The sequence below is a fragment of the Lentzea waywayandensis genome (assembly GCF_900115955.1).
Classification (GTDB): Bacteria; Actinomycetota; Actinomycetes; order Mycobacteriales; family Pseudonocardiaceae; genus Lentzea; species Lentzea waywayandensis.
Window position 1 is genome coordinate 56063 of the sequence record NZ_FOYL01000009.1, and the last position, 115343, is coordinate 171405.

Here is a 115343-nt window from a genome sequence, read left to right on the forward strand (position 1 = left end):
TGGAACGGATCACGGTTCCGATGGCCGGCGAGCACTTCCTGCGCCGTCCACTGCACCTGGTCGAGGCCCGCGGCCTGGTCGTCGAGCAACAGCAGCGCTTCAAGCTCGGCGTGGTCGAACGACTCGTCGCCCGCAAACCGGTCAGCAGCAGTGGTGACCCCGCCACGCCTCCCGGCCTTCCCTGACCGCCACGACGGCGATCACCAGCGCCGCCAGCGGGTCGGCCCACCACCAGCCGAACAGGCTGTTGACCACGAGCCCGACCAGCAGCACCGCCGACAGGTAGGTGCACAACAGCGTCTGCTTCGAGTCCGCCACCGCGCTCGCCGACCCGAGCTCGCGCCCGGCCTTGCGCTGGGCGTAGGACAGGCCGGGCATGACCAGCAGTGACACCGCGGCCAGCACGATGCCGACCGTCGAGTGCTCCGCCCGTTCGCCCTGCACCAACGACAGCACGGACTCGACCGTCACGTACGCCGCCAGCGCGAAGAACGACACCGCGATCACCTTGAGCGCCGTCCGTTCGCGCTTCTCGGGATCGCGTCCGGCGAACTGCCACGCCACGGCGGTCGCCGACGCCACTTCGATCACCGAGTCCAGCCCGAACCCGATCAACGCCGTGGAGCCCGCCACCGTGCCCGCCGCGAGCGCGATGACCGCCTCGACGACGTTGTAGGTGATCGTGGCGGCGACGAACATCCGGACCCGGCGCTGAAGCACGAGCTTGCGCTCGTCCACGGCGGGTGCGCAGCAGGCGTCATTCATCGACGCAGTCCGGTCCGGGCTCGACGGCCAGCACGACGTCCACGAGTTCGCTGATCGCGCGCTTCAGGTGCTGGTCCGCGAGCTCGTAGCGCACCTGCCGGCCCTGGTAGGTCGCGACGACCAGTCCGCAGCCGCGCAGGCAGGAGAGGTGGTTGGAGACGTTCGACCTGGTCAGCTCCAGCGTCTCGGCGAGCTGCGCGGGATAGCCGGGGCCGTCGAGCAGGGCGATCAGGATGCGGCACCGCGTCGGGTCCGCCAGTGCGCGGCCCAGCCGGGCGAGGGCCGCCTCCCGCGTCTCACAGGTCAGCATGGGCGGAACAGTACAGCCCTGGCTGTAATACAGCCAAGACTGAATAGTTGTTCAGGGACGGACGCGGTCGGTCGCGCAGCCGACGAGGAGCATCGCCAGGACGGCTGCGAGCGCGTGGTCGCCACTGAGCGCGCAGATGCACGCGAGTGTGATCCAGAGCACAAGCCTCATGAACCGAGGTTAGGGACCGTACGACGGAGATCGCATCTCATTTGGGAAAGGCTTGATGGTCTCTTAGGTGAAACTGATTCCGTGACGACGCGAGAGTTCTGGGATCGGCACGCCGCGACGTTCGACGACGAGCCGGACCACGGGCTTCGCGACCCACGGGTGCGCGACGCCTGGGCCCGCCTTCTGCTGCCGCTCGTCCCCGCGGCGTCCTCCGTGGTGGATCTAGGTTGCGGCACCGGCAGCCTGTCGGTCCTGCTCGCCGAAGCGGGTCACGACGTGCACGGCCTGGACCTGTCCGAACAGATGATGAAAGCCGCGCGAGCCAAAGCGTCAGACGTGTCCGCCAGCTTCACCACCGGCGACGCGGCTCATCCGCCGTACCCCAAGGCGTCGTTCGACGTCGTACTGGCACGGCACGTGCTGTGGGCGTTGCCGGATCCGGCGGCGGCGCTTCAGGAGTGGGCCTCGTTGCTCAAGCCGGACGGCGTTCTCCTGCTGGTGGAGGGCCGGTGGTCGACCGGGGCGGGACTGACCGCCGCGCAGACCAGTGAGCTGGTGCTCGGGGTGCGCGCGGAGGCCGTGGTCACGCCGCTGACGAGCGAGGACCTGTGGGGACGGCGGATCGAGGACGAGCGCTACCTGCTGGTCAGCCGACGGTGACCAGGCCGTCGAGCAGCAGCCGCAGCGCGAACTCGAACCGCTCGTGCCCCTCGCCGGCGTTCAGCGTGTCCGCGTGCTCCACGATGTGTGGGAAGCGACTGACCGGAAGCATCCGCAGCCGCGCGAGCATCTCGGCCCGGTCCGGCTGCCCGCCACGCAGCGACGTTTCGAACGTGTAGGCGCTGACGTAGAGGAGCACGGCGTCGATCGCCCACGCCGCCGACCGCGGTGACACGCCGCCGGCCAGGAAGATCGCGAGCAGGCCCTCGGTGATCCGGAGCGTGTCGAGGTTGGCGGGCGGAGCGGACAACGCGGCCCGCGCGATCCCCGGATAGCGCAGGAACTGGTCGCGCAGCTGACCGCAGACGTCGAGGACCTGCTCGCGCCACCGTTCCGCGTCGGGCGCGGGCGCCGACACGTTCCTGCTGAGCGTCCCGATGAGCAGGTCGTCGAGGTCGGCCTTGTTGCGCACGTGCGCGTAGAGCGAGGCGGGCCCGGTCTGGAGCGCGGCGGCGACGCGGCGCATGGTCAGCGCGTCGAAGCCCTCGGCCTCGACCAGCGCCAACGCCGTCGTGACGATGCGGCCGACCGTGATCGGCTCCTTGCGCGCCGGGGCGGGCTCCTGCTCCAGCTCGGCGATCTGGGTCGCCCACTCCTCGCGGGACTTGCGGTTCATGTGACCAGCCTACCAGTTGACTCGAACAGTGTTCGTATGTAGAACAGTGTTCGTGCCTACCTACGATCTCGCGCAGCCTGGACTGCGCTCACCGCGGTCGCTGCGAGAGGCGTGGATCGCCCTCGCCGGGCTCTCCGCGGTGTTCCTGTTCGAGATGCTCGACAACTCGATCCTCACCGTCGCCCTGCCCACGATCGGCCGCGACCTGCACGCCTCGACGACCGCGCTGCAGTGGGTGTCGAACTCCTACGCGGTCGTGTTCGGCGGCCTGATGCTGGTGTTCGGCGCCGTGGCGGACCGCGTCGGCCGCCGCCGCGTGATGCTCGCCGGACTCGTACTCCTCGGCCTCGCGAGCCTCGCGACCCTGTTCGTCACGTCCGTGAGCGGGCTCATCGCCGTGCGCTCGGTGATGGGCATCGCCGCCGCCATGACCACGCCGGGCTCGATCGCGCTGGCCTTCCGCCTGTTCCAGGCCGACGACCTCCGCGTCCGCGCGATGACACTCATCTCGACCGTGGGCCTGGCCGGCCTGGCGATCGGCCCGCCCCTCGGCGGCTTCCTGCTCGCCGTCGCCCCCTGGCAGGCGTTGCTGCTGATCAACGTGCCGATCGCGGTGCTCGCGTTCGTCGGCATCGGCCGCGGCATCCAGGCAGACACGGACCTGCACCGCAGTCCCGCCGACTACCTCGGCGGCCTGCTCGGCACCGCGACCATCGCACTCGCGCTGGTGGTTCCGACGCTCTTCGTAGAAGGCTCCTGGACCGCGTGGGCCGCCGCCGCACTGACCGTCGTCACCGCGGTCCTGTTCGTCGTTCGCGCGCGCACGGCCAGCCATCCGTTGCTCGATCTCAAGCTCGTCGCGCACCCGTTGGTCGCCAGCGGCCTCGCGTACAAGGCCGCGACCGGCTTGGCGGCGGCCGGCCTCACCTACCTCGTGACGCTCCAGCTTCAGCTCGACTGGGGCTGGTCCCCCGCACTCGCCGCCGCCGGCATGCTGCCGCAGGTCGCCGTCCTCATCGCCGCGGGCCCGCTGGTCAACCGCTTCGTGCGCTGGGCGGGCCTGGACCGGGCCGTGTGGCTCGGCGCGCTCTGCGTCGTCGCCGGACTGGCCGTCCACGCGCTGCTCGGCCGCCTCGGCTACGCACCGGTCGCCGTCGCGTTGGTGCTGGTCGCCATCGGTATCCGCGTGGTCGGCGCCGTCGCGGGCGTCAACGTCCTCAAGGGCCTGCCCGAGAACCGGACCTCCATCGGCGCCGCACTGGTCGACACCGCGTCGCAGGTTACGTCGGCCGCGGGTGTCGCCGTCAGTGGCACGGTGCTTGCGGTGCTGTTCACCGGCGGCATCGCGCAGCCGGGCTGGACCGGCGTGCAGACAGCGCAGTTCGAGCGGGCCGTCATGATCGGCGGCCTCGCACTCACCGCGATGGCCGCCGCGCTCGTCGGCTGGGCGTACTTCCGCGCCCGCCGCTAGTCCGTACGGCCCCACGGCCGAATTACTCCGGAAAGTTCTTGCAACGCTATGCCCGGTGTGCCTGCGGGTGCTACGACCTTCAGTGAACCCCTGCAGCAAGGAGACAACGTGGTTTCCTCGGCTTCGCGCACCCTTCTAGCGGTGCTGCTGATCGTCGGACTGTCCACACCGGTGCAAAGTCTTGCGGCGCCACCGGGCGCCAAGGACGTCACCGTCACCCTGTTCCAATGGCCGTTCGCCCGTGTGGCAACGGAATGCACGAACGTTCTCGGGCCCAAGGGCTACGGCTACGTCGAGGTCTCCCCCGCGACCGAGCACGTCCAGGGTCCGCAGTGGTGGACCAGCTACCAGCCCGTCAGCTACCGGATCGCCGGTCGGCTCGGCGACGAGAACGCCTTTCGCAACATGGTCACCACCTGCCACAACGCGGGTGTGAAGGTCATCGCGGACGCGGTGATCAACCACATGAGCGCCGGATCCGGCACGGGCACCGGCGGTTCCGGTTATTCGAAGTACAACTACCCCGGCTTCTACAGCGACTGGGACTTCCACCCGTGCCGCTCGGCGATCAACAACTACCAGGACCGCTACAACGTCCAGAACTGCGAGCTCGTCAACCTGTCCGATCTGGACACCGGCAGCGACTACGTGCGCGGGACGATCGCCGCGTACCTGAACCGGTTGATCGGCATGGGCGTGGACGGGTTCCGCGTCGACGCGGCCAAGCACATGGCGGCCGCGGACCTCGCCGCGATCAAGGGGAAGCTGAGCAACCCCAACGTGTTCTGGGTGCACGAGGTGATCTACGGCGCGGGCGAGGCGGTGCAGCCCGGCGAGTACACGGGGTCCGGTGACGTGGACGAGTTCCGGTACGCCTACGACGTCAAGCGGATCTTCCAGAACGAGAACCTGGCCTATCTGAAGACCTTCGGGCAGTCGTGGGGCTTCCTGCCGAGTGGCCAGGCCCGGCCGTTCGTCGACAACTGGGACACCGAACGCAACGGGTCCACGTTGACGTACAAGGACGGCTCGACCTACACGCTCGCGAACGTCTTCATGCTGGCGTGGAACTACGGTGCGCCACAGGTGTATTCGGGCTACGAGTTCACCGACAAGGACGCGGGTCCGCCCGGCAACTCGGTCTGCTACAGCGGCTGGAAGTGCCAGCACGCGTGGACGCAGGTCGCGAACATGGTGGCGTTCCGCAACACCGTGGCGGGCACCGACGTGAACAACTGGCAGGACAACGGGTTCGACATGATCGCGTTCGGCCGCGGCAACAAGGGATTCGTCGCGATCAACCGCGAAACGTTCCCGGTGAGCCGCACGTTCCAGACGGCGCTGCCGCCCGGAAGCTACTGCAACGTCCAGGAAAACGGCTGCGTCCGCGTGACCGTCGACTCCTCGGGCAGGTTCACGACGACGCTTGGCGCGGGAACCGCCCTGGCGTTGCACATCAACGCACGGTGAGACAACACCGGCTGTCCACCACTTCGCGTGGTGGACAGCCGGGGAGTCTTATCAGGCGGTGTGCAACCTCAAGCCGTAGACGTTGAGGATCTCGTTGATCGGCTGGAACCACGTGCGACCGCCGCTGGTGCAGTTGCCGTAGCCGCCGGACGTGACGCCCTGGGCCTGGTCACCGGTGATGAACGAACCACCGGAGTCGCCACCCTGGGCGCAGACGCTCGTGCCCGCCATCTGGTGCACGTCGCCCTGCGCGTAGCGGATCGTCTCGTTGCGGCTCTGGATCACGCCGCAGTGCCACTGGGTCGTCGAACCGGAGCGGCAGACCGAGGTGCCGACCGGCGCCTCCCACGAACCGCGCACCAGAGCGTCGGGCACGCGACCCCAGCCGAGCACGACCGGCACGGTCCACCAGCCGCCACCGGTGCGCACCCACGCGTAGTCGTTGCCGGGGAAGGACGAACCGGCGAAGTTGCCCTGGTAGGAGCGGTCCCAGCCGTACACGGCCGCGCCGTTGCCGCCGCAGTGGCCCGCCGTGACGTAGCCGCCGTGCACCGAGAAGCCGATGGAGCAGCGGACGTTGCCGGTGTAGTACGGGTCGCCGCCGACCGTGCCCGCCGCGAACGGCTGCGGCTGCTGGACGCCGTCGGTGCGCACGGTGATGGAGCCGAGCTGACGTGCCTTGTCCAGGAACGAGGCCACTTCAGCGGTCTGCTTGCCCGCCTCGACGTTCACCACGACCGTTCCGGTGCGGGGGTCGGGGTGCCAGCTCGCTACGGCGGACGGCACGGAGCCGGTCGCGGACAGCGCGTCGAGGCGGTTCTTCTGCGCCGCCATCGACCCCGCCGAGCGGCCGACGACGACGGTCTCCGCGCCGGTGGCCTCGACCTTGTGGGCGGCCTTGGCGTCGGTCACGGCCACGACCAGGCGGTTCTTGGCCTCGTCGAACCAGCTTCCGGCGTACGAGGCGCCGGCTTCGGTCTCGGCGCGCGGCGCGATGGCCGACGCGCGTTGTTCCTTCTCCAGACGCAGGCGCGCCTGGCTTTCAGTCAGCCCGAACGCCGAGCTCATCGCGGTGAGCAGGCCGGGTGACATCTCCTTCTCCGCGGCCTGGGCCGGAACGGTGAAGGTGGACCCGACCAGCACGAGTGCCAGCGCGGGCACGATTCTGGGCATGGTGAAGCGCATGCTCTTCTCCTTGTCCGTGCAGGGATCGCCACCCGCCCCGTTGCGAATGGCGACGAACATGAGAGCGCTCCCACCGTGCAGCAGGCAGACCTGGGTGGTCAACAGCTGACACCGGAACTGTCCTGCCCGATTCATGCCCGGATGGGCTGAATCGGGCGTCACTCCATGACGACGACCTGCCGGACGGCCTCGCCGGAGGCGAGCTTGGCGAACCCGTCGTTGATCTCGTCGAGCCCCAGCCGCCCGGACAGCAGGCCGTCGACCGGCAGCCGTCCCGCGCGGTAGAGGTCCACGAACCGCGGCACGTCCCGACGCGGCACGCACGAGCCGAGGTAGCTGCCTTTGAGCGTGCGTTCCTCGGCGACCAGGTTCAACGCGGGCAGCGACACGGTGCGATCGGGGTGCGGCAGGCCGACGGTGACCGTGGTGCCGCCCACGGCCGTCGCGGCATAGGCCTGTTCGAGCACCGCCGCGACGCCGGTCGTGTCGATGACCTTGTCCGCGCCACCGCCGGTCAGGTCGCGCACGTGAGCGACGACGTCCGGACCACCTGCGGCTTCGTGCGTCGCGCCGAGCCTGAGGGCGAGCTTGCGCTTGTGCTCGACCACGTCCACCGCGACGACTTGGGTAGCACCCGCCGTCACGGCCGCGAGCACCGCCGCCAGGCCGACGCCGCCGAGCCCGAACACCGCGACCCTGTCCCCCGGTTTCACCTCGGCGCTGTAGAACGCCGCTCCCGCGCCGGTCAGCACCGCGCAACCGAACAGCGCGGCGATGTCGAGCGGCAGGTCCTTCGGAACGAGGGTGGCCGACCGGTCGGAGATCACCGTGTACTCGGCGAATCCGGACACGCCCAGGTGGTGGTGCGGGCGCGTGCCGTCCGGGAGGGTCCAGCGCCGCTGCCCGCTGAGCAGCGTGCCGTCGCGGTTCGCCGCGGCTCCCGGTTCGCACAACGCCTGGCGGCCCGACGCGCAACGGCGGCAGGCACCGCACGCGGGCACGAACGACAGCACGACGTGGTCGCCCGGCGCGAACTCGGCGTTCGGGCCCGCCTCCACGACCTCGCCCGCCGCCTCGTGGCCGAGCACCATCGGCAACGGACGGATGCGCGAGCCGTCGATCACGGACAGGTCGGAGTGGCACAGGCCGGTGGCGTGCACGCGCACCAGCAGTTCGCCGGGACCGGGCGGGTCGAGTTCGAGCTCCACGATCTCGAGCGGCCCGCCGACTGCGGTCAGCACCGCGCCTCGCGTCTTCACGCCACCACCAGACCTTCCATCGCCGTGTGCAGACTCGTGGGGATCTCCACCGGTTTGCGCGTCGTCCGGTCCACGAAGACGTGCACGAAGTGGCCCTCCGCCACGACGTCCTCGCGTCCCTCGAAGAAGAACCCGACCTCGTAGCGCACGCTCGACCGGCCGAGGTGCCCGACGCGCAGCCCGGCGTCCAGCGCCTCCGGGAACGACACCGAGGCGCGGTAGTTGCAGTGGGACTCCACGCAGAGCCCGATCTGCGGCCCGGCCTGGATGTCCAGCCCGGCCTCGATCAGCCACGTGTTGATCACCGTGTCCATGAACGCGTAGTGGACGACGTTGTTCACGTGGCCGTAGACGTCGTTGTCCGCCCACCGGGTCGGAATCCGCTGCCAGTGCCGGTACTGCTCGCGCACCTAACCTCCGCTGTTTGATCGAACACCGTCAATCGAGTCTCCTGGTGAGCTCGACCCTCGACCGCACGCCGAGCCGCGCGAAGATGTTGCGCAGGTGGTGCTCGACGGTGCGGTGGCTCAGGAACAACCGCGCGGCGACCTCGCGGTTCGTGGCGCCCTCGGCGACCAGCCTGGCGATCTGCGCCTGCTGCGGCGTCAGGCCGGGGTGGTCCCTGGGCTCGCTCGTGGAGTCGCCGGCCGCGCGCAGTTCGGCGCGGGCCCGTTCGACCCAGTGGTCAGCCTGGTACGACTGGAAGATGCGCACGGCGTCACGCAGGTGTTCGCGCGCTGCCTTGGGTTTGCGCCCGCGCCGCAGCCGGTTCCCGTACAGCAGCTCGGTCTTGGCGAGCTCCAGGGCGGTACCGCTGGCGCGGTGCAGCCGGATCGCTTCCTCGAAGTGCTCGTCGGCGGTGCCGCTCTCCAGCAGGCCGTGGCAGCGGTGCGAGAGCGCCATGCGAGCCGTGCTTCCCGTTGTGCCGGCCCACTTCTCGAACGGCTGGAGCGCTCTGTCCGCTGTAGACGGTCTGCCGCACGCCACGGCCGCTTCCACCACGTGCGGTGCGGCCATCACCTTGATTCCGGCGTGACCGGGTTGCAGGCGAAGCCGGTCCAGCGCGTCGGCGGGCCGGTCGCGGGCCAGGTCGACGCACGCGAACGCCCAGGCGCCGAACGTGCCGGGCCGGGTCAGTCCGCGCTGGGTGATGTGCTCGGTGGCGGTGTCGATGCGGTGCAGCGCGGTGTCCGCGTCCCCGCGCAACGCCGCCAGCAGCGCGAGGATCGTCAGGTGGTCGACCACGGCGTTGTGCTGGCCGATCGCCGTCGCCGCGTGCACGCCCTCGGTCGCCGCCGTCAGTGCCGCCGCGTGCTGGTCCAGCAACAACGCCGACAACGCCCGGTACACCAACGCCCACGGCACCAGCGCGACGAATCCGCTCTCCCGCGCCGCCGTCACCGCGCTGGTCGCCATCTCGTGCGACCGCGTGGCGTCCCCGAGCACGTAGGCGGCCTGGCTCGCCCAGATCCGCGCCTGCGGTCCGGGGACCTGCTCGGCGAGGTCGACGACGGTGCGCAGCGCGGGCAACGCCTCGTCGTGCCGGCCGTCGAACGTCGCCAGCATGCCGGTGAGGTGGTCGAGCGTGAGCCGGGTGGCTGGCGGCTCGTCGTCGCGGCGGATCTCCTTCGCGAACTCGGCGACCGCGGTGTAGCGGCGGTGGTCCCCGGCGATGCTCGCCGCCTCGCCGGCGAACCCCAGCGCCGCGACTGCGAGCGCGCGACGTGTGCCGACCAGGCCTTTCGCGGCACGCACCAGCCGGTCCGCCGCCACGTCCGGGAGGCTCTCGCCGAGGTCGATGCCGCCGACGACCAGGTCCATGAGCGCTCTGAGTTCCGGGGTGTGGGTCATGCGGACCGCGGTGCGCAGGACGGCCCGCGACCGGTGCGGCGCTCCGTGCGCCCAGTGGTCGGCGGCGGCCTTGAGCAGGCGGTGCGCCTTCGCCTCGGGATCGGTCGTGAGCCGGGCCGCGCGGTCGTGGTCGCGGGCGGCGGTGGCGAAGTCGCCACACAGGCGGGCACGTTCGGCATGGGTGGTGAGGACGTCGGCGAGCCCGGCGTCCTGGGTCGTGACCGCCTGGTGCCACGTGCGCCGGGCACCTGGCGGCAACGTCTCCGCGAGTTCGGCGTGTGCCCTGCGCCGCAGCGGCAGCGGCACGTCCGCCTGCAGCGCGGACCGGACCAGCCTGCGCGGGTCGACCAACGGGCCCGCCTCGATCACCGCGTCCAGGTCGAGGGCCTCGGCGTCGATCTCCTCGTCGACCGCGGCCAGCGCGACGACGTGCTGTGCCCGGGACGAGAGAGTGTCGAACCGCGCTCGCCATCGCAGCCGCAGCGAACTGTTCTCCGGCAGCACCTCCGGCGCCGCCGCGACGCCTCCGAGCTGCGCGGACGTGAGCGATCCCGCCAGCTCGACCAGCGCCAGCGGGTTCCCGCAGGCGAGGTCGGCGAGGTCCGCGGCGAGCGTGGCGGGCAGGCCGGGCACCAGGTCGTGCAGCACCCGCAGGCTCGTCGCGGGGTCCAACGGGTCGAGCGTGACGCTGGGCAACCCGCACGCCTCGCCCTCGGTCGCGATGAGCAGCGCGGCCCTCGTACCGACGACGTCCCGTGCGAGTTGCAGGAGGTCATCGTCAAGTTCGCGGACGTCCACGCACAACAACGCGTCGTAGGTCTGCCGTACGGCGTCGAGCAGCGCCGTCTTGCCTGAACCCGCTTCTCCACGCAGCACGAGCACCCCGCCGCGCCCAACGCGCGCACGGTCCACCAACGCGTCCACGGCGACGCGCTGCCGCTCTCGGCCACGCAGCATCGGCCCAGTCTTACGGCGGTAGCGGCTCCTCCGGAAGGGGTACGACCCAAATTCACCTACCACCGTTAGTTTTGCCACCGAAGTTGTTCACCGAGACCGGTGGTTGCACCGATGCGGACCCGGCGGCCGGGGCAGCAGGGTCGAGGTCGTTCCTCCCCTGTTCCCTGCCGAATGAGGTGTACAGCGCTGTGCAACTCCGCACCCTGATCCCCATCGCACTCTCCCTGGTGCTCGTCACGGGCACTGAAGCCCGAGCGGCCGACAACCCGTACGAACGCGGCCCCGCGCCGACCAACTCGAGCATCGAGGCGACCCGCGGCTCGTTCGCCGTGTCGGAGACCTCGGTGTCGTCCCTGGTGGGCGGCTTCGGCGGCGGCACGATCTACTACCCGACCAGCACCTCCGCCGGCACGTTCGGCGCCTTGGTCATCTCCCCCGGCTACACCGGCACGCAGTCGAGCATCTCGTGGCTCGGCCCGCGCCTGGCCTCGCAGGGCTTCGTGATCTTCACCATCGACACGAACACGATCTACGACCAGCCCGACAGCCGCGCCTCCCAGCTCCTCGCGGCACTCGACTACCTGACGCAGCAGAGCACCGTCCGCACCCGAGTCGACTCCTCGCGCCTCGGCGTCATGGGCCACTCGATGGGCGGCGGCGGAACCCTGCGCGCCGCCAGCCAGCGCCCGGCACTGCAGGCGGCGATCCCGCTCACCGGCTGGCACACCACGAAGAACTGGTCGTCCGTCCGCGTCCCGACCCTGGTCGTCGGCGCCGAGAGCGACTCGGTCGCCCCGGTGTCGTCGCACTCCGAACCGTTCTACACGTCACTGCCGTCCACTTTGGACAAGGCGTACCTGGAACTCAACAACGCCTCGCACTTCGCACCCAACTCGTCGAACACGACGATCGCGAAGTACAGCATCTCGTGGCTCAAGCGGTTCATCGACAACGACACCCGCTACGAGCAGTTCCTCTGCCCGGCGCCGGGACGCAGCACGCTGATCGAGGAGTACCGGGACACGTGCCCGCACTCCTGATCCTCTGAACACGGGTCGCCGGGGTCGCAGCAGTTGGCGGTGACCCCGGGGGTGCCCCGCCCCGAGCGGGGCACCCCTCAGGCCCCCTACTTCACCGCGTAGGCCCTGGTGATCGTCTCCGTCACCGAGTTGCCCAGGACGTCGGTGGCCGTCGCGCGCAACGACGCGAAGCCCGTCGTCCCCGCCGGAAGCTCCAGCTTCCCGCCGGCGACCTTGACGCGCTGCCACGTGACACCGTCGTCGAAGGACACCTCCACCCCGATCGACCGCACGTTCGCCGACGGGGCACCAGGCTGATGCGCGACCGACACCGTGCCGCGCACCGGACCGTGCGCGGTGTTGTGGTCGTCGAGGTCCAGCGCGTACCGGATGTCGAGCAACGGCAACGCCGCACGCTCGTCCGTGCCGGAACGCGAGTGGAACCTCCACTCCGAACGCACCTTTGTGGACAGTGCGGGAGTGAGGTTGCCGGTCGGCCGAACGGCTTCGGCGGCGAGGGTGAACCAGCCCGCGCCCGACGGCACGTCGAACGTTCCCAGCGCCGCACGGTCGTTGCCGCGGCCGACCTCCTTGCCGTTCCGCGACAGCACGGTGGTGCCGGTGTGCGACGGGTCGAAGTAGCTGACCGTGCCGGGATCGCTGTCGGAGAACATCGGGATCATCAGGCTGATCCGATCACGCGACCGGTACGCCCACGGCAGCGGCTTGTCGTCCCCTCTCGCGATCGGCGGCGTGGTCAGCTCCGGGCCGAACGGCGCGGCGAAGACGCGGGAGGTCCGCTTCTCCCCCGCCTGGAGCCGCACGGGGAGCGTGATCTCCGAGTACGGCTGGCGACCGTCCGGCAGGAAGGCGCCCGCGTCGAACAACTGCACCGCGGCGGCGGGTGAGATGTAGTCGGTGCGGCGCTGCGGCCACTTCGACTCGACGTCCGCACCCGCCCGCATCGGCCCGACGGTCCACGAGGCGGCACCGAACCGGTACGTGTTCGCCGGCATGGTGTCGATCAGCCTGCGCTCGATCCGGCCGAGACCGGCCTTCGTGAACTTGAAGTCGTACCCGCCGGGCAGGCCCTTGACCTCCTGGCCGAGGAAGTACGCCACAGGGCTGTTGGGGCGCACTGACATCGTGGCTTCCACGGTTCGCTGTGCCATCAGGTTCTGCACGCGACGCAGCTCCGCGGAGTCGAAGATCAGGCCGGTGGGCAGCGCGGGCTCGGCGGCCGAACCCGAGTCGATGGTCGGGTTGAAGTAGGAGAGCACGGCCCGCGCGCCCTTCTGCTTCAACAACTCCACACCGCTCATCAGCTGCTCACCCGGCGGATAGACCGGGTCGTCCCAGTTCTTCGGCGTGATCACCGCGATCGCACCGGAGACGTCGGCCGCCTCGATCGACGCGCGGTCCGCCTCGCCGACGCCGACCAGCCGGCCCGTGTACCCGCCGGTGAAGTCGGTGGTCCACGGGAAGTACGTCTCGCCGAGTTCGAACCTTCCGGCCCCGCTCACCGTCGTCAGCGCCCACGGGTGGTTGAAGTAGCTGAGGTTCGTCAGCGACAGGCCGCGCACGTCCGGACCGGCGACGCTGTACAGCCTGGCGCCGTTCCTCGGCACGCCGCCACCGCGCAGGATGCCCGCGGACTCGAGTGGGCCGGACTCGTCGGGGTCGGACAGGAGCCCGAACCCGCCACCGAGCTGGGACCGCGCGTCCGGGTCGTCCACGCCGACCGTGATCGGCCTGCCCGCCATGGTGTTCGCGTCGACCGTCGTGTCCCCGGCGACCTCCACGCGCTGGGCGAAGAACGTGTTGTCGCCGGTCAGCTCCGCGATGAGACCCAGCACGCGGTAGGGACCGCTCGGCACGGTGAGGCTCAGCGAGTCGGTGGACGTGAAGTCCCCGAACGCCTGGCCGGTGCGCTCGTTCTGCACGATCACCAGCGACTGGAACGACTCGCCGGACCTCGGCGGGACCTTCACGGTCAGCGTCCGCTTCTCGCCGTTGAACTGACCGGTCACCGGGGTCGTCAGCACGACGTCACCGGCACGTGCCCGCAGCACCCCGGTGAGCTCGCCCGCCGTTTGCACCGTCGGACGCGCGGTCACCGTGACCGCCGCCGAACCGCCGGCCGGCACGGTCACCGACTTCTGCACCGAGAGCACGTTCTTGCGGTCGACCTCCAGGTCCAGCGCCAGAGTGACCGGCTTGTCGCCGGAGTTGACGTACGTGATCTCGCGGCGGGACTCGGTGGTGCCCCACACCGTGCCGAACCCGGCCACGCCCTCGGCGCGGACCTGTTGCGCGACACCGCGGGCGATGTCGAGCCTGCCCGCGCCCTGGGCCAGCGTGGAGATGCCCGGCAGTCGCCTGGACGAGCCGATCAACGCGTTCTTGATCTGCTCACCGGTCCAGTCCGGGTGCTGCTGCGCGAGGATCGCGGCGGCACCGGCGACGTGCGGCGACGCCATCGACGTGCCGGAGAGCCGCGCGTAGCTGTCGCCCACCGCGTATTCGGGCAGCAACCCGGCCGCACGCGCGGCGACGATGTCCGTGCCCGGTCCGGCGATCTCCGGCTTCAGCCCGAAGTCGCCCAGTCGCGGACCCTGGCTGGAGGTCAGGTTGAGCTTGTCCTGCTTCGTCACGTTCGCCACGGTGAGCGCGCGATCGGCGGCACCGGGGCTGCCCACGCTCTCGCGCAGCCCGTAGTTGCCCGCCGCGATGACGAACAGCGTGCCACTGGCCGCCGAGAGCTCGTTGACCGTCTGGGACATCAGGTCCGTGCCGTCGGTGACACCGCCGCCGAGGCTCATGTTGACGACGTCGGCGCCCTGCGCGACGGCCCACCGCATGCCGTTGAGGACCCAGTCCTCCCGGCCGCCGAACTCGCCGAGCACCTTGCCGACCAGCAGCCGTGCGCCGGGTGCGACGCCCTGGTAGCGGCCCTGCGACGCCGCGCCGCTGCCCGCGATCGTGCTCGCCACGTGGGTGCCGTGCCCGTCGAGGTCCCGCACACCCTCGCCGGTGAAGTCCGCCGAAGTGTCCACAACGGACTTGAGGTCCGGATGCGCGGTGTCGTAACCGGTGTCGAGGACGGCAACCTTCACGCCGTCGCCCCGGAAACCCGCCTGCCAGGCCTTCGGCGCACCGATCTGCTTCACGCTCTCGTCGAGCGTCGGCCGCACACGGCCGTTGAGCCAGGTCTTCTCCGCGCCGAGCCGAGCCGAGCCCCGCTCACGCCACCGTCCGGCCGCCTCGGCCTTCGGGATGTAGACCGCGTTGACGCCCGCCGTCAGGACGTTGGCGCCGGTCACGATCGTCGGCACGGTGGGCTCGTTGCGGTCGTCGTAGCCCTGCTGCACGAGCCCGGTGACGTCGAACAGCCGCTTGTCCAGCTTGCCGGCCTTCAGGTCCGCGACCGCGTCCTGCGGCACGACGTGATCGTGGCCGTCGAGCCGGTAGCGCCAGGCGCGCAACTGCTCGCGGCCCTTCGCCATCCGCACGGACGAGACGCGGTCGCCGTCCACGACGACCTGGTCGCCGGTGATCAGGGTGACGACACCGGGCGTGCCCACGGCCTGCGGCTCCGTTCCGCTCGCCGCCGCGGGTTTCGCCACCGCGACGGAGAGCAGGAGCGCGGCCGCGAGAGCCGCGCTTCGTTTTCTGTACATGCGATTCCTTCGAGCGGGGGTGGCCAGTTCCCCGAACGTAGGGCGTGCGAATCGTCCCGTCTGCGATCTTCATGACCTCTTCACAACAACCGGGATCTGTCGTCGAAGTTGACCAGCAGGTCGCACTTCCTGACACGCCTGCGAGGCTGACGTCAGGGCGCGCACCGGTAAATCCCGTGGCAACACCCGGCTTCTAGGCCGTCTGTCGCAGCGCGGGCGACACCCACGCCATCACGACGCCCACCAGCAACACCGCGAGGCCGGACGCGATCCCGGCCCGCGGATCACCGGCCGCGACCGACGCGGCACCGGCCACGGCCGCACCGAGAGGCCGGCCGAGGCCCCAGGCGATCATCCGCGCCGAGGTGTTGACCCGGGACTGCAGTTCCTCCGGGCACACCTGCTGCCGGTAGGTGATCCCGTTGATCACCACGATCGCGCCGACGACGCCCCAGAACGTCGCCGCCGCACAGGTCAGCAGCCAATGCCCGCTGACGAGCACGAGCACCCCTGCGAACAGGGAGAGCGGCAGGGCCGCGAGCGCCACCCTGGCGTTGCCCCAGCGCGCGGTCACCCGCGGCAGCAGGCGGGAGCCGATGATCGCGCCCAGGCCCCAGCAGCTGAACAGGGCCGCGAGCCTGACGTCGCCGTCCGGCGCGACACCGAGCACCTTGTCGGCGAACGGCACGAGCAGGGCCACCCACGCGCCACCGGACACCGAATGCGTCGCGCCGACGAGGGTGAGAATCCGGATGATCGGCTCGTGCCAGAGGAACCGCAGCCCTTCGCGCACGTCCTTGGCGAGTTCGCCGGCACCGCGCACCGGTCGTGGCGTGCCCAAGCTGCTGGTGATCGCGCGCAACAACAACGCCGAACCCACCGCCGTCAGCGCGTTCACGGCCAACAAAGCCGCTGGGGCAACGATCGCCACGAGCAGGCCCGTCACGCCGGGCACCACGAGTTCCACGATGGTGGTGCGCCCGAACAACGTCGAATAGGCCGTCGTCAGCTTTTCCTTGCCCACCAAGGCAGGCAGCGCCCCGAAGTTGGCCGCGTCGAAGAACACGAACGCCGTCTGCGTCGCGAACGCCACCACCACGACGTGCGGCGCGGTCAGGCCACCCGCCAGCCACGCCAGCGGCACGCTCAGCAGCACGGCGGCGACCGTGAAGTCCATCGCCACCATCATCACGCGGCGGTCGAGCCGATCCGCGAGCGCACCGGCCAGCAGCCCGAACACCAGGTACGGCAACGCCTCCGCCGCCGTGACGGCCGACGTCCAGCCCGCCGACCCGGTCAGCTGGTAGACGAGCACGGGCAGCGCCACCGCCGACACCACGGCGCCGACGACCGACAGCACCCGTGCGTTGAGGTAGCGGGCGAAGTCGCGCTCAGCACCCACCGCAACCACTACTCCCCCACCCCATCGCCGTACCGGGTGGCGATCGCCATCGCCCGTTCCCTCAGCGCTGCACGCAACCACGGCGGCTCAACGACTTCCGCCCCCGCTGACAGCCGCCACACCGCCCACTCCGCATGCCGGGAGTCCTGAAAGGTGACCTCCATCCGCTGCCAGCCGTCCTCGGTCTCCTCGGCGAGAACGGCCAGCGCGGTCCCCACCAGTTCCTCGCGCCGCGCCGGATGCACCCGCAGCAGCACGGCGACCTGGTCGCCGCCGGTCCGGAACCGCGTGCTGCGCTCCTGCCAGGCCCGGTCCAGGTCGACCCGATCGGCACGCTGCGCTGGTTCGTCCAGCTCCTCGGCGGCCAGGATCCGGGACAGCCGGTAGGTGCGGTCCTCCCCTGACCGCTGGGCCAGAAGATAACCCTGCTCGCGCACGGTGACCAGGCCGATCGGATCGACCGTGCGCCACTCGGGTGCCTTCTCGTGCGCCTCGTAGTGGATTCGCAGCCGGTGGCCCGCGAACACCGCGCGCCGGACCTCCGCCACCACCGCGTCCGGCAGCTCCTCCTCGGCCGCGCGACGGGACAGCAGATCGGTTTCCGGGTCGATGAGCAGTCGTTCCGCCGCACCGGCCGCCGTCAGCCGATAGCTCTCGGGCAGCGCGTCGACCACCTTGAGCATGGCCGAGGCGAGGGCCGAGCCGAGTCCGAACACCTGGGCGCCGCGCCGTGAACCGGCTACCAGCAGGGCCAACGCCTCGTCGTGGTTCAGCCCGGTGAGCTCGGTCTGGAAACCGGGCAGCAGCGCGAAACCGCCGTGCCGGCCGCGTTCGGCGTAGACCGGGACACCCGCTGCGGACAGCGCCTCGATGTCCCGCAGCACCGTCCGGGTGGAGACCTCCAGCTCGCGAGCCAACGCCGTCGCGGACAGCCGACCGTGCCGGCGCAGCAGCAGGACCAGGGAGACCAGCCGGTCGGCGCGCATGCGAAAACCCTACGGGAATACACGACACAGGATGTCGTGTATTGGTTGCGAGGCTGCGCAGCGAACATCCGAGATCCAGAATGGAGCTGTTGTGGCAGTGGAACGAACGCCGATCGACCCGTGGCCGTGGTCGGCGGAGCTGGGGTACCACCAGGGCGAGGTCGTCACCGGGCAGACGCGGACGCTCTTCTGCGCCGGGCAGACCTCGATGAACGGTGACGGCAAGCCCGAGCACGCCGGAGACATGGCCGCGCAGCTGGCACTGAGCCTCGACAACCTGGAAGCGGTGCTGGCCGAGGCGGGGATGTCGCTCGCGAACCTGGTGCGGCTCAACGTCTACACCACCGACGTCGACCTGCTGTTCCAGCACTACGGCGTGCTGGCGGCGCGGCTCGGCCAGGCGCGGGTGGCGCCGCCCACGACGATGCTCGGCGTGACGCGGCTGGCGATCCCGGACCTGATGGTCGAACTGGAGGGAACGGCGGTCGCGTGACGCTCAGGGTGGTGACGATCGGCGTCTACGGCTTCGACGAGGAGTCGTTCCTCCGGACGTTGCGAGAAGCGGACGTCGAGTTGCTGCTCGACGTCCGGCAGCGACGCGGTGTCCGCGGGCCCGAGTACGCCTGGGCGAACTCACGCCGGTTGCAGGCCGCGCTCGCGGAGGCCGGGATCGCCTACGAACACCACCCCGAACTCTCGCCGACGACCGAGTTGCGGCGGTTGCAGTACGCGGAGGACGACCGCCAGGGCGTGGGCAAGCGCAACCGCCGCGTGCTCGCCGGCGAGTACGCCCGCCGGTACACGGCGGAGATCCTCGGCAGTGCCGACCTGGCTCCCATCAGGTCGGCACTGCCGAGAGGCGCGGCGTTGTTCTGCGTCGAGCGCGACCCGGAGGCGTGCCACCGATCGTTGATCGCGGAGCGACTGCACGTCCAGGTCGAGCACCTCAGACCGTGATCAGCCAAGGCCGATCTGCTGGTAGAACGTCTGGTTGTCCCAGAAGAGGAACTCCTCGTCCATCGTGCCTCGCCGGTTCCACAACCCGACGGTGGCCATGTTGATGGCGTACTTCTTGCCCGTCGGCTGGATGAGACCGCCCTTGCCGTCCGGCATCGGCCGCGTGAAGGTGCCCTTCATGACGCCGGCGACCGCGCTCAGGCCGCCGTTCGCGACGCGCAGGTAGTGCGACTCGATGCGGGTGTCCGGCGCCCAGACGAACAGGGCCTTGAGGTCCTCGACGTGCCTGTCGATGCCGTCGGTGTAGTGGCCGTCTGGCCAGTGCACGCGGATGTTGCGGGCGTGACTCTCCCCCAGCCGCGCCCACTTCTGGTGACTGAAGACGTCGAAGTCGAGCTCGTCGAACGTCCTGAGGTTCTCCCGCTCCTCCCTGGTCAGGTCCTTGGCGAACGGCGGGTTCGGCACCGGCGTGGTGGCCGGGTCGGGCAGCGGCGTCCACGGCGAGTACCCGGCCGGAGCGGCGGCCTCGGCGACGCCACCGGTCACGGCGGTCAGCGCCATCGCGCCGAACGCGGCGGTGCTTCCCTGGGTGATGAGCGAACGACGGTTCAGCATCTCGTGCACCTTCCAACTCGGTGTGTGCACGAGAGCCTGGCACTAACTTTTCGTTAGCGCTATAGATTCAGCAGCGCTGTGATCTAGCTAGCATCAACCTCGATCGAGTCGATCGCGGCGGCCGCGAGCGGGGTCGCCGTCTCGGCGTAGCGGGTGGCCAGGGACTGGAACAACTGCTCCGCCTCGATCGCCGGCCAGTCGCCCGCGAGCAGCTCGGCCGGCAGATGGGGGTCCTGTCGCACGAGGTCGAGCCAGTCGGCGTGCAGCAGCAACTGGCGGGCCAGGTCGTCCGGCAACGAGCTGTCCGGCTCACGCCACTTCGTCAGGAAGTCCTGGTAGCGGGCGGCGATGGCGGCCGTGTCGAACGCACGGCGCGCCAGGTCCCCAGCCTCGGTCGGCTTGGCGTGCTGAGCGGTGAAGACGGTGACGTTCTCCGCGAGACCCTCGACCAGTTCGGTCACGTCGCGTGCGCCGGGGGCGATCCACAGGCCGTTCTGCACCGGGCCGAAGCCCGCCCACTGGAGCTGCGAGCGCAGGTCGTGCCGTTCGCCGCGGCGGCCCTCCGGCAGCGAGAAGCCGACCAGGGTCCAGGTGCCGTCCCAGTCGCGGTTGACCGCGCCGCGCTGCCAGATCCGGCGCTCGCCGTCCCGCAGGACGTCCGTCGCGCGCGGCGTGAGTCCGAAGTAGACCTTGCGGCCGCTGCGGTGCTTGGTGAGCAGCCCTCGTGAGGCCATGCGCGTCAGCGTCGAGCGCACCGCCTCCTCCGAGACGTCCACGCGCCCGAACACGTCGATCACGCTGCCCGAGTAGACCGCGATGCCGCGGTCGAACACGTACAGGCCGAGGAAGTTGAGCATCAAGGACTGGGGCGTCACGCAGCTCACGATACATGTTGGGCAACATCTTGACGAGCGTCATGAATATGCCTACCTTGAGTCGCGACCCCAACGGAGAGGACTCGCCTGATGGAGCTGTCGGGAAAGGTCGCGATCGTCACCGGCGCCGGCCGCGGGCTGGGCCGGGCGTACGCGGAAGCGTTGGCGCGCAACGGGGCCAAGGTCGTGGTCAACGACGTGGACGACGTCGCCGAGGAGGTCGCCGCGAGCATCGGGGGCCGCGCGGTGGTCGCGCCGGTCGGGTCCGCCGAGACCGCCGAGTTGCTCGTCGCGGCCGCCGTCGAGGAGTTCGGACGGCTCGACGTGCTGGTCACCAACGCGGGCATCCTGCGTGATCGCGTGCTGTGGAAGATGACCGACGACGACTTCGACGCGGTCATCAACGTGCACCTGCGCGGCACCTTCACGTGCGCCCGCGCGGCGGCCGTGCGGATGCGCGAGCAGGGCACGGGCGGCAGCCTCGTGCTGGTCGCGTCGCCCGCCGGCCAGCGCGGCAACTTCGGGCAGACCAACTACTCCGCCGCCAAGGCCGGGATCGCCGCCATGGCACGGACCTGGGCGTTGGAGCTCGCCCGCTCGGACATCGCCGTCAACGCGGTCGTCCCCGTCGCCGCCACCGAGATGACGCGGACGATTCCGGCGTTCGCGCCGTTGATCGAGGAGTCGGAACGAACCGGGGCGCCGCTGCCGGAGTGGGTGCGGCGCGACGAGGGCCTGGGCACCGTCGAGGACGTCGCCGACCTGATCGTCTACCTCGCCTCGGACGCGGCCAAAGGTGTTACGGGACAGGCGATCGGCATCGGCGGAGACCGGCTCGCACTGTGGTCGCACCCGGCCGAGAAGCAGGTCCTGTTCGCGGACGGCGGCTGGAACGCGGCCGCGATCGCCGAGCGGTTCAGCGAGTTCGAGGCCGAGACCTACGGGATCCCGATGCCGGTGGCCCGATGAATGTTCCCAAAATGGATGTGGACAGCCTCGTTGCCATCGACGTCCACACGCACGCGGAGATCTCCAGCGACGGCCACAGTTCGCTGAGCCCGACGCTGATCGAGGCGTCCGCCAAGTACTTCAAGTCCGCCCACCGCCAGCCGACGATCGCCGAGACCGCGGCCATCTACCGCGAGCGCAAGATGGCCGCGGTGATCTTCACGGTCGACGCGGAGCACGCCACCGGGCACCCGCGCATCTCCAACGAGGAGATCGCCGCGTCCTGCGCCGAGCACGCCGACGTGCTGATCCCGTTCGCGAGCGTCGACCCGTGGAAGGGTCGCACCGCCGTCCGGGAGGCGCGGAGGCTGGTCGAGGAGCACGGCGTGCGGGGCTTCAAGTTCCACCCCAGCCTCCAGGACTTCTCCCCGGACGACCGGATGGCGTACCCGCTCTACGAGGTGATCGAGGAGCTGGGCGTGCCCGCGCTGTTCCACAGTGGACAGACCGGGATCGGCGCCGGCGTGCCCGGCGGCGGTGGCATCAGGCTCAAGCACTCCAACCCGATGCTCGTGGACGACGTCGCGGTGGACTTCCCGCACCTGCGGATCGTGCTCGCGCACCCGTCGTTCCCGTGGCAGGACGAGGCGCTCGCGGTGGCCACGCACAAGCCGTTCGTGTACATCGACCTGTCCGGCTGGTCGCCGAAGTACTTCCCACCACAGCTCGTCCGCTACGCCAACACCCTGTTGCAGGACAAGGTCCTGTTCGGCTCGGACCATCCCGTGATCACCCCGGACCGCTGGCTGGCCGACTTCGCCAAGCTCGACATCTCCGACGAGGTCCGGCCCAAGATCCTCAAGCACAACGCCGCCCGTCTGCTCGGACTCGTCAAGGAGGACGCGTGACCATCTCCGTCCAAGGAATCGCCGAACTCAAGGCCCTGGCAGGAAGCAGCCTCGGCCACACCGACTGGCTCCAGATCGACCAGGCTCGCGTCGACACGTTCGCCGCCGCCACCGACGACCACCAGTGGATCCACGTCGACCCGGAACGCGCCGCCACCGGACCGTTCGGCGGCACGATCGCGCACGGCTACCTGACGCTGGCGCTGCTCATCCCGTTGATGACCGAACTGCTCGACGTCTCGGGCGTGCGGATGAGCCTCAACTACGGGCTGGAGAAGGTGCGGTTCCCCGCGCCGGTGCCGGTCGGGGCCAAGATCCGGCTGCTGGGCCAGGTCGAGTCGGTCGAGGACGTGCCGGGCGACGGCGTTCAGCTCACCGTCGACTTCACCGTCGAGATCGAGGGCTCCGCGAAGCCCGCTTGCGTCGCACGTGCCGTCTACCGCCACTACGCATGAGGTGAAGTCATGGCGACAACAACGCAGTTACGCCGTGCGGTCGCGTCGAGCTTTCTCGGCAGCGTGATCGAGTACTACGACTTCCTGCTCTACGCCACGGCCTCCGCGGTCGTGTTCAACAAGGTCTTCTTCTCCTCGCTGGACCCGTTGGTCGGCACGATCGCGAGCTTCGGCACGTTCGCCACCGGCTACCTCGCCCGGCCGCTCGGCGGAGTCCTCTTCGGACACTACGGAGACTTGCTGGGGCGCAAGAAGATGCTCGTGCTCACCATGAGCCTGATGGGTGTGGCGAGCTTCCTGATCGGTCTGCTGCCCACCTACGCCCAGGTCGGCTGGCTCGCTCCGGCCGGACTGATCCTGCTGCGTATCGTGCAGGGCATCTCCGTGGGCGGAGAGTGGGGCGGCGCCGTGCTCATGTCGGCCGAGCACGCCACCTCCCGGCGCGGGCTGTGGGCGAGCTTCACCAACGCGGGCGCGCCGTGCGGCATGGTGCTGTCGACGCTCGCTTTGAGCGGTACCGCGGCGCTGGTCGGTGAGAAGGCCTTCCTCGAGTGGGGCTGGCGGGTGCCGTTCCTGCTGAGCCTGGCGCTGCTCGGCGTCGGCCTGTTCGTGCGGATGAAGGTCGAGGAGACGCCGGTCTTCAAGGCGGAGCGGAAGCCCGGCTCGATGCCGTTGCTCGACGTGCTGCGCAACCATCCGCGCACGCTGCTGCTGGGGATCGGCGTCGGCCTCTCGGCGTTCGTCGCGCAGTCGACGTTGACGACTTTCATACTCGCGTACGGCGTTCAGGCGGGCAACAGCAGGCAGACGATCCTCAACGCGCTGACGCTGTCCTCGGCGCTCGCGGTGATCGGCATCCTCGGCTGGTCGTCGGCGTCGGACCGGTTCGGGCGCAGGCCGGTCGTGCTCGTCGGCGCCGTGCTCATGGCCGCGTTCGGGTTCTTCCTGTTCCCGTTGGTGGACAACGGGTACGTGGTCATCGCGCTCGTGCTCGGCCAGGCCGTGATCCATCCGATGATGTACGGGCCGCTCGCCGCGCTCTACAGCGAGCTGTTCAACACCGGCAGCCGCTACACCGGTGCCTCGCTCGGCTACCAGCTCGCGGGCCTGGGCGCAGGACTCGCGCCGTTGCTCTTCGCCCAGGTGCAGAGATCGGCCGGCACGGGTGCGATTCCGTTCATCCTCGCGGCCTTCTGCCTGCTCACCGTGGTGTGCACGGTGATCCTGCGGGAGACCAGCCGGACCAGCCTGACAGGAGACAGGAATGCGGAACTCGGGGCTGGGCAGCTGGCCACACCGCCGCGCACGCATGGCGCCGAAGCGTGAAGCACTGACCTACGACGGAGTCTCCACCTCCTACGAGGAAGTCGCCGTCCGCACGACTCGGCTGGCGTGGCGGTTGCGGGAGCTCGGGGTCCGGCACGGTGACCGGGTCGCGTACCTCGGGCCGAACCACCCGTCGTTCGCCGAGACCCTGTTCGCCACGCACCAGCTGGGCGCGATCTTCGTGCCGTTGAACTTCCGCCTCACCCCGGCGGAGATCAACTACCAGCTCGCCGACTGCGGAGCGCACGTGCTGGTGCACGCGCCTTCCCACGTCGTGGAGCACCCACGGGCGGTGTCGCTCGCCACGTACGAGGACTGGCTTCTCGGCGGTTCGGACGAACCGCTGGACGAGCCGGTCGGCATCGACGACGCCGCTCTGATCCTCTACACCTCCGGCACGACGGGCAGGCCCAAAGGCGCGATTCTGAGCCACGCCAACCTGTTGTGGAACACCTTCAACCTGATGATCGGCGTCGACATCGCCTCCGACGAGGTCGCGCTGATCACCGCGCCGCTCTTCCACGTCGCCGCACTGACCCAGACGTTGCTGCCCACCTTCATCAAGGGTGGGCACAGCGTGATCGCCTCGCACTGGGACGTCACCGAGTGCGTCTCGCTGATCGAGAACCACGGCGTGACGTGGATGTTCGGCGTGTCCACGATGTACGCGGACCTGGCGTCCTCGTCGCTGTGGCAGACGGCGGACCTGTCGTCGTTGCGCGTGCTGCTGTGCGGCGGGGCGGCGGTGCCGGACGCGGTGATCCACACCTATCAGGACCGGGGCCTGGTGTTCTGCCAGGGCTACGGCCTCACCGAGACCGCGCCGGGTGCCACCTTCCTGGAGGCTTCCGACAGCGTTCGCCGGGCGGGTTCGGCGGGACCGTGCGTGTTCTTCGGCGACCTGCGGCTGGCCGACACCGGCGAGATCGAGGTGCAGGGCCCCAACGTCACCCCCGGCTACTGGAACGACCCGGTCGCCACCAGGGCCGCGTTCACCGAGGACGGCTGGTTCCGCACCGGCGATCTCGGGCGGCTCGACGACGGTCACCTGTACGTCCTCGACCGGCTCAAGGACATGTACATCTCCGGCGGCGAGAACGTCTATCCGGCCGAGGTGGAGAACGCGATCACCTCGCACCCGGACGTGGCGGAGGTCGCCGTCGTCGGGGTGCCGGACCAGCGGTGGGGCGAGGTCGGACGCGCGTTCGTCCGGCCCCGCGACGGCGCCGTGGTCGACGCGGCCGGGTTGCGGGAGTTCCTGCTGCCGCGCCTGGCGAAGTACAAGATCCCGGTGCACGTCGAGGTGGTGTCCGAACTGCCGCGAACGGGCTCCGGGAAGGTCCTCAAGCCCGCGCTGCGCCGGTTGCCGCTGTGACCTCGTGCCGGGCCAGGATCGTCTGGACCGCCTCGTCCACCGAGTGGGCCATGGCCTTCTCGGTGGGCGCCCAGTTCATCAGCAGCATCCGGGGCCAGAACGCGAAGTTCGAGATCATGCCGAGGAACTGGGTGGCGGCCAGGATCGGGTCCCCGACTTCCAGGGTGCCGGCCTCGTGCTCGGCGGCGAGGTAGTCGCGGACCGCGTCGAAGAACGGCTGTTTGCCCAGCTTGAACTGGGTCTGGCCGAGCTCGGGGAAGCGGGGCGCCTCCGCGATGACGATGCGGAACAACGCGACCATGCCCGGCCGCGTCAGCAGCGCCACGTACCGGTTGCCGAGCACGGTCAGGCCCTTCCCGGGGTCGCCCGGCGGCGGGGTGAGCGCGCCCTCCTCCGTGCGCCAGTAGTCCGTGACGATCGCGTCGAACAGTTCGGCCTTCGTCGGGAACTGCTTGAACAGCGTCGCCTTCGACACCCCGGCCGCGTCGGCGATGCGCGCGAGCGAGGTCTTGTCGTAGCCGGATTCCAGGAACAGCCCTGTCGCCGCGTCGACGATCGCCGTCCGCTTCTGCTCCGCCATGCGTTCGTGGTAGGTCGGCACGCCCTCCAGTATGCCATGAGGTGAGTCACTTGACTCGCCATGCCGATCGCGTCTACCGTTCCGAGGTGAGTCACTCAACTCACCACTGGAGGACATGATGGGACGCTTCGACGGCAGGACGGTGTTCGTCACCGGCGCGACCAGCGGGATGGGGGCGAGCCACGTGCGGGGCTTCCACGCCGAAGGCGCGCAGGTCGTGATCGCCGCACGGGACCTGGACGCAGGCTCGAAGGTCGCGGAGGAACTCGGCGAGCGCGCGTTCGCCGCGCAGCTCGACGTAACGGACGAGGACGCGTGGATCTCGGCGGTCCAGGCCGCGGAGGAGCGGTTCGGACCGGTGTCGGTGCTGGTGAACAACGCGGGCGCGCAGCACGCCGCCGCGTTGATCGAGGACACCTCGCGCGAGGTCTGGGACCGGACCATGGCGGTCAACCTGACCGGGCAGTTCCTCGGCATCAAGCACGTCGCACCGTCGTTGCGCAGGGCAGGCGGCGGGTCGATCGTGAACATCGCCTCGACCATGGGCAACGTGGGTTCGCCGTTCTACGCGCCGTACGTCGCGAGCAAGTGGGCGCTGCGCGGACTGACCAAGACCGCCGCGCTGGAGCTCGGCAGGGACGGGATCCGGGTGAACTCGATCCACCCCGGCGTGGTGTCGACGCCGCTGATCAACGAACCGGTCGCGGCCGGCCAGCCCGCGATCGGCGACCTCTACTCCCCCGCACCGTTCGCCGTGCCGCGGCTGGGCGAGCCCGGCGAGTTCACCGCGCTGGTGCTCTACCTGGCGTCGGCCGAGGCGGCGTTCGCGACCGGGTCGGAGTTCGTGCTGGACGGCGGCCTGCTGCTCGGCCCCGCGCTAGCCGCGTAGGTAGTCCCTCACCGGGCCGAACGTGAACAGCCCGGTGCCCGCCACGAGCTCGTCCCTGGCGGGCAGGAGCAGCGCATGTGCGCGCTCCGCGAGTTCGTCGTCCCGCAGCCGGGTGGCCGCCATCGCCAGCAGGCAGGCGCGGACCTCCGTGAGCAGGTCCGCCGGTCCATCGCGAAGAGCACGCGCGGCCTTCAAAGCCTCGTCGTGCGGCAACGCCAGCGGGCGCACCCAGTCCAGGTGCGGGCCCCAGTCATCGGCGAGGTCCACTGTGGACGGGCCGTGCAGGCTGAGCAGAGCCAGCGGCAGGAGTCCGCGTTCCATGCCCCACATGCCGGTGCCCTTGACGCGCTCGGCCGCGGCCCGATACGCGCTGTCGGCTTCGGCTGTTCTCCCGGCCGCCGCGAGTTTCAGTGCCGCGTACCAGTCGGTGAAGAGGCCGACCAGCGGCAGGTCGTGGCGTTGTGCCAGTTCGTCGGCCGCGGTCGCGTGCTGGTCGGCGGTGCCGAAATCGGCCAGCGCGGAGCAGGCCTGGACGAGGATCAGGTGGCCCAGCACCTCGTGGGTCACCAGGCGGCCGGACGCGACCTCGAGGAGTTCGCGGCCGATCGCGGCACGTTCCGGAGCCAGGCCGGTGCGGTGGAAGGTGTGCATGAAGCGGGCGTTCAGCGCGAACGCCCGAAGAGCGGGATCGCCGAGGTCACCGGCTATGGCCTCGGCTTCCCGGGCCTCACCGAGGCGGGCGCCGGTGCCTCGGTCCTCCATGGCGATGGTGGCGAGCAGGCGGGCACGGGTGGCGGTGGGGCCGGGGAACGCGGGCAGGGTGCGTTCGGCGGCGGCGACGAGTTCGGCGGAGTGGGCCGGGTCGTCGTTGGTGGTCCAGATGCCGGGGACGTCGAACGATCCGATCACCTCGGCCGCCGCGTCCGGGTCCGGGACGGTGGGGTCCGCGACGGTGGGGTCCGCGACGGCGGGAAACGCGACGGCGGGAAACGCGACGGCCGGAGACGCGACGGCGGGAGACGCAACGGCGGGAGACGCAACGGTGCCCCGGCCTCCAGGCTCGCGCCCTTCGGCCAGCCGCAACGCGGCCGACCTCCGCTCCCGCGCCCCTTCCAGGTCTCCGCTCACCGCCAACGCCCTGACCAGCCCGGTCAGCAGGTCGAGCCGCTCCGAACCGGCGGCCACGAGCGCCGCCCGCCACAGCCGCACCGCCTCACGCGGTGATCGATTCTCCGCCGCAGCCCTGGCCAGCGCCGTCACCGCCGCGGCACCCCGCGTACCCGCGAGGGCGTAGTGATGGGCGAGCGTCTGGACGTCACCGGGTGGCAGCACCTCCGTCAGAGCGGCGTGCCAGCGTGCGCGCCTGGTCAGCGACACGTCTTCGTACAGGGTGTCGCGCACCAACGCGTGCGTGAACCGGATGTGACCGGGTGCGACCTCGACGACGAACCCGGCCTCGATCGCCAGGTCCAGCGCGTCGAGCACGTCGTGGCCCGCCAGTGCGGCCAGCAGGTCCACCTCGACGTCCCTGCCCAGCACGGAGGCCTGGTGCAGCACGGTCCGCGCCTGCGCCGGCAGTCCGGCCAGGCGGTGGCGGAGCACGTCCCGCACACCGGCGGGCACCGAGCCGAGGTCGCCGCCCGACGCGACCAGCCGGCCGAGTTCCTTGACGTAGAAGGGGTTGCCGCCGGTGCGCTGGTGGATCACGCGGGCGTCCCGTCGTCCCACCAGCGCGGCGACGGCCTCTTCGTCCAGGCCGTCGAGCTCCGCTCGGACCGGTTCGGCGCGCGCCAGTGCCTCCGACGGCACCGCGGAACGCGAGGTCGCGACGATCAGCACTCGGCCGGAGAGCACGCGACCGGTGAACGCGGTCAGCACCGCGAGGGTCTCCTCGTCGGCCTGGTGCAGGTCGTCCAGCACGACCAGCACCGGCGCGGCCGATTCCACAGTGGACACAATCGAGAGGCGGAGCCGGAACCGGTCCGCAGCCCCGAGTTCCTCCCCCAGCGCTTCGACCACCTGCTGCCACGGCCACGCCACGGGCGCGTCCTCCTGGCAGCGCGCCCAGACCGTTCTCCAGCCCCGGCCCGCCAGCAGCTCGGTGAACGCCGTGGCGAGCGCGGTCTTGCCCACGCCGGCCTCGCCGGTCACCAGCGCGATGCCCAGACCGGCGACCGGGACCGCGGTCTCCAGCAACGCCAGTTCGGCCGCGCGTCCCACCAGTGACGACTCGGGTGAGGGCCGCAGTCTCGGTGCCTGGGCGAGGATGTCCGATTCCAGCGCGCGGAGTTCCGGGCCCGGATCGACGCCGAGGTTCTCGACGAGCGCGTGCCGGGCATCCCGCACGGCCTGCAGCGCGTCACCCTGACGGCCCTCCCGGTACAGCGCCAGCGCGAGCAGGCTCCAGGCCTTCTCGCGCCACGGGTGGTCGGCCAGGTGTGCGCGCAGGTCAGCGACGACACCCGCGGCTCGCCCCAGCGCCAGTGCGGCCTCAGCGCGGCGTTCGACCGCCACCAGCCGCAGTTCTTCCAGCCTGTCGATCTCGGCCCGTGCCCAGTGCTCGTCGGCGAACTCGCCGTAGGCAGGGCCACGCCACAGCGCCAGCGCACTGTCCAGGACAGACAGATCGCCGCCGAGCATCTCCTCGAACCGCCACGCGTCCACGTCCGAGGCGAGCAACGCGTAGCCCGCTCCCTCAGTGACCAGCAGAGCAGAAGGAGTCCGGGGTGGACGATCAGGTTCGAGAGCCTTGCGCAGTGCGCCCACGAAAGTCTGCACCGTGCCGACCGCTCCGTCCGGCGGTTCCTCCCACAGGTCGGCGACGAGCGTGCGCACCGGGACGACTCGGCGCCGGGCGACCAGCAGGCGGGCCAGCACGGCACGTTGTTTCGGGCCGCCGAGGCGGGCGGATCCCGCGGTCAGCGGGCCCAGCACCCCGAACGTCACCACGCGCTGACCCTAACGCTGATTCGTTGCTGATCGGGCACCAGCACAGTGAGGGCGTGAACCACACCGCATTCGACTACCAGCGCGTTCAGGTCTCCGACGGCGTCGAGCTGAACGTGGCCACCACCGGCGAGGGCAGCCCGGTCGTGCTGCTGCACGGCTTCCCGCAGACCCACCTCATGTGGCGGCACGTCGCCGCCGACCTGGCCGCCGACCACACCGTGATCATGCCCGACCTGCGCGGGTACGGCGACAGCGACAAGCCCGCCGACACCGGCCTCACCTACGCCAAGCGCACGATGGGCGCCGACGTCGTCAAGGTCGCGCAGGCGCTCGGTCACGACCGGTTCGCCCTGGTCGGACACGACCGGGGTGCGCTCGTGGCGTTCCGCACCGGCCTCGACCACCCGCACCACGTCACGCACCTCGCGTCGCTCGACGTGCTGCCGACGCTGGACATGTGGGACGTCATGCGTGGAACCTCTGCCGCCGTCGGGTTCCACCTCTTCCTGATGGCCCAGCCGCCGGGGCTGGCCGAGCAGATGATCAACGCGGTCCCGGACGCGTTCTTCGGCCACTTCCTCGACATCTGGGGCGGAAAGCCGTTCCCGGAGGACGTGCGCGCCGAGTACCTGCGGGCGAGCCGCGAGGCCGTCACGTCGATCGTCGCGGACTACCGGGCGTCGGCGACGATCGACGTCGAGCACGACACCGTTGATCGCGAGGCGGGAAACCAGCTGAAGATGCCGGTCACCGTGCTGCAGCAGGACTGGGGCGCGGCGCTCGGCTTCGACGCCCGCGGCCTGTGGCGTGCCTGGGCACCCGACCTCGACCACCGCACGGTCTCCTGTGGACACTTCATGGCCGAGGAGGCGCCGGACGTGGTGACGAGCGCGATTCGCGACCTGCTCACCCGATAATTCCTGCGCCTGCAAGGAAATTCATTCCATTGACCACGGCGTGAAGCCGTGCCGATACTGGATTCGGTGAATGGTTCATACCATTCACCGAATCCCTGTGAGGAGAGTCGATGAGGCGAATTTCCGTGTTGTCACTCGCCGTCTGCGCCGTCCTGGGCACGCAGACGGCACCCGCCGCGCACGCGGCGACGCTCACCAACACGTTCGAACGCCCCGCTGGTGGGAGCGCTTACACCAGGGCCGAGTGGGCGAAGGACGGATTCAGCTCCACCTTCGACGTCGGCATGGGCAACCGGACGATGATCGACACCTCGGTCAGGCGGTCCGGCGGGAAGTCACTGCGGCTGTTCTACCCGGCGGGCAGGATCAGCCCGGAGAACTCCGGCGCGTCGGCGGACCTGGCCGTCCCCAAGGCGCGGGAGTACTGGCTGCGCCAGTGGGTGCGCTTCTCCCCGGACTTCAGCTGGGGCGGCACCGAGTTCGGCGGCAAGATCGGCCTGGGCCTCGCGGGCGGCAAGCGCTGCTCCGGCGGCATCGCCTGCGACGGCTACAACGGCTTCACGGTGCGGTTCGCGTGGGGCCGCGACGGCAAGGCGATCCTGTACTTCTACCACATGGGCAAGACCGGCCAGTACGGCGATTCCTTCCAGCTCAGCCCTGGTGGCAGCGGTTACTCCTACCCGCGCGGCCAGTGGATCGAGCTGAAGATGCGGGTGCGGGTCAACACCGTCAGCGGCTCGACCGCGAACGCCAACGGCGAGGTGCAGGCGTGGGTGAACGGCAGTCCCGCCGGCACCCGCACCGGGCTGCAGTTCGTCCGCAACGCCGACCAGATCAACTTCGCGTACTTCTCGTCGTTCTTCGGCGGGGCCACGCAGAGCTTCGCTCCCACGCGGAACTCGTACATCTGGTACGACGACGTGCGTGTGCAGACAAGCCCGATCTAGGAAGAACAAAGGGCCCGGGGCGAGTTGCCCCGGGCCCTTTGCCGTGCACCACCTATCCGACCGTGAACGTCACCTTCAGCAGATCGCCGTGCCGGGTGACCGAGCTGACCGGCTGGTTGTTCAGCTCGACGGTGCGGACACCGGGGGCGTGCACGGTGATCGTCACCTGGCCCCGGTCCGCCGTGCGCCCGACCGCGAGCCGCAACGTGCTCCCGTCGAACACCGCGGAGGCGTTCTCCAGCTTCTTCGACGCCGTGAGCCACGTGCGCCCGTCGACCTCGACCGACTGCCGGTTGAGCAGGTCGATGCTCAGCGGCTTCTCGCCCGCCCTGCGCACCAACGCGTACCCGCCGTCGTACAGCACGTCGTCACGCCGATCGCCGGCCAACTGGACGCGAACGTGCCCGTCCCGCACCTGCTGTGCCGACACGATCGCGCTCGGCGCGGCCGCCGACCTGGTCTCCAGCAACGTCGTGAACCTGGTGGCCGTGCCGTTACGCCGGGCCAGGACGAACGGGATCTGCTTGCCGTCCGTCGCGAGCCCCGGCCCGGTCGTCCGCAGCACCTGCGTGGACGACGGTTCGAGCGCCCGCATCGACAACACCGACTGCGGCGTCTTCCACTCGGCCTGCCAGGCACCGTCCGCCGCGGTTCCCTCGGCCACGAACCGCAATTCGTCGTAGCCGAAGTCCTTGTCGTTCGGGTCGAGCACGCACGTCCCGCAGGCCGGCGGGGCCATCGCCGGGCCGGACACCGTCAGGTCGCCGACGCCGTGCCACGACTGGTCGAACCGGTGCGCCGACGAACCGCGGGCGTCGAAGACGTCCACTGTGTACTCGTCGGTCATCAGCTCGGACCGCCGCAGCGACACGTCCGGCATCGCCGCGTACGGCTTGTCCGCCCTGGCGTCGACCACCTTGAACCGGGGCGTGGTGCCGAAGTACTCCAGCGCGCCGCGGATGTTGCGGTCCTGGCTCTTGCCGTCGACCACGACGGTGTTGTGCGACACCGACTCGCGGTACCAGTTGTTGGTCAGGTCCGCGTTGTCGACGCCGTAGATCTGGCCGAGGTCGGTGGACTGCAACGCTCCCCCGCCGACGACGTCGAGGTGCAGCTTGTCCGCGTGCCCGTGGGTACCGCCGGCGACACCGTGGTCGAGCCGCACCGCGTTGGCCTGGAAGGGATCGACCGCGCCGGAGAAGCCCAGCCGCACGTCGTCGAACAACGCCACGCCCGCCGCGCTCTCCACCACCAGCGAGATCCTGGCGGCGATGGCGTCCTTGGGCACGTCGGCGCTCACCGTCCGGGAACGCCAGCCGAGCAGGTCGTGGAACCTGGTCACGACCGGCGCCGACACACCCGCGGGCGTCACGAACGACAGCTCCAGCGACGCGCCACCGTTCTCCTTCAACGGCAGCAGCGGGGAGAAGGTCCGCGCGTCGAGCTTCACCGACGTCACGTTCCCGCCGGTCACCGGGACGTCGGTCGTCCACGCGCTGCGGTTCAGACCGCCGGTGACCTTCGCCGACGACGAACCGCGGTACGGCAACGGAGACAGTTCGGCCGCGCCTTCGGCCTTCCAGCCCCGCGCCGAGTCCTCGAACCCTCCGGAACCCAGCAGGTCGTCGGCGAACAGGTCGACGTCGTCCACCGTCACGTCTCCCCGCACGGACAGCCGCACTGACCGGGCCAGCGGCGGCACGTCCAGGCCGGTCTCACGGGCCGACCAGGAGTCACCGGAGATGGCCAGCGATCCCCGGCCGACCTCCCATCGGTCGAGCAGGAAGACCGCGTCGATGCTGCCCTTGCCCTTCGCCATCGCCTGCAGCGTCAGGTGACTGAGCCGGGTGCCGTCGAGCGGGAACGTCTGCGAGGCCGCGCCGGTCAGCCTGCGGTCCCTCCACGTGCCGCCGTCGAGCTGCCAGAACGCGGGTGTGGTCGCGTTGCCGAGCGATGCCTGTTCGAAACCGGGGTTCGGCACGAGGTTCGGCGCGTCCGAGGACCGCAGCACCGTCTCGCCGAGCCCGCCGAACGTGGCGCTGGGCTGGCGTGGCCCGCTCAGGCTCGGCAGCGTGTCGACGCCGAAGCGCAACGCCCACCGGTCCGAACGCGGGCGCCCGAGGTTGGTGTAGGCGTAGTTCAGGCCCGTCGCGAAGTCGCGTTCGCCGTACTCCGCGTAGGCCCACTCGGCGATCGCCGCGAAGCTCGGTCCGAAGCGCCGGCCCCACGTGCCACCGTCACCGGCCGCCGGGATCGTCAGGTCCGGGTGCAGGTACGGCAGCAGGGTCGTGTGCATCGAGCGGAAGCGTTCGTCCACTGTGTAGTCACGTTCGCCCAGGTTGCGCGCGGAGACCGCGAGCGAGGTGAGCGCCTGCAACGCGTACACGTGGTAGCTGGCCGCACCCTCCCACCACCAGCCGTCGGACAGCCGGGCCTTGTTCAGCAGGAACTCGGTGCCCATCTCGGGATCGTCCAGAGCCCACTTCCGCAGGCCCTCGTCGCCGATCGCGGAGCCGACGCCGTGCACCGCCGCGACCGTCCAGGCCTGGAAGTTCGACGTCACCGTCGGATACGACTGCACGAGTCCGGCCAGTGGCTTCAGCAGGTTCAGCGAGATGTCGACCCGGTCGGACTCGGGCAGCGTGTCGCGGATCAGGTCGTAGCCGTCGATCAGGCCGATCGCGGCGACCGCCTCGTCCAGCGACTGGTAGTGCACCCGGCCGTAGATCACGTTCAGCGGCACGGACAGGAACCGCTCGGCGTAGTACGCCAGGATGTCCCGCGCCTTGGCCGCGTAACGCTGGTCGCCCGTCACGCGGAAGGCGAGCCCGAGGTCGGCCACGGCCTGAGCGGCGTTGTTGTGCCAGATCTCGATCCACGCGGCGTCCAGCAGGTCACCGGTGTAGGACTTGCCGTCGATCGGGCAGCGGTGCAGCTTCGGGGAGCTGTAGTTGAACTCCAGCGAGGTGTTCGTGCCGGGGCACTTGAAGTTGCCGCTCCAGCCGCCGTGGTTCACCGGCTGGTCGAGCGGCCGCGCGAGCCACACGTCCGCCTCCGTCCTCACGACCGAGTCGAACGCCTTGCGCGCCCAGTCCTGCCCGGCGATCCGCTGTTTCAGCGCGTCGAGCTGCGCGGGAGTGCTGTAGACCCGTGGCGCGCCACCGGGAGAGGTCGCCTGTTCGGCCTTGAAACTCGCCTGCTGCACCAGGGACACGTCACCGGCGGGCGTCGCGGTCAGCACACCGGACGAGCCCGCGGGCAGCGACACGGAGACGATCGCGGACTCCCCCGGCTGCAACACCGGGGTCGCGGCGGGCGTGACCGAGCCAGGTCCGTCGACGGCCAGCTGAAGCGAGTCGGCGACGGCACGGCGGTTCGTGACCGTGGTCAGGAACTTCGCCTGGTTGCCCTCGGCCGCGCTCTTGGTCTGCGTGTCCGGCGAGATCCACGGCGACTCCGGCGTGACGCGGACGTCGTCGACCCACGCGGTGCCGGTGGCGTTCTGGATCGCCGGGATGATCTGGAGCTTCGTCATCAGCGGCGGCACGCGGAACGTGCCGGAGATCGTCGTCCAGTCGCGCGAGCCGGTCAGCACGCCGTTGAGCAGGCCGGACGGCGAGTAGACGCTCTGGCCGTTCGCGTCGGTGTAGAGGAACCCGACGGTGACCCGCAGGCCGCCGGGGAAGTCGGTGTAGTCGGCGGTCTCGACCTTGTCGAGCTTGACCTTCGCGGAGACCTGCACGACGGGCCAGGTCTTCTGGTCGAGCGGCACGGTGACGAAGCCGCCGATCTTCTGCGTCGGCGAGGCGTCGATGCGCAGCGACCGGGTGCCGTGGAAGGCCGTCGTGGCGTCGACCTTGTAGGTGGCGCTGAGGTACGGCGTGCACCAGGCCGGTGCCGGACAGGCCTCAGTGGACGGTGAGGTGAGCTCGAAGCTGGGGTTGTTGACCAGGTTCACCCACGACTCGGCCCGGACCTTCAGGTCGTCGAAGCGGACGGTCCCCTTGGCCCGGTCCAGCGCGACCGACAGGAACGCCGACACGGTGCCGGGTGGAACCGTGTGCACGTCGGCGCGCTCGGTCCAGTCCTGCGTACCGGTGAGGTTGACGCCCTTCCACGTGCGCTTGCCGGTGGCGTCGACGAACGCGATGCTGATCTTCGCCGCGTTGTCGGCGGTCGCGCCCTGCGCCACGTTGTCCAGCTGCACGCGACCGGACACCTTGACCGAACTGATCCGCCGCGCGTCGATCCCGAACGACGCCGACGTGGCGCCTTCCCAGGCCGTGCCCGTGGCGGACGTGACCGCGAGGGCGCTGTTCTCACGCTTGGCGCCGGCGGAGAGCGTCCACGACGTGGTGGCGTTCTCGAAGCCGCCGTTGCGCAGCAGCTCGTGTGCCACCGGTGTGTCCGGGGCCGGTGGTCCTGGTGCGGCGGAGGCGGTCGCACTCGTGGCGACGGCCATGGCCGCCACGACGACGAACGCCTGCGACACCGCGACAGTTCTTCTCATCGGGTTCCTCCAGATAAGAATTCATTCCGCCTGAGGGAAGGAATGCAACGGCCCCCGCACGTTGCCGGAATCCTGCGACATCACGGAAGTCCAGTCAATGCCCGGTTTTCGCCCGACCGTCCACACCGGAATCTTTGTGGAATGACTTCATCCTCCGTTGACCCACCGCCCGCCACGTGGCAATACTGCGTCAGGTAAGTGGTGCAGACCATCTCGTCCTCCCGCCCGCCCGCGGGTCACACCCTGTGGAGGAAGTGCATGCGAACAAAGGCGTTGCTCGCGCTTTCCAGCTGCGTGGCGATAGTCGCCACGACCATTGCCGCACCCTCGGCGATGGCCGCCGCGCTGAACAACTACTTCGAAACCCCTGCCGCCGGCTCGCCCTACACGCTCGCGAAATGGGCCGCCGACGGCTGGAACGCGCCCTGGCACCAGGGACTCGACACCCGCACGTACATCGACTCCAGCGTGAAGCGCAGCGGCAGCAAGTCGCTGCGGGTCACCTACCCGGCCGGGCAGTACGGGCCGGGCCCGTCCGGCGCGCAGGCACCGTTCGCGATCCCACGCGCCCAGCAGTACTACGTGGCGCAGTGGGTGCGCTTCAGCTCGGACTTCAGCTGGGGCAACACGAACTTCGCCGGCAAGGTCGGCGTCGGGCTCGGCGCGGGCGCGTCCTGCTCCGGCGGTCAGGCCTGCGACGGGTACAACGGCTTCACGTCGCGGTTCATCTGGCGCAGCGGCGGCAAGGCCGCGATCTACTACTACAGCATGGATCACGCCAGCCAGTACGGCGACTACCGCGATCTCTCGCTCGACGGGCAGCCGGTCTACTACCCGCCGGGCCAGTGGGTCGAGATCGTGCAGCGGGTCAAGGTGAACACCGTGACGAACGGCAACGCCAACCCGGACGGCGAGATCCAGGTGTGGTTCAACGGCAGGTCGGCCGCGTTGATCACCGGGCTGAAGTTCGTCCGCAACGGCGACCTGATCGACCGGGCGTACCTGTCGTCGTTCGCCGGTGGCGGCGATGCCAGCTTCGCACCGACCAGGACCGGATACATCTGGTACGACGACCTGCGCGTGAACACCAGCCCCATCTAGGTCAGCCATGGGTCACCAGCGGCTTCTCCGGCAGCAGCGCCAGGGTCTCCGGTAGCAAGTCGAACGTCAGGTGATCGCTGAACACCGGCAGGGGATCCACCTCGCCCCCGGCCACGAGAGCGAGCACGGCGGGCAGGTGCGGCGTGATGTCGGGCCTGCCCGTCGTGAACGTGACGGCGTTCATGTACATCGGCCCGGTGGGCACCGTGACGCCGGCGAAGTAGATGCCGGCGCTGTGGCAGTGCCCACCGGGTTCGGTCGCCTTCAACGCCGCCGTGAGCCCGTCCGGATGCCCGGAGGCGTCGTAGGTCAGCGGGAACTCCCGCTGGTCCAGGTCCGCTGCCGATGCGACCGCCTGCGCGCCATACCCCTCAGCAATGGCGCGACGACGTTCGCTGGCATCGACGTAGACGACCCGGGACGCGTTCAGCGCACGAGCGAACGCGCAGGCGTACAACCCGATGCTGGTCCCTCCGAACACGAGCAGCGGCGCACCGGGAGCGTGCGTCTGTCCCTTGAGGACGCTGCCGTACGCGTCCGTCAGGTTGTCCGAGGCCGACGCGAACGCCGCAGGTCCGACCCCGTCCGGCAGCTTGACCAGGTTCGCCGCCGCCCACGGCACCCGCACCAGCTCGGAGAACAGGCCGCCCCACGCACCGCCGAGCGGCAGCCCGAACATCGCGTATCGGGGCACCGAGAGACAACGCGACGGCGCTCCCGCCGAACACGTGGCACAGGTCCCGCACGAGATGTGCCACGGAACGACGACGAGATCACCGGCGACCAGCCCGGAGACCTCGTCGCCCACCTCCACGACCTCGGCCACGCACTCGTGCCCGAGCTGCAACGGCGCCGGGAACGGTGTGCGTCCCGCGATCACCGCCCGGTCGAGGTCGCACGTGGTGGCGGCGACCGGCCGCACCACCGCGTCGCCGGGATCGACGACGCGCGCGTCCGGAACCTCACGCCAGCGCAGCTCACGAGTCCCGATGTACTCCAGCACCCTCATTTCACACTCCCTGCGGTGAGTCCTGACCGCCAGTACCGTTGCAACAAAAGGAAAGCGAGTACCAGCGGCAACAACGCGAACAGCGAGCCGACGACCATCAGCGGGTAGTAGTCGGGGTCGATGTTCGCGAGCGAGTTCCAGCTGTAGAGGCCGAGGCTGACCGGGTAGAGGTTCTGGTCGGACAACATCACCAGCGGCAGGAAGAAGTTGTTCCAGATCGACGTGAGCTGGAACAGGAAGATCGTCACATAGCCCGGTGCCAGCATCCGCAGTCCGACGAACGCGAAGCTGCGGATCTCCGTCGCGCCGTCGACCCGTGCCGCTTCCAGCACCTCGTTCGGCACGTAGGCCGCGGAGAACACCCGCGCCAGGTACACGCCGAACGGGTTGAACAGGACCGGGATGATCACCGACCAGATCGTGTTCGCCGCACCGGCCGCCGACGCCATCAGGTACAGCGGCAGCGCCAGCACCGCGGCCGGCACCATCACCGACACCAGCACCAGCGCGAACAGCTGGTTCTTGCCGGTGAACGAGAACTTGTCGAACACGTACCCGGCGGCCGTGCTGATCAACGCGCCGACCGCCGCGCCGCCGGCCGCGTACAGGATGCTGTTGAGGTACCAGCGCCCGTAGATGCCCTTCTCCTGCGTGAACAAACCCTTGACGTTGTCCACCAGGGCGAAGTTCTCGAGTGAGAAGAAGTCGGACGCGAACAGCGCCTCGGTGTCCACAGTGGAGGCGAGCAGCAGCCAGACCAGCGGCAGCAACGCGTACAGCGCGCCGACGCCGATCACGACGTTCGCGGTGAGCCGTCCGGTCATGCCTTACCTCCCCGCGCGGCGCCGCGGGTGACGGCGAACGAGAGCAGACAGCACACGATCAGCAGCAACACCGAGGCCGCCGAGGCGAGGCTGTGGTTGTTGCGGGCGAACGCGGCGTCGTAGATGTACATGTTCGGGGTGAAGCGCGGGCCGATCAGCGGCGTGACCTTGCTGAGCAGCATGGGTTCGGTGAACAGCTGCAACGCGCCGATCACGGTGAAGATCAGCACGGTGACGATCGTGCCCCTGATCAGCGGCACCTTGATCGTCACGGCCGACCGCACGGGCCCGGCGCCGTCGATCGCGGCCGCCTCGATCACCTCCTGCGGCACGGCCCGCAGCGCGGCGAAGAAGATGACCGTGGTGTAGCCGAGACCACTCCACAACGCGATGTTCACCAGCGACGGCACGACCATCTCGAGCCCGAGGAAGTCGACCTCCAGATCGAGGCCCTTCATCAGGTCGATCACCGGCGAGATGCCGGGCGTGTAGAGGTAGAGCCAGATGACGGTGGCGATGATGCCCGGCACGGCGTGTGGCACGAACAGGATGGTCTGGCTGATCTGCCGCAACCGCACGACGCCCGAGTCGAACAGCAGCGCCAGCGACAACGCGCCGACGATCACCAAGGGAATGAACACGGCCGAGTACAGCAACGTGACGCCGACGCCCTGCAGGAAGCTGGGGTCGGTGAGCACGACGCCGTAGTTGCGCAGCCCGACGAACGCCGTCTGGCCGTTGCCGAAGCCGAGCCCGGTGTGCGTGCGGGCGAAGAAGCTCAGGTAGATCGCGTACAGCGTGGGCGCGAGGAACACGACGGCCAGCAGCGCGACGAACGGGCCGAGCAGCAGGCCGATGGCGGAGCGTTGCCTGATCATGAGCGCCTCACCGACAGACCGAGGCTGCGCATGTCCGGCAACGTCTCCGCCTCGGCATCACGAAGAGCCTGCGCGATCGTGGTGCCGTAAGGGATTCGAGCGAGGCCGTGGTGGATGGACGTGGCGGTGGACTGCATGCGCGGCCCCCACATCCAGCCGCCGTGCTGGAGCTCGTACTGCTTCGCGGCGAGGCCGTAGAGGTCCTGGCCGCCGTAGAACGTGGTCTTGAACTGCTTCGCGGCCGCGTCCCACAGCTTCGGCGCGGCGGGCAGCAGGCTGGACCGCCCGCTCGACAGGCGCGCGGTGATCGCCTCGGGCGAGGTCGACATCCATTCGATGAACCGCATCGCCCGTTCCTTCTTGACGCTCTCCGCGGTGATCACGTGCAGCGAGGCGCCGTCCCGTCCGATCGACGGCTTCGCGAGATCCCACTGGGGTGCCGCCGCGATGCGCCACTTCCCCGCGCCCCCGGGCACCGAGGACGCCAGCGCGGCGACACCCCACGTGCTGACCAGGTGGCTGGCGACCCGTCCCTCGGCGAGCGCGGCGAGCCACTCCTGACTGCTGCCGGGCGCGAGGAACAACAACTGCTCGTCGAGCAGGCCCTGCCAGTACTCGGCCGCCTTCAGCGACCCCGCGTCGGTGAAGTTGACGACCCACGAGTCGCCGTCGACACCGAACCAGCGACCGCCGGTCTGCATGACATGAGCGGCGAACAGGTTGTAGCCGTTGGGGTGGAAGGCGGTCAGGTAGATGTTCCTGGCCTTCAGGGCGCGGGCCGCCTCGCGGAACTCGTCCCACGTCGTCGGCACGTCGACACCGTGCTCGCGGAGGATGTCCTCGCGGTACAGCATCAGCAACGGCGGCAGGTCGAGCGGAACGCCGTAGACGCGGCCGCCGAACGTCGCGCCGGACCACGCCACCTCGCCGAGCTCGGCACGCAGCTGCGCGCTGACCAAGTCGGTCATGTCGGTGGCGACGCCGTCCAGCGCGAACATCGGCAGGTCGGCGTCGGCCATCGACACCACGTCCGGCGCGTTGCCCGCGCGGGCGGCGTTGGACAGCTTCGCGTTGCCGCCGGCGAAACCCGAGGTCACCGTCTCCAGCACCACGGGTTCGCGAGGGTTCTTGGCGTTCCAGGCGTCCACGACGGTGTTCGTGCCGCGCAACGACGACCAGAACTTCAGCGGCCCGTTCGGATCCTTTGTGGACGACGAGCACCCCGTCAGCAGGGTCAGACCGGCCGCAGCGAGCAGGCTGCGACGGGTGATCATGGGCGAACCGCCGGAAGTGGCACGTCCACGGGGTTGCCGCGGTCAGCCGCCTGGTAGACGGCGAGCGCCGCCGACACCACGGACCGCCCGTAGGCCCCGTCGATGTACTCACCGCCATCTCCACGCGCGGCGGACGCGAACCCGTCGAGCTGTGCCCGGAACGCCGTGCGCAGATGGCCGGGACTCGCCTCGACCAGCGTCGTGATGTTGCCGTCGCGCAGCAACAAGAGGCCGTCGGTGGCGGAGACTCGGAGCGTCACCTCGGGCATGACGACATCGGTCTCGTCGTAGTAGGGCGTTCCTCTGCTGGTCAGCACGACGCTGGCGGTGACACCGTTGGCGAGCTCGATCAACGCGAGCGAGTCGGTCTCGACGTCGATCCCCTCACGGCCGCGCACCACGCTGCTGACCCGGCGCACGGTGCCGCCGCCGAACCACTGGATGCGGTCCAGGCCGTGCGTGCCGACGTTCAGCACGATGCCGCCACCGGCGAGCACGGGGTCGAAGAACCAGGCGGGCCGCGAGTTCCGCTCGTAGTGCGCGGAACGGCGGTGCGCGATCAGCAGCGGGTCACCGAACTCACCGGACGCGATCAGCGCGCGGGTCTCGCGTGCCACCGGGTCGAAGTGGATGACGTGGGCGACCGCGAGCAGCACGCCCGCGTCCCGGCAGACCTCGATCATCCGCGAGCAGTCCTCGACGGTGGTCGCCATCGGCTTCTCCACCAGCACGTGCAGCCCGGCCTCCGCGGCCTCCACGACCTGCTGGGCGTGCAACGAGTGAGGTGTCGTGATGATGACGGCGTCGAGGTTCGCCTCGGTGATCATCGTCCGGTGGTCCTCGTACACCTCGACGCCCGGTGCCGCGAGCGCCTCGGCGGCCTCGCGCCGCACGTCGCAGATCGCCGCGATCGCGTAGCCGTCGGCTCCGGCCGCCGCACGGACGTGGTGCGCGCCGACCGCGCCGGCACCCAGGAGTCCGATCCGGAATGAGGTCATGTCCCTGCTTTCTCGTGAAGCTTCAGCTCTGCGGAGCCGCACGACGCCCTGACGACGAGCCGCGGCTGGATGAGCACCTGCTGGGAGGGAACGTTGCGGCCACCGTCGATGCGGTGCAGGAGCAGCTGGGCGGCCAGCGCGCCCACCTCGGTCTTGGGAGGCGACACGGCGGTCAGCGGGATGTCGCCGACCTCCGCCACCTCGTCGTCGTAGGCGACCACGGCGAGATCACGCGGCACGGACAGGCCGAGCCTGCGCGCGGCCACGATCAACGCGGCGGCGTCGCGGTCACCGTGGCAGAACACCGCGGTGACACCGGATTCGGCACAACGCCGGGCGTACGCGGAGATGTCCTGCGCCTGCCACAGCAGCCTGCGCACGGTGGCGGCGGCATCGACGTCGAGCAGCTCGACCGCCTCGTCGAACCCGTTCGCGACCTGCTCGGACGTACCGGTGCTGACGCGGCCCAGGAACCCGATCTTCTCGTGCCCCAGCGACTTCAGGTGCCGGACGGCCTTGCAGACACCGCCGGCGTGGTCGGTGCCGACGAACGTGGTCGGGTCGTCCGGCTCCGGCGACGGCGGGCGCCGCTCGGCGAGCACGTACGGGACCGGGAGATCGCGCAGGCTGTCCACGTAGGACTGCGGGTCGGTCATCAGGTGCAGGCTCGGCACCAGGAGCAGGCCCTGCACACCGGTCTCGAGCATGGTGCGCAGCTCGTCGCGTTCGACGTCGAGGTCGTACTTCGAACACACCAGCACGACTCCGACGCCCGCGCCGCGCAGTACGCGCTGCAGTCCGTCGATCACGCGCGGGTAGTAGTAGGTCGTCGACGGGACGAGCACGCCGACGAGCGGCCGTCCCGACCCGATCGGCGCGGTCTCGGAGCGGACGAACGTGCCCGCGCCCTGCCTGCGCAGCACGATCTGCTCGTGCACGAGCTGGCCGACGGCACGGCGGATCGTGTTGATGCTGACCGACAGCGTGGTGGCGAGCTCGCGTTCGACGGGCAGCTGGTCGCCCGGCCCGTACACCCCGTCGGCGATGTCCTTGCGCAGACGGTCAGCGGCCCACTGCCATTTCGGGCCAGCGGAGGAATGAAGGAATGAATCCTCCGATTCAGCTGATGTCATGCCGGGAAGAATGACTCATGCTGCCGCTTGCCGCAAGAGGTGACCTGTGATTTTGTGAACCGAGACCACATCAGGCCAAAAATTCATTCCTTTCAAAGAATGAATTCGTCGCACGCTGGGAGTGTGCCCTCATGAATGAGGCAGACCTCGAAGAAGAACTCGGCAGGCCCTCTCCCGCGCTGGTCGCGGAGGCCGCCGGCTGGGGTGACGTCGTCGTGCTCGGGGCGGGCGGCAAGACCGGGTCGGGCATCGCCGGTATGGCCCAGCGCGCCCTCGCTCACGCCGGTGGCGGCGCACGGGTGCGGGCGGTGTCGCGGTGGTCCGACGAGGACGGTCGCGCGCGGGTCGAGGCCCAGGGCGTCGAGATCGTGACGGCGGATCTCGGGGACCCGGCTGCGGTCGCCGGTCTGCCGGACGCCGACACGGTGATCTTCCTGGTGGGAGCCAAGTTCGGCACCGCGGGAGCGCCGGAGCAGGCGTGGATGACCAACACTGTGCTGCCCGCGTACGTCGCCGAGCGCTACCCGAAGGCGCGGATCGTCGCGCTGTCCACGGGCAACGTCTACGGGATGACCACGCCGGTCACCGGTGGCAGCGTGGAGACCGACGAGCCTCGGCCAGACGGCGACTACGCGATCACGTGCCGCGGCCGGGAGCAGGTGTTCACGCACGCGGCACGCACCAGGGGCACGCCCGTGGCGTTGATCAGGCTCAACTACGCCTGCGAACCCCGCTACGGCGTGATCGCCGATCTCGCGCGGAAGCTCGTCAAGGGCACGCCGATCGACCTCACCACCGGAGCGGTGAACGTGGTGTGGCAGCGCTACGCCAACGAGGTCGTGCTGCGCAGCGTCGGGCACGCCTCGAGCGAGCCGTTCGTGCTGAACCTGACCGGACCGGAGACCGCGTCCGTCCGCTCGATCGCCACGCGCCTGGCTGCCCGGCTCGGCTTGGAGGCCTCGTTCACCGGCTACCTGCCGGAGACCTCGCTGCTCAGCGACGCGACGACGTGCCATGAGCTGTTCGGCTACCCGGACCGCACGCTCGGCCAGTTGATCGACCTCCAGGCCGCGTGGCTGCGCGACGGCGGTCCGCTCTGGTCGAAGCCGACGAAGTTCGAACGACGGGACGGACGGTTCTGATGGACTTCGCGACAGCCGCTCTGCTGCACCGCGGCACGGTGATCCCCGCGCACCCGTTGGCGCTGGACGAGTCCCGCACGCTCGACGAGGAACGGCAACGGGCGCTCACCCGCTACTACCTGGAGGCGGGCGCGGGCGGGCTCGCGGTCGGGGTGCACACCACCCAGTTCGAGATCCGGGAGCACGGGCTGTACCGGCCGGTGCTGGAACTGGCGGCCGAGGAGATCGCCGGACGCGCACGGCTGGCTTCGGCGGGAACGGGCGCTGCGGCGCCGTGCTCGCCCACCGCCGCAGCGCCCGTCCCTCCCACCGCTGACCCCTCAGACGCGGCACCCGGCCCGTTCCTGCGCATCGCCGGCGTGGCAGGTCCCACCAGCCAGGCGGTGGCCGAGGCCGAGATCGCCCGCGGACTCGGCTACGACGCCGTGCTGGTCTCCCCCGGCGGACTCGCGGACCTCACCCCCGGCGACCTGCTCGACCGCAGCGCCGCGATCGGCGAGGTCCTGCCGACCATCGGCTTCTACCTCCAGGAAGCCGTCGGCGGCCGCTACCTGCCCCGCGCGTACTGGCTGCGCCTTGCCGACCAGCCGTCGACCGTCGCGGTGAAGGCCGCGCCGTTCGACCGCTACCGGACGTTGGAACTCGTCCAGGGCGTCGCGGACTCCGACCGAGGCGCCGACGTCGCGCTGTACACCGGCAACGACGACAACATCGTCAGCGACCTGCTCACGCCGTTCCACGTGCGGGGCGGCGTGAGGCGGTTCGTCGGCGGGTTGCTCGGGCACTGGGCGGTGTGGACGCGGTCCGCCGTGCGGATCCTCCAGGACGCCCACGCGGCCGTTGACGGCGATGTGGAGGCGCGAGCCCGTGTCGAGGCGCTGAGCGCGATGTGCGTGGACGCCAACGCGGCGGTGTTCGACGTGAGGAACGGGTTCGCGGGCGTGATCGCCGGCGTGCACGAGGTGTTGCGGCGCCAGGGAGTCCTGCGCGGCATCTGGTGCCTCGACCCGGACGAGACGCTCTCCCCCGGCCAGGCCGACGAACTGACCCGCGTGCAGAACACCTACGCGGACTGGCTGAACTGACGCAGGTGCGGGCATCGCGTCCGCCCACGGATGCCCGCACCTCACCCTCGCCCGCAATCCCTTACCTGTCAACGGAATGTATTCCACCGTCCAAGAAGGAGCATCATGGCCGTTCGCAGGCACGACAAAGAGCCCCGGCGCCGCACAGGTCAGTTCCTGCTGTGCAAGGGCATGGACATCAGAACGATCGGGAACGCGGGCGAGGCGGCGAAGCTGTTGCGCCGCCACGTCCACGAGGAGACGGGAATCGTCCTCGGCAACTCGCCGGACGGCGTCGTGATGGTGACGCACGAGCCTGCGATGCGCGGACTCGGTGAAGACGGCTACGCCCTGCTGGTGAGCCCGAACGCGATCATGCTGCGCGCGGCCACACCGGCAGGGCTGCTGCACGGTGTCGAGCAACTCCGCCGGCTGTTGTCACCCGGCGGAAGGGTGCCCGCGGTGGACCTGACTCACTTGACCGCACCGGCCGTGGCCCCGGCCTGGATGTAGCGCTGGAAGCACACGTACGCGAGCAACACCGGCAGCATCGCGATGGTGAGGCCGGCGAACAGGCCGCTCCAGTCGCTCTGATAGCCCTGCGACGTCGACAACGCGGCAAGACCCTGTGCCAGCACGTAGTTCTCCGGATCCGGATTGAGCACCAGCGGCAGCAGGTACTGGTTCCACAGGCCGAGGAAGTTGAAGATCGCGACCGACACCAGGCCCGGCCGCGCCATCGGCAGCATCACCCGGAAGAACACGCCCCAGTGCGTGCAGCCGTCGATGAACGCCGCCTCGGCGATCGCGGACGGCAGCGTGCGGAAGAACGCGTGCAGGAAGAAGATGGTGAACGGCGTCGCGAACGTCGCGTACACCAGGATCAGCCCGAGTTTGGTGCCCAGCAGTCCCATCTGCTCGACCGTGAAGAACAGCGGGACCAGAGCGAGAAATGTCGGGAAGAACTGGGACGTCACGAACAGGTAGTAGACGAACCTGTTGCCCGGGAAGCGGTAGCGGGCCAGCGTGTAGGCCGCGATGCCCCCGAGGAGCATGGTCAGGAACAACGCGCCGCCGACGACGATCACCGAGTTCAGGAAGTACTGCCCGATCGACGCCTCGTTCCAGGCGCGGCCGAAGTTCTCCCAGCGCGGCCGCTCCGGCACCGTCCACGGGCTGGAGAGGATCTCGGTGTCGGACTTGACCGAGCTCGTCACCGCCCACAGCAGCGGGAACGCCGTGACGATCGCCCAGAAGCCCAGCGCGATGTGCAGCGGGAACCGTTTCATGCCAGCTCCGTCCGGTTCTTGTTGCCGCGCAACGCCACCAGCGCGAACACGAGCGTGCCGAAGAACAACGCGACGCCCATCGCGCTCGCGTAGCCGAACTTGCCGTACTCGAACGCCGTCCGGTACAGCGACAGACCCATGACCTCGGTGGAGCCGTCCGGGCCGCCCGGTCCGACCGTCATGATCTGGACCAGCGCGAACGCGTCCAGCGCGACCATGCCGAGGTACACGAACGCCACCTGGACGTTGTCGCGCAGCAACGGCAGCGTGATGCGCCGGAACGTGGTCCAGCCCGTCGAGCCGTCGATCAGCGCGGCCTCGAAGATCTCCTTGGGGATGGCGTCGATCGCGGCGCTGAACAGCACCATGTAGAAGCCGACACCCGACCAGATCATCACCGCCATCACCGCGAACAACGCGAGGCCGGGTTCGGCGAGCCAGCTGCGGGCGAGACCGTCCAGGCCGATCGCGCGCAGCACGCCGTTGATCAGGCCGTTGTTCGGGTTGTAGGCGAAACCCCACAGCACGGCCACGATCGCGACCGACAGCATCTGCGGGAAGAAGAACACGATCTCGTAGAACCGCGCTCCCTTCACCCCGCTGCGGCCGTTGGCCCCGCCGCGCTGGATCATCGTCGCGAGGAACAGGCCGATGCCGATCGTCGCCGCGGGCATGAGCAGCAACAGCAGCAGGTTGTTCTTGATCGCGTCGAGGAACAGCGAGTCGCCGGCCAGGCGGGCGAAGTTGTCGAACCCGACGAAGTTCGCCTTGCCCGCGACGCCGTTCCAGTCTGTCAGCGACAGATAGAACGCCTGAGCGTAAGGCGACACGATGAAGATCAGGTGCAGCACGAGCGCGGGTGCGAGGGCGCCGATGACGAACCCGTACCCGCGGTTGAGCCTGCGGCGCTGGGACGGCGCGGGTGGAGCGGGCGCCGCAGCCCGCTCCACCGGCCTGGTCAATACGCTCACTTCCGCTCGTACTTCTTGATGCTGGTGTCCTTCGCGAGGTCGTCGGCCGCCTTCTGCACGCGGTCGACCCACTCGGCCGGGGTGATCCGGCGCGTCACCAGTTCGGCGACGGCGTCGTCGACGGCCTTGGTCAGCGTCGGGTACCAGATGCGGTGCCGGTAGTTGATCGTGTCGTCACCGGCCTTCTTCACCGCCTCCGCGACGGAGCTCAACGCCGGCGACATCGTGATGCCCTCGGTGGCGCCCTTGACCGACGGCAGGGTTCCGACGGCCTTGGCGAAGTCCTTCATGGCGTTGCGGGAGAACAGCATCCGCAGGAACTCCAGTCCACCCTGGACGTTCTTGCCCTGGCTCGGCACGAGGTACGCCTCGCTGCTGGCCGCGTGGATCGCGTTGGTCTTGAGCTTGCTGCTGGAGCTCAACGACGGAACGGCTCCCATCACCATGTCGAACCCGGCGGGCGTGACGGACTTCTGCTCCGCCTCCAGCCACGAGCCGCTCGGGATGATCGCGGCCTTGCCCTGACACCAGGCCGCCTGCGCCTCGGTGTGCGACAACGCTTCCGAGCCCGGCATGAGGTAGCCCTTGCCGGACAGCTCCGCGATCGCCTCGGCCGCCGCCTTCACCGACTCGTGCCGCCACGCGTTGGGCTGGAGGTTGTCGATGGCCTTCAGCAGGTCCATGCCGCCCCCGTGCACCGCCATCACGAGCAGCGGGTCGGTCATGTACTCGGGGAACTTGCCCTGGTAGGTCCACGGCGCGACGCCGGTCTTCTTGATGTCCTCGCAGAGTTCGAGCATCTCCGGCCAGGTCTGCGGCCACATCCAGCCGTTCTTCTCGAACAACGGCTTCGAGTACCAGAGACCCCAGGCGGTGTAGGCGTAGTTGAACCGCACGAACGAACCGTCGTACGTGCCGTCCTCGATCACACCGGGCAGCAACGTGTCGCGCACCTTGACGTTCGGGTCGTCCCACGAGGGCGAGTCGAGCAGCTTGTCCAGGTTCTCGAGCTGCTGGGACTGGGTGAGCGCGGCGATGTCGAGCCGACCGGCGCCGGTGTTGTTGACGACGTCCGGCGGGTTGCCCGCGACGAACCTCGGCCGCAGCGTGTCGCCGACCTTCTGGATGCCCTTGTGGTCGATGACCGAGCCGCCGAACTGCTTCTTGTAGACGGCTTCGGCGGCGATCACGTAGTCGTCACCGTAGGCGCCCTTGAAGACGACGACCTCCAGCGGGGCGTCGGCCTTGACGCCGAACGGGTTCGTGGAGCTCTTGTCTCCGCCCTGCGACTGCTGCCCGGCGTTGCCGCCGGCGGTGACGCACGCGGCCAGGGTGGGCACTGACAGGCCCAGCACGGCGGCGGCTCTGAGCATGCTGCGCCGCGAGATCTCGTGGGAGGACATGGCGGGGGTCCGTTCTTGGTGGAGGGATCAGGGAAGGGCGAGCCAGCCGCAGCCCTGGCGCCAGTGGCCGCCGGACTGGAGGTGGCTGACGATCGCGCGCTGAAGGGTGGTGTCCTGCGGCAAGGTGGCGATGTCGCCGGTACCGGGAGGGAGGTGGTGGACGAACTCGAGGACGTCGCTGTCACAGTCCGGCGTCGGTCCGAACGGGGACCAGCGGCGTTGGAACCGGACGATGTTCGAGCTCTCCGGCAGGAACCGCGCGAGCTGCGGGTCGAGCAGCCACGAGCGGCAGGTGCCGTACTCGTAGCCCTCGTCCGGGAAATGCGCTGTGAAGAACGGCCTCGCGCGGCGGAACGACTCGTCGCACGCCTCGGGTGTCATCGGGCCGTCGCCCGGGATGTGCACTTCCAGGACGGGTGTGCCGTCCTTCGGGCCGTCGTCCGACTCCGCCTGGTACTCGTCGATCGTGAGCACCGCGCGGTCGAACTGGAGCCTGCCGAGCCGGAAGAGCGTGCCGCGGAAGTGCCGCACGAGCCAGCCCTGCCGGTCGAAACCGCCTGTGTCGTAGTACTTGCGGTAGCTGACGACCTTGGCGCCGAGGTCCTGCACGGTCGCAGCGGTGACGTCGAACGGGATGTTCAGCCTGCTGTGCAACGCCAGCAGCGACGGCAGCGCGAGCAGGAAGAGGTGGACGTAGAAGTAGCGTCCGGCCTCGCCCAGTTCGGCGGGGGCGTTCGGCCAGTCCACCTTCCGGCTGGGGATCGGGTCCGCCGCGTAGAGGACCTGGTGGCAGCGCAGGAGCGCCTCCCACAGGTCCGGTGTCCTGTTCGGACTGGGCAGCGTCGCCAGCACGCCGGTGTGGTCGGCGTCCGGAACGCCGAGCAGCGCGAGCCGTCGTGTGGCCTCCGCTGTCGTCACCGGTTCCAGGTCCGCGACGTCGGCTCCGGGCTGTTTCAGCAGCGCGGCGAGCCAGTCGTCGGTCTCGCTCATGGCGGCACCTGCTTTCCGGCGATTCCTTCCCCGAAACGGGAATGAATATGGCGTGTCTTGCCCTGGTTCGGCACATCATTATGTGTGACCTCCTGCACGTCAATGATTCTTCGCAGGTCACACGAACAGCTGAAGAATGACTACGGTGCGCTCATTCCCCCAGGCCAGAGCCTTGCGGTGCGTGAGGATTCATTCCTTCGAGACCGGATTCATACCGTTGACTCGGCAATCAGCGGCGCATTTGAATGGCACGCATGTCCCATCCCGGTCTCCGGCTCGCTGTCGCCGGAGCAGCACATCCGCACGTCGCCTACGTTCTCGACGAACTGCCCCTTCGCACCGATGTCGAACTGGTCGGCATCAGCGATCCGGACCCCGCGCTCGCCCGCCGCTACCGGGTGCTGTCGTACGCCGACCACCGCTCGTTGCTCGACGCCCAGCGGCCTGATGTCGTTGTGGTCGCGGGCATCTACTCCGAACGTGGTCCCGTCGTGGTGGACGCGCTGCGGGCAGGCGCACACGTCATCGCCGACAAACCTTTGTGCACCAGCCTGTCCGATGTGGACGCGATCGCGGCGGCCGCCTCCGGGACTGGGCGGTCCGTCTCGTTGCTGCTGGAGAAGCGCGGCCACCCGGAGACGCTCGCGGCCCGCGCGCTCCTCGACTCCGGAGCACTCGGGTCGTTGGCGCTGATCGCCGCGTCCGGGCCGCACAAGCTCAACCGCGGCTCCCGGCCGTCCTGGTTCCTCGACCGTTCGACCTACGGCGGCGTGGTGGCCGATCTGGCCGTGCACGACATCGACCTCGTGCTGTGGCTGACCGGCGCTCGCGAGGGCACGGTGAGCGCGGTCGGTGACGCGCTGCACGGCGCGGTCCTGCTGCGAGCGGGTGAGGTGGCGGCGACGATCGAGGTCAGCTGGCTGACACCGGACGCGGCGCCGTGGCACGGCGACTACCGCATGCGCCTCACGGGCACCGGCGGAACGGCAGAACTGATGTGGGCTCGGGGAGAACTGACCGCTGTCACGCAGGACCGTCCACCATGGACTGTCGCGCTGCCACCGAGCCGGCGTCCGGCCGCTGCCGCACTGGACGCGCTCGCGGCCGGTCAGGAACCAGAAGTCGGCACCTCCGCGAGCCTCCTCGCGACCCGAATCGCGTTGCTGGCTCAGGACAGCGCGGACGGCGGAGGGGTGGTGCACAGGTGGGCGGCCTGAGGTTCGCGCTGGTCGGAGCAGGCGCGATCGGCGAGACGCACGCGCGGTCGATCACGTCCTCGGCGGAGCTGGCCGTGGTCGTGGACAACAGCTTGGACCGGGCTCGGCGGCTGACGGCCGATTTCGGTGGCACGCCGATGACGTCGTTGGCCGACGCGTTCGAGCACGTAGACGCGGTGAGCGTGTGTCTGCCCAGCGGTGCGCACGCGGACGCGGCCGTACTCGCGTTGCAGGCGGGCAAGCACGTGGTCGTGGAGAAGCCGATCGACGTCACGCTCTCCGCGGCGGACCGGATCATCGCCGCCGAACGGGAGTCCGGGCGCACGGTGGCGGTGATCAGCCAGCGGCGGTTCCAGGCCGAGCCCGCGGCTGCGCGTCGGGCGGTCAGCGACCTCGGGCGGATCACGTCGGGCATCGCCGAGTCGACGTTCTGGCGCCCGCAGGAGTACTACGACTCCAAGCCGTGGCGCGGCACGTGGGCGCTCGACGGCGGCGGTGCGTTGATGAACCAGGGCATTCACGCCGTCGACCTGCTGTTGTGGCTGATGGGTGAGCCGGTGGAGGTGTTCGCCCGCAGCGCTTGTCTGGCCCACGACCGGATCGAGGTCGAGGACACGGTCGCGGCGGTGGTGACGTTCGCGAGCGGCGCGCTGGGCACGATCACCGCGACCACGGCCGCCCATCCCGGCCTGCCGGTGCGGGTCGCGGTGCACGGCGACCGCGGCAGCGTCGTGATCGGCGAGAGCGGCTCCCTCGACGACGCGCACCTCGCCCAGTACACCGACTTCCTCGACGCCGTCCGCGACTCCCGGCCACCACTCGTCGGCACAGCGGACGCACGCCTCGCTCTCGCCGTCGTGCTCGCCATCTACGAGTCCGCCCGCACCGGGAAACCCGTCGAGCTGAATGGAGAACGGTAGTGCGCATCGGCATCATCGGCACCGAGAACAGCCACGTCGACCACATCATCGACCACCTCAACACCAGACAGGGCCCCCGCGTGGTGGCCGTCAGCGGTGGCCGCTCGGAGCGCAACGAGTCGTTGCAGGACAAGGGTTCACTCGAACGGATCGTGGACGCGCCGGAGGACCTGCTCGGCCTGGTCGACGCGGTGGTCGTCGCCGACCGGCACGGCGATCTGCACCGCGCCCACGCCGTGCCGTTCCTGCGGGAAGGCCTGCCGGTGTTCGTCGACAAACCGCTGGCCTGCACCGTCGAGGACGCCTCCGCGATCGTCGCGGAGTCCTTGGCCCACAACGCGCCGCTCACGTCGTTCTCCGCGCTGCGCTGGATCCCCGACACCGAAGCCCTTGCCGCACAAGGTCCCGCACGCCGAGTCGTGACGTCCGGGCCAGTGGATCCGGCCAGCCCTCATGGCGGGATCTTCTTCTACGGCATCCACCCGGTCGACGTGGCGTTGCGCCTCGCACCAGGCACCATCCGGTCGGTCGCCGTCACCCGGCTCTCCGACCGGATCGCCGTCCAAGCCGCGGTGGGCGACACCGAGGTCGAGATCAACCTGATGCTGGGCGAGGCGCCGTTCACCGGCTCCCTCGGCGCGGCGGAACGCACGCTCGAGCTCGACGAGCACTACTTCGTCCCCGGCCTGGAGGCGTTCCTGGCCATGGCCACCACCGGCAGGCAGCCCATCAGCCACGACGACCTGCTCCGCCCCATCCACCTGCTCAACGCCGTCGCGAAGGCCATCGCATGATCATCCCCAAGCCGGTCCACCTGGTCCGCTCCCCCGGCGTGTTCACGCTGTCGCCCACGTCCGCGATCGCCGCCTCCGGTGACGCGCTGCCCGTCGCCCGGTTGTTGCAGTCCTATGTGGATCTGCCGCTGCGCGAGGACGGCGACGTCGTGCTGGAGGTCGAAGGTGCCGGCGAGGGCTACACGTTGTCCGTGACGCCGTCGTCGGTTCGGCTGCGCGGGTCGGTCGCGGGTCTGCGGCACGCCGTGCAGTCGTTGCGGCAACTGATCTCCGGCTCCGAGATCCCGGCGGTCGAGGTGCGCGACGAACCCCGGTTCGCCTGGCGCGGCGCCATGATCGACGTGGCGCGGCACTTCCTGCCCCTGCCGTACCTGCGGCGTCTCGTCGACCAGATCGCGCTGTACAAGCTCAACGTCCTGCACCTGCACCTCACCGACGACCAGGGCTGGCGGATGCCGATCGACCGCTACCCGGCGCTGACGTCCGTCGGCGGGTGGCGCACCGAGAGCATGATCGGCCCGGCCGGCGGTTCCGCCTACGACGGAATCCCCCACGGCGGCGCCTACACCAAGGTGGAGCTGCGGTCGCTCGTCGCCTATGCGGCGGCTCGCGGCGTGACCGTCGTTCCCGAGATCGAGATGCCCGGCCACGCCCGCGCCGCCCTCGCCGCGTACCCGGAACTGGGCAACTTCCCCGGCCGCACGCTGCCCGTGTGGACCGGCTGGGGCGTGTCCGACGCGCTGTTCGGCGTGCAGGAGAAGACCTTCGCCTTCCTGCGCGACGTCCTGAGCGAGGTGCTGGAGGTGTTCCCGTCCCCGCACATCCACATCGGCGGCGACGAGTGCCCGGCCGTCGAATGGGAGACGAGCCCGCTCGCCGCCACCCGCGTCGCCGCCGAGGGCCTGCCGGGAGCGTCCGCGCTGCACGGCTGGTTCCTGGGCCGGATCAGCGAGTTCCTGGTCTCCCAGGGCCGGCACCCGATCTGCTGGGACGACGGCGAGAACCCGCACGGCCTCCCGCGCCAGGCCGCGGTGATGATCTGGCGCGACCCCCGGCACGGCCTGGAAGCCGTCCGTCGTGGCCATCACCTGGTCATGGCGCCGTTCCGCAGCACCTACCTCGACTACCCGCAGAGCGCCGAGGGCGAGCCACCCGGCCAGCCCGCCGCCGTGGTGTCGCTGGAGGACGTCTACCGCAACGACCCGCTGCCGGCCTCGTGGGACGCCGAGTGCGCGGCGCGGGTGCTCGGGACGCAGGGCCAGCTGTGGACGGAGTTCGTGCGGACGCCCGAGCACGCCGAGTACCTGGCGTTCCCCCGGCTCTGCGCGCTGGCCGAGTCGGCGTGGTCGGTGGAGCGGGACTGGACGGACTTCAGTTCACGCCTCGCCGCGCACGCACCGATGCTCGCCGAGGTCGCGCCGCATCACCGGCCTCTCGACGGGAACCTCACACCTTGACGCGGCCCTTGGTGGTCCACATCCGGTAGCCCGCCGACACGGCCTCCGCCTCCGACCCGAACGTCATGTCGCCCTTGGTCCGCCGGTAGTACGGCGAGTCGGGCGTGTGGTAGACCATCGTCTTCGAGTTGCCCTTGACCGGCAACGACTCCTGCTTCGCGGGCTTCGGCGCGACCGGCTGTTCGGCGATCACCACCTGCTCCGCCGCCGGCCGGGGTGCGGGAAGAGCGAGGCGGGTCTTCGGGCGTTCGGGCTGAAGGCGGCCGCGCACGGACAACCACGTCACCAGCGAGCCGACCGCGAACGACACCAGGCACAGCAGGAACATCTGCGAGAACAACCAGAGCACAGCGAACTCCTAACGGACTACGACGTCGACCTGGCGTGTGGCCGGGTCGTACTCGCCGCCGGGGGCGGGACGGGTCTCGATGGCGATCAACGCGGGCGACACGCCCTGGCCCACGAGGACGTCGCGCACCATCTGGCCGCGCGTCGTGGCCACCGCCGGGTCGGTGCCGTGTGCCACCAACGTGATCGAGGCGCGGGGAGCGACCAGAAGCATGCGGCCCACGCGTTGGATGAGCACCGTGCCGTGGCCTTCGTAGGCGGTGGTGCCCTGCACGAACCGGATCGCGCCGTTGCCGTTGACCAGGCGGGAGATCGAGTCGTGCAGCGCCTCGACGTTCAGGTCGCCGACCGCCGCGGACGGGCCGACCTCGATGCGGTCGGTGACCTGAAGGCCGTTCGCGGCCTGGGTGACGGCCTCGCGGACGGCGGTGGCACGAGCCTCGTCGGGGACGCGGGCGGCGATCGCGATCTGACCGTTGTGGACGGTCGCGGTCACGTCGGAGACCTTGGCGGACAGGGCGGCGGAGACGACGCGCCCGACGACGGCCGGTGGAATCGGCAGCAGGCCGCCGAGCCGGAGCGCCGCTGTGACGCGGTGGTCGGCAGCCTGCACGGCCTCGATGAGCGCGCCGCGTTCCGCGTCGTCGGCGACCGCGCCGGAGACCAGGATCTCGGCACCGCGCACCGCGACGAACAGCTGCGCCGGTTCGGCCTGCCGCACCTCGGCCCCGCCGACACCGGACACGTCGGAGACCACGGCGCGCACCGCGTCCACCGAGCGCGGCGCGACCTCGCTGACCACGACGGACCGGCCCTCCACGGCGACAACACCGTGGTAGCCGGCCTTTTCCAGCGCTGAACGCACGTCGGCGTGCAGCGTCCGCTCGATGCCACCGCTGTAGACGACCACGCCGGTGGCGGCGAGCAACGCGGGCAGCAACAGCCCGCCAATCCAAACCGCGTGAGGCAAACGCACGGCGCAGGGGTACCGGACCTCGCGACCGAAAAGCCAGCCGCTCAAGCCTTTCGAACCGAACTTCACCCGGTCAGGTGGCAGGAACCGGGCCTGCCACCCGGCACAGGCCCCAGGGCCTGTGTCGCGCTTGAGGTGGTTCCTGGTGGTGCGGCCGGGCGGCCCGCGTACCGGTGTTGTACGTGGGTCGTCCGGCCGTGCCGCCGGGGGCCGCGTCGGGCCAGACTCCGGCACAGGCCCTAGTCGACGGCGGTCCGCGTCCGTCGCCAGGCGATCACGATCAACGCGATCAGGCCGAACAGCGGAATGGTGCTGACGGCCCAGGACAGGCCCATCGGCGGGCCCGGCTGCTCCATCACCTGGAGGTTCGTCAACTCACCGGTTCCCGCCCCTGCCGGTCCCTCGACGTCGAACCGCATCGTCCACGTCCCGGGCTCGGGCAGGGCGTAGATGTCCAGGCCCCACACCTCCCGCTTGCGGGGGTGCCGTGCCAGCGGGTCGTCCTCGGCCTCCACACCGTTGTGGAGCACGGTCAGCGTGCCCTTCTTGCCCGTGATGCCGTCCTCGGGCGCGAACGTGAAGTCCAGCGACTGCATGGCCTTCACCGGCCACGTGCTGAAGCCGACGGTCAGGTCGTACGGCCCCACCTGCACCTTCTCGGTGTGCACGACGTTCACCGGTTCGAAGGCGAGCGCCGGAGCGGTCAGGCCGAGCAGCAGCGCGACCGTCCCCGCGAGTCCCAGCAACGTCTTACGCATGGCGTTCTTCCTTTGCTGGTGCGAGGTGGCGGAGCATGTGACCGAAGCGCCGGCCGAGCATCCCGGCGAGGGCGCCGAGCAGCGCGCCCGCAACGACGGTGGCCACGTAACGTTCGATGGCGGGGAAGTTGCTGCCGTACACGAAAATGCGCTGCACGGGCGCGAGGCCGGTGATGATCACGCCGCCGACCGCGCCGGGAACCCAGGCGGGCAGGCCGCGCAGCAGTTCCACGGCGACCGCGACGAGGATCAGGCTCATCGGGATCATGTTGGGCAGGCCGGGGATGCCGTCGGCGTAGTCGCGCAACGGCAGTCCGGTGGCATCCGCGTAGACCTCGGTGGCCCACGGCGAGAACCACCAGAACACGGCCTGAAGTGCCGCGACGGTCACTCCGACGGCGAGCGCGCCGCCTCGCCGCTTCAGGACGTACGCGCCCATGAAGAGGATCATCACCGAGAAGAACGCACTGCCCGCGTTGACCGTGTTGACGGGTCCGCCGGGCAACGCGCGCAGGCCGAGCACGGTCACCATGCTGAACGCGAGCAACGTGGCCGCGGCGCCCGCGACGCCGTAGGTGCCCCAGCGTTCGTCGCGGGCGACCGCGAAGATCATGACCGCGCCGACCATGGTGATCGAGATCGACAGCAACAGGCCGATGTGCGGCGGCGAGTCGATCACGGCGTCGAAACCGTACAGGCCGTGCCACCACTGGTCCCACAGTCCGTAGACCAGGAACAGCGCCGCGCCGATGCCGGAGATCAGGTACCCGACGGGAGCCTCGAACGTGCGGCCGAAGACGCCGACCGCGCGGCCGCCGACCATCGGGTCGATCGTCCTGTCGCGCTTGGCCGCGGCCGTCGTCATCAGCACCACGGCGAGGCTCGCCAGGCCCGAGATCGCACTGCCCGCGTAGAGGAACAGGTGCGGCAGGGTGAAGAACGTGTCCGGCCCGACGTCGGAGTGCCACTGGATGTCCCAGGTCAGGCCGATCAGCGAGAGCAGGGTGCCGCCGAGCACGACGCTCGCCGGGACCAGCCCCCTCGGGACCGTCCTCGCCGACGACGCTGCCGTCGCCGCGATGTTCACAGTCATTTCTCCCCCTTCTAGGTGAGCAGCAGCGGGATCACGACCCGCTCGCCGCGCAGTGACACGGTGATTTCCCATTGACCGGCCATGAACAGGTCGACGCCCGCGACCTTGTACTGACCGGGAGCCTGCGGCGCCGCGGTGATCGGGGCGAGCGCGTGGCCCATCTGCGGCATCGCCGGTTCGACCGTCACGTCGCCGTCTGCGGCGTTGCCGGAGCGGTCGGTGATCCGCAGGTCGAACGAGTTGCTGCCGGATCTCGTGCTGGTGGGCGTGAGCTCGAACCGGAGCCCGGTGCTTTCGGCGAGGTGTGGCTGGGCCTCGACGCCGCGCGGCCACAGCACGACCAGCGCGGCCACGATCGCGATCACCCCGGCCACGACGGCTGTCGCTGAGCGCTTCACTTCGACGCCACCTTCCCCGCGGGAACGTCGACGATCTTGGGCACGGTGACGATCGAGTAGTCCCGTTCGACCTGGATCCACACGAGGTACCTGCCCGGCAACGGGAACGAGTAGGTGAACGGCACGTCCGGCCCGTAGGCGGCGACGCTCTCGTCCGGCTTGTCGGGCATGCCCGGCGTCGGCGGGATCATCGAGTGCACGTGCGCCCAGATCGGCGCGTTCACGGCGGTGCCGGTGATCGGGCCGACGACGATCATGTGCCCGAGCATGCCCAGCCACGGTTGCAGGTCGCGTTCGCCGAACTTCGCGGTGATCGTGCTCGGCCTGCCCGCCTCCCGGATCTCCATCGCCGTCTCGGTCTTCCCGTCGTTCGGCGACGCGGTGGCGGATCCGGCAACGTCCACACTGGACCGCAGCAGCTGCACTCCCCCGCCACGCCGGGCGATCTCGGCGGCGATCGCGTGCGTGCCCTGTTCGGGGTCGCGCAGCCGGGCGCGGTACTCGCCGGGCGCCGTGCGGACCGGGTGCAGGTGGCGCAGTTGTCCGGACGGCGACACCACGACGAGGTGGATGAACGCGCTGTCGTGCACCAGCAGGTCGTCCACTGGCCGGCCGGACGACCCGTCCGTCAGGCTGAGCACGAGGTCTTTGCCGTCCATGCCGGGCACCAGGTTCACCGGCGGCCGCGAGAAGTCCACTATGGACGTTCGCTCGTAGGGGTTCATGACGTTGTCGTACGTCGGGTCCAGCTGGGTGCCGGGCGCCGCGACCGGCGGGATGCTCGGCGCCAGCAACGCCGCCGTCACCCCAGCCGCCACCGCGGCGACCATGCCCGCCGTGGGCACGAGCGCGAGACCGGGCCGGCCGGACACGGCGAGCAGCAGCGCCGCCAGCAACAGCACTCCGGCCGCGATGAATCCGCCGTAGGTCGCGTTCTCCCACGGCGACGGCACGATCGCGGGCACGACGAACGGAATCGTCGCCTCGTCGACCGCGAGCTCCCACGGTCCGGACCGGTCCGCGCGCAGGACACCGGAGTAGAACCCAGGCGTGGCACCAAGTTCCACCTTGGCGGTGCTGCTCGGTGCGCCCGCCGCACGCAAGGTCAGTGCGACGTCACCGGCCGGCGTGCCCGCGTGCGTCACGACGTCGACGTGCACCGGCCCCGGGACCTCCGCGACGCGCCGGATGATCACCGTGAGGTCGCGGTCGCCGAGGCTCTGCGCGACGTGGATGTCGGCACCGGACTGGGCACCGTCGGCCAGTGCGGGGGCCGCGATCCCCAGGATCGCCCCCAGCACGAGCAGCAAGGTCACAACACGTCGTTTCATCGCGACCGAACGTATCGATCATGCCCGGCCCACCGCGTCACTGCCGAGACGGAAACCGGGTCCCCCGCACGGGGGACCTCCGACCCCTGCGAAGCGGGAGGTTCTCAGGGACGTCATCGGGCAGGATTGCGCTCGATGGATCTGATCAAGCTGCCCCTCAAGCACCAGTCGTGGCTGGTCGCGACCGTGTGCATGGTCGTGGACGGCGGGTTCGTGCTGCTCGACCGCGAACCGTTGCCGCAGACGGTGATCGTGCTCGCGCTGACGTTGGCCGTGAACGCGATGCTCGCCGGTCCCGCCCGGCTGTCCCTCTGGGTCGCGGCGGCGCAGGCGGCCGTCCCGGTGATCATCCTCGTCTCGATGAGCAACGGGATCGACGCCAACGACGCCGGTCTGCTGATCGCCGGGTACCGGGCGGGAGCGTGGCTGCGCGGCGCACCGGCGTACGCGTCGCTCGGCCTGCTCTCGGCCAGTCTGATGGCGTGCATGTTCCTCAACGGCTACGGCCTGCTGTACGCGGTGCTCGTGGCGTGCAAGGGCGCGCTGCTGCCGTGGCTCGTCGGCCGCTACACGACGGCGCGGCGCGCGTACCTGGCCGAACTGGAGAAGCAGTCGGCGATGGCGGAGAAGGACGCGAAAGCAGCGGTCACCAAGGCGGTCACCGAGGAACGCGGCGCGATCGCCCGCGACCTGCACGACGTGATCATCCACCACGTCAGCGCGATCAACCTGCACGCGGGCGCCGCCCGGCTCGGCCTGCCGGACGGCAATCCCAGGCTCACGAGCTCGTTGCGCGCGGTCGAGACGTCCAGCCGCGCGGCCATGGTCGACCTGCGGCACCTGCTCGACCTGCTGCACGGCGACAAGTCCGAGGGCGCGCGGCAACCGGGCCTCGACAACCTCGACGAGCTCCTCGACGGCGTGCGCGCGGCGGGCAGGCCGGCACGGCTGGAGATGTGCGGGCCGCAGCGGGACGTGCCGGAGTCGTTGGACATCACGGTCTACCGGATCATCCAGGAGATGCTGACCAACGCCCTGCGGCACGGCGACGCGTCCGGCGTGACGGTGACCTTGGAGTACGCGCCGGACTCGCTGACCGTCGCCGCGCGCAACGTCATGGGTACCGGTGACGACTCCGGCTCGGTGCGCCGGGGCCTGGTCGGCATCCGCAACCGCGCGGGCATGTTCGCCGGCACCACCCGGTCCGGGCTCGAACCGGACGGCCGCACCTGGCGCACCGTCGTCACGTTCCCCCTGGAGGCGTCATGACCCTGTCGGTGCTGCTCGCCGACGATCACGCGATGCTGCGCTCAGGCATGCGCGCGATCTTCGACACGCAGGACGACCTCCAGTGCGTCGCCGAGGTCGCGGACGGGCGGGCCGCGGTCGCCGAGGTCGCGCGGCTGCGTCCGGACGTGGCGGTGCTCGACATCCGCATGCCCAAGCTGGACGGCCTCGGTGCGACGGAGATGATCCTGGCCGACCCCGCGAACCGCACGAAGGTCCTGCTGCTCACGACCTACGACACGGACGAGTACGTCTATCGCGCTTTGAAGGCCGGTGCCAGCGGGTTCCTGCTGAAGTCACTGCCGCCGGAGGAGCTGATCTCCGCCGTCCGGGTGGCGGCGCGCGGTGACGCGTTGATCGACCCGTCCGTGACGCAACGCCTGATCGCGCGGTTCGCCGTCAGTCTCGCCCCTCCCCCGACGCCGCCGGAGCTCGCGCTGCTGACCGTGCGCGAACGCGAGGTGCTGCAACTGGTCGCGGCGGCCTACAGCAACGCCGAGATCGCCGCGCGGCTGCACGTCGGGGACGAGACGGTGAAGACGCACGTCTCGCGGGTGTTGTCGAAGCTGGGGCTGCGGGACCGGGTGCACGCCGTGGCGTTCGCCCACGTCAACGGGCTGGTGCAGAACCGCCGCTGAGCCGCGGGGACCCCTCTCGTCCACCCCCGCGGACCAGCGGCTCAGCTCTGCCAGACGACCGGCGACTTGACGTAGTCGTCGCCGCGGTTGTACTCGGCCGCCGCGACCTTCAAGCCGTCCTGAGCCGCGCTCAGCACGCACGTCTCGTACGTCTCACCGGACGCCTTGAACGTCTTCGGCGCGCTGGTGGAGTCGCACTTCGGGGTGTCACCGCTGATGATCACGCCGGTGCCCTTGCCGTCCTCGCCGAGGCCGCGCAACGAGATCGAGGTGAAGCTCAGGTCGGTACCGCTGAGGTTCTCGATCTTGGCCCGCAGGTAGAACGGCGTGATGTTCTTGGCCTTGTCGCCGAACTTCGCCAGGTCCTCCTTCGCACCCGCCTCGATGGCCGTGACGGTGATCGCGACGGTGCCGGTCTTGTCTCCAGTGGCGACGGGGATCACCGCGCGGGCGCCGACCTTGAGCTTCGAACCGGGAGCGGTGACGTCGCCACCGGCGGGAACGGCAGGCACCTCCTTCGAGGCGCTGGTCTCCTTGGTGCTCGTGGCGGTGCTCGTCGTCGTGTCGGTGGCGGGCGTCGCCGTACCGGTGGTCTCGGAGCCGCAGGCCGACAGGAGCAGGCCCGCCGTCGCTGCGGCGGCGATGAACAGGGGGCCACGGGCGTGCGTCACTGCGGGACTCCTCGGACTGCGGAACCTGGGTTGGCCAGGACGCTAGGCCGGATGCAGGAGCGGCGGTATCGGTCGTTCACACCACACGGCTGCTCAGAGGTCGTCGAGGCCGATCAGACCGTCCTGGATCGCCCTCGCCACCAGCGCCGCCTTCGTGGGGGCCTGCCTGCCGATCGCGGCGTACTTGACCCTGATCCGCTCCAGGTGGGAGTTCACCGTGCTGAGCGTGATGTTCAGTCGTTGCGCCACGAACTCCTTCGACTCGGACTGGAACCACTCGACCAGGACCTCGGTCTCCCGTGGCGACAGCGCCGGCCTCGTGTCCGACCTGTCGCCCGCCAGCGCTCCCGCGAGAGCCGGTGGCGTGTACGACTGGCCAACGGCTGCCGCTTTCACGGCCTGCACGAGGTGGTCGGCGCCTTCGGCCTTCGTCAGGTAGCTCAGTGCGCCGATCTCCAGGCACTGCAGGGCGATCTCGTCGTCGTCCCGCATCGAGTAGACGATCACCCTGCGGCCGTCCTCGACGAGCTTGCGCAGTTCGGACGTGGCGGGTGCGCCTCCGGTGAGGTGCAGGTCGAGCACGACGACGTCCGCCGCGGCACCGGGTCCGGTCCAGGCCACCCCGGGGTCCTCGCCGCTGGCGACGAGCTCGATGTCCGCTGTGGACAGCCAGTGCGCTACTCCCGCGCGCACCACGGGATGGTCGTCGACCAGGACCGCCGTCACGCCGTCCGCCATCTCGCCTCGCTCCTCACCAGTCCGCTGTGGACACTCGTCTCGACGGTGACCGCTTCCGCTGTACCGGCCTCCGGCAGCGTCTCCGGCGCGTCCGCCACGACGGCCACACGCACCTCGGTGGCGGTGCGCAGCAGACTCACCTTCGCACGTCCGTTCGCGGCGGCGAGTGCCTGGGCCATCGGGGCGACCAGTTCGCGCCGTACCTCCGTTGGCACTGGTGTGGCCGTGCCGCTCACCGCGAGCGAGACGACGACGCCGCGTCGTTCGGCCACGTCCACACACGCGGTCAGCTCGTGCAGCAGCGGGTCGGGCACGTCGTCGTTCTCCGCGAACAGCCTGCGCAGCTGCACGGCCGCCACCGAGCACCGCAACCTGGTCGTCTGGTCGGCCACGCTCACCTGCTCGTCGGCCAGGTCGGCGAGCAACGGCAGCAACGCGCCCAGCTGGCCTTCGAACCCCGCTTTCAGGTCCTGTTCCCGCTGGCGGGCCAGCTCTTCGCGGGTGCGGGCGGCGTCGTGCTCGGCGGCGGCCTCGGCGGCGAGGCGGGCGTCCCGGTGCAGCACACGCGTGATCACCAGGACGCCGAGCTGGAAACTCGTGCCGCTCAGGATCACGACGCCCGCGGTGCCGATGTCGCCGTTTCCGGCGTGCGCGAACCACACGATGCTGAAGCAGATGTGCGCGCTCAGTGCCGCGAGCAGCGCCGTCGGCCGTTCGACCAGCACCAGCAGCAGGTACCAGCCTACGAGCCCGAACCCCCAGTCCGCCGGGCCGAACGACGCTCCGGCGGGCAGGGCGGTCGTCGCCAGCACGGACGCGGCGAGGGGCGCGACGGCCAGCCACGCGGGCAGTTCCGGGCGGGCCGCCGCGACGTTCCCGGCGACGATCCCCAGGACCGAGGTCAGCAGCCCGTACGCGACCCACGCGGACGGGCCGTGCGGGGACCCGACCAGCTGAGGCAGCGTGAGGACGAGCTGAATGGCCAGGACCACGACGAGCAGCACCCGCCGCGTGATGGTGAGAACCGCGTGGTCAGTCATCGGCGGGCCACCTCAGCCACACGGTGGTGCCGCGGCCCTCGGCCGACTCGATCACCGCGGTCCCGCCGGCCGCCTCGAGCCGATCGACCACCGATCCGCGCAGGCCACGCCGGTGTCCGGGCACGTCCGCGGGCTCGAACCCCCTGCCGTCGTCCCTGACGACGACCATCGCGCCCCGCCCCACCGTCAGTTCGGCGCCGGTCGTGCCCGCGTGACGTTCGACGTTGGTCAGCAACTCACGCACTGCCCGCACGAACGCGAGCGCGACTCCGGCCGGCACCGGCACGACCTCGGCCTCCACCCGCACGTGCACGGAACTGTCCCGTGCCACCGCCGCAAGCGCGGCCCCGAGGTCCACGGTCCCCTGCCCGTGCCCCCGTTCGGCCAGCACCACCAGATCCCGGCGAGCCTGAGCGGCCACCGCCACCGGGTCACCGCCGTGCGCGGCCATCAGGAACGTCGCGGCAGCCGTGTCGTGCAACAGCGCCAGGTACTCCCGCTCCCGCCGCCCCTGGTCAAGGGCGACCGCCGCCGCCCGCCGCTGCTCCGCAGCCCGTTCCCGCAGGAGATCCACTCTCCGGCTCGACCTGCGCAACAACTCGTACGCCAACCGCGCGAGCACCGACTCCAACACCGCACGCACGAGCACACCGGGCCCGGTCGTCACCACCTGCACCGCGAGCAACGCCGCCGTCGCGGGCACTGTGACCTTGAGCGGCCACTGCCACTGCCACGTGATCAGCGTCGTCGTGAGCACCGTCAACACCCACTGATCGGCGTCGGCCCCCAGCAACACCGACAACACGACGACGCGGAGGAACGCCACCGGCAACGCCACGCGCGGCAACCGGAAGTCGGCGACCGTGCTCACCGCCACCAGCGCGAACAGGGTCCAGCCGAGCGGCGAGTTCAGCGAGAACGCGCCGAAGAGGCTGATCAGGACGACGCCGGCGCCGCGGATGGGACCAGCGAGACGGGACACCGTCGCAAGCAGTCTCGCCTCCAGCACGTCAGGCATTCTGCGTGAGGCGCTCATGAACCGCCTGGCCGGGCTCCACAACCTGCCTGACCCGCACGTTCGATCTGGAGTCGTCCACATATCGTCCGCATATCGAAAAACGCGTACGCCCTGGCAACAGCCGGTCGGCTTGAGTTGAGGCGTGCTCAACACCTGGCAGGAGTGGGTCGGTACGGAGACCGGGGTCGTGTTCGGCTCGGTGCTGGGGTTACCGGTGGCCGTGCTCGTGATGCTGCTCCTGGCGCTGTACCGGAGGTTCCGGGGAGCCGCGCGGCCGTGGCGGAACTCGCTCGCCGAGGTCGGCCTCGTCTACGGGACGCTGCCGTGGGTGTGGATCATCATGCTGCCGGGGGCGGAGCCAGGCGTGACGGGCAAGCTGAGCCTGGTGCCGTTCGCGGACATCATCGACCTGCTCTCCCACCGCGACACGGGCCAGATCGTCGGCAACATGCTGGTGTTCGCGGCGCTCGGGTTCTTCGCCCCGCTGAGGTTCGCGGGCCTGCGGTCGGTGTGGCGGGTGCTGGCGTTCGCGGCCGGATGTTCCGCGTTCCTGGAGATCCTCCAGTTCGTGCTGCGGCTGGACCGGGTGTCCTCTGTGGACGACGTTTTGCTCAACGCCGTGGGCGCGGCGCTGGCCTCACTGTTGTCATGGTGGTGGTGGCGTCCCAAGCCGGCGGTGGTGCCGACCCTTCACCTCGTGGGCGTGTGAATATGCGCGCGATACACCCGGCTGCCTAGGCTGGCGCCATGCGCGTGCTGATCGTGGAGGACGAGCCCTACCTGGCCGAAGCCGTCCGGGACGGGCTGCGGCTGGAGGCGATCGCCGCGGACATCGCCGGGGACGGCGACACGGCGCTGGAACTGCTCAGCGTCAACTCCTACGACCTGGCGGTGCTCGACCGCGACATTCCGGGTCCGTCCGGGGACGAGGTCGCGCGGCGGATCGTCGCGTCCGGCAGCGGCATGCCGATCCTCATGCTCACCGCGGCGGACCGGATCGACGACAAGGCGTCCGGGTTCGGGCTCGGCGCCGACGACTACCTCACGAAGCCGTTCGAGCTGCGCGAACTGGTGCTGCGCCTGCGGGCACTGGCACGCAGGCGCGCGTACGCACGGCCGCCGGTCAGCGAGATCGGTGGCCTGCGGCTCGACCCGTTCCGGCGCGAGGTCTTCCGCGACGGGCAGTACGTCGCGCTGACCCGCAAGCAGTTCGCGGTGCTCGAGGTGCTGGTCGGCGCGCAGGGAGGCGTGGTCAGCGCCGAGGAACTGCTGGAGCAGGCCTGGGACGAGAACGCCGACCCGTTCACCAACGCCGTCCGCATCACGGTCTCGGCGCTGCGCAAACGGCTCGGCGAACCGTGGCTCATCGCGACCGTGCCGGGCGTCGGCTACCGGATCGACGCGAATGGCTAGGACCCCCGGCCTGAGCGCCCGCTGGAAGTTCACCCTCAGCTACGCGGGCATCGTCGTCGTGGCCGGCGCCGTCCTGATCGGGTTGGCCTGGTGGGACCTGCTGCGCTACGTCCCCGACAACGACCAGGGCCTGCTCTTCACCAGCCCCAACCGCTACCTGCTCTCCCGCATCTTCGGCCGCGCCGCCGCGATCGCCATGGTGTTCCTGGTGGCGTTCGGCCTGCTCGGCGGATGGCTGCTGGCCGGCCGCATGCTCTCCCCGCTGGACAAGATCGCGGACGCCGCCCGGCTGGCCGCGAAGGGGTCGCTGTCGCACCGGATCCGGCTGCCCGGCAAGGCGGACGAGTTCCGCGAACTCTCCGACGTCTTCGACGACATGCTCGGAAAGCTCGAGTCGCACGTCGCCGAGCAACGCAGGTTCGCCGCCAACGCCTCGCACGAACTGCGCACCCCGCTGGCGATCTCGCAGTCCCTGCTCGACCTCGCCCGTCAGGACCCGACGCTGGTCGACGGCGAGTTCCTCGACCGCCTGCACACCTCGAGCCGCCGCGCGATCGACCTCACCGAGGCCCTGCTGCTGCTCAGCCGCGGCGACCGGGGCCTGTTCGGCCGCGAGCCCGTCGACCTCTCCCTGATCGCCGAGGAAGCCGCCGAAACCCTTCTCCCTCTGGCGGAACGGCGCCGGATCACGCTCGACGTCACCGGCGAGACGGCGACCACGACCGGTTCCGCGGAACTGCTCCTGCGAGTGATCACGAACCTCGTCCAGAACGCCATCGTCCACAACCTCCCGACCGGCGGCACCGTCACCGTCCACACCGAACCGCAACACCAGGCGTGCGTCGTGCGGGTCGAGAACACGGGCCGGGTGCTCCCGGCGGACCTGGTGCCGACGCTCACCGAACCGTTCCAGCGCGGCGGTGAACGCGTTCGCGACGACGATCACGCGGGCATCGGCCTGGGACTCGCCATCGTGCACAGCATCGTTCGTGCGCACCAGGGCGCACTCGACATCGCGCCACGACCGGAAGGCGGTCTGCGCGTCACGATCCGGCTGCCCAGTCACGCAGTCGCGGCCCGATCTCGGTGAAGAACGCCGTCTTGGCGCGCGTATAGTCGTCGTAGTCCGGACCGCCCGCGTGCTCGTCGGCGAGCCTGCGCTTGACCTGCTCGTAGCGCCGGGCCTGCTCGGGGTGGCACCGCAGCCAGTCGCGGAAGTCCACGACGAACCGCGCGAACGGCGAGTCGGCCCGCCGGACGTGCAGGATGGCACCCTCCGCCGGGGAGTGGAAAAGACGCTTCTCGTAGACGGCGTCGTCCGCTTGATCGCCGGGCCTCCTGCCGTCCCGGTGCACGCCAGGGGAATCCGGCCGCGAGCCGTGAGCCGGGACGAACGGCGTGGGCGCGAGCAACTCGGCCAGGTCGGCGAGTGGCGGCAGATCGGGCATGCGCACCTGCAGGTCCACGATCGGCTTGGCACCGAGGCCCGGCACGGCGGTCGAGCCGATGTGCTCGTAGCCGAAGCCGTCCGAGCCGGGCAGTGACGCGAACGCCGAACGCACCTCGGCGAGGAGTTCTCGCGCACGAACGGGCCAGGCGGCGTCGTATTCGACGATGACAGCGGAAGGCATGTCGCCACCTTAGGCCCGACATGGTGGTCGCCCTTCACCGCTTTGCCGTTACACCACCACTTTGCGCTCTCCATCAATTCCGCGAATACGACGGAGACCTTCGACCCTAGGAGATCCGGCCATTCGGAGTCAGGCTTGTTGGTCTTCTGCGTGGACGGGAGCGAACACGATGACCGAATCGAGCGGCAGCGGCCAGTTCCGCGTCGGCCCCGAACTCAGAACCGGCATGATCCTGACGCAGAACCAGGGTGCGAAAGCCGTTCTGTACACCGAGGTCGACGGCGAGCCGATGGTCGAGGGCGACATCGTGCTCACCCTCGTGCAGGAAGGCGAACTGCGCCCGAAGGGCGTGGTCATCCCAGGTCAGCAGTTCCGCTGGCCGGGCGGGCGGGTGCCGTTCGAGATCGACCCGGCACTGCCGGACCAGGCTCGCGTGCACAACGCCATCGCGCACTGGGAGCGCAACACGCGCATTCGTCTGGTACCGAGAAACGCGACAGACACGAATTTCATTCGTTTCCAGCCCGGTGGTGGGTGCAGTTCTCCCGTGGGCATGCGCGGAAACCGGCAGAACATCACGCTGGCATCGGCCTGCGCGACCGGCGCGACCATTCACGAAATCGGGCACAGCGTCGGCCTGTGGCACGAGCAGAGCCGTGAGGACCGCAACAACTTCGTGACGATCGACTTCACGAACGTCCAGCAGCAGAACGCCCACAACTTCAACCAGCACATCACCGACGGAGACGACGTCGGGCCGTACGACTACCACTCGATCATGCATTACCCGCCGCGGGCGTTCGCGATCGACACGAGCCGCAACACGATCACGCCGACCCAGAACGTCGCGATCGGCCAGCGCGAGGGCCTCAGTCCCGGCGACTGCGCGGCCGTGCGGGCGATGTACAGCGGCCTCGAACCGGCGGCGGTGTTCCGGGGCGTGCAGTTCACCGGCTCCGTCCCGGCCGGCACGACCCGGACCTGGTTCACCCACAGCTGGCCCGCCCACTGGTACGTGCTGTGGACGGTCGTGCCGACCGCGCCCGCCGTCGACGGCCCGGCGCAGATCGAGTGGACCACCCAGGTCACCCGGCAGTCCGGTGGGCTGCTCAAGTACTTCCTCGCCATCAGGAACCTGACCGGTGGCCAGGTCGAGATCGAAGCCCGCTACGACGTGCTCGGCTGGTCGCCGAACGCACTGTGAGAGGAGCTGCCATGAGCGCCGACCTCGACGGCGGGGCCGCCCCCGCGTCGCTCGACGACCTGATCGTGGCCGAACCCGCCGAAGCCGCGGGCAACGGTGGTGCGGCACCGGATGCCGCCGCCGACACCGAGATCTCCGCCGACGTCGAGGCCCAGCCTGAGGCCGAGGACGCCGGTCCCGCGCCAGAGCCCGAGCCAGAAGACTGAAGGGGGAATCCCGATGCGACTTGGTGTGCAGTTCCGAGGACAGGTGCCCGGCGGGTCGTCGCGGCGCTGGTTCACCCACAGCTGGCCGGAGGCCTGGCGGGTGGTGTGGATGGTCGTACCGACGTGGCCGATGGTCGACGGCGCCCAGCAGATCGAGTGGAAGGTGCAGGTCGACCGGCAGGCAGCCGGGCTGATCAAGTACTTCATCGAGATCCGCAACCTCACCGGCGGCCCCGTCGACATCGAGGCCCGCTTCGCCGTGCTGAACTGACCAGGTGCACGGCACCGTCGTGATCCCGGCAGGCACGCCCGCGTTCGGCCGGGCGGTGCTGCGGGTGCGGCTGCTCGACGTGACCCTCGCCGACGCGCCCGCGATCACCAAGGCCGAGCACGTCAGCGAGTTCTCCCGCGACGACACCGCCGAGCAGCGCCTGCCGTTCCACCTCGACTGGGACGGGCAGGCGCTGAACGTCGCCGCCCACGTGGACGTGAGCGGCGACGGACACGTTCGTCACGGCGATCTGCTCAGCACCCACGCCATCAGCCCGGCAGACGGCGTGGTCGTGCGCGTGGAGCTGGTGTAGATCAACGCCGGTAGATCCCGAACTCGTACAGCGAGTAACCCCACCCGGTCCCCCGCTGGGTGGCGTGCAGCCGGACGTAGCGGCCGGTCGCCGTCACGTCGATCGAGTCCACTCCGCCGTTTCCGGCCGTCGTGCCGTAGACGGAACGCCAGTTGCCGCCGTCATCGGACACCTGGATCTCGTACGCACGCCCGAAAGCGCCCTCCCACACCAGCTGCACGTGCTGGAACGTGGTCACCGCGCCGAGGTCGGCCCTGATCCACTGCGGATCGGCCCAGTCGGTGGCCCAGCGCGAGGTTCCGTTGCCGTCCACCGCGTTCGACGGCGGGAACGGCGCGCCGTCGCCGACCTGCTGGTACGAGGACGCGGTCACCGGCTTGCCCTGAGCCACGTTCACGCCGGACGGTTGCGGCGCCACGACCCGCACCGAACGGGTCTCGATGCCGATGTTGCCGCGCCCGTCCTCGGCCATGACGTAGACCTTCCACACGCCCAGGCGGTCCGGGGCGGTGGCGGTGAGCCGGTTTCCGTTCACCTGGACGGGAGCACCCGCCAGTCCTCCGCTGTTGTCGATGTACTTGCTGTTGAACGCGGCCGACCACTGGATCGCGTCACCGTTGGGATCGGACGCGGCGACGTCGATGGTCAGCGGTGCGCCCGCCGCGACGGTCTGCGGCACGGTCATCGCCGAGATCACCGGCGGGGTGTTGGCGGGAGTGGCGCCGCCGAACGCTCGCTGGACCGAGTAGAACGAGAGCCGTTTCTTGCCCGCGGGCGTGAGGTTGAACCAGACCGCGCCGAAGTCGTACTCCGTGCCGTAGTGGAAGAGCGTGCCGCCGAAGGACACACCGGTGTGGCCGACGATGCAGTTCCAGGCCTGGGTGTAGCCGTCGCGCTTCTGCACGTCGGTCGGTTCCGCCGGAACGCCGTTGGCGTCGTTCGGCACCTCCCACTCACCCGCCGGGCCGGCCTCGGTGAGGATGTACGGCTTGGTGTAGCCGCCGGAGGTCCAGTCCTGGCGCACCTTGCAGACGTTGCCGTAGGAGTTGACCGAGTACAGGTCGAGGTCGGGCGTGTACGCCTTGAGGTACACCCACGCGCCGGTCCACGCGTCCGTGTTCGTCACCGGGTGGTTCGTGTCGATGGCGTGGATCGCCCGCGCCGCCTCGTTCAGGTAGCGGGCGTAGGCGACGCGCTGGTTCTCCAGTTCGGTGCCGGAGTAGCAGTTCTGCAGGCCGAGGATGGACTCGTTGCCGACGTTCCACATCAGGACGCCGGGGTGGTCCTTGTAGGTGGTGACCCACTGGCGGATCTGCCCCAGCACGTCCGCCTTGTACTGGGCGTCGGTCACGTAGTTCACGCAGCCACCGGATCCGGGACCGCCACCGGGCTGCAACCAGAAGCCGTTGATCACGCGGAGTCCCTGCGCCGCGGCCGCGTCGAGCAGTGGGCGGGTCGAGGCGTCCGTGCCCCAGGTGCGCAAGGTGTTGACGCCCATGGACTTCAGCTCCGGCATGTACCGCGCGGCGTCCGCGGCGGGCGGCCCCCAGGTCAGGCCCTTCACGACCCACGGCTGACCGTCGACCGTGAGCTGCCAGTTGCCCTGCGACCCGGTCACGCGCACGCCGGTTCCCGGTACGACACCGCCTTGTGTGCCGTAGACCCGGAACTCCCACAGCGAGACGCCGTAACCGTTGGCGCGCTGGGTGGCGTTCATCCGGACGTAGCGACCGGTGCCGGTCACGTCGTACCCCTGTCTGCCTCCGGTGGCACCGGTCACCGAACGGATCGGCTGCCACGCGTCGCCGTCGGCGGAGACCTGGATCTCGAACGCCGTCGCGTAGGCGGACTCCCAGTCGAGCTCGACCCGGCTCACCGCCGACGAGGCGCCCAGGTCGACGCGCAGCCACTGCGGGGCGCTCCACTCGCTGGACCAGCGGGTGTCGCCGTTGCCGTCGACCGCGGCCGACGCGGGCGTGCCGCCGTTCTCGGCCGACGAGGCGAGCGCGGGTTTGCCCTGGGAGAGCAGGGTGGGAGCGGCGTGAGCCGGTAGGACTGCCAGGCCGAGGAGCACGGCGATCACCGTGCAGATGGAGCGGACGCGAGCCATCGCGCCTCCTGCCACAGGTAGGGATGTAGGAGGAGAGCGCTCTCACAACCCTGCCGCCGAACGTTACGACCAGACGTCGGCAGTGTCAAAAGAACCGGTCTTGACACCTCGCGAGGGCTAGCGGGACGCTGTTTGGGAGAGCGCTCTCCAAGCCGGTTCCCCACGTCGGCAGGAGGACATTGGTGTCCCGAAAACTCAGCGCGTTGACGATGACGGCTGCCCTGGTGGCGGCCGTGGTCGTGGTCGCGACCAACTCGGCCCAGGCCGATGACCTGGTCACGCACCACGAGTTCCAGGCGAACTGCTCGGTCACGACCCATCTCCCGGACGACCCGATCGTCTTCCCGGGACTGCCGGGCGCCTCGCACATGCACACGTTCCTCGGTAATCAGTCCACCAGGGCGAGCAGCACCAACGACTCGCTCAAGGCAGGTCAGACCAACTGCAGGACCCCCGACGACAAGTCCGCGTACTGGTTCCCGTCGGTCATCAACGGCGACCAGATCGTCCCGCCGGACTTCCCGCAGGTGATCTACTACAAGTCCGGCATCCTGAGGTACCAGGACGTCGTGCCGTTCCCGCCGGGCATCCGGTTCGTGGTCGGCAGTCCCACGGCGACGCAGGAGCAGTTCCGCACCGCGCCGGGCGCGGTCGAGGGCTGGGAGTGCGGCGACAGCTTCCACAACTGGGACATCCCGGCGTACTGCACGCCCGGTAGCCAGCTCAACGTCCGTTACCAGGCCCCGAGTTGCTGGAACGGCCGCGATCTCGACTCCGCGGACCACAAGTCGCACATGGCCTACCCGGACCGGGCGACGCTGGTGTGCCCGCCGAGTCACCCGGTCGCGGTGCCGATGCTCGAGTTCAAGATGGCGTTCCCGGTGTCCGGTGACATGTCCCGCGTACGACTCTCCAGTGGCCGCGGGTACTCCTGGCACTACGACTTCATGAACGCCTGGGACGCGCCCACGCAGGCCGCGCTCGTCCGCCACTGCGTCAACGGCGGCTTGCAGTGCGACCCGCGCGGATTCGACCTGTACAAGCCGAATCGAGGCGCCGCACTGGGACCGGACTACCGGTTGCCACGGTGAGGTTCCTCGCCTCATGCACCCCAGGGCGGCGCGTGCCCTGGGGTGTTTCCGCGTTGCTGCTGGCGGGGTGTGCCGCGCCCGCTCCCCCGCCCGCACCGCCGGTGTCCCCGTTCAACGCCACGGACATCGCGTGGGTACAGCTGATGATCCCGATGAACGAACAGCTCCTGCCTGCACTCGACGTCGCCCCGCCCGCGCTCGCGCGGTTCGCCGCGGAGCTCAGGGCCTCGCACTCGGACGAGTTGGTCCACCTGCGACAGTTGCGCGACCGGGCAGGGCTGCCGGACACCAATCTGCACGCGGGTCACCAGATGCCGGGCCTGGTCTCCGAGGCCGATCTGCTGGCCATCAGAACGGATCCCACGGCGCTCACGAAGAAACTGCACGAGCACCTCGACCAGACGGCCGGACTCGCTCGCAGTGAACAGGAGAACGGAACGGACGCCGCGACCAAGGAGTTCGCGGCGTCCGTCGAGTCGTCACGCAGGGATCAGCTCACCAGGCTCGGTCAGGGATAGTTCACGACGTACCGGACCTGGTTCGCCAGGTCCGCCTGACCGCCGGTGCCGTTGATGACGTTGGCGATCGTGCCCACCCCACCGAGCGAGACCGCGACGAGGTGCGTGAACCGGACTCCCGACCGGTTCGGCGCCTCGAAGCCGTTGTCCGTCACGATACTTGGATCGGCCTGGTTGAAGGCGTACACACCCACACCGAACGCGTCGTGCGTGGTCACCGAGTCAGCCACCTTGTAGCCGGCCCAGCCCCGCTTGGACCCGTTCATCCACGCGGCCTGGTTCGGTGGGTCGTACGGCAGCTCGTTCTGGTAGAGGTAGACGCGGCCGCCGTTGCCGTTCCACACCAGGTTGTGCTGCTGGTAGTGCTCCACGAACAAGCCGTACGCGATCACGTTGTCGCCGTTGACGACCACGCCGTTCTGGCCGGGGTTGGCGGTCCAGCTGACGCCCGCGCCGTGGTCGGCCCGCCACACCCAGGTGTGGTCGATGATCGTGTTGCGGCTGTTGACGCGCATGCTGACCGTCGCCTTGCCGGCCTGCGACCCGCCGACGCGCAGGTACACGTCGTGCAGCGAGGTCGGGTTGGCCGCGTGCGAGGTGGCGCTGGAGTCACCGATCTCCAGCAGCACCGGGGAGTTCTGCACCCCGGCGTCGACCAGGAACCCGGCCAGCCTGACACCGTCCACATCGGACGTGGTCAGCGCGGCCCTGCCGGTGGTCGGCGTCAGGGTCGCGAGGCCGAGGCCCAGCACGACGGTGTTCGGGCGGGTCACCCGGATCGTGTCGTCGAGCTGGTGGATGCCGGGCGTGAGCAGCAGGTGCTTGCCCTGTGTCAGCGCGGCGTTGATCGTGGCGGCCGGCGTGCCGGGCTTGACGATGAAGAAGTCCGCGAGCGACACCGACGTGCCGGGGTTGCCGTTCTCCCAGCTCGTGCCGCGCGAGTTCTGGCGCAGCGCGGGCAGGAAGACGCGGTACTCACCGGAGTTGTCGAAGTACAGGTACGGCTTCTCGCGCGTCACCGGCGAGTTGTCCACGGTCGTGTGCGACGGGTTCGGGAAGTTGTCGGGCGGCGCGCCCTGGGTGCCGGCGAACACCATGTTCCACACCGATCCCGACCAGCCGCCGACGAGGTTGCTGTTGCGGGTCAGGAACTGCTGCTGCGAACCGGAGACGGTCACGCCGTCGATCTTGCTGTCCACGATCAGACCGCCGCTGGCCCAGCCGTCGTAGCCGTTCCACAGGTGCGCCTGGCCGCGCAGGTGCATCCGCCGGTACGCGGTGGCCTGCGAGACCGCCCAGCGCTCGATCTGGTTGGGAGGCAGCGTGACCGAGAGGTTCTCGGTGCCGCGCCAGAAGTTCTGCGTGGCGTTGCCGAGGTTGTTCGGATCGTTGCCCTGCTGGAGCCAGTCGGCCTCGACGCGGATGTGGCCGTTGATGTTCACGTCGTCCGGCATCAGCCCGAGCCCGGCGATCTGCGTGTAGAAGCGCAGGTTCACGTCGGCGTTGTAGCTGCCGGGCTTGAACAGCACGGCGTAGCGCTGCGGCCCGAACTGGTTGGTCTTCATCTGCGTGGCGATGGAGTCGAGCCGCGACTGCATCTCCGACTGCGACGAGCCCGGTCCGTAGACGAACACGTTCGGGCCGAAGTCGGGGTTGCGCGGGTCGGTCGGGGGCACGCCGGGCGTGTCCGTGGTGGTGTAGACGCCCAGCTCCCACAGGGAATAGCCGTAGCCGGTGCCGCGCTGGGTGCCCAGCACCCGCAGGTAGCGGCCGGTTCCGGTGACGTCGGCCGACTGCGTGCCACCGGTGCCGGTCGTGGTCGAGTAGACGTCGCGCCACGAGCCGGCGTCGGCGGCGTTGTCGGTCACCTGGACCTGGAACGCCTTGCCGTACGCGGCTTCCCAGGTCAGGGAGACGCGGCAGACCTGCTGGCTGGAGCCCAGATCGACCTGGATCCACTGCGGGTCGGAGAACTGCGAGGACCACCGCGTGCCCGCGTTGCCGTCGACGGCGGCGGAGGCCGGGGTGCCGCCGTTCTCCGCGGAGGAGGCGGTGGCGGTGCGGTTGAGAGCGACGTTGGAGGTGCCGCACGCGGCGGCACCCGCTTGGGAGGTAACGCTGATCGTTGTCACGAGACACAGAGCGGCAGCGGCGAACGCGGCGGCCCTGGACAGGGTTGAGCCCATGATCCTGCCTGACGGGGGAAGGGCTGAAAGCCTTGGACAGGGGCGTGAGAGCGCTCTCCCAAGGGACGTTAACGCCGGGTGTCGAACAGGTCAATCAGGCAGAGGCCCGCAGGACGAGTTCCGGTTCGAAGATGACGGATTTCGGCCGTTGTCCCGGTTTTTCCAGGTCCGCGAGCAACAGGTCGGCCATCTGCGCGGCCATCCGCTCCACCGGCTGGCGGATGGTGGTGAGCTGCGGGCGGCAGGCGAGGGCGGGCGCGCTGTCGTCGAACCCGACCACGGCCACGTCCTCGGGAACGCGAAGGCCGTGCTCGTGCAACACGTCCACGGCCGCCTGCGCCATCAGGTCGTTCGCGGCGAACACGGCGTCGAGGTCGGGACACTCGACGAGGAGCCGGTGCATCGCGGCCGCGCCGCTCTCGGCCGTGAAGCCGCCCTCGGCGGTCGGGACGTACGGGAAACCGTGGCGGGCCATGGCGTCGCGGAAGCCGGCGTGCCTGTCCTGGCTCGCCAGCACGTCCATCGGGCCGGAGATCGCGGTGATGTTGTACCGCCCCGCCGCCACCAGGTGGTCGGCGGCGAGCCTGCCGCCCGCGCGGTGGTCCATGTCGACGTAGCTGACCGGCATCGGCCTGCCGGGCCGCGCGTAGAGCACCGAGGGGACACCGGCCTCCAGCAGCCGGGCGGGCAACGGGTCGGCGGGGTGCGTGGACACGAGCAGCGCGCCGTCGGCGCTGCCCTGTCTGAGGAACTCGACGACCTCGGTCCGCGCGTGGTCCGAGTCGGCGAGCATCAGCACCGGATGCACGCTGTGCGAGCGCAGGAAGTCGACCACGCCGGCCGTCACGCGGCCGAAGAACGGGTCGGTGAACACGTCCGATCCCCCGCCCGCACCGGAGATCACCAGCGCGACCGTGCCGGTGCGCCGGGTGACGAGAGACCGGGCCACGCGGTTGGGCGTGTACCCGGTCTGCTCGATCGCGTTGCGCACCGTCTCCTGGAGCTCAGGATCGACGTTGCGCGTGCCGTTGACGACCCGTGACACCGTCGCGCGGGACACGCCCGCGACTCTGGCAACGTCCTCCAACGTGGGTGCGACCTTGCTCATGCACCGGTTGTACCACGTTCGGAGAGCGTTCTCCCAACATCAAGAGGTGACGACCACGTCCTTGATCGCACCTCGCCAGAAGTCGACGTTCTGGCCGTTGTACTTGGCGCGTCCCACCGCGAACGCGCCGGTGCTCTCGATGGCCGGTCCCGCCGGTGCCGTGGCGACCAGCGCGCCGTCCACGTAGAGCCGGATCTCGGTGCCCTTCCGCTCGCCCTTGATCTCGTACCAGCGACCGATCTCCGGCGTGATCTCGTAGCGCGCCCGGTTGCCGCCCGGCGTGCTGAACGCGAACGCGCCCTGGCCGTACTGGAGGTAGAAGGGGTTCTCGGACTGGCGTCCGTCCTGGCTCACCGCGGAGGCGTAGTTGCCGGGCAGTTCGTCCAGCCGCACCTTCGCGGACACCGTGTAGTCCTTGGTCGTGTCGACGACCGGGCCGTAGGTCTCCGCCGAGCCGTTGCGGAACTCCAGTGCGCCGTCCTTCCAGGTGGCACCGGTCGGGCTGAGGGTCAGCGAGTTCTTGCCGGTGGAGTCCTTGGCCGTGGTGCCCTTGGTCTCGTTCAGCTTCCACTCGCCGCTGCCCGCGTAGGAGTACGGCTTGCCCGCGTTCGCCCCGGCCTCGATCACCCGCCGGTTGATCTCGCGGACCGGACCGGGATCGACCTTGATGCGCTTGCGGTCGTAGGTCCAGAGCCCGTTGAGCTCGCCTTCCAGGTCGGTGACCTGCGTGTAGACCGACGCGGACATCTCCTGACGGGCCTGGCCGAGGTAGAACGTGCGGGTGTTGTCGACGTACTTCGCCGTCAGCGCCGCCTTGTCCGGCACACCGCTGTAGATCGCGATCGGCGCACCCGGCCACTGGTGTCCCGGCGTGCGCAGCGTGAAGCCGCCGTGCTCGCCGTCCATCACGACGCGCTTGCCGTCCGGACGGGCCGGGTCGGTGTTGTTGTAGTCGTGGTGGTCGATGACGTCGCCCTTGCCGCTGTCGCCCTTGGAGGCACAGCAGTTCACGCCGCTGTGCGCGTTGACGATCCGGCTCGGGTCAGCGGCCTTGACCTGGTCGGTGATCTGCCCGGTGACGGTGCGGTCCCACTCGCCCCAGCCCTCGTTGAACACGATCCACGCGTAGATCGACGGGTAGTTGTGCAGTTGCTCCATCAGTTCGCGGCCCTGGCTGAGCCACGCCTGCTGCGCCTGCGGGTTGTTGCCGTCCTCGACGGACACGAAGTCCTGCCACACCAGCAGTCCTAGCCGGTCCGCGTGGTAGTACCAGCGGGCGGGTTCGGCCTTGATGTGCTTGCGGACCGCGTTGAAGCCGAGGTCCTTCTGCGCCTTCAGGTCGAAGATCAGCGCCTCGTCGCTCGGCGCGGTGTTCAGACCGTCCGGGTAGAAGCCCTGGTCCAGCTGCATCAGGTTGAAGATCGGCTGGCCGTTGAGGGTCAGCTTCGGCGTGCCGCCGACGTTCGCGATCCCCGTGGACCGCATGCCGAAGTAGCTCTTGACCTTGTCCTTGCCGAGCGTGACATCGAGCTTGTAGAGGTACGGGTCGTCCGGCGTCCACAGGTGCGGGTTCGGCACCGGCAGTGTGAGGGCGGAGTTCGCCGGTCCGGTGACCGTGCCGACCTGCTTGCCCTTGGCGTCCCTGGCGACCGCCGTGACGGTGGCGTTGCCGGCGGACTTGACGTTGACCGTGAGCGAGCTGGAGGCGAGGTCCGGGGTCGTCTTGATCTCGTCGATCCCCTTGTCCGCCACCGGTTCCATCCACACGGTCTGCCAGATGCCCGACGACGGCGTGTAGAAGATGCCGCTGGGGTTGGGCGACTGCTTGCCCTTGGGCTGGTGCGGGCCGGTGGTGTCGGTGACCGCGACGACGATCTCCTGCTCACCGCGCTTGAGGGCGTCGGTGATGTCCGCGCTGAACGCCGTGTAGCCGCCGGTGTGCTCCGCGACCAGCTTGCCGTTCACCCAGACCTTGGCCTCGTAGTCGACCGCGCCGAAGTTGAGCTTCAGCCGTTGCCCGGAACCGATCTTCCAGTCGTGCGGCACGGACACCGTCCTGCGGTAGAACATGTGGTCCTCGTGCCGTTCGAGCCCGGAGAGCTGCGACTCGATCGGGTACGGCACGACGACCTTCTCGCGCAGCTTCTTCCCGAACACCGGCTGCTCGCCCGCCTTGGCGCCCGCGAACTCCCACGGCCCGTTGAGGTTGACCCACTTGTCGCGTTCCAGCTGCGGCCTCGGGTACTCCGGCAACGGGTTGCGCGTGTCGACCTTCTCGCCCCACGGCGTCCTGAGCCGTTCGGTGGAGACGTTGCCGGTCGTGCGGGCGGTCTTCCCGACCTTGTTGCCGTCGACCGCGAGCGCTCCGGCGCCGTCGTAGTAGATGCGGACCCGCTGGCCCTTCAGCACTTCCTCGGCCAGCCGGACCGTGACGCGGTTGCGGCTGCTGGTGATCACCGAGACCGGCATCGGGGTGGCGTCGACGTCGATGCGCAGGTGGTCCTTGAGGTCGTTCACGCCCGTGACGCGGCCACCGAAGTCCGCGGTGAGGGTGCGGCCGTCCTTGGAGACCTCGGCTGTGCGCGGCACGACCTGGAAGTCGGCGGGCGGCGTGAACGCGGACTCCGGCACCAGCTGCTTGGCGATGCCCGGGCTCGACCAGCGCAGGAACATGTTGGCGCCGCCGACGTCCTGGAACATCTCCAGCTTGAACGCGTACTGGCGCCCGGCGGTGAGCGTCACCGGCGCGCTGGTCTGCTCGCGGTCCCAGTCCCCGACCCAGTGGTCGATCACCGGTTTGTCGTCGATCAGCAGCCGGAACCCGTTGTCGCCGATTGCGTGGAACGTGTAGTCGCCGGACTGCGGCACCGCGATCTGCCCGGTCCACCGGGCCGTCGTGTGCTCGGTGCGGCCGTTGAGGAACCCGAAGACGCCGGTCAGGTCACCCTGGTTGATGTCGGCGTCCAGCACGGTGCCACCCAGGGTCGCGAAGTCCCGCGCACCCGGTGCCGACATGCTGAAGTACTCGCCCTTCAGGCCGTGCACGGGCTCGGCGGCACTCGCGGACGGCAGTCCGGGCGCTATGCCCAACGCCAGCAGCAGAGCGACGAGTACGGGGGCGGCTTTCTTCATCAGCGAAGATCCCCTTCGTTTTTACAACGTTGTAAGAGCGCTCCCATACATCCACGCACACGGTTCTGGCGCGGGGCTACGGCCGAACGGAGGTATCGGGCATGTCAAACCGGACAAGTTTCCGGGAAGTTACGGCCTGGCCCCAGGTCGTTCGGCCTGGCGCCTGAGCTCCCCGGACACCTCGACCCCACGGCCGGACCACCGCACGGACCGCAGGTCAGGCACGACGACGGGTGCGGGCGTGTGCAGGGCGGCAACCCCGACGCCCACAACGGCGGCAGGCTCGGCAGCGAGACCCGCGGCGACCCCGTTGACGCTGTCCTCGAAGACCACGCACTCCCCGATCGGCACGCCGAGCTGGGCCGCCGCGCGGAGATATCCCTCGGGGCTGGGCTTGCCCTGCGTCACGTCGTCGCTGCTGATGATCACCGACGGCTCCGGCATCCCGGCCGCTCCCAGGCGGGCCGTGAGCAGGGCCCGCGAGGCGGAGGTGACCACGGCCCACTTGCCCGGCAACGACTCGAGCAGCTCACGGGCTCCGGGAATCGGTTCGGTCGAGCCGGCATCGGCGATCTCGATGGCGTCGATGCGCCGCACCGCGTGGGCGTGCACGACGGCGGGCACATGCAGCCGGACGGTGTCCGCCGAACGCCGGCCGTGCAGGCCGCGCAGGACCTGGCCGGGATCGACGCCGAACTCGTGCGCCCACTGCGTCCACGCGCGTTCGGCGGCGACCGTCGAGTCGACCAGCACCCCGTCCATGTCGAACAGCACACCCCGGCAGGCCAGGTTCATCGCTCTCCTCACCACGCCGGCAACGTCGCCCTGATCGAATCACGGCCGTCGCGCAACCGCCGCCCGGACCGCGCGTTGCCCACCGCCACCACCTCCGCGAGGATCGACAGCGCGGTCTCCGCGAGCGACGCGCCTCCTAGATCGAGCCCTGCCGGACCGCACAACCGTTCCAGGCCAGGCACTCCCTCCAGCCGCCGCAGTCGCTGGGCGTGCGTGGCTCTGCTGCCCAGCGCGGCGACGTGCCCGGCCCCGCTGCTCAGCGCGGCCCGGATCGCCAGGTCGTCGATGCGCGGATCGTGCGTGAGCGTGACCACGGCGTCTCCCGGCCCGAGCGAGGTGATCCACTCGTCCGGCCACGCGCGGATCACCTCGCAGGACACCGGAAACGCCCCCGAGCCGACGTGGCCGGGCCGGGGATCGACGATGACCACCTTGTGGTGCAACGACTCCGCCATCGCGGCCACACTCGCGGCGAGGTCGGTGGCGCCGACCAGGACGAGCGTGCTCCGGCCCGGCAACTCCTCGACGAACGCCGGACCCTCGCCGAGAGCTGACCCCACCGACCACGCGTACGGCGGGGTCAGCTCGATCCGCACCGACAGCGGTCTGTCGTTCGTGACCGCCGAGGTGATCGCGGCACGCACCGGATCGTCCGGCACGTGCGTGAGCAGCACCCGCAGTTCTCCAGCGCACGCAGGGGTTTCCTCCCACGGCATGAGGTGCGCGCCGGGCGTGACGACAGCGACTCGGGGTGCCTCACCGTCGAGAACGGCACGGGCCGCGTCGAGCACCATTCCCTCGACACAGCCGCCGGACACCGACCCGCGCCACGTTCCGTCCGCCGCGATCGCCATGGTGGCGCCGAGCGGGCGCGCACCCGGTCCGTCACGATCGACGAGCCGGGCGAGCACCATCGGCGAGTCCCGTTTCTCCAGCACGAACGGCCACACCTCGCGCAGCACGGTCAGCCCTCGATCACGCGGTCGAGAGTGATCGGCAGCCGGCGCTGACGCTTGCCCGTCGCGTGCCACACGGCGTTCGCGACGGCCGCGGCGACCGCCACCGTGCCGATCTCGCCGGGTCCCTTGAGCCCCAGCGGGTTGTCCGGCTCGTAGTCGGCCACGACATCGGCGTCGATGAACGGCACGTCCGCGTTCGCCGCGAAGTGGTAGCCCGCGAAGTCCGCGTTGACCTGCCTGCCCGTCACCTCGTCGCGCACGACCTGCTCGTGCAACGCCATGGACAGGCCCATGATCATGCCGCCGACCAGCTGGCTGCGCACCATCAGCGGGTTCACCACCCGGCCGACCGCGAACCGCCCGACCAGCCTGCGTACCCGCACCTCGCCGGTGGCGGGATCGACCGCGACCTCGGCGAAGATCGCGCTGTACGCGTGCCGTTCGCGTGGCGGCAGGCTGAAGATCTCGTTGGTCGTGTCGGACGTGACCGACACCGGCAACGAGGGCTTGGACTCCAGCTTCGTCAGCAGTTCCTCGGCCGCCGACGAGATCGCCCAGGACCACGACGTCGTGCCGAGCGAACCGCCCGCGCCCCAGGCCGGCCCCAGAGCGCTGTCGCCGATCCTGAGCCGGATCCTGGAACGGTCGACCCGCAGCACGTCGGCGGAGATCGCGGTCAACGCCGTGCGGGCGCCGGTGCCGATGTCCATTGCCGCGATCGCGACGGTGAACGTGCCGTCGGGCTCCGCGGTGATCGTCGCCGACGACGGGAACGCGGTGGTGAGGAACGAGGTTCCGGCCATCCCAGTACCGATCAGCAGGTGGCCTTCGCGGCGCTGCCGAGGCCGGTGGTCGCGACCGGCCCAGCCGAACCGGCGCGCACCTTCTTCCACGCACCGCAGGAAGTTGCGGCTGGTGAACGGATGCCCACTCACCGGGCCGACCTCGGGCTCGTTGCGGCGGCGCAGGTCGAGGGGGTCGATCCGGAGGCGTTCGGCGAGTTCGTCCATCGCGGACTCCAGCGCGAACGAGCCGGGCGCGGTACCGGGTGCGCGCAGCGAGTTCGGCGGCAGGATGTGCAGCGGCACCACGTTGATCCGGGTGCGGATGGCGTCAGCGGCGTAGAGGACCTTGGCGACCTCCACGCAGTTCTCGATGTACTCGGCCTTCACCGAGAGCTCGAACGCGGCCTCGTGCCCGATCGCGCGCAACCGGCCGTCCCGGTCGACGCCGAGCCGCACCCGTTGCTCGGTCGCGGCCCGCGCGGACGTCGTCAGGAACACCTCTTCCCTGGTCAGAGCCACTCGAACCGGCCGACTGAAGATCATCGCGGCCATGGTCGCCAGGATCAGCTGGGGCCCGACGCCCGTCTTGCCGCCGAACCCGCCACCGAGTTGCTCGGCCTCGACGCGCACGTCGGTCAGCGGCTTGTCGAACAGCACCGACAGCACCTGCGCGACGCCGAACGGCGCCTGGTTGGTGTCGTATGCGCGGATCTTGCCGTTCTCCAGCCACACCGTCGCCGCGTGCGGTTCCATCGCGCAGGCGGACTCCGGCGGCGTGAAGTACCGCTCGTCCACCGTGACGGCGGACTGGGCCAGCTCGGCGTCGAGATCACCCTTGTTCGCGTCCGGACCGAACGAGGGCAGGGCGGGCCGCAGCAACGGGTGACCGGCCGAGAAACCGATGTCGTGCGGTTGCTCCACATAGGACACCCGAAGCCGTTCGGCCCCCGCCCGCGCCTGCTCCGGCGTCTCCGCCACGACGAGCGCGACCGGCCAGCCGCCGTGCTCGATCACGTCGTTCTGCAGCAGCAGGAACTGCCCGTCGGGGCCGAAGAACGGCGAGCCGGCCTGCGGGTTGAGGCGCGGCGCGTTGCGGTGGTCGAGGACGCCGATCACGCCGGGCGACGCGAGGGTCGCGCTCGCGTCGATCCCGCTGATCAGGCCGCGGGTGATCGTGGACGTCACCAGGGCGCCGTGGGCCATGCCCTCGACCGGGATGTCGGCGGTGTAGCGGGCACGGCCGCGGAGCTTGTCCTTGCCCTCGATCCTGGTCCACGACGAGCCGATCGCCTCCGACGGCGCGGCTTCCGCGGTCCCGGCGATCGGAGCGGACACCGCGGCGGCGCCGAGGCCCATGCCCTTGAGCACCTGTCGGCGCGTTGTCATCGTGTCACTCCTGTCGGGTCAGGTCGGTCAGCACGGCCTGGACGAGGTTGCGCGCGAGCGGCACCTTGTAGCCGTTGTGCGGCAACGGGGTCGCGGCGGCCAGCTCGGCTTCGGCGGCGGCGCGGAACCTCTCGGGCGTGGCCGGGCCGCCGAGCAGCCGTTCCTCGGCGATCCTCGCCCGCCACGGGTGCGAGGCGACGCCGCCGAGCGCGATGCGGACCTCGCGCACCTTGCCCAGCCGGACGGTCAGATCGGCCGCCACCGACACGTTCGCGAAGGCGTAGGACGCGCGCTCACGGACCTTGCGATACCGCGACCGGCGACCTTCCGCCCTGCGCGGCAACGTGACCGAGGTGATCAACGCTCCGGTGGGCAACGTGGTCTCGACGTTCGGGGTGTCCCCCACCGGCCGGAAGAAGCGTGCGATCGGAATCTCGCCTTTGCCGGTCAGCGTCTCGTACCGCACGACCGCGTCGAACAGCATCATCGCGACGGCCATGTCCGACGGGTTCGTCGCGACGCAACTCGGTGACGTGCCGAGAATCGCGTGGTTGTGGTGCTCGCCCTCGACAGCAGCGCATCCGCTGCCCGGCACGCGCTTGTTGCACGCGGAGGCCAGGTCGGCGAAGTAGGCACATCTCGTGCGCTGCAGAAGGTTTCCCGCCGTCGTCGCCATGTTGCGCAGCTGCCCGGACGCACCGGCCAGCACCGCCTGGGACAGCGCCGGATAGCGGCGGCGGATCTCCGGATGCGCGGCCGTCTCGCTGTTGGTCGTCGTCGCGCCGATGACCAGGTCACCGTTGCGGGCCTCGCTGATGCCGTTGAGCGGCAACGCACGCACGTCGATCAGCCGGGCAGGTGTCTCGACACCGCGCTTCATCAGGTCGACGAGATTCGTGCCGCCGGCGAGGAACTTCGTGTTGTTCTCCGCGACCGACTCCAGCGCGTCGTGGACGGCGGTCGCGCGCTGGTAGGCGAACTCCTTCATCGCTTCACCTCTTCCCGTTCGGCGGCGTCGAGCACGGCCCGCACGATCGACGGGTAGGCGCCGCATCGGCAGAGGTTGCCGCTCATCCGCTCGCGCACCTCCTCGGCGTCGAGCCGGCACCGGTGGTCCGGCGACACGTCGGACGTGACCGCGCTCGGCCAGCCCGCCCGGTGTTCGGCCAGCACCCCGACCGCCGAGCAGAGCTGCCCCGGCGTGCAGAACCCGCACTGGAACCCGTCCAGCCGCAGGAACGCCTCCTGCACCGGCCGCAGGTCGTCGTCCGCCGCGAGTCCCTCGACCGTGGTGACCTGGGAGCCGTCCGCGGCGACCGCGAGCGTCAGGCACGACACCACGCGCTTGCCGTCCAAAAGCACCGTGCACGCGCCGCACTGGCCGAAGTCACAGCCCTTCTTCGGGCCGGCGTGCTTCGTGTCCTCGCGCAACGCGTCGAGCAACGACCTGCGGTTGTCGACGTTGAGCCGGTGGGTCTTTCCGTTGACCTTCAACGAGATCTCGCTGCGAGTGGCGTCAGTCATCGCCCTCCCCTTCGACAGGTTCGATCGAAGCAGCGAGCGGGAGTCAGGAGGTGATCGATGCTCTCGCGCTCTTGCCTGATCGTGCCGAGTTCTTCACGGGCAAGGCGATGGCCGAGGTTGTTCGGCAGACGTTTCGGGTGCGCGGCTCAGCGGGCCGGGCCGGTCGATCCCCGCTCCACGAGGTGGACGTCCAGGGTCGCGGGCGCCGGTGGTTCCTCGTCGCGTTCGATCTCGCCGATCAGCATCGCCACGGCCGTCGCGGCCTTCGCCGGGAGGTCCTGCGCGATCGTGGTCAGCGTCGGCCGGACGTACCGGCACAGGTCCAGGTCGTCGAAGCCCATCACCGAGACGTCGTCCGGCACGCGCGCCCCGGTCTCCTGCAACCCGGCCACGACGCCGATGGCGAGGATGTCGGCGGTGGCGAACACGGCCGTGGCCGACGGGTGGTCCGCACGCAGGCGACGGCCCAGCGCGACGCCGTCGTCGTAGGTGGTGTTGGCCGCCTCCACCGCGCAGTCGCCGCCGAGCGCCTCCTTGAAGCCCTGGAAGCGTTGCCAGACAACGCCTTGACCGGCGAAGCGCGGACCGGCGAAGACGACGTCGACGTGGCCGAGGGCTCGCAGGTGCTCGGCGGCCAGCCTGCCTCCGGTGACGTCGTCGGTGCGCACGCCCCTGGTCACCGGGTTGTCCGCGTAGCTGTCCACCGCGACGATCCGGGTGCGGCCGGCCGAGCTCGCCGTGAACGTGGCGATCTCCTCGTCGAGGAAGCCGAGCAGCAGCGCCCCGTCGAGGTTCCACGCCCGCAACGCCTCCGCGACCTCACCGGGACGGGCGATGCCGCGCAGCAGCACGTCGTAGGCGCGTTTGCGCAGTTCCCGTTCCAGCTGGCCGATGATCGCGACGTTGTGCGGGCTGATCGTCAGGCTCTCCTCGTCGGCCGCCGGCACCAGCACGCCGACCATCCGCGACGACTTCGCGGCGAGGCTGCGCGCGGAGTGGCTGGGCACGTACCCGAGCTCCACGACGATCCGCTGGATGCGTTCGATCGTCGCGGGAGAGACCCTCGCGCTGTTGCCGTTGATGACGTTCGAGACCGTCATCATGCTTACGCCCGCCCTCTGGGCGATGTCCTTCAACGTGACCCGCACGCTCGCGTTCCCGCCTTCCCCGCTCGGCTGCCGCTCGGTTGACAGCATGGCACGGGTCACATTACCGTCATTTCAGGTTGAGCGCTAAACCTACTGTCAACCTTCCCAGCGAGAACGGGGTCGACGTGAGCAGTGGCATTTCCGTCGCACCATCCGTGACCAGGCCCGTGAGCGGCGCGGACTGGTGGCGGGACGCGGTGATCTACCAGATTTACCCGCGCAGTTTCGCGGACGGCGACGGCGATGGCGTCGGTGATCTCGCGGGCGTGCGATCGCGCTTGCCGTATCTCGCCTCGCTCGGGGTGGACGCGCTCTGGTTCACGCCCTGGTACGCCTCCCCGCTCGCGGACGGCGGCTACGACGTCGCGGACTACCGGGCGATCGACCCGGCGTTCGGCGACCTCGCCGCGGCCGAAGAACTCATCACCGAGGCCGCGGCGCTCGGCATCCGCACGATCGTCGACGTGGTGCCGAACCACGTGTCCGACCAGCACGCGTGGTTCCAGGCGGCGCTGGCGGCGGGGCCGGGCTCACCCGAGCGGGAGCGCTTCTGGTTCCGGGCCGGCCGCGGCGAGCACGGTGAACTCCCGCCCACCGACTGGGTGTCGAGCTTCTCCGGCGGCACGTGGACCCGCACGGTGAACCCGGACGGCACGCCCGGCGAGTGGTACCTGCACCTGTTCGCTCCGCAGCAGCCCGATCTCAACTGGACCCACCCGGACGTGTGGCGTGAGCACGAGGCCGTGCTGCGCTTCTGGTTCGACCGCGGGGTGGCGGGCATCCGGATCGACTCGGCGACCATGCCGGTCAAGGATCCCGGGTTCCCCGAGGTGGACGAGGCGGCCGGCCATCCGTTCGTCGACCGCGACGAGGTGCACGAGATCTACCGGCGGTGGCGCGCGGTGGCCGACTCCTACGCCGAGCCGAGGGTGCTGATCGGCGAGGTCTGGCTCGCGGACCAGCAGCGGTTCGCGCGCTACCTGCGTCCCGACGAGATGCACACGGCGTTCAACTTCGACTTCATGACGCGCCCCTGGAACGCCGCCGAGCTGCGTGCCTCGATCGAGTCCACACTGGACGCTCATCGGCCGGTCGGCGCGCCCGCCACGTGGGTGCTGGCGAACCACGACGTCACCCGGCCCGCCACCCGGTACGGCCGTCAGGACAGCTCGTTCGGGTTCGAGGCGCGGAGGTTCGGCATCGCGACGGATCTCTCCCGGGGCACGCGCAGGGCACGCGCCGCGGCGCTGCTGACGGGCGCGTTGCCCGGCTCGCTGTACGTCTACCAGGGCGACGAGCTCGGTCTGCCCGAGGTGGAGGACCTGCCGCTGGACGTGCTGCAGGATCCGATGTTCTTCCGTTCCGACGGGGTCGACCCCGGCCGGGACGGATGCCGTGTCCCGCTGCCGTGGACCGCGGGTGGCAGCGCGTTCGGGTTCAGTCCACAGGGGACGGACCCGGCGCCGTGGCTCCCGCAGCCCGCCGGCTGGGGCTCCTACTCGGTGCAGCGGCAGGAGGCCGATCCCGGCTCGATGCTGAGCCTGTACCGCGCCCTGCTGTCACTGCGACCGCGCGGTGCGGAGTTCTCCTGGCTCGATCTGGACGCGGACGTGCTCGCGTTCCGCCGCGGCGCCGGCTTCCTCTGTGTGGTCAACCTCGGCTCCTCTCCTGTTCCCCTTCCGCCGCACACCGACGTGCTGCTCGCCAGCTCCGAAGTACGCGACGGCCACCTCTCCCCCGACGCCGCCGCCTGGCTGCGCGGGTAAGCCGCCCGCAAGGAGTGACGATGAAGTCCTCGAGAATCAGCGCCGTCGTACTGACCACGGCGCTCGCCGTCACCGGGTGCGCCGGTGGCGAGCCGGAGGGGTCGGGCGGCCGGCTCGCCCTGACCGTGGCGATCGACCCCGGTCTGGAGAAGGGCGCGGTCGACGCGTTCAACGCCCGTGTCGCCGAGTTCGAGAAGGCGCATCCGGACGTGGACGTGCAGCCCCAGGAGTACAAGTGGGACGCGACGACGTTCACCGCCCAGCTCGCGGGCGGCACGCTGCCCGCCGTGTTCACCGCGCCGTTCACCGACGGCCGCGGGCTCATCGAACGCAGGCAGATCGCGGACATCAGCGGCGAGGTCGCGAAGCTGCCGTACGCCAAGGGCTTCAACGCGTCGGTGGCGAAGGCCGGTCAGGCGGCGGACGGCGCCATGCAGGCCGTGCCGATCGCCGCCTACGGCCAGGCGCTGCACTACAACCGCACGCTGTTCACGCAGGCGGGCCTCGACCCGGACAAGCCGCCGGCCACGTGGGCCGAGGTGCGCTCCGCCGCGAAGCAGATTGCCGAGCGCACCGGCCAGGCGGGCTACGCCCAGATGACGGCGGGCAACACCGGTGGCTGGATCCTCGCCACGCTCGACTACGCGTTCGGCGGCCGCGTCGAGCAGCTCTCCGGTGACAGCGCGAAGTCCACGCTGAACACGGACGAGATGCGGGCCGTGCTGAAGTCGCTGCAGGACATGCGGTGGGCGGACAACAGCATGGGCGCGAACTTCCTCTACGACTGGGCCACGATCAACCAGGACTTCGCCGCGGGCCGCATCGGCATGTACGTCTCGGGCGGCGGCAACTACGGCTCGCTCAAGGCGCAGAACGCGCTGAAAGCCGAGGACTACGGCATCACGACGGTCCCGTTGGCGGACAAGGGCACCGCCGGTGTGCTCGGCGGCGGCTCGCTCGCCGTGGTGCGCGCGAAGTCGTCCGCCGCGGTGGTGTCCGCGGGCGTGAAGTGGATCGACTTCTACTACCTCTCGAAGCTCACCGCGCAGGACCAGGCAGTGGCCGACGCGAAGACCACGGCCGAGTCGTCGCAGGCGGTCGGCTCGCCCGAGCTGCCGGTGTTCGACCGCGCCCTGCACGACCAGCGCAGGCAGTGGATCGCGCAGTACGTCAACGTGCCGGTGCAGCAGATGAAGCCGTACACGGACCGGATGTTCGCGCAGCCTCTCGTGCCCGAGCCCACGAGGTCGACCCAGCAGGTCTACGCGCTGCTCGACCCGGTGGTGCAGGCCGTGCTGACCGACCGGAACGCAGACGCAACTGCACTGCTCGCTCAGGCCGAGTCGCAGGCGCAGGCGCTGCTGGACCGCAAGTGACCACGACCGCCCCGCCCCGGCAGGTCGCGCCTCCCCGTCCGGCGCGACCTGCCTCCCACCCCCGTTCACGGCGCCGCGGCAGCGGGCTGGCGGCCCTGCTGTTCCTGCTGCCGATGTTCGCGGTGTTCGGCGTGTTCTCGTGGCTCCCGATCCTGCAGACCGCCGTGATGTCGTTGCAGCAGACCAACCTGGTCGACACCCCTGAGTTCGTCGGCCTGGACAACTTCGTGACGGTCCTGAACGACCCGCTGCTGTGGACGGCGACCCGCAACACCCTGTGGTTCGCGTTCCTCGCGCTGCTCATCGGCTACCCGGCGCCGTTGGTGCTGGCCGTGCTGATGAACGAGGTGCGCCGCCTGCGCGGCCTCTACAGCGCGCTCGCCTACCTGCCCGTGGTGGTCCCACCGGTGGTGGCGGTGCTGCTGTGGAAGTTCTTCTACGACGCGGGCCCGCACGGCCTGTTCAACACGGTGCTCGGCTGGTTCGGCGTCGCGCCGGTCGCGTGGCTCCAGGACGGCGGCACCGCGATGGTGTCGCTCGTCGTGGAGTCCACCTGGGCGGCGATGGGCGGCACGGTCATCATCTACCTGGCCGCCCTCACCCGCGTGCCGCCAGAGCTCTACGAGGCAGCCGAGATCGACGGCGCCTCCGTGTGGCACAAGGTCTGGCACGTGACGCTCCCGCAACTGCGCGGCGTCCTGCTGATCACGTTCATCCTCCAGATCGTCGGCACGGCCCAGGTGTTCCTGGAACCGTTCCTGTTCACCGGCGGCGGCCCGGCGAACAAGACCACCACGATCCTCCTGCTGATCTACAACTACGCCTTCGCCTCCAGCCTGGGCGGCGACTACGGCGCCGCCACCGCACTGAGCCTGATGCTCGCCGTCGTACTGGCCCTGCTGTCCGCGCTGTACTTCCGCCTCACGCGTTCGTGGAGCACGTCATGACGACCCGCACCGGAAAGAACCCTGCCGCGCGACCGCTTCTCCGGGCAGCGCGGGAGCCGCTACCGCGCCACGCAACCCCACCAAGCCCGACGCTCGCCACGGCAGACCACATCGCTCCCGACCGCGGCCGCCACAGCCCAGCCACCACCCTCGACCTGACGCCTCGCCTCACCTCCCAACCACCTCGAACACGCCACACAGCCAGCCGCAACGGCCTCCCACCCCACAACCGCCCGCCCGCCACCACTACCAGGCCGGACTCACCGACCAGCCCCCACCACACCACCAACCGCCACAGCCACAACCCGACAACCGCCACCAACCACACGCCCACCGCCACTACCAGGCCGGACTCACCAACCAACCCTCACCACACCACCAACCGCCGCAGCCCGGCAACCGCCACCAACCACACACTCGCCACCACTACCAGGCCGGACTCACCAACCAGCCCCCACCACACCACCGACCGCCACACCCCGGCAGCCGCCACCAATCACACGCCCGCCACCGCGATCACCCCACCGTCCAGCCCCCACCCAAGCCCCACCGACCCGCGGAGCACACCATGACCGACCGCGGAGTCCTCTCCAACCACGACCGCAAGATCCCCGCCGTCCGGCGCACCATCCGGACCGTGCAGACCCTGCTGCTGGGCGGCCTGCTGCTCGTCGGCCTGGGCCCGGTGCTGTGGCTGGCGAAGGCGGCGATCACCCCGACCCAGGACACCCTGCGCTCACCGCTCGCGTTGTGGCCCAACGGGTTCGACTTCGCGAACCTCGTCACGGCGTGGACGCGGGTGGAGATCGACAAGTACTTCCTGAACACGGTGCTGCTCGCGTTCGGCGCGTGGGCGGTGCAGTTGCTGGTCGCGATGACGGCCGGGTTCGCCCTGTCGGTGTTGCGGCCGCGCTATCGCAAGGTCGTCACGGGTGTGGTGCTGGCGACGTTGTTCGTGCCGTCGGTGGTGCTGCTCGTGCCGCTCTACCTCACGATCACCGACCTGTCGCTGATCAACAGCTTCTGGGCGGTGTGGCTGCCGGCGGGCGCGAACGCGTTCAACGTCCTGCTGGTGCAACGGTTCCTCGACGGTCTGCCCCGCGAGGTGTTCGAGGCCGCGACCGTGGACGGGGCCGGTCCGTTGCGGCTGTTCGTCTCGATCGTGCTGCCGATGTCCCGTCCGATTCTCGGGGTGGTGTCGGTGTTCGCCGTCATCGCGTCGTGGAAGGACTTCCTCTGGCCGATGCTGGTGCTGCCCGATCCGGCAGTGCAGCCGCTGTCCGTGCGTCTGCCCGCACTCCAGCGGTTCGTCGAGCTCGACGTGTTCCTCGCCGCGCTCGCCATCTCGACCCTCATCCCTGTCGCGCTCTTCCTCGTCTTCCAGCGCCTGTTCCTCAACGGCAGCGCGCTCAGCGGAGCGGTGAAGGGCTGAACGAACGGAAACCCCACATGGCAACGTCGCCATGGTTGCGCGCGCTCGCAGCCGCCCTGATCACCCTGTCTGCCACAGTTCTCCCCCATACCGCCAACGCGGCCACCACCCGTCTTGAGGCCGAGAACGCCGCGCTGTCCGGCGGTGCGGTCGTCCAGACCGATCACACCGGCTACACCGGCACCGGATTCGTCGGTGGCTTCACCGACGCCAACCGAGGTGGCGCCACCACGTCCTTCGCGTGGTCCGCACCGGCCGCCGGCACCTACGCGCTCGCGTTGAAGTACGCCAACGGCACCGGCTCGCCGCGCACGCTGACACTCCGGGTCGACGGCACCGGGCCACGCCAGATCACCCTGCCCGCCACGGCGAACTGGGACACCTGGAGTTCGGCACCGCTCTCCGTCCAGCTACCGGCAGGCGCGCACACCTTCGCGTACAGCTTCGGCTCTGCCGACAACGGCAACGTGAACCTCGACCACCTCGAAGTCACGAACACCGTGACCGAGTCCGGTCCCGCGTACGAGGCGGAGAACGCGACGCTCAGCGGTGGCGCGGTTGCCCAGTCCGACCATCCCGGCTACACGGGCAGCGGCTTCGTCGGCGGGTACACCGACGCGAACCGGGGCACGGCGCGCACCACCTTCCGGGTCACGGCCGCGACCGCAGGTCAGCACGACCTCGCGATCCGGCTGGCGAACGGCACCGGCTCCGCCCGCACCCTGTCGCTGTACGTCGACGGCGCGAAACAGCGGCAGATCAGCCTGCCCACGACGGCGAACTGGGACACCTGGGCGACCACGACCGAACAGGTCACGCTGACGGCCGGGCAGCACGACGTCGCGCTGGCGTTCGACTCGGCCGACTCCGGCAACCTGAACCTCGACAGCCTCACCGTCAGCGCGGCGGTCCAGGCCGGGCCGGGCGAGGCCGAGTCGGCCTTCCGCTCCGGCGGCGCGTCCGTCCAAACGGGACTCGGCGGCTACGCGGGTTCCGGCTACGTCGCCGGGTTCGGCACGGTCGGTGCGCGCATCGTCCGGACCGTGAAGGCGGACAATGCCGGGAACGCGACCATCGCCGTGCGGTTCCAGAACACGTCGAACGCCACGCTGGCGTTGACGGCGAACGGCCGGGACGCGGGCACCGTCTCGTTCGCGGCGGGCAGCGGCTGGCGCACCACGACGGCGACTGTGCCGTTGCGCGCGGGAGTCAACACCGTCGGCCTGACCAGCACGACCTCAGCAGACGTCGCGATCGACAGCATCTCGGCGACCGGCGAAGGCGCTCTTGCCCAGCGCGGCGCCACGGTGCCGTACGCGACCTACGAGGCAGAAGCCGCCACCACGAACGGCACGGTGCTGGCGGCGAGCCGCACGTACCGGCAGATCCAGTCCGAGGCCAGCGGCCGCAGGGCGGTGGTTCTCGACGCTGTGGGCGAGCACGTCACCGTCAAGCTCACCGCACCGGCGAACGGCCTCGTGCTGCGCTACTCGATCCCGGACAACGCGGCCGGCACCGGCCAGCGCGCACCGATCTCGTTGTACGCCAACGGAACCAAGCAGCGCGACGTCACGCTGACGTCCGAGTACAGCTGGGTGTACGGCGACTACCCGTACTTCAACGACCCGGCACTGGGCGGCGGCCACCGGTTCTTCGACGAGACCAGGATCCTGGGCGACTGGGCGGCCGGCACCGAGCTGAAGTTCCAGGTGGACACCGCGAACGCGCTCGCCTACGTGCTCGACTTCGTGGAGGCCGAAGCGGTGCCCGCAGCGGCGGCCGCGCCGGCGAACGCCGTGTCGATCACCTCGCACGGCGCCGTCCCGGACAACGGGTCGGACGCCACCGCCGCCATCACCGCGGCCATCGCGGAGGGCGCCGCCCAGAACCGGCCGGTGTGGGTGCCGGCGGGCACGTTCCGCATCTCCTCGCGCATCAACGCGGGCAACGTCCGGATCATCGGCGCCGGGCCGTGGCACTCGGTCATCCAGGGCACCGGTGCCAGGGGCGGGTTCTTCGCCACTGGCAAGGTGACGATCGCCGACCTGGCGATCTTCGGCGACGTCCGGGTGCGCGAGGACAACGGCTCCGATCCCGCGCTGGAAGGCAACTTCGGCTCAGGTTCGCTGCTGCAGAACGTGTGGATCGAGCACACCAAGGTCGGTCTCTGGGCGGACAACGGCACCAACGGCCTGTACGCGGTCGGCCTGCGCGTCCGCAACACGTTCGCGGACGGCGTGAACCTGAACGGCGACATCGTCGACACCAGGGTCGACCAGTCCACGACGCGCAACAACGGTGACGACGGCCTCGCGATGTGGTCCGAGGGCGCACCGGTGACCCGGACCGCGTTCACCTACAACACGGTGCAGTTACCGGCGGGCGCGAACGGCATCGCGGTGTACGGCGGCGCGGACAACCGCATCGAGGACAACCACGTCTCGGACGTCGTCACCTCGGGATCCGGCATCGTCGTGAGCACCTGGCACCAACCGGTCCCGTTCAGCGGCACGACGACCGTGCGCCGCAACACCCTGCTGCGCGCGGGCAGCTTCGAACCGAACTGGAACTCGGCGATCGGCGCGCTGTGGATCTACACCGCGGACCACGAGATCCGCACGCCGGTGGTGATCAGCGACCTGACCATCACCGACAGCAGCTACCAGGGCGTGTTGATGAGCTGGCAGAAGACGATGACGCCGATCACCTTCGACAGGCTCACCATCGACGGCGCCACGTGGGGCTTCGAGATCCAGGCCGCCGGTAGCGGCACGATCTCCAACACCAAGGTCACCCGTGCGTCCTCCGGCGGGCTGCTCAACGCCCAGGGCTTCGCGCTGACGCTGGGAGGAGGCAACTCCGGTATCTGACGCGATCCCGCTGCCGTCTCCCACACCGCTTCACGGGGACGGCAGCGGGATCTCCAGGCTCACCGTGCCGCGCAGGTCGAGCCACGCGCGGTCGCGGCCGCGCACCAGCCGCAGCACGACCTCCTCGCAGTGCGGGCAACGCGCGACGATCCCCGGCGCGTTCTGGTAGACGCGCAGGGTCGCCACCGAGCCCCGGTAACCGCAGCCGGAGCACTGGCCGGTCGCCACGGTCAGGTCCACCGCGAAGATCTCTCGCAGGTCGCCCGCCAGCGCGTTGCCGTCGACGTGGTCGTCGCTCATCGGTGCTCTCCTGTCAGCCGAAGCGTTCCGTGCGGACGCGGCGAGGGTCGTGGCCCAGTGCCACGAAGATGTCGGACACCGTCTCGACGAACCCGGTCGGCCCGCACACGAAGACGTTCGGGGCGAAGTCGGCCGGCCAGCCGTGGGTGTTCAAGGTGGCCAGCCCCAGGCGTTTCGGCGGCTCGGGCGAGCCTTCCGGGGCCTGGCGGGTGTACACGAGGTGCACGTCGAGGCCGGCGTCCTCACGGGCACGCCGCCGCAGCTCGTCGGCGTAGTAGACGTCCTCGGGCGTGCGCACCGAGTAGATCAGCCGGAACGGGACGCGGCTGCCTTCCGCGGCCCGTGTGCGGATCATCGCCATCAACGGCGCGATGCCTGATCCGCCCGCCACGAGCGTCACCGGTGCCTGGTCGGCCGAGCGCCACACGAACCAGCCGCCGACCGGGCCGCGCAGTTCGATCCGGTCACCGGGCGAGAGCACGTCGCACAGGTACGGCGACACCTCGCCGTCCGCGACCCGTTGGACGCTCAGCTCGAACCGCTCCCCGTCCGGCGCGGAGGAGATCGAGTAGCTGCGCTGCACCGAGTAGCCGTCCTCGGCGGTCAGCCGGACGTCGACGTGCTGCCCCGGCAGGTGACCGGGCCAGCCGGGCACGTCGAACACCAGACCCCGCGCGCTCTTCGTGATGTCGGTGGCCTCGGCGAGTTCGGCCACCCGCCAGGTCAGTCGCCCTGATACCGCTGCTCGCGCCATGGGTCTCCGTAGTCGTGGTAGCCCGCGCTTTCCCAGAAGCCGGGTTCGTCCTCGAGCAGCAACTGGATCCCGCGGACCCACTTCGCCGACTTCCAGAAGTACAGGTGCGGCACCAGCAACCGCGCCGGGCCACCGTGCTCGGGCGTGAGCTCGTCGCCGTCGTAGCGGTACGCGATCCACGCCTGGCCGTCGATCAGGTCTTCCAGCGGCAGGTTCGTGGTGTAGCCGCCGTAGGACTGGACGAGCGCGAAGTCCGCCGCCGTCTCGACGTCCTCCAGCAGGACGTCCAGCGAGACGCCCTTCCAGCGGGTGCCGAGTTTCGACCACTTGGTGACGCAGTGGATGTCCGTGGTGATCTTCTCCGCGGGCAGTTCGATCAGCTGCTGCCACGACCAGTCGTAGCGCTGACCGGCCTCGGTGTTGATCGTGAACTGCCAGCGGTCGGTCGTCACTCGCGGCGTCGGCCCCGCCGTGAGGACCGGGAAGTCCTCTGCCAGGTACTGACCGGGCGGCAGCTGCACGTCCGGTGACTGGCGTCGCCCGGTGAAACCGGGAGAGACGATTGGCATCGTGTCAGTAGACGACAGCGGCGCGCCGAACGCCACTGCTGATCACGGAGGTCACATGAACGTCAGGGTCGAGATCACCGGCACCACGACGCTGATCTGGATGAACCGCCCGGACCGGCGCAACGCGGTCGACGGCCCGATGGCCGCTGAGCTGCGGGATGCCTTTCTGGCGTTCGAGGCGGACCCCACGCAACGGGTGGCGGTGCTCGCGGGCGAGGGCGGGACGTTCTGCGCGGGAGCGGACCTGAGCGTCGTCGGGGATCCGGCGCGGCGCAACGAGCTCGATCCCTCCGGCGGCGGCGCCGGTCCGATGGGACCGACCCGGTTGGAGCTGAGCAAGCCGGTGATCGCGGCGGTCAGCGGGTACGCGGTCGCGGGCGGGCTGGAACTGGCGCTGCTGGCCGACCTGCGGGTGGTCGAGAGCGACGCGGTGTTCGGGGTGTTCTGCCGGCGGTGGGGCGTGCCGTTGATCGACGGTGGCACCGTGCGGCTGCGTCGGATCGTGGGGCTGGGGCGGGCGTTGGACCTGATCCTCACCGGACGTCCGGTGCACGCCGAGGAGGCGTTGGCGATCGGGCTGGCCAACCGGGTCGTCGAGCCTGGTCAGGCGGTGGTGGCCGCGCTGGAGCTGGCCGAGCAGATCGCCGGGTTCCCGTTCGAGTGCGTGCTGGCGGACCGGGCGTCGACCTACGGCGGGCTCGACCTGCCGCTGGCCGAGGCGTTGCGGGCGGAGGGGGTGGCCGGGGTGCCGATCGTGGCTCGGGAAGGGGTGGCCGGCGCCGCCCGGTTCGCGGGCGGCGCCGGAAGGCACGGGAGGTTCGCAGACGACGGTGGCGAACGGTGAGGTCCCGCGCGGGGCGACACCTCCGGTCCGGCGCCGGCGGCACCGAACCGGAGGCGCGAGCGATCAGCCTCAGCGAAGGTGCCGGACCGTCAGCTCAGGGTTGCGGGCGATCTCCCGTTCGGTGAACTCGCCCTTCACCCACTGCTTCCGCGCGTAGAGCCGTGCCTGGTCGGTGTGGTGCGGGGAGGCCGGATCAGCGGACTGGCCGTAGATCAGCATCGAGCTCATCCGCGGACCGTTCTTCGTCAGCTCGACCGCCATGACGAAGCTGGTGCCGTGCGGGATCTCCGGCGCGACTCCCGGCCGGGGCGGGCCGGGCACCGAGATCACGTTGAAGCAGCCTTCCGGGCCGCGGCAGCCGTGGATCGGGATGCCCTCGTACTGCTGGACGGCGTCGAGCGGTACGTCCACCGCGACTCCGGCGACGCCGAACGCCCGGACCGTGTCGGCGAAGGCCCGCTGGACGCCGGGATCGGCCGCGTTGATGCCGCGCGGGGTGTGGACGGGGTCGGCCGGGTCGAACGGCACCTGCCACAGGTTCGTCCCCGGCCTGCCGCTCAACGCGATGAACGAACGCCAGAAGTAGGCGCCTCGGCTTTCTGGGCCGGTGTCGCCGGTTCCTGGCCAGCTCGCCAAGGTCGAACAGGCCGCGCGGACGTCCACGAGGCTGCCGTCGTTCGCGGGCAGGGTCGGGTTGGCCTGGCACATCGCGACGACCGCGGCTCGGCCCTGTTCGGCGGTGAGGTTGCGGTTGCCGAACATCGCCTGTTCCAGAGTGGACGGTGTGAAGGTGTTGGTGCCGATCATGTCCAGGCCCACGCGGGTGCGCGCGGACCGTTCTGTGCCGACGTCGCCGACGAGGGACGGGTAGCCGGTCAGCGGTGCGGCGGGGTTCGCGAGCCACGGGCTGTCGTTCATGTTGCTGACGTGGTCGCGCCGGATCAGGCTGGGCAGCCGGTGAGGGCCGAACCTGCCCGGCGTCACGGCGTCGGGGTCGGTGCCCCAGCCGCAGTCCGACCGGCTGCCGTCGAGGACCACCAAGCCGATGGGCGCGTTGACGCCGCAACGGGCGCGCTGCTCGTCGGTGACGTGCGGGACGACCTGGATGTCGCCGTAGTAGGCGGTTCCGGTGGCGTCCGAGGCGATCGTGTTGACCCACGGGAGGGCCTGGTGGCGAGTCAGCGCCTTCTGCAGATCGGGCACGCTGCGGGCTCGGGCGATGGCCAGCCACTGGTCGATGACCTGAAGGTTGCCCTGGTTGGCGTCGCGCAGCACGAAGGCGGTGGTGTCCGTCCACCGCAACGCGCGGTCGTCCTCCACCACCGGGCCGTCCGGGGTGCGGTAGAGGGTTCTCGTGGTGTCGCCGACGGTGACCTGTTCGGCGATCATGCGCTGCGGCTTGCCGTCGACGAGGTAGCTGGTCGGGTCGCCGGGGACGAGCGTGAGTTGCGAGAGCGTGATCGTCTGCGCCTCGGACGCCGTGTGGGTCCAGCCGAGCCTGTCGTTGTGGCCGATGTTGACCACCGGCACGCCGTACAGGCCCGCGCCGCTGACGTTCAGCTCGCCGGGGATCGTGAGGTGGTGCTGGTAGAAGCGCCAGGTGTCAGCCCAGTCGAAGTGCGGGTTGCCCAGCACCATGCCGGTACCGGCCGCGGTCGCCTGCCTGCCGAGCGCGATTCCGTTGCTGCCTGGGCGTTCGGTCGAGACGCGCGCGGGTGCCGCGAGCGCCGTTCCGGGCGGCTGGGCTGACACGAGTTGCTCCTGGAAGCCCTCGCTGCCGGTCAGTCCGGCGACCTGGTGGACGCGCCGCCACACGTCGATCTCGGTGATCGGCCGCGCCCAGTTCCTGCAGGCTTCGGGCAGACCGTTCTGGGCGAGGTAGCGGTTGAACCCGGCCACGTAGCCGCGCACGAGATCCCGCGCCTGCTTCGACGGGCCGTGCGCGAGTTGCCGTTCGACCACCGCGGACTGGTTGAGGCGCTGGTAGTAGAGGTCACTGGCGAGGTTGTCCGGCCCGAACCAGCGGGAGCGCTCGGCGGACAGCGTCACGACGATCTCCGCCATGACGCAGGCGTTGTCCTCGGCGAACGCGTAGCCGAGTCCCTGGCCGACCCCGCGATAGTCATGAGCGAGCACGTGCGGAATGCCGTAGGAAGTTCGTCTGATCACCGTGCCGCTGTCGGCTACGGCGGCCGGGCTCGTGGCCAGAACCCCTGCTGCCACAAGCGATAACGCGATGAACCTGCGCATCTGTGATCCCCCTATTCGTTGTGCAGGACGGTGGCGATCGAGAGGCGCGCCGCTCCCCTGGCCGGCACGACCGCGCCCACCACGGCGATGACGACGCCGGTGAGGGCCAGCAGCGCGAGCAACGGCGCGTGGTAGACGTTCATGAGGATGTCGACGGCGTCGGCCTGGCCCGCGTGCGCCATGGCGGGCACGACCAGCTGGTGCACGACGATGCCGACGGGCACGCCGATCAGTCCGCCGAGCACGCCCAGGGCGCCCATGGACGTCACCAGCAGCACGGTGACCTGGCGCGGAGTCATGCCGATCGACTTGAGCATGCCGAGGTCGCGACGGCGTTCGCGGGCGTTGAGGACGACGGTGTTGAACACGCCGAGGGCGGCGACGGCGCCCAGTACCAGGGTCAGCACGACGGCGGCGCCGATGATGATCACGGCGGTCGACGACGAACCGTCGCGCGGCGGCAGGACCTGCAGTCCGGGATCCGCCGCCTTCGCCGCCGCGGTGTAAGCGTCGCGGTCGGTGCCGGAAGCCATTTGCGTCAGGTAGAAGCTGGCACGGGCGCCCGGCGCGAGAACGTCCACAGTGGACCAATCGGCGAAGATCTCGTCGGCGTTGTTGGTCAGCACGACGCCGACGATCTTCACCTGTGTCCGGTTTCCCCGCGCCTGCACGGTGACCGTGTCGCCGACGGCGAGCCCGCGCTGGTTGAGGAACCTCGACGGCACCACGACCTGGCCCGGCCCGTCCGGCCAGTGCCCGGTGAGCACGCGCGGGCCCAGGATGGCGGTGTCCCCGCGGTAGAACAGGATCGTGGCCTCCTGGGTACCGCCCGCGACCTCGGCGTCGAGCTGGGTGCCGGCGAGAACCGCTGTCGTGCCGGGCAACGAGCGCAGCATCGACTCGTCCTCGGCATCGCTCAGCTTCGCGGCCGGTGCCTCCACACCCTGTGGACGGACTGCGGGTCCACCCTGCGGCGGTCCGGCCATCAACTCGACGCGGTCGGTGAAGTGGGGCCTGACGGCGTCGTTGTAGGCCGTCATCGACATCGTCACGCCGGCGGCAAGGGTCACGGTCATGACGCCGAGCACGACCGAGGCCAGCGTCAACGCGCTGCGGCCCGCGCGGGCGAACGGCATGCCGAGGCCGAGACTGACCGAACGCGGCAGCCTCGTGCCGCTGAGCCAGCGCTGGACGCGCAACGCTCTTCCGGTGTGCGCCGTGGTGCCCGCGCTGATCGCCCGTGCCGCCGGGAGACGGCGTGCGCGCAGAGCCGGGACGAGCGCGGCCGACGCCACCAGGACGGGCATGCCCAGCGCCGCGACGACGTTCACCCAGGGCGCGAAGCTCAGGTCGTCGACGCCGAAGCCCTCGACGGCGTCCTGCACGATCGGTTTGGCGAAGAGGTTGCCCACGAGCGTGCCGAGGACGCAGCCCGCGAACGCAGGGATCGAGACCATCACCAGGTACACGGCCATGACCTGGTCCGGGGTGAAGCCGATGGCCTTGAGCATGCCGATGTGCCGCAGTCCCGCGACGACCGCGCCGCTCACGACGTTGGCGACGATCAGGACCGCGACAGCCAGGCCGAGGATCCCGAAGATCATCAGGAACGGGATGAACACGCCCAGTTCGGAGGTCGCCTTGTCCTTCACGGTGAGGTGCGACAGCGTGCCGAGCAGCGCGTCCTGCGGCACCCCCGCCGTGACGGCCGCCTGCCCTGCTTCGACCTGTGCGGCGGTGTCGGCCTGGGTGAACCGGTAGAGCATTTGCAGCGCGTTCGGTTGCAGCGCACCGATCTGAGCGGGACTCACCCATGCGTCGGCCGATCCCGTCACCGAGTGCGCGAACCCGACGACCTTCAGCACCGGACGTCCCGGCAGCCGCAGCTCGAAGCCGACGCCCATCCGGCCGACGGATCCCGGCGTGCGGCTGAGGACGATCTCACCGGCGTTGGTGGCCCATCTGCCCTGCCACACCGAGACGCGGTCGACCTGGCCGCCGGGATCGGCCCGGCCCACCACGGTGAGCGTGCCGAGGAAGACCTCGCCGGTCGACGTGTCCACAGTGGCCTGCTGGAACGGGCCCGCCGACACGGTCTGTCCCGCCGCCTGCTTCAGCTGGGCCTCGGACACCTTGGCCGGGTCGAACGCCGCGGCCAGGTGCGCGCCCTGCTGGGTGGCGAAGGCCCGGTCGAATGGCGCGGCGGACGCGTCCAGCAGGCCGAGCGCCATCACGAGTGTCGCGCTGGCCGCGCACACCACGACACCGATCACGATCGTCTGGAGCTTGCGCCGGCGGACCGCCGCCCAGGCCGCCGACCACACCGCGCTCATGCTCGTTCCATGCTGTGCTCGCGGGCGATCCGGCCGTCGACGACCTCGATCACCCTGGTGGCGCAGCGGGTGGCGAGGCGTTCGTCGTGGGTGACGAGCAGCAGGGTCTGGCCGATCTGGTTGAGGTCGAGCAGCAGGTCCATGACCTGCTCGCCGGACCTGCTGTCGAGCGCGCCGGTCGGTTCGTCGGCGAGCAGCAGGGCGGGGCGGTTCATCAACGCCCGCGCCACCGCGACGCGCTGCCGTTCGCCGCCGCTGAGCTGTGCCGGGTAGATGTTCCTGCGGCTGGAGATGCCGAGCTCGCCGAACAACTCCAGGGCGCGTGCGCGGGCCTGGCTCGCCTTCATGCCGGTCAGCTGGGCGGCGAGGGCGACGTTGTCGAGCGCCGAGAGGTCGTCCAGCAGGTTGAAGAACTGGAAGATCATGCCGATGCCGCGCCGGCGGAACAGCGCGAGGCCGGTCTCGCCGAGCACGCCGAGGTCGGAACCGTGCACGATCACCTGACCCGACGTCGGGCGGTCGAGGCCCGCGATCATGTTGAGCAGCGTGGACTTGCCGCTGCCGGACGGTCCCATCACCGCGACGGCCTCCCCGGCGCGGACGACGAGTGACACCCCGTCCAGCGCGGTCGAGTCGCTGTACTCCTTGCGCACGTTCGTCAGCTCGACGACGGCGTCTGCGTTCTGCATGGCGGCCATCTTGCTGAGCTGTGCGTTCGGAGGCGTCAGTCTGCGGAGGTAAGTCGGCGGGCGGGGTCATCCTGGGGATGTAGTGACTGCATCCGGGGTTTGATGCGCGGGCGAACGGCGCTCTGGGACAGTGACGGGGTGTGGGAGCTGGTGGTGGCCGTCGTCGCCTGCCTGGCCGCCGGATACTTCGCGGTGCGGCTGGTGGCGGCCCGGCGCGCGTACACCCGTGCGATGGAGGAACGCGGCTGGTTGCTGGAGCGGGAACGGGAGACCGCCGCCCGCACCGCCGTCGACGCCGAACGTGCCCGGATCGCCCGGGAGCTGCATGACATCGTGAGCCACAACGTGAGCGTGATGGTGGTGCAGGCCGGGGCGGCACGGCGGGTGCTCTCCGCCGGGACGTCCGAGGCGACGGACGCGTTGCTGGCCGTGGAGAACGCGGGCCGCGACACGATGACCGAGCTGCGGCACATGCTCGGGCTGCTCGCTCCGTCCGCCGACAGCGATGATCTGCTGGCGCCGCAACCCGGTCTGAGCCGGTTGAGCTCCCTGGTCGACCGGATGTGCTTCGCCGGGCTGCCGGTGGAGGTGCGCGTCTCCGGCGAGCCGCGGCCCTTGCCGTCCGGTGTCGACCTGACGGCGTACCGGATCGTGCAGGAGGCGCTGACCAACGCGTTGAAGCACGGCGACGGACGCAAAGCGGAGGTGACCGTGCGGTACGCGGAGCACCACCTGCGGGTCGAGGTGCTCAACTCCGGGCCCAGCACGCTGTCCGGCGACTCGTTGTCCTTTGAGGACGGTCAGGGGCGGGGGCTGCTCGGGTTGCGGGAGCGCGTGGCGGTGCTGGGCGGCGACCTGGACGCGCGCAGGCGGCTCGGCGGCGGGTTCCGCGTCCGGGCCAAGATCCCGGTCGAGCGACCGTGACCGGGCCACGCGTGGTGATCGCGGACGATCAGGCGTTCGTGCGCATCGGGTTCCGGATGATCCTGAACTCCGGTGGCGTCGAGGTCGTCGGCGAGGCGGCGGACGGGGCCGAGGCGGTGTCGGTCGTGCGCGACCTGCGGCCGGACGTCGTGCTGATGGACATCCGCATGCCGGGGATGGACGGGCTGGAGGCGTGCCGGCGGATCGTGCGGGAACCGGGCGACAGCCGGGTGCTGATGCTGACGACGTTCGACCTCGACCGGTACGTGTACGAGGCGCTCGCGGCGGGTGCGAGCGGCTTTCTGCTCAAGGACGTCACGCCAGAGCACCTCGTCGCGGCCGTGCGGCTGATCGAGACCGGCGACGCCCTGCTCGCGCCGTCGATCACCCGGCGGCTGGTGGAACGGTTCGCCTCCGGTGCCCCGGTGACTCCTGCGGTGCACCGGGATCTGGCCGTGCTGACGCCACGGGAACGTGAGGTGCTCACGCTGGTCGGGGGTGGGCGGTCGAACTCCGAGATCGCCGACGACCTCACGCTGAGCGAGGCCACGGTGAAGACGCACGTGGCCCGCATCTTCGCGAAGCTGGAACTGCGGGACCGCGCGCAGGCCGTCGTCCTCGCCTACGAGACGGGCCTGGTCACGCCCGGCGGGTGAGCTCCCAGGCGGTGATCTCGGTCCTGGTGCGCAACCCGAGTTTGGCCAGAACGCTGCGCACGTGCGTCTCGACGGTGCGTTCGCTCAGGTGCAGGTGGGTCGCGATCTGGCGGTTCGTGAGTGCCTGCGCGACCAGGCCCACGACCTCGGACTCGCGTGGTGACAACGGATCCCGCGCCTGTTCGTCGGCACCGATCCGCTTCAGCAGCCGATCGGCCTCGGCCAGCCGGATCGGCATGTCCAGCGCGCGGAACTCGGCGGCTGCTTCGGCCGCGAGTGTCCTGGCCGCCGCCAGGTCGGTCAGGACACTCGCGAGCCCGAGCCTGCTCATCGCGGCGAACGGCCTTGCGCCGATGCGGGCGTTCATCTCCAGGGCCAGCCGGTAGTGCCCGGCCGCGACCTCCGTCCGGCCGCACGTCATCGCGAGGTCTCCGAGCAACTGCGGCGTGGCGGCGGTGGAGAACACCGCGCCGGACCCGTCCGCGGCGAAGTGCGGCTTCAACGCGGACAGCACCTCGTAGACGTTCGCCGCCACCTCGGCGTCGCCCAGCAGGCAGGCGACCGCGCCGATCTGGCTGACCAGGGGCGCCCACGTGGGCCCGACCTCCAGCGTCGCCGGCATCGCCCGGAACTCCTCGAACGTGGCGCGCGCCTGCTCGGTCTCTCCCAGCAGCGCGTGCAGCAACGGCACGTACACGCGCGCCAGCGGGATGTCGCCGACCCGCTCGAGCACGCCGAACGCCTCTCGCGCCGAAACCTCGTCGATGCCGCCGACCAGCTGCGCCAACCCCTGCTGGAACGCGTAGTACATGCCCTTGGCCGCCGTGGCCCCGATCCGTTCGGCCACGGCACGAGCCGTCTCGTTGCACTCCCGCGCTCTCTGCAACTGCCCCACCAGCGCCGCCCGCGTGGCCCGCAACCGATGCAGGTGCCACCACGCCACCCCGTGCTGCCGCGCCGCCGCGAACTGCTCGATGAGGTCCAGCTGCCGGTCGACCTCGGCCAGGTCTCCTGCCTGGAAAGCCGCGTCGACCAGCCAGACGTGCCCCCACAGTTCGGCGTGTGGCTGCCGTGCGGTCTCGGCCAGCTCGACGGCCCGGTTCGCGAGCCCGACTCGTTCCGCCCTGAACTGCGGCGCGCACAAGGTCAGGTGGCGTGCGTGAATGCCGTCCAGTTCCGCGTCGGGGTCGCCGCTGCGCACGGCGAGTTCGAGCGCCACCGCGGACAACGCACGCGCCCGCTCGCCCTCGCCGGTCGTGGTGGCGGCCATCGCCCTGCGGGCCAGCAGCCGGGAACGGGTCGAGGTCGCCTCTTCCGGGAGGTGGCGCAGGGCCGTCGTGCAGAGCTGGTCGACGGCGGTCAGCAGCGCTCGGTCGCCCAGGCCGGTGATGACGAGGGCCGCCTCCGCCATCAGGTCCGGGGTGCCTGACTGCTCGGCGAGGCGGGCGGCGGTGCGGCAGTGGTCGAGGCTGGCCGCGGTGTCGCCGGCGAGGAACTCGGCTCGCGCGAGGCCGAGGGTGAGCTCCGCTGTCTTCTCCTCGGACGACGCGAGTGCAAGTGCGGCGAACCCGACCGCCTCGTCGTAGGCCAGCTCCGCCGTGGCGGCCCGCGCCGCCTCGGTCGCCCAGCGAGTGCACTCCGCGGGCGCGTCCACTCCACTCGCACGCCGCCACTGAGCCGCGATCCTCCCCGGCACCCCGCCCCCGGCGGCCAGTGCCAGCGCACACCGCCGATGCAGGTCAGCCCGCACCGAAGGCGCCAGGTCCTCGTACACCGCGTCCCTGACCAGGGCATGTGCGAAGGCCAGCGTCCCGTCGTGGACGTGCAGCACCCCCGCCGCGACAGCCTCGTCCAGCAACGCCGAAGGCTCGTCCCCGGTGACGGCCGCGAGCAGCGCGGGTTCGATCCGCTCCCCCAGCACACTCGCCACCCCGAGCACGTCCCGAGCCCGTGCACTGAGCCGGTCCAGCCGCGACAACACCAGCCGGTGGAGCTCCCCGGCCTCCTCACCGCTGTCGAGCAGCATCCGCACGTACAGCGGGTTGCCGCCCGTGCTGTCCACAAGTCGCGCGGCCAGTGCCTCCGGGTCCGCCGCGCCCGCCGAACGCACCCAGCCGGCCACGTCACCCCTGGTCAGCCCACCCAGGTGCACCGTTCGGGTGGCGGGGGCGCGCACCAGCTCGGACAACTCGGCATCGCGGTAGGTCGCGACCACCAGGATCCGCGCGGCGGGCAACTCGGTCGCCAGGTGACCGAGCAGGCGCAACGACGTGCGGTCCGCCCAGTGCAGGTCCTCCAGCACGATCAGCAGTCCGGCCGCGGAAGCCTCGGCCACCAGCACGTCCGCGGCGTCGGCGAGCATGGCGAAGCGCGCGGAGTCGTCCAGATGCGCCTCGGAGAGCACGCGCTGCAACGCGGGCAGCGAACGAGCGAGCCGGCGCCAGGGCCACAGCGGCGGCATGCCGGCGTCGTCGACGGCGTGACCACGCGCGACCGGGATTCCGTACGACGCGGCCATCGAGGCAACGGCGGAAACCAGCCGGGTCTTGCCGATGCCCGCCTCGCCTCGAACCAGCACGAGACGGCCGGCGCCGCCCGCCGCCGCGACGAGGCTCGCGCGCAGCGAGGCCAGTTCGCGGTCGCGTCCGAAGATCGGGGCTTCCTCCACGCCGGGAGTATCGCCGACCGGTGGCGGTTCAGTACCGGACTCCGTACTGGCACGGATCCGCGTCGCGCCGGACGAGCCGAGACTCGGTGCACCACCAAAGGAGGCGACCATGTACGCGCAACTCACCTACTTCGACGGCCCCCGAGGCCCGGAACAGCTGGCCGCCGCGGACTTCGCGGCCAGGGAACGCATCGCCCCCGCGGCCGAGTCGGTGCCGGGCAACATCAGGACCTACGTGCTGCGCCGCGACGACGGCGCGGAGATCGTCGTGTCGATCGCCGAGAGCGAGCAGGCTCTGATCGACACCCAGAAGGCGATCATGAGCACCCGGCTGCTGCCGGGTGAGGACGCGGCGTTGCTGCCCGGCGCCGACCGGGTCGAGATCTACCCGGTCCACCAGGTCGTCGAGCACACCGGAGCGCGGTCATGACCACCACGCGCACCCTCGCCGCCGGTGTGTGGCGAGCCGACCTCGCCCGCAGCACCGCGTCGTTCCAGGTCGGCAACCTCGGCCGCAAGGCGCACGGCACCGTGCCCGTCACCGCGGGCACCGTCGAGATCGGCACGGACGGCGCACTGCTGGCCGTGCACGGCACCCTCGACCTGGGCGCCATCGACACCGGGATCACCAAACGCGACCTGGACCTGCGCAAACCGAGTCTGCTCGACCTCGACCGGCACCCCACGATGAGGTTCACCGCGACGTCCGCGCGGGTGGCCGGCACCGGCTGGCAGGTCACCGGCACGCTCACCGCCAGGGGTGCGCACACCACGATCGAAGGCACGGTCGAACTGTCCTCTGCGGACGAACGGGAGGCGGTGCTGACCGCGACCGCCCGGCTGGACCGCCGCACGCTGGGCATCCGCGCGCCGGGGTTCCTGATCGGCCGGTACGTCGACATCACCGTGACCGCGGTGATCAGGCCGGTGTGACCCGCGTCAGCCGCCGAGGGCTTTGCGGACCTCGGCGGCCTTCGCGGCGTCGTGGAGGCTCACTCCGCCTGAAGAACGAAGAACAGGAAGCTCGGCGCGGTCGCGAGCAGGTGGTAGTCCGACGGGAACAGCTCGCGGGCTTCCGGTACCGGTGGCGGTTCGGCGATCCGGGAGATGCGGAACCCGGCCGCGGTGAACGCGTCGGTCATCGCGTGCAGCGGCCGGTTCCAGAAGGTCACCTTGACCAGCTGGTCGCCCACCGACCACTCCGCCGCCTGTGCGCGGGTCTCGAAGTAGTCGGGTCGGCGCCCCTGCACGCGCTCGATCGAGTACTCGGCGGTGGGGTGGTTGACCGACGCGATGAGCCGGCCGCCGGGGCGCAGCACCCGCCGCATCTCGGCCAGCGCCGGCCCCCAGTCCTCCAGGTAGTGCAGCACCAGCGAGGCGATGACGTCGTCGAACTCGCCGTCCGCGAAGGGCAGCGGCTCGGCGATGTCCGCGACGCGCAGGTCGGCGTCCATCCCCAGACGGAGCCGGGCTCGCTCGATCATGCCCGCGCTCACGTCGATGCCGCTGACGACCGCGCCCCGCTCACGCAGCGCCGCGAACAACGGGCCCGCACCGCACCCCGCGTCGAGGATCCGGCGTCCGGCCACGTCTCCGGCGAGGGCGAGGGTGGCGGGCCGCTCGTAGTAGGCGTTCGGCAGACTCTTCTAGTTGTCGATGTCGTACGCCTCGGCCACGTTGTCGTAGTCGCTCATGCACTCGATCTTGCCCTGGCGGTCACCAAAACGATTCCAAGGCACCAATGGAGACCAGACCGCTCGTCGTACCGGTCTTTTACACGGGCGGGAACCGGGACGAGCCGAGCGAGGCAGCGTTCTGGCTGGCCAGTGGGCATGACTCGATCCCGAAGCCATGACATCGATGTCGCCGCCGCGGATTCCTGTCTCGTTTGTCTTGTTGACCAGTCACGTAACGAGACCGAAGCTTCCTGGCAACGTTGTCAGGACAGGGATCGGAGCTCGCAATGGCGGAGGACAGCGGCGTCTCGCGCAGACAGGCACTGACCATGAGCGGTGGACTGCTCGCCGGTTTCGGCCTGAGCACTGTGCTGTCGGGTGCCTCCTCGGCCGCACCGGAGCAGGCGGATGCCCAGCAGAAGGCCGTCGACCTCGCGTTGTTCCGCCCGGTCTCGGTGTCCTCGACGGACTACGCGGCCACCCCGGCGGAGTTCGCCGTGGACGGTCTCGCGCAGGTCGGCGTGCAGGGCTCCGGCTGGCGGGCCGGTCAGGGCGACGGCCAGTGGATGATCGTCGACCTGCAGGGTCGCTGCGAGATCAGCTCGATCGTGCTGACGTTCGAGGCCAAGCCGGGTGACGGCGCGTTCGACGCGAACGGCTCGCGCGCCGACACCCTCGGCACGGAGATCCTGTCCAGCTACGCGACGATCTTCGACCTCGACATCTCCGACGACGGCAAGGTCTGGCGGACGGTCCACGCCACCGAGTCCGGCGCCGGCGGCGTGATCACCGTTCCGTTCACCCCCGCCGTCAAGGCGCGCTGGGTGCGGTTCTCCGCCTCGCGCAGGTCGACCACGAACCCGTTGGGGCTCAACGGCCTTCAGGTCTACGGCACCAGCAGGGACAACCGGCCGGCGGTGAAGGGCTGGACCAACTGGCCGGTGCAGAACCGCGAGAACCCCGCGCTGACCGTGGCCGCGGACGGGTCCGTGCCGCTCGAGTCGGGCTGGGTGCTGACCATGCAGGACTTCGCGCCCGCCAAGGACGGCGCCGCGCTGTCCGGCCAGAACGTCGACACCCGCGGCTGGGTCCCGGCCACCGTGCCCGGCACGGTGCTCGCGTCGCTGGTCGAGCAGGGCCACCTGCCGGACCCGGTGTACGGCATGAACAACCTGAAGATCCCGGAGGCCCTGTCCCGGCACACGTGGTGGTACCGGCGCACGTTCAGCGTTCCGCGCGGCCTGGACACGGGCGCGGGCAGGCACGTGTGGCTCGAGTTCGACGGCATCAACCACGAGGCCGAGTTCTGGCTCAACGGAGCCAAGATCGGTGCGATCAGCAACCCGTTCGGCCGGGCCGCGCTGGACGTCACGGCCACGCTGCGCAAGAGCGGCGACCAGAACCTCGCGGTCAGGATCGCGCCGATGCCGTTCCCCGGCAGCCCCGGCGACAAGGGACCGCGCGGTGAGGCGTGGGTCGGCGCGAACAGCACGATGTTCAAGAACTCCCCCACCTACCTCGCGGTGTCGGGCTGGGACTGGATGCCCGCCGTCCGCGACCGCGCCTCCGGCATCTGGAACCACGTCCGGCTGCGCTCGACCGGTGCCGTGGTGGTCGGCGACCCGCGCGTCGACACCGTGCTGCCGGACAAGTCGACCGCCGAGGTCACGTTCACCGTGCCGGTGCGCAACGTCGAGTCGTCCGCGAAGAGCGTCACCGTGACGGCCGAGTTCGACGGGATCAAGGTCACCAGCACGGTCACCGTGCCCGCGAACTCCGAGGCCGCCGCCGTGTTCGCGCCGGCCACGCACCCGCAGATGCGGATCAAGAACCCGAAGCTGTGGTGGCCCAACGGCTACGGCGACCCGACGCTGCACGACCTGACGCTGACGGCCACCGTCGGCACCGCGGTCAGCGACCGCAAGAAGCTCAAGTTCGGCATCCGGCAGGTCACCTACCAGTACGACCTGCCGATCACGATCGTCGACGGCGCCGCCGACCAGACCGTCGACTTCCCGGTCCAGCAGGCCCGCTACGTGCGGATGCAGGGCGGAAGGCGCGCCACCAGCTGGGGATTCTCGGTCTTCACGATGTCCGTTGTGGACAGCAGGACTCCCGATGCGGACCTGGCGCGCGGCAAGACCGCCACCGCGTCGTCGGCCGCCGACTGGACCTCGCCCGGCGCCGTCACCGACGGGGACCCGAAGTCCCGCTGGACCTCGAACTACAACGACAACGAGTGGGTGCAGGTCGACCTGGGCGCCGCGACCTCGTTCGACCGCGTGGCGCTGCGCTGGGAGACGGCCTACGCGGCCACGTTCAAGATCCAGGTCTCGCAGGACGGCGACAGCTGGACCGACGTCGTGTCGCAGGACAACTCCCCCAAGCCGCTGATCATCATCGTCAACGGCGTGAAGATCTTCGCCCGTGGCGGCAGCTGGGGCTGGGACGAACTGCTGCGCCGCATGCCCGGCTCGCGTGCGGACGCCGCTGTGGCGCTGCACAAGGACATGAACTTCACCGTGATCCGCAACTGGGTCGGCTCGTCGTACCGCGAAGAGCTGTTCGAGGCGTGCGACAAGTACGGCATCCTGCTGTGGAACGAGTTCTGGCTCGGCTGGTCCGCCGATCCCGCGAACCACGAGCAGTTCTTCGCGCAGGCCGAGGACACCGTGCTGCGCTACCGCTCGCACGCCTGCTGCGTGGTGTGGTTCGGCTGCAACGAGGGCAGCCCGCCCTACGCCGTCGACAAGGTGCTGCGCGAGATCGTGCACACCAACACGGACCTGATGTACCAGCCGAACTCGGCAGGCGGCGTGATCAGCGGCGACGGCACGTACCGGTGGGTGGACCCGCGCAGTTACGCCACCGGCGAGAACACGGGCGGGAAGTTCGGTTTCTGGAGCGAGATCGGCCTGCCGACGGTGTCGGTGGTCGAGAGCATGCGCAACCTCGTCGGCCAGGGCAACTCCGGCTGGCCGATCGGGGACGCCTGGTACATGCACGACTGGTCGGAGAACAGCAACCAGCAGCCCAAGGGCTACCAGGCCGCGATCGACGCCCGCCTCGCGCCGTCGAGCAGCATGGAGGAGTTCTGCCGCAAGGCGCAGTTCGTCAACTACGAGAACATGCGCGCGATCTTCGAGGCCTGGAACGCCAAGCTGTGGAACGACGCTTCCGGCGTGCTGCTGTGGATGTCGCACCCGGCGTGGCACAGCACGGTGTGGCAGACCTACGACTACGACATGGACGTCAACGGCAGCTACTACGGCTCCCGCAAGGGCTGCGAGCAACGGCACGTGCAGGCGAACCTGACGACCTGGCAGGTCACGGCGGTCAACCACACCGCCTCACATCTGATGGGCGTCACCGTCAAGGCACAGCTGTTCGCCTTGGACGGCAAGACGATCGGGCAGGCGCAGGAGCAGAAGCTCGACGTCGCGGCGACCTCGGCCAGCAACCTGTTCACCGTGCCGTTCGACGCCGCGCTGCCCGCGTTCCACCTGCTGCGCCTCACGCTCACCGACGCCCAGGGCAAGCAGATCTCCGAGAACACCTACTGGCGGTACCGGACCGAGGCGTCGATGCACGCCCTCAACCAGTTGGCCTACACCCAGCTCACGACCACGTTGACCGCCAACAAGAGTGGCTACACCGCGATCGTCCGCAACGCCGGCAAGACGGTGGCCGCGATGGTCCGGCTGTCCCTGCGGGAGCGCAACGGGACCGACCGCGTGCTGCCGACCCTCTACAGCGACAACTACTTCTGGCTGCTGCCCGGTGAGGTCCGCACGGTCACGATCAACCCGCAGAAGTCCGTTCGGAACCCGCGTCTGCTGGCGGAGGCGTACAACTCGGCGCCGAAGCTGAGCTGAGGTCCTCACGACCTGGGTGCCGCCGTGCCGACCACACCGTCAGCGCGGCGGCTCCCAGCCCCACGATCAACGAGGTCCAGATGTTCAGGCGCAGCCCCAGGATCGTGTTCGCCTCGTCGATCCGCAGCGCCTCGATCCACAACCGGCCCAGCGTGTAGAGCACCACGTACAGCCCGAACGCCCGGCCGTGCCCGAGCCGGAACCGCCGGTCCGCCCAGATCACCACGGCCGCCGCGGCGAAGGTCCACAGCAGCTCGTACAGGAACGCCGGGTGGAACGTCCCCAGCACCACGGGCTGTCCGTCCGGACCGATCACCGCACGGCCGGCGTCCTGGTCCCACTCGTGGATCGTGAGCGCCCACGGCAGGTCGGTCGGACCGCCGTACACCTCGTTGTTGAACCAGTTGCCGAGACGGCCGATCCCTTGCGCCAGCAGGATTCCCGGCGCCGCCGCGTCGGCCAGCGGAGGCAACGCGACACCCGCGCGCCTGGCACCGATCCAGGCTCCGAGCGCGCCGAACGCGATCGCGCCCCAGACGCCCATCCCGCCTTCCCAGATGTAGAGGGCGCGAATGGGATCGCCGTCCGGGCCGAAGTACGGCTGCCAGGACGTGGCCACGTGGTAGAGCCGGGCGCCGACGACACCGAACGGAACACCCCAGGTGGCGATCTGGTTGATGACGCCGGGCCTGCCACCGCGCTGCACGTAGCGGCGTTCGGTCAGCCAGGCCGCGACGAGGACGCCGGCGATGATGCAGAACGCGTAGGCGCGGATCGGCATCGGGCCGAGGTGCCAGACGCCCTGGGTCGGACTGGGGATGGCGGCCAGAAACATCGCGCCACCCTAACGACGCCGGGGCCTGCGCACTGTAAAGTCCGCAGGCCCCGGCTCGTCGTCACTTGTTCAGCGCACCGCCGACGATCGGCAGCACCACCTTGCTGACGCCCAGCGACACGTTCAGCGAGACACCGCTCGCAGCCGTGTCCGCGGCGAGGTAGGCGTTGTGGTTCGTGACGAGCACGATCCCGATCCGGTGCCCGGCAGGGACCAGCGCGTCACGGGCGTGCAGCTTCCAGGTGACGTCCGCGGTGGACCCGTTGGTGGGCAACGGGGTCGCGGTCTCCAGCGACAACCGGTTCTTGGCGTCGATGGCACCCTTGGTCAGCATCGTCGCCGAGACCGCCTGGATCGACACGTCCGGTGGACGCGCGCAGCCGGTCTTGTCCCGCAGGTCGTTGCGGCCGCACACCTCCGTGGACAGTTGCAGCGGGCTGCGTTCGGACAGCACCGCCTGCGTGCTCGGGCCGTAGTCCACCAGCAATGCCGTGAGCGGCGTCGACGCCCGGTTCGACGCGACGCGCACCGTCAGGCTGACCTCGCCGGACAACCGCGCGTCCTTCGTCAGCGGTGCCGTCACGTAGGCGAGCCGGCTGGTGTTCGCGGTCTCCGGGTTGGCCATCATGGTCGTCTCGCTGATGTTCGCGTTCGCGCCCAGGGTCTGCGTGCCACTGGAAACCGGTGCGGTGGTCAGCGAACCGGACATTCCACCGGCCGCAGGGCCGAAGTACAGCGTCGTGGCCTGGGTGTCCGGTCGCGGCCACGAGGCGGCCTGTTCCCAGCTGCCGTCCGGCTTCTGCACGTCGGCCATGGGCTCGTCCATGATTCCGTTGTCCGCGCCCTTGAGCCAGTGGTCCATCCACAGCCCCATGACGCGCTGCCACTCGGCCTGACGGAACGAGATCGGGTCGAGGTGCCCGCCGCGGTGCAGCCAGATCTTGCGCGGCACGTTCCGGTCCGCGAGTTCCTTCCACCAGCGGCCGAACTGCGACGGCTTGACGTTCCAGTCCGCCTGGCCGTGCACGACGAACACCGACGCGGACGTGTTCTGCGCGCCCGGCCGGTAGTCGCGGGCCTTCCAGAACGACGTGTAGTCGAAGGACTGGTCGCCGTCGTCCGCGGAGAGCTTGTCGAAGACCGGCTTGCACTTCGCCTTCTGCGCCGAGCTGACGACGTAGTTGGCGAGGAACGTGGGGTAGTTGGATTCCCAGCCCTTGTAACCGATGCCCTGGTCACGGGCGTACTCGTACCAGCTGGAGATCGCGGCGATCGGCACGATCGTCTTCACGCCGGGGATGTTCGCCGCGGCCGCCGCGTTGGGCAGCGTTCCGTTGTAGGACACGCCGAGCATGCCGACGTTGCCCGTGCTCCAACTCGCGACCGCCGGCCGTCCGTCGGCGTAGAACGCCTTCGCACGGCCGTTGAGCCAGTCCACGACCGCACGGACGCTTGCCGTGTCCTCGGGACCACCGGTGGTCGGGCAGCCGGTCGAGCGGGAGGTGCCTTGCATCTCCATCTCGACCACGGCGTACCCGCGCGGCACGAAGTACTCGTCGTACCAACGGCCGAAGCCGCGGGGCACGTTCGTCGCGGACGCGGCAGCGGCACCCAGCCCGTAGTAGGGACTGGCCTCCATCACGACCGGCACTCGTCCGGCCGTGTCGGGCCGCATGACGTCGGCGGCGATCCGGTCGGGCGCGCCGTCCGAGTCACTGTCGATGGTGGACTCGACGTAGACGGTTTCGGTGATCGCCGCGGCGGCTGGGGCCGCGGCCGAGACAGGCGTGTAGATCGTCGCGGCCGTGAGCAGGGTGGCCGCGACGAGATAGACCCTTCGCATGTGTTCCTCCGTCGGAGGGCCCGATGAAGCAGCAGGGATGGAACTCGGGCCCTACGAAGGAATCTCACCGAATCCGGCGGTGTCGC

101 protein-coding genes (1 of these 101 cut by a window edge) are annotated in these 115343 nt (G+C 70.0%); 45 read left to right on the top strand and 56 right to left on the bottom strand.

Features of this window, described 5'->3' with window-relative positions; all coding sequences use genetic code 11:
- A protein-coding gene (locus tag BM417_RS30145) for a class I SAM-dependent methyltransferase (protein ID WP_093601575.1) crosses the window boundary here: on the top strand, positions 1-185 show its 3' portion. 469 nt of this gene lie to the left of the window's left edge; only the last 185 of its 654 coding nucleotides appear in the window; its start codon lies beyond the left edge, outside the window; its stop codon occupies positions 183-185.
- Here BM417_RS30145 and BM417_RS30150 read toward each other — a convergent pair.
- On the bottom strand, positions 142-765 hold the full coding sequence (locus BM417_RS30150) for a cation diffusion facilitator family transporter (protein WP_093601577.1): 624 nt from the start codon (positions 763-765) through the stop codon (positions 142-144). The genes BM417_RS30145 and BM417_RS30150 overlap by 44 nt on opposite strands.
- Complete coding sequence (cmtR, locus tag BM417_RS30155) at positions 758-1075, bottom strand: Cd(II)/Pb(II)-sensing metalloregulatory transcriptional regulator CmtR (protein ID WP_093601579.1); 318 nt, start codon at positions 1073-1075, stop codon at positions 758-760. The genes BM417_RS30150 and cmtR overlap by 8 nt, the downstream gene beginning before the upstream one ends.
- A 252-nt stretch (positions 1076-1327) precedes the next feature.
- Between cmtR and BM417_RS30160 the strand changes: the two genes are divergently transcribed.
- Positions 1328-1906: a class I SAM-dependent methyltransferase gene (locus BM417_RS30160; protein WP_093601581.1), complete on the top strand. Its 579-nt coding sequence runs from the start codon at positions 1328-1330 to the stop codon at positions 1904-1906.
- On the opposite strand, the gene BM417_RS30165 is transcribed toward BM417_RS30160, so the two are convergent.
- Positions 1893-2582: a TetR/AcrR family transcriptional regulator gene (locus BM417_RS30165; RefSeq protein ID WP_093601583.1), complete on the bottom strand. Its 690-nt coding sequence runs from the start codon at positions 2580-2582 to the stop codon at positions 1893-1895. The genes BM417_RS30160 and BM417_RS30165 overlap by 14 nt on opposite strands.
- Positions 2583-2634: 52 nt before the next feature.
- Here BM417_RS30165 and BM417_RS30170 point away from each other — a divergent pair, with 52 nt between their 5' ends.
- Positions 2635-4053 carry an MFS transporter gene (locus BM417_RS30170; RefSeq protein ID WP_322789000.1) on the top strand — a complete coding sequence of 473 codons (1419 nt, stop codon included), beginning with the start codon at positions 2635-2637 and terminating at the stop codon, positions 4051-4053.
- A 108-nt stretch (positions 4054-4161) separates the two neighbouring features.
- Complete coding sequence (locus tag BM417_RS30175) at positions 4162-5523, top strand: alpha-amylase (RefSeq protein ID WP_245822250.1); 1362 nt, start codon at positions 4162-4164, stop codon at positions 5521-5523.
- A 51-nt stretch (positions 5524-5574) separates the two neighbouring features.
- Here the strand turns inward: BM417_RS30175 and BM417_RS30180 are convergent, their stop codons facing one another.
- The 4 genes from BM417_RS30180 to BM417_RS30195 all read right to left on the bottom strand — a co-directional run bounded on the left by BM417_RS30180 (position 5575) and on the right by BM417_RS30195 (position 10775).
- On the bottom strand, positions 5575-6696 hold the full coding sequence (locus BM417_RS30180) for a S1 family peptidase (protein ID WP_218164627.1): 1122 nt from the start codon (positions 6694-6696) through the stop codon (positions 5575-5577).
- Between the two features lie 170 nt (positions 6697-6866).
- On the bottom strand, positions 6867-7967 hold the full coding sequence (locus BM417_RS30185; RefSeq protein WP_093601587.1) for a zinc-binding dehydrogenase: 1101 nt from the start codon (positions 7965-7967) through the stop codon (positions 6867-6869).
- Positions 7964-8377 carry an acyl-CoA thioesterase gene (locus BM417_RS30190; protein ID WP_093601589.1) on the bottom strand — a complete coding sequence of 138 codons (414 nt, stop codon included), beginning with the start codon at positions 8375-8377 and terminating at the stop codon, positions 7964-7966. The genes BM417_RS30185 and BM417_RS30190 overlap by 4 nt, the downstream gene beginning before the upstream one ends.
- A gap of 28 nt (positions 8378-8405) precedes the next feature.
- The gene (locus tag BM417_RS30195; RefSeq protein ID WP_093601591.1) at positions 8406-10775 is read right to left on the bottom strand and encodes a helix-turn-helix transcriptional regulator; all 2370 of its coding nucleotides are present in this window, start codon (positions 10773-10775) and stop codon (positions 8406-8408) included.
- 188 nt (positions 10776-10963) lie between these two features.
- Here BM417_RS30195 and bdeA point away from each other — a divergent pair, with 188 nt between their 5' ends.
- Positions 10964-11815 (top strand): bis(hydroxyethyl) terephthalate hydrolase, encoded by an 852-nt coding sequence (gene bdeA / locus BM417_RS30200; RefSeq protein WP_218164605.1) that lies wholly within the window; start codon positions 10964-10966, stop codon positions 11813-11815.
- Between the two features lie 86 nt (positions 11816-11901).
- Here the strand turns inward: bdeA and BM417_RS30205 are convergent, their stop codons facing one another.
- From BM417_RS30205 to BM417_RS30215, 3 genes are all read right to left on the bottom strand, one after another.
- The gene (locus BM417_RS30205) at positions 11902-15474 is read right to left on the bottom strand and encodes a S8 family peptidase (RefSeq protein ID WP_093601593.1); all 3573 of its coding nucleotides are present in this window, start codon (positions 15472-15474) and stop codon (positions 11902-11904) included.
- A gap of 193 nt (positions 15475-15667) precedes the next feature.
- Complete coding sequence (locus BM417_RS30210) at positions 15668-16876, bottom strand: MFS transporter (RefSeq protein WP_245822252.1); 1209 nt, start codon at positions 16874-16876, stop codon at positions 15668-15670.
- Positions 16877-16884: 8 nt separating this feature from the next.
- Entirely contained in the window at positions 16885-17862 is a 978-nt protein-coding gene (locus BM417_RS30215) for a helix-turn-helix transcriptional regulator (RefSeq protein ID WP_093601597.1), read from the bottom strand.
- Positions 17863-17959: 97 nt separating this feature from the next.
- On the opposite strand from BM417_RS30215, the gene BM417_RS30220 reads away from it, so the two are divergent.
- Both BM417_RS30220 and BM417_RS30225 read left to right on the top strand, forming a co-directional pair.
- Positions 17960-18355, top strand: coding sequence for a RidA family protein (locus tag BM417_RS30220; protein ID WP_093601599.1), 396 nt, complete (start codon positions 17960-17962; stop codon positions 18353-18355).
- Positions 18352-18819: a DUF488 domain-containing protein gene (locus BM417_RS30225; protein WP_093601601.1), complete on the top strand. Its 468-nt coding sequence runs from the start codon at positions 18352-18354 to the stop codon at positions 18817-18819. Before BM417_RS30220 ends, BM417_RS30225 begins: the two co-directional genes overlap by 4 nt.
- Here BM417_RS30225 and BM417_RS30230 read toward each other — a convergent pair whose 3' ends face one another.
- Together BM417_RS30230 and BM417_RS30235 are read right to left on the bottom strand one after the other, a co-directional pair.
- Positions 18820-19434 (bottom strand): ester cyclase, encoded by a 615-nt coding sequence (locus BM417_RS30230; RefSeq protein ID WP_093602064.1) that lies wholly within the window; start codon positions 19432-19434, stop codon positions 18820-18822.
- Positions 19435-19517: 83 nt separating this feature from the next.
- On the bottom strand, positions 19518-20309 hold the full coding sequence (locus BM417_RS30235; protein WP_245822253.1) for a PaaX family transcriptional regulator: 792 nt from the start codon (positions 20307-20309) through the stop codon (positions 19518-19520).
- Positions 20310-20399: 90 nt separating this feature from the next.
- Here BM417_RS30235 and BM417_RS30240 point away from each other — a divergent pair, with 90 nt between their 5' ends.
- The 5 genes from BM417_RS30240 to BM417_RS30260 are packed head-to-tail and all read left to right on the top strand — an operon-like array spanning position 20400 to position 25321.
- Positions 20400-21278 carry an SDR family oxidoreductase gene (locus BM417_RS30240; RefSeq protein ID WP_093601605.1) on the top strand — a complete coding sequence of 293 codons (879 nt, stop codon included), beginning with the start codon at positions 20400-20402 and terminating at the stop codon, positions 21276-21278.
- Positions 21279-21289: 11 nt separating this feature from the next.
- Positions 21290-22165, top strand: coding sequence for an amidohydrolase family protein (locus tag BM417_RS30245; protein ID WP_093601607.1), 876 nt, complete (start codon positions 21290-21292; stop codon positions 22163-22165).
- Positions 22162-22620, top strand: a complete 459-nt coding sequence (locus tag BM417_RS30250) for a MaoC family dehydratase (RefSeq protein ID WP_093601609.1) — start codon at positions 22162-22164, stop codon at positions 22618-22620. The genes BM417_RS30245 and BM417_RS30250 overlap by 4 nt, the downstream gene beginning before the upstream one ends.
- Positions 22621-22629: 9 nt before the next feature.
- Entirely contained in the window at positions 22630-23946 is a 1317-nt protein-coding gene (locus BM417_RS30255) for an MFS transporter (RefSeq protein ID WP_093601611.1), read from the top strand.
- Positions 23885-25321, top strand: coding sequence for an acyl-CoA synthetase (locus tag BM417_RS30260; protein ID WP_093601614.1), 1437 nt, complete (start codon positions 23885-23887; stop codon positions 25319-25321). Before BM417_RS30255 ends, BM417_RS30260 begins: the two co-directional genes overlap by 62 nt.
- Here BM417_RS30260 and BM417_RS30265 read toward each other — a convergent pair.
- Positions 25290-25922 carry a TetR/AcrR family transcriptional regulator gene (locus BM417_RS30265; protein WP_245822254.1) on the bottom strand — a complete coding sequence of 211 codons (633 nt, stop codon included), beginning with the start codon at positions 25920-25922 and terminating at the stop codon, positions 25290-25292. The genes BM417_RS30260 and BM417_RS30265 overlap by 32 nt on opposite strands.
- A 94-nt stretch (positions 25923-26016) precedes the next feature.
- Here BM417_RS30265 and BM417_RS30270 point away from each other — a divergent pair, with 94 nt between their 5' ends.
- Positions 26017-26790: an SDR family NAD(P)-dependent oxidoreductase gene (locus tag BM417_RS30270; protein ID WP_245822255.1), complete on the top strand. Its 774-nt coding sequence runs from the start codon at positions 26017-26019 to the stop codon at positions 26788-26790.
- Here the strand turns inward: BM417_RS30270 and BM417_RS30275 are convergent.
- Positions 26779-29739 (bottom strand): BTAD domain-containing putative transcriptional regulator, encoded by a 2961-nt coding sequence (locus BM417_RS30275; protein WP_093601620.1) that lies wholly within the window; start codon positions 29737-29739, stop codon positions 26779-26781. The two genes, BM417_RS30270 and BM417_RS30275, sit on opposite strands and share 12 nt — an antisense overlap.
- 53 nt (positions 29740-29792) lie before the next feature.
- Here BM417_RS30275 and BM417_RS30280 point away from each other — a divergent pair, with 53 nt between their 5' ends.
- On the top strand, positions 29793-30656 hold the full coding sequence (locus BM417_RS30280; protein WP_093602066.1) for an alpha/beta fold hydrolase: 864 nt from the start codon (positions 29793-29795) through the stop codon (positions 30654-30656).
- A 110-nt stretch (positions 30657-30766) separates the two neighbouring features.
- Positions 30767-31603: a polysaccharide lyase gene (locus tag BM417_RS30285; RefSeq protein ID WP_143138863.1), complete on the top strand. Its 837-nt coding sequence runs from the start codon at positions 30767-30769 to the stop codon at positions 31601-31603.
- A gap of 52 nt (positions 31604-31655) precedes the next feature.
- Here BM417_RS30285 and BM417_RS30290 read toward each other — a convergent pair whose 3' ends face one another.
- A complete protein-coding gene (locus tag BM417_RS30290; protein WP_093601624.1) occupies positions 31656-36113 on the bottom strand; it encodes an alginate lyase family protein in 4458 nt (1485 codons plus the stop codon).
- A gap of 258 nt (positions 36114-36371) precedes the next feature.
- Between BM417_RS30290 and BM417_RS30295 the strand changes: the two genes are divergently transcribed.
- Positions 36372-37214 carry a polysaccharide lyase gene (locus tag BM417_RS30295; protein ID WP_093601626.1) on the top strand — a complete coding sequence of 281 codons (843 nt, stop codon included), beginning with the start codon at positions 36372-36374 and terminating at the stop codon, positions 37212-37214.
- 1 nt (position 37215) lies between these two features.
- Here BM417_RS30295 and BM417_RS30300 read toward each other — a convergent pair whose 3' ends face one another.
- From BM417_RS30300 to BM417_RS30325, 6 genes are read right to left on the bottom strand one after another with little or no spacing between them, the layout of a single operon-like run.
- Positions 37216-38223, bottom strand: coding sequence for a zinc-dependent alcohol dehydrogenase (locus BM417_RS30300; RefSeq protein WP_093601628.1), 1008 nt, complete (start codon positions 38221-38223; stop codon positions 37216-37218).
- Complete coding sequence (locus BM417_RS30305; protein ID WP_093601630.1) at positions 38220-39047, bottom strand: carbohydrate ABC transporter permease; 828 nt, start codon at positions 39045-39047, stop codon at positions 38220-38222. Before BM417_RS30305 ends, BM417_RS30300 begins: the two co-directional genes overlap by 4 nt.
- Positions 39044-39925 (bottom strand): carbohydrate ABC transporter permease, encoded by an 882-nt coding sequence (locus tag BM417_RS30310; RefSeq protein WP_093601632.1) that lies wholly within the window; start codon positions 39923-39925, stop codon positions 39044-39046. The genes BM417_RS30305 and BM417_RS30310 overlap by 4 nt, the downstream gene beginning before the upstream one ends.
- The gene (locus tag BM417_RS30315; RefSeq protein WP_093601634.1) at positions 39922-41199 is read right to left on the bottom strand and encodes an ABC transporter substrate-binding protein; all 1278 of its coding nucleotides are present in this window, start codon (positions 41197-41199) and stop codon (positions 39922-39924) included. The genes BM417_RS30310 and BM417_RS30315 overlap by 4 nt, the downstream gene beginning before the upstream one ends.
- Positions 41196-42197, bottom strand: a complete 1002-nt coding sequence (locus tag BM417_RS30320; RefSeq protein ID WP_093601636.1) for a Gfo/Idh/MocA family protein — start codon at positions 42195-42197, stop codon at positions 41196-41198. The genes BM417_RS30315 and BM417_RS30320 overlap by 4 nt, the downstream gene beginning before the upstream one ends.
- Positions 42194-43330, bottom strand: a complete 1137-nt coding sequence (locus tag BM417_RS30325) for a GntR family transcriptional regulator (protein ID WP_093601638.1) — start codon at positions 43328-43330, stop codon at positions 42194-42196. Before BM417_RS30325 ends, BM417_RS30320 begins: the two co-directional genes overlap by 4 nt.
- 131 nt (positions 43331-43461) lie before the next feature.
- Between BM417_RS30325 and BM417_RS30330 the strand changes: the two genes are divergently transcribed.
- The 3 genes from BM417_RS30330 to BM417_RS30340 all read left to right on the top strand — a co-directional run bounded on the left by BM417_RS30330 (position 43462) and on the right by BM417_RS30340 (position 46049).
- Entirely contained in the window at positions 43462-44472 is a 1011-nt protein-coding gene (locus BM417_RS30330; protein WP_093601640.1) for an NAD-dependent epimerase/dehydratase family protein, read from the top strand.
- Entirely contained in the window at positions 44472-45557 is a 1086-nt protein-coding gene (locus BM417_RS30335; RefSeq protein ID WP_093601642.1) for a dihydrodipicolinate synthase family protein, read from the top strand. Before BM417_RS30330 ends, BM417_RS30335 begins: the two co-directional genes overlap by 1 nt.
- Positions 45558-45662: 105 nt before the next feature.
- Positions 45663-46049, top strand: coding sequence for a glycoside hydrolase family 20 zincin-like fold domain-containing protein (locus BM417_RS30340; protein ID WP_177320681.1), 387 nt, complete (start codon positions 45663-45665; stop codon positions 46047-46049).
- Here BM417_RS30340 and BM417_RS30345 read toward each other — a convergent pair.
- From BM417_RS30345 to BM417_RS30360, 4 genes are read right to left on the bottom strand one after another with little or no spacing between them, the layout of a single operon-like run.
- Positions 46010-46825 (bottom strand): carbohydrate ABC transporter permease, encoded by an 816-nt coding sequence (locus BM417_RS30345; RefSeq protein ID WP_093601646.1) that lies wholly within the window; start codon positions 46823-46825, stop codon positions 46010-46012. The genes BM417_RS30340 and BM417_RS30345 overlap by 40 nt on opposite strands.
- Entirely contained in the window at positions 46822-47796 is a 975-nt protein-coding gene (locus BM417_RS30350) for a carbohydrate ABC transporter permease (RefSeq protein ID WP_245822256.1), read from the bottom strand. Before BM417_RS30350 ends, BM417_RS30345 begins: the two co-directional genes overlap by 4 nt.
- Positions 47793-49199, bottom strand: coding sequence for an N-acetylglucosamine/diacetylchitobiose ABC transporter substrate-binding protein (gene ngcE / locus BM417_RS30355; protein WP_093601650.1), 1407 nt, complete (start codon positions 49197-49199; stop codon positions 47793-47795). Before ngcE ends, BM417_RS30350 begins: the two co-directional genes overlap by 4 nt.
- 27 nt (positions 49200-49226) lie before the next feature.
- The gene (locus BM417_RS30360) at positions 49227-50189 is read right to left on the bottom strand and encodes an acyltransferase domain-containing protein (protein ID WP_093601652.1); all 963 of its coding nucleotides are present in this window, start codon (positions 50187-50189) and stop codon (positions 49227-49229) included.
- Between the two features lie 254 nt (positions 50190-50443).
- Here BM417_RS30360 and BM417_RS30365 point away from each other — a divergent pair, with 254 nt between their 5' ends.
- The 4 genes from BM417_RS30365 to BM417_RS30380 are packed head-to-tail and all read left to right on the top strand — an operon-like array spanning position 50444 to position 54577.
- Positions 50444-51406, top strand: coding sequence for a Gfo/Idh/MocA family protein (locus tag BM417_RS30365; RefSeq protein WP_093601654.1), 963 nt, complete (start codon positions 50444-50446; stop codon positions 51404-51406).
- On the top strand, positions 51394-52326 hold the full coding sequence (locus BM417_RS30370) for a Gfo/Idh/MocA family protein (protein ID WP_143138864.1): 933 nt from the start codon (positions 51394-51396) through the stop codon (positions 52324-52326). Before BM417_RS30365 ends, BM417_RS30370 begins: the two co-directional genes overlap by 13 nt.
- Complete coding sequence (locus BM417_RS30375; RefSeq protein ID WP_093601656.1) at positions 52326-53120, top strand: Gfo/Idh/MocA family protein; 795 nt, start codon at positions 52326-52328, stop codon at positions 53118-53120. Before BM417_RS30370 ends, BM417_RS30375 begins: the two co-directional genes overlap by 1 nt.
- Positions 53117-54577, top strand: coding sequence for a beta-N-acetylhexosaminidase (locus BM417_RS30380; RefSeq protein ID WP_093601658.1), 1461 nt, complete (start codon positions 53117-53119; stop codon positions 54575-54577). The genes BM417_RS30375 and BM417_RS30380 overlap by 4 nt, the downstream gene beginning before the upstream one ends.
- Here BM417_RS30380 and BM417_RS30385 read toward each other — a convergent pair.
- The 6 genes from BM417_RS30385 to BM417_RS30410 all read right to left on the bottom strand — a co-directional run bounded on the left by BM417_RS30385 (position 54567) and on the right by BM417_RS30410 (position 59478).
- Positions 54567-54926, bottom strand: coding sequence for a sunset domain-containing protein (locus BM417_RS30385; protein ID WP_093601660.1), 360 nt, complete (start codon positions 54924-54926; stop codon positions 54567-54569). The genes BM417_RS30380 and BM417_RS30385 overlap by 11 nt on opposite strands.
- A gap of 9 nt (positions 54927-54935) precedes the next feature.
- Positions 54936-55901: a hypothetical protein gene (locus tag BM417_RS30390; protein ID WP_143138865.1), complete on the bottom strand. Its 966-nt coding sequence runs from the start codon at positions 55899-55901 to the stop codon at positions 54936-54938.
- A 236-nt stretch (positions 55902-56137) separates the two neighbouring features.
- Positions 56138-56656 carry a hypothetical protein gene (locus tag BM417_RS30395; RefSeq protein ID WP_093601664.1) on the bottom strand — a complete coding sequence of 173 codons (519 nt, stop codon included), beginning with the start codon at positions 56654-56656 and terminating at the stop codon, positions 56138-56140.
- Positions 56649-57749: a hypothetical protein gene (locus BM417_RS30400; protein WP_093601666.1), complete on the bottom strand. Its 1101-nt coding sequence runs from the start codon at positions 57747-57749 to the stop codon at positions 56649-56651. Before BM417_RS30400 ends, BM417_RS30395 begins: the two co-directional genes overlap by 8 nt.
- 11 nt (positions 57750-57760) lie before the next feature.
- Positions 57761-58147, bottom strand: a complete 387-nt coding sequence (locus BM417_RS30405; protein ID WP_093601668.1) for a FixH family protein — start codon at positions 58145-58147, stop codon at positions 57761-57763.
- Positions 58144-59478 (bottom strand): hypothetical protein, encoded by a 1335-nt coding sequence (locus tag BM417_RS30410; RefSeq protein ID WP_177320682.1) that lies wholly within the window; start codon positions 59476-59478, stop codon positions 58144-58146. Before BM417_RS30410 ends, BM417_RS30405 begins: the two co-directional genes overlap by 4 nt.
- A gap of 135 nt (positions 59479-59613) precedes the next feature.
- Between BM417_RS30410 and BM417_RS30415 the strand changes: the two genes are divergently transcribed.
- Positions 59614-60747 carry a sensor histidine kinase gene (locus BM417_RS30415; RefSeq protein WP_093601670.1) on the top strand — a complete coding sequence of 378 codons (1134 nt, stop codon included), beginning with the start codon at positions 59614-59616 and terminating at the stop codon, positions 60745-60747.
- Positions 60744-61403 carry a response regulator gene (locus BM417_RS30420; protein ID WP_093601671.1) on the top strand — a complete coding sequence of 220 codons (660 nt, stop codon included), beginning with the start codon at positions 60744-60746 and terminating at the stop codon, positions 61401-61403. Before BM417_RS30415 ends, BM417_RS30420 begins: the two co-directional genes overlap by 4 nt.
- Positions 61404-61444: 41 nt before the next feature.
- Here the strand turns inward: BM417_RS30420 and BM417_RS30425 are convergent, their stop codons facing one another.
- The 4 genes from BM417_RS30425 to BM417_RS30440 form a co-directional block, all read right to left on the bottom strand.
- Positions 61445-62074 (bottom strand): hypothetical protein, encoded by a 630-nt coding sequence (locus BM417_RS30425; protein WP_093601673.1) that lies wholly within the window; start codon positions 62072-62074, stop codon positions 61445-61447.
- A 93-nt stretch (positions 62075-62167) separates the two neighbouring features.
- Positions 62168-62812, bottom strand: coding sequence for a response regulator transcription factor (locus BM417_RS30430; protein WP_093601675.1), 645 nt, complete (start codon positions 62810-62812; stop codon positions 62168-62170).
- Positions 62797-63852 carry a hypothetical protein gene (locus BM417_RS30435; RefSeq protein WP_093601677.1) on the bottom strand — a complete coding sequence of 352 codons (1056 nt, stop codon included), beginning with the start codon at positions 63850-63852 and terminating at the stop codon, positions 62797-62799. Before BM417_RS30435 ends, BM417_RS30430 begins: the two co-directional genes overlap by 16 nt.
- The gene (locus BM417_RS30440) at positions 63845-64870 is read right to left on the bottom strand and encodes a sensor histidine kinase (RefSeq protein ID WP_177320683.1); all 1026 of its coding nucleotides are present in this window, start codon (positions 64868-64870) and stop codon (positions 63845-63847) included. Before BM417_RS30440 ends, BM417_RS30435 begins: the two co-directional genes overlap by 8 nt.
- Positions 64871-65012: 142 nt before the next feature.
- Here BM417_RS30440 and BM417_RS30445 point away from each other — a divergent pair, with 142 nt between their 5' ends.
- From BM417_RS30445 to BM417_RS30455, 3 genes are read left to right on the top strand one after another with little or no spacing between them, the layout of a single operon-like run.
- Positions 65013-65579 carry a VanZ family protein gene (locus tag BM417_RS30445; RefSeq protein ID WP_245822257.1) on the top strand — a complete coding sequence of 189 codons (567 nt, stop codon included), beginning with the start codon at positions 65013-65015 and terminating at the stop codon, positions 65577-65579.
- A gap of 38 nt (positions 65580-65617) precedes the next feature.
- Entirely contained in the window at positions 65618-66283 is a 666-nt protein-coding gene (locus tag BM417_RS30450; protein ID WP_093601679.1) for a response regulator transcription factor, read from the top strand.
- Positions 66276-67373 carry a sensor histidine kinase gene (locus tag BM417_RS30455; RefSeq protein ID WP_093601681.1) on the top strand — a complete coding sequence of 366 codons (1098 nt, stop codon included), beginning with the start codon at positions 66276-66278 and terminating at the stop codon, positions 67371-67373. The genes BM417_RS30450 and BM417_RS30455 overlap by 8 nt, the downstream gene beginning before the upstream one ends.
- Here BM417_RS30455 and BM417_RS30460 read toward each other — a convergent pair.
- Positions 67327-67914 (bottom strand): GrpB family protein, encoded by a 588-nt coding sequence (locus BM417_RS30460; protein WP_093601683.1) that lies wholly within the window; start codon positions 67912-67914, stop codon positions 67327-67329. The two genes, BM417_RS30455 and BM417_RS30460, sit on opposite strands and share 47 nt — an antisense overlap.
- 169 nt (positions 67915-68083) lie before the next feature.
- Between BM417_RS30460 and BM417_RS30465 the strand changes: the two genes are divergently transcribed.
- The 4 genes from BM417_RS30465 to BM417_RS30480 are packed head-to-tail and all read left to right on the top strand — an operon-like array spanning position 68084 to position 69908.
- Positions 68084-69118, top strand: a complete 1035-nt coding sequence (locus BM417_RS30465; protein ID WP_093601685.1) for a M12 family metallopeptidase — start codon at positions 68084-68086, stop codon at positions 69116-69118.
- An 11-nt stretch (positions 69119-69129) separates the two neighbouring features.
- Positions 69130-69324 carry a hypothetical protein gene (locus BM417_RS30470; protein ID WP_093601687.1) on the top strand — a complete coding sequence of 65 codons (195 nt, stop codon included), beginning with the start codon at positions 69130-69132 and terminating at the stop codon, positions 69322-69324.
- Between the two features lie 13 nt (positions 69325-69337).
- Complete coding sequence (locus BM417_RS30475; protein WP_093601689.1) at positions 69338-69595, top strand: hypothetical protein; 258 nt, start codon at positions 69338-69340, stop codon at positions 69593-69595.
- Positions 69596-69599: 4 nt separating this feature from the next.
- Complete coding sequence (locus tag BM417_RS30480; RefSeq protein WP_093601691.1) at positions 69600-69908, top strand: YbaY family lipoprotein; 309 nt, start codon at positions 69600-69602, stop codon at positions 69906-69908.
- 1 nt (position 69909) lies between these two features.
- Here the strand turns inward: BM417_RS30480 and BM417_RS30485 are convergent, their stop codons facing one another.
- Entirely contained in the window at positions 69910-72018 is a 2109-nt protein-coding gene (locus tag BM417_RS30485; RefSeq protein ID WP_093601693.1) for a discoidin domain-containing protein, read from the bottom strand.
- A gap of 182 nt (positions 72019-72200) precedes the next feature.
- Between BM417_RS30485 and BM417_RS30490 the strand changes: the two genes are divergently transcribed.
- Together BM417_RS30490 and BM417_RS30495 are read left to right on the top strand one after the other, a co-directional pair.
- Positions 72201-73109 carry a DUF1996 domain-containing protein gene (locus tag BM417_RS30490; RefSeq protein WP_245822258.1) on the top strand — a complete coding sequence of 303 codons (909 nt, stop codon included), beginning with the start codon at positions 72201-72203 and terminating at the stop codon, positions 73107-73109.
- Between the two features lie 32 nt (positions 73110-73141).
- Positions 73142-73627 carry a DUF305 domain-containing protein gene (locus BM417_RS30495; protein ID WP_093601697.1) on the top strand — a complete coding sequence of 162 codons (486 nt, stop codon included), beginning with the start codon at positions 73142-73144 and terminating at the stop codon, positions 73625-73627.
- Here the strand turns inward: BM417_RS30495 and BM417_RS30500 are convergent.
- The 9 genes from BM417_RS30500 to BM417_RS30540 form a co-directional block, all read right to left on the bottom strand.
- Positions 73618-75813, bottom strand: a complete 2196-nt coding sequence (locus BM417_RS30500; protein WP_093601699.1) for a discoidin domain-containing protein — start codon at positions 75811-75813, stop codon at positions 73618-73620. The genes BM417_RS30495 and BM417_RS30500 overlap by 10 nt on opposite strands.
- Positions 75814-75907: 94 nt before the next feature.
- Positions 75908-76921: a LacI family DNA-binding transcriptional regulator gene (locus BM417_RS30505; RefSeq protein ID WP_093601701.1), complete on the bottom strand. Its 1014-nt coding sequence runs from the start codon at positions 76919-76921 to the stop codon at positions 75908-75910.
- Positions 76922-76960: 39 nt separating this feature from the next.
- Positions 76961-80053, bottom strand: a complete 3093-nt coding sequence (locus BM417_RS30510) for a PA14 domain-containing protein (protein ID WP_093601703.1) — start codon at positions 80051-80053, stop codon at positions 76961-76963.
- A 129-nt stretch (positions 80054-80182) separates the two neighbouring features.
- A complete protein-coding gene (locus BM417_RS30515; RefSeq protein WP_093601705.1) occupies positions 80183-80848 on the bottom strand; it encodes an HAD-IA family hydrolase in 666 nt (221 codons plus the stop codon).
- 8 nt (positions 80849-80856) lie between these two features.
- Positions 80857-81810, bottom strand: coding sequence for an XdhC family protein (locus BM417_RS30520; protein WP_093601707.1), 954 nt, complete (start codon positions 81808-81810; stop codon positions 80857-80859).
- Positions 81811-81812: 2 nt separating this feature from the next.
- Positions 81813-83978: a xanthine dehydrogenase family protein molybdopterin-binding subunit gene (locus tag BM417_RS30525; RefSeq protein WP_218164607.1), complete on the bottom strand. Its 2166-nt coding sequence runs from the start codon at positions 83976-83978 to the stop codon at positions 81813-81815.
- A gap of 4 nt (positions 83979-83982) precedes the next feature.
- Complete coding sequence (locus BM417_RS30530; RefSeq protein WP_093601709.1) at positions 83983-84966, bottom strand: FAD binding domain-containing protein; 984 nt, start codon at positions 84964-84966, stop codon at positions 83983-83985.
- Positions 84963-85502, bottom strand: coding sequence for a (2Fe-2S)-binding protein (locus BM417_RS30535; protein ID WP_093601711.1), 540 nt, complete (start codon positions 85500-85502; stop codon positions 84963-84965). Before BM417_RS30535 ends, BM417_RS30530 begins: the two co-directional genes overlap by 4 nt.
- A gap of 146 nt (positions 85503-85648) precedes the next feature.
- Complete coding sequence (locus BM417_RS30540; protein WP_218164608.1) at positions 85649-86698, bottom strand: LacI family DNA-binding transcriptional regulator; 1050 nt, start codon at positions 86696-86698, stop codon at positions 85649-85651.
- Positions 86699-86805: 107 nt separating this feature from the next.
- Between BM417_RS30540 and BM417_RS30545 the strand changes: the two genes are divergently transcribed.
- The 5 genes from BM417_RS30545 to BM417_RS30565 all read left to right on the top strand — a co-directional run bounded on the left by BM417_RS30545 (position 86806) and on the right by BM417_RS30565 (position 95041).
- On the top strand, positions 86806-88416 hold the full coding sequence (locus BM417_RS30545; protein ID WP_245822259.1) for a glycoside hydrolase family 13 protein: 1611 nt from the start codon (positions 86806-86808) through the stop codon (positions 88414-88416).
- Between the two features lie 20 nt (positions 88417-88436).
- Positions 88437-89792, top strand: a complete 1356-nt coding sequence (locus BM417_RS30550; RefSeq protein WP_093602079.1) for an ABC transporter substrate-binding protein — start codon at positions 88437-88439, stop codon at positions 89790-89792.
- The gene (locus tag BM417_RS30555; RefSeq protein ID WP_245822260.1) at positions 89789-90739 is read left to right on the top strand and encodes a carbohydrate ABC transporter permease; all 951 of its coding nucleotides are present in this window, start codon (positions 89789-89791) and stop codon (positions 90737-90739) included. The genes BM417_RS30550 and BM417_RS30555 overlap by 4 nt, the downstream gene beginning before the upstream one ends.
- 568 nt (positions 90740-91307) lie before the next feature.
- Entirely contained in the window at positions 91308-92171 is an 864-nt protein-coding gene (locus BM417_RS30560; protein ID WP_093601715.1) for a carbohydrate ABC transporter permease, read from the top strand.
- A 17-nt stretch (positions 92172-92188) separates the two neighbouring features.
- Positions 92189-95041 (top strand): CBM35 domain-containing protein, encoded by a 2853-nt coding sequence (locus BM417_RS30565; RefSeq protein WP_093601717.1) that lies wholly within the window; start codon positions 92189-92191, stop codon positions 95039-95041.
- A 30-nt stretch (positions 95042-95071) separates the two neighbouring features.
- Here BM417_RS30565 and BM417_RS30570 read toward each other — a convergent pair whose 3' ends face one another.
- From BM417_RS30570 to BM417_RS30580, 3 genes are read right to left on the bottom strand one after another with little or no spacing between them, the layout of a single operon-like run.
- On the bottom strand, positions 95072-95341 hold the full coding sequence (locus tag BM417_RS30570) for a DUF6510 family protein (protein WP_093601719.1): 270 nt from the start codon (positions 95339-95341) through the stop codon (positions 95072-95074).
- 13 nt (positions 95342-95354) lie between these two features.
- A complete protein-coding gene (locus tag BM417_RS30575; protein ID WP_093601721.1) occupies positions 95355-96095 on the bottom strand; it encodes a ferredoxin reductase in 741 nt (246 codons plus the stop codon).
- The gene (locus BM417_RS30580) at positions 96065-96664 is read right to left on the bottom strand and encodes a sulfite oxidase-like oxidoreductase (protein ID WP_093602083.1); all 600 of its coding nucleotides are present in this window, start codon (positions 96662-96664) and stop codon (positions 96065-96067) included. The genes BM417_RS30575 and BM417_RS30580 overlap by 31 nt, the downstream gene beginning before the upstream one ends.
- A gap of 55 nt (positions 96665-96719) precedes the next feature.
- Here BM417_RS30580 and BM417_RS30585 point away from each other — a divergent pair, with 55 nt between their 5' ends.
- Positions 96720-97508, top strand: a complete 789-nt coding sequence (locus tag BM417_RS30585; protein ID WP_093601723.1) for a crotonase/enoyl-CoA hydratase family protein — start codon at positions 96720-96722, stop codon at positions 97506-97508.
- Positions 97509-97577: 69 nt separating this feature from the next.
- Here the strand turns inward: BM417_RS30585 and BM417_RS30590 are convergent, their stop codons facing one another.
- The 3 genes from BM417_RS30590 to BM417_RS30600 are packed head-to-tail and all read right to left on the bottom strand — an operon-like array spanning position 97578 to position 102780.
- On the bottom strand, positions 97578-99758 hold the full coding sequence (locus tag BM417_RS30590; RefSeq protein ID WP_093601725.1) for a penicillin acylase family protein: 2181 nt from the start codon (positions 99756-99758) through the stop codon (positions 97578-97580).
- An 11-nt stretch (positions 99759-99769) separates the two neighbouring features.
- Entirely contained in the window at positions 99770-102091 is a 2322-nt protein-coding gene (locus tag BM417_RS30595; protein ID WP_093601727.1) for an FtsX-like permease family protein, read from the bottom strand.
- Positions 102088-102780: an ABC transporter ATP-binding protein gene (locus BM417_RS30600; protein WP_177320684.1), complete on the bottom strand. Its 693-nt coding sequence runs from the start codon at positions 102778-102780 to the stop codon at positions 102088-102090. The genes BM417_RS30595 and BM417_RS30600 overlap by 4 nt, the downstream gene beginning before the upstream one ends.
- Positions 102781-102882: 102 nt before the next feature.
- On the opposite strand from BM417_RS30600, the gene BM417_RS30605 reads away from it, so the two are divergent.
- Both BM417_RS30605 and BM417_RS30610 read left to right on the top strand, forming a co-directional pair.
- Positions 102883-103704 (top strand): sensor histidine kinase, encoded by an 822-nt coding sequence (locus tag BM417_RS30605; RefSeq protein WP_093601730.1) that lies wholly within the window; start codon positions 102883-102885, stop codon positions 103702-103704.
- Positions 103701-104360, top strand: coding sequence for a response regulator (locus BM417_RS30610; RefSeq protein WP_093601732.1), 660 nt, complete (start codon positions 103701-103703; stop codon positions 104358-104360). Before BM417_RS30605 ends, BM417_RS30610 begins: the two co-directional genes overlap by 4 nt.
- Here BM417_RS30610 and BM417_RS30615 read toward each other — a convergent pair.
- A complete protein-coding gene (locus BM417_RS30615) occupies positions 104344-107028 on the bottom strand; it encodes an ATP-binding protein (RefSeq protein ID WP_177320685.1) in 2685 nt (894 codons plus the stop codon). The two genes, BM417_RS30610 and BM417_RS30615, sit on opposite strands and share 17 nt — an antisense overlap.
- 109 nt (positions 107029-107137) lie before the next feature.
- Here BM417_RS30615 and BM417_RS30620 point away from each other — a divergent pair, with 109 nt between their 5' ends.
- Both BM417_RS30620 and BM417_RS30625 read left to right on the top strand, forming a co-directional pair.
- A complete protein-coding gene (locus BM417_RS30620) occupies positions 107138-107458 on the top strand; it encodes a hypothetical protein (RefSeq protein WP_093601736.1) in 321 nt (106 codons plus the stop codon).
- Positions 107455-107961: a YceI family protein gene (locus BM417_RS30625; RefSeq protein WP_093601738.1), complete on the top strand. Its 507-nt coding sequence runs from the start codon at positions 107455-107457 to the stop codon at positions 107959-107961. The genes BM417_RS30620 and BM417_RS30625 overlap by 4 nt, the downstream gene beginning before the upstream one ends.
- Positions 107962-108020: 59 nt before the next feature.
- Here BM417_RS30625 and BM417_RS30630 read toward each other — a convergent pair whose 3' ends face one another.
- Positions 108021-108668 (bottom strand): class I SAM-dependent methyltransferase, encoded by a 648-nt coding sequence (locus tag BM417_RS30630; RefSeq protein ID WP_245822281.1) that lies wholly within the window; start codon positions 108666-108668, stop codon positions 108021-108023.
- A gap of 323 nt (positions 108669-108991) precedes the next feature.
- Here BM417_RS30630 and BM417_RS30635 point away from each other — a divergent pair, with 323 nt between their 5' ends.
- Entirely contained in the window at positions 108992-112579 is a 3588-nt protein-coding gene (locus tag BM417_RS30635) for a discoidin domain-containing protein (protein ID WP_093601739.1), read from the top strand.
- Here BM417_RS30635 and lgt read toward each other — a convergent pair.
- Together lgt and BM417_RS30645 are read right to left on the bottom strand one after the other, a co-directional pair.
- Positions 112506-113414, bottom strand: a complete 909-nt coding sequence (gene lgt, locus BM417_RS30640) for a prolipoprotein diacylglyceryl transferase (protein ID WP_093601741.1) — start codon at positions 113412-113414, stop codon at positions 112506-112508. The two genes, BM417_RS30635 and lgt, sit on opposite strands and share 74 nt — an antisense overlap.
- A 61-nt stretch (positions 113415-113475) precedes the next feature.
- Positions 113476-115257, bottom strand: a complete 1782-nt coding sequence (locus BM417_RS30645; RefSeq protein WP_093601743.1) for a CocE/NonD family hydrolase — start codon at positions 115255-115257, stop codon at positions 113476-113478.
- Between the last annotated feature and the right edge of the window lie 86 nt (positions 115258-115343).

Coding starts and splice junctions, on each gene's coding strand:
- BM417_RS30580 (WP_093602083.1), bottom strand. CDS start 96,664: ATGCCAATCGTCTCTCCCGGTTTCACCGGGCGACGCCAGTCACCGGAC.
- BM417_RS30260 (WP_093601614.1), top strand. CDS start 23,885: ATGCGGAACTCGGGGCTGGGCAGCTGGCCACACCGCCGCGCACGCATG.
- BM417_RS30645 (WP_093601743.1), bottom strand. CDS start 115,257: ATGCGAAGGGTCTATCTCGTCGCGGCCACCCTGCTCACGGCCGCGACG.
- BM417_RS30600 (WP_177320684.1), bottom strand. CDS start 102,780: ATGCAGAACGCAGACGCCGTCGTCGAGCTGACGAACGTGCGCAAGGAG.
- BM417_RS30455 (WP_093601681.1), top strand. CDS start 66,276: ATGGCTAGGACCCCCGGCCTGAGCGCCCGCTGGAAGTTCACCCTCAGC.
- BM417_RS30195 (WP_093601591.1), bottom strand. CDS start 10,775: ATGCTGCGTGGCCGAGAGCGGCAGCGCGTCGCCGTGGACGCGTTGGTG.
- BM417_RS30515 (WP_093601705.1), bottom strand. CDS start 80,848: ATGAACCTGGCCTGCCGGGGTGTGCTGTTCGACATGGACGGGGTGCTG.
- BM417_RS30550 (WP_093602079.1), top strand. CDS start 88,437: ATGAAGTCCTCGAGAATCAGCGCCGTCGTACTGACCACGGCGCTCGCC.
- BM417_RS30470 (WP_093601687.1), top strand. CDS start 69,130: ATGAGCGCCGACCTCGACGGCGGGGCCGCCCCCGCGTCGCTCGACGAC.
- BM417_RS30290 (WP_093601624.1), bottom strand. CDS start 36,113: ATGAGAAGAACTGTCGCGGTGTCGCAGGCGTTCGTCGTCGTGGCGGCC.
- BM417_RS30340 (WP_177320681.1), top strand. CDS start 45,663: ATGGCCGTTCGCAGGCACGACAAAGAGCCCCGGCGCCGCACAGGTCAG.
- BM417_RS30505 (WP_093601701.1), bottom strand. CDS start 76,921: ATGAGCAAGGTCGCACCCACGTTGGAGGACGTTGCCAGAGTCGCGGGC.
- BM417_RS30575 (WP_093601721.1), bottom strand. CDS start 96,095: ATGGCGCGAGCAGCGGTATCAGGGCGACTGACCTGGCGGGTGGCCGAA.
- BM417_RS30500 (WP_093601699.1), bottom strand. CDS start 75,813: ATGGGCTCAACCCTGTCCAGGGCCGCCGCGTTCGCCGCTGCCGCTCTG.
- BM417_RS30530 (WP_093601709.1), bottom strand. CDS start 84,966: ATGAAGGAGTTCGCCTACCAGCGCGCGACCGCCGTCCACGACGCGCTG.
- BM417_RS30570 (WP_093601719.1), bottom strand. CDS start 95,341: ATGAGCGACGACCACGTCGACGGCAACGCGCTGGCGGGCGACCTGCGA.
- BM417_RS30255 (WP_093601611.1), top strand. CDS start 22,630: ATGGCGACAACAACGCAGTTACGCCGTGCGGTCGCGTCGAGCTTTCTC.
- BM417_RS30605 (WP_093601730.1), top strand. CDS start 102,883: ATGCGCGGGCGAACGGCGCTCTGGGACAGTGACGGGGTGTGGGAGCTG.
- BM417_RS30205 (WP_093601593.1), bottom strand. CDS start 15,474: ATGTACAGAAAACGAAGCGCGGCTCTCGCGGCCGCGCTCCTGCTCTCC.
- BM417_RS30165 (WP_093601583.1), bottom strand. CDS start 2,582: ATGAACCGCAAGTCCCGCGAGGAGTGGGCGACCCAGATCGCCGAGCTG.
- BM417_RS30335 (WP_093601642.1), top strand. CDS start 44,472: ATGGACTTCGCGACAGCCGCTCTGCTGCACCGCGGCACGGTGATCCCC.
- BM417_RS30475 (WP_093601689.1), top strand. CDS start 69,338: ATGCGACTTGGTGTGCAGTTCCGAGGACAGGTGCCCGGCGGGTCGTCG.
- BM417_RS30565 (WP_093601717.1), top strand. CDS start 92,189: ATGGCAACGTCGCCATGGTTGCGCGCGCTCGCAGCCGCCCTGATCACC.
- BM417_RS30330 (WP_093601640.1), top strand. CDS start 43,462: ATGAATGAGGCAGACCTCGAAGAAGAACTCGGCAGGCCCTCTCCCGCG.
- BM417_RS30310 (WP_093601632.1), bottom strand. CDS start 39,925: ATGATCAGGCAACGCTCCGCCATCGGCCTGCTGCTCGGCCCGTTCGTC.
- BM417_RS30450 (WP_093601679.1), top strand. CDS start 65,618: ATGCGCGTGCTGATCGTGGAGGACGAGCCCTACCTGGCCGAAGCCGTC.
- BM417_RS30245 (WP_093601607.1), top strand. CDS start 21,290: ATGGATGTGGACAGCCTCGTTGCCATCGACGTCCACACGCACGCGGAG.
- BM417_RS30485 (WP_093601693.1), bottom strand. CDS start 72,018: ATGGCTCGCGTCCGCTCCATCTGCACGGTGATCGCCGTGCTCCTCGGC.
- BM417_RS30360 (WP_093601652.1), bottom strand. CDS start 50,189: ATGAGCGAGACCGACGACTGGCTCGCCGCGCTGCTGAAACAGCCCGGA.
- BM417_RS30535 (WP_093601711.1), bottom strand. CDS start 85,502: ATGACTGACGCCACTCGCAGCGAGATCTCGTTGAAGGTCAACGGAAAG.
- BM417_RS30180 (WP_218164627.1), bottom strand. CDS start 6,696: ATGCCCAGAATCGTGCCCGCGCTGGCACTCGTGCTGGTCGGGTCCACC.
- BM417_RS30585 (WP_093601723.1), top strand. CDS start 96,720: ATGAACGTCAGGGTCGAGATCACCGGCACCACGACGCTGATCTGGATG.
- BM417_RS30240 (WP_093601605.1), top strand. CDS start 20,400: ATGGAGCTGTCGGGAAAGGTCGCGATCGTCACCGGCGCCGGCCGCGGG.
- BM417_RS30320 (WP_093601636.1), bottom strand. CDS start 42,197: ATGACCTCATTCCGGATCGGACTCCTGGGTGCCGGCGCGGTCGGCGCG.
- BM417_RS30560 (WP_093601715.1), top strand. CDS start 91,308: ATGACCGACCGCGGAGTCCTCTCCAACCACGACCGCAAGATCCCCGCC.
- BM417_RS30315 (WP_093601634.1), bottom strand. CDS start 41,199: ATGATCACCCGTCGCAGCCTGCTCGCTGCGGCCGGTCTGACCCTGCTG.
- BM417_RS30440 (WP_177320683.1), bottom strand. CDS start 64,870: ATGCCTGACGTGCTGGAGGCGAGACTGCTTGCGACGGTGTCCCGTCTC.
- lgt (WP_093601741.1), bottom strand. CDS start 113,414: ATGTTTCTGGCCGCCATCCCCAGTCCGACCCAGGGCGTCTGGCACCTC.
- BM417_RS30285 (WP_143138863.1), top strand. CDS start 30,767: ATGAGGCGAATTTCCGTGTTGTCACTCGCCGTCTGCGCCGTCCTGGGC.
- BM417_RS30635 (WP_093601739.1), top strand. CDS start 108,992: ATGGCGGAGGACAGCGGCGTCTCGCGCAGACAGGCACTGACCATGAGC.
- BM417_RS30590 (WP_093601725.1), bottom strand. CDS start 99,758: ATGCGCAGGTTCATCGCGTTATCGCTTGTGGCAGCAGGGGTTCTGGCC.
- BM417_RS30325 (WP_093601638.1), bottom strand. CDS start 43,330: ATGACATCAGCTGAATCGGAGGATTCATTCCTTCATTCCTCCGCTGGC.
- BM417_RS30365 (WP_093601654.1), top strand. CDS start 50,444: ATGTCCCATCCCGGTCTCCGGCTCGCTGTCGCCGGAGCAGCACATCCG.
- ngcE (WP_093601650.1), bottom strand. CDS start 49,199: ATGTCCTCCCACGAGATCTCGCGGCGCAGCATGCTCAGAGCCGCCGCC.
- BM417_RS30625 (WP_093601738.1), top strand. CDS start 107,455: ATGACCACCACGCGCACCCTCGCCGCCGGTGTGTGGCGAGCCGACCTC.
- BM417_RS30150 (WP_093601577.1), bottom strand. CDS start 765: ATGAATGACGCCTGCTGCGCACCCGCCGTGGACGAGCGCAAGCTCGTG.
- BM417_RS30305 (WP_093601630.1), bottom strand. CDS start 39,047: ATGACCGGACGGCTCACCGCGAACGTCGTGATCGGCGTCGGCGCGCTG.
- BM417_RS30295 (WP_093601626.1), top strand. CDS start 36,372: ATGCGAACAAAGGCGTTGCTCGCGCTTTCCAGCTGCGTGGCGATAGTC.
- BM417_RS30410 (WP_177320682.1), bottom strand. CDS start 59,478: ATGAAACGACGTGTTGTGACCTTGCTGCTCGTGCTGGGGGCGATCCTG.
- BM417_RS30430 (WP_093601675.1), bottom strand. CDS start 62,812: ATGGCGGACGGCGTGACGGCGGTCCTGGTCGACGACCATCCCGTGGTG.
- BM417_RS30300 (WP_093601628.1), bottom strand. CDS start 38,223: ATGAGGGTGCTGGAGTACATCGGGACTCGTGAGCTGCGCTGGCGTGAG.
- BM417_RS30540 (WP_218164608.1), bottom strand. CDS start 86,698: ATGCTGTCAACCGAGCGGCAGCCGAGCGGGGAAGGCGGGAACGCGAGC.
- BM417_RS30270 (WP_245822255.1), top strand. CDS start 26,017: ATGATGGGACGCTTCGACGGCAGGACGGTGTTCGTCACCGGCGCGACC.
- BM417_RS30465 (WP_093601685.1), top strand. CDS start 68,084: ATGACCGAATCGAGCGGCAGCGGCCAGTTCCGCGTCGGCCCCGAACTC.
- BM417_RS30395 (WP_093601664.1), bottom strand. CDS start 56,656: ATGCGTAAGACGTTGCTGGGACTCGCGGGGACGGTCGCGCTGCTGCTC.
- BM417_RS30380 (WP_093601658.1), top strand. CDS start 53,117: ATGATCATCCCCAAGCCGGTCCACCTGGTCCGCTCCCCCGGCGTGTTC.
- BM417_RS30460 (WP_093601683.1), bottom strand. CDS start 67,914: ATGCCTTCCGCTGTCATCGTCGAATACGACGCCGCCTGGCCCGTTCGT.
- BM417_RS30420 (WP_093601671.1), top strand. CDS start 60,744: ATGACCCTGTCGGTGCTGCTCGCCGACGATCACGCGATGCTGCGCTCA.
- BM417_RS30415 (WP_093601670.1), top strand. CDS start 59,614: ATGGATCTGATCAAGCTGCCCCTCAAGCACCAGTCGTGGCTGGTCGCG.
- BM417_RS30215 (WP_093601597.1), bottom strand. CDS start 17,862: ATGCGCGCCGACCGGCTGGTCTCCCTGGTCCTGCTGCTGCGCCGGCAC.
- cmtR (WP_093601579.1), bottom strand. CDS start 1,075: ATGCTGACCTGTGAGACGCGGGAGGCGGCCCTCGCCCGGCTGGGCCGC.
- BM417_RS30345 (WP_093601646.1), bottom strand. CDS start 46,825: ATGAAACGGTTCCCGCTGCACATCGCGCTGGGCTTCTGGGCGATCGTC.
- BM417_RS30620 (WP_093601736.1), top strand. CDS start 107,138: ATGTACGCGCAACTCACCTACTTCGACGGCCCCCGAGGCCCGGAACAG.
- BM417_RS30435 (WP_093601677.1), bottom strand. CDS start 63,852: ATGACTGACCACGCGGTTCTCACCATCACGCGGCGGGTGCTGCTCGTC.
- BM417_RS30595 (WP_093601727.1), bottom strand. CDS start 102,091: ATGAGCGCGGTGTGGTCGGCGGCCTGGGCGGCGGTCCGCCGGCGCAAG.
- BM417_RS30400 (WP_093601666.1), bottom strand. CDS start 57,749: ATGACTGTGAACATCGCGGCGACGGCAGCGTCGTCGGCGAGGACGGTC.
- BM417_RS30510 (WP_093601703.1), bottom strand. CDS start 80,053: ATGAAGAAAGCCGCCCCCGTACTCGTCGCTCTGCTGCTGGCGTTGGGC.
- BM417_RS30525 (WP_218164607.1), bottom strand. CDS start 83,978: ATGACAACGCGCCGACAGGTGCTCAAGGGCATGGGCCTCGGCGCCGCC.
- BM417_RS30230 (WP_093602064.1), bottom strand. CDS start 19,434: ATGCTGAACCGTCGTTCGCTCATCACCCAGGGAAGCACCGCCGCGTTC.